This window comes from Bacillus sp. N447-1 (assembly GCF_022701035.1).
Taxonomy (GTDB): Bacteria; Bacillota; Bacilli; order Bacillales; family Bacillaceae_G; genus Bacillus_A; species Bacillus_A cereus.
The window spans coordinates 1,153,428-1,268,770 of record NZ_CP065509.1; the positions used below are offsets into that span (position 1 = coordinate 1,153,428).

A 115,343-nucleotide genomic window follows, 5' to 3' on the forward strand; every position below is an offset into this window, starting at 1 on the left:
AATATAGCATCCCTAGTTCTCCCCAAACCATATTACAATTTTTATGATCTGAATCAATTTGGAATAAAAGAGTCATTTGCTGCGGGTCTACTCCCATATATTCTCCTGTCTCATATAACACTTCTTCTTGTACAGAGAATGGCTCACCAAACATTTGATGGTTATCGTAGTTATCTGGAATTAGCTCTTCAAGTAATTGCAAGAAACGATCTGAATCAGCCTCATCTTCAATGAAAAGTTCTGGTAATTTGTATGTCAGTTCAAAAGTAATTGCACACTGGTTATATTTCGCTTGTATTTCATTTTCTCTTCGTAATTGCTCTACAGGAACATCATAATAAAGTACACGCCCAGCTTCTGTTAGATTCACATTTTCTTCAAAATAATTTTCAATGCAAAAGAAATACAGCATCCCCGTCTTAGGAAGATTGTGATCCATACCAACGTTTTGTAAATCACTTAAGTTAAATTGCGCGATAAATTGTAGTGGATTTCCTTTATGCTTTGGATATTCAAATAAAGCTGGTAGATCAGGAACTCCTCCCATTTTCGAACTACCTATCGCAACAGTTCCCTGCTGCTTTGGCACAACTTTTATACAAGGAAATACAGTATTAATAAGTTCTTCTTTCAAGTGTGTTAGTTCATATTTATCAATTAATACTTCAATTTTTTTATTCATAAATTCTCCTTACATTTACATACTTATTTATATCATAGTACAAAGATTATACTTCATTCTTTACAAAATCAACAAGCCTCCCAAAAACGGGCTTATCCTTCGTACGCGAACAAGTTTAAAAAAGCATACTATACATTGTTCCTACAAACATGATAATTCTTTAGTTCTTCCAGTACATTTTCCCCTCGTTCATTTTTAAATATAAGGAGGAATTCCACATGGGTTACGGATATAGTTGCTGTGGTTACGGATACGGTGGCGGCGGTTGTGGTTACGGAGGTTTCGCTTTATTAATCGTTTTATTTATCCTTCTAATCATCATCGGAGCTAGCTGTTGGGGCGGCTTTGTAGGCTGCTAGTAAACTAAAAAACTATTGTAAAAAAGCACGTACAATACGTGCTTTTTTGCCATTTCTAAATCTTTCATTCGAAAGGAAGTATGTTTAATGAAGATTGATGGTGTTTTTGAAGGAGGCGGTGTGCGCGGTATTGCGCATGTCGGGGCAATTTGTGCGTTAGCCGAAAAAGGTTATGAATGGGAACGTGTAGCTGGTACATCGGCTGGTTCGATTATTGCAGCGCTCCTAGCGGCAGGATATTCTTGTTCAGAGTTAAAAACGATTATAACTGATATTGATTATAATAAATTTACGAAAAGAACTTTTATTGATAGAATTCCTTTTATCGGCAAGGGACTCAGTGCATGGACTACTCTAGGTATATATTCTAATGTATTTATAGAAGAATGGATTGAAGAGTTACTTCGAAAAAAAGGTGTTCATTTATTTACTGATTTACCGGATCTAAACAAACTCAAAATCATCGCCTCTGATATTAGTAATGGTAAAATGGTTGTCTTTCCTGACGACTTACCAAACTACGGATTTTTAAATTATCGCTTCTCTATCGCTAAAGCGGTAAGAATGAGTAGTACAATCCCCTTCTTCTTTGAACCGGTAAAATGGAGAACTCCAAAATGGAAGCAGCCTTGTTATATGGTTGATGGAGGAATTCTAAGTAATTATCCAATTTGGATCTTCGATTCACCTACCGCTCCTCGCTGGCCGACTTTCGGATTTCATTTTGTAAAAGATGAGATTCAAGCTGATCCTGCTCACTATAACGAGCCTATTTCCATGTTCAAAGGACTATTTAAAACAATGATGCAAGCTCATGATTTACGTCATTTAGATAAGGAATCAAAAGCAAGAACGATTACAATTCCAACAGGAACGATTACAAGTACTAATTTTGAACTGACAAAGGAAGAAAAAGAATGGCTTTACAATTCTGGTTATAACTCTGCTAATAAATTTTTACAAGCTTGGAACTTTAGGCAATATATCGATGAATATAGAAAAGGAAATCAAGACCGAAAGACAAATCGATTTTTTCGTCAACTTGACTCATAATATTATTACTTTGCGTATAAATACGAGAACGTTTAACAACTTAATAATAAATAAGCCTAGTAATTTCTTATATTACTAGACTTATTTATTATTATATAATCTCGTACATTGTTTAAGGATACGTTAACCCTTCGGCTTCCTCTGCAGTAATAACTATGTAACGATTTCCCGTTCTTAATCCTAACAGTTCTGCTTTTTCAATCGCTTCTTGCTTCGTCTCTGCATAAGCAGCTAAATATTTTTCTCCATTGATCATTTGGCAAATTACATATTGTTTCATTACTTTCTCCTCTTACTTTTTCATTAGTTGTGCAAGTTTTTTTATACCTATTTCAATTTCTTCTAACGTTGCGTATGAATACGATAGGCGCAAAAATTGATTTGCACTTCTATCATATAAAGTACCTGGGTTTAATAAAACCTTTTCTTGCAGAGCTTTATCAAATAAACTGCGATATGAAATGGGTACTTTTATATGTACCCATATATAAAATCCCCCTGTTGGTTCATGCCAAGTTGCTATTTCACGAAGATATTTATCTAACATTAGTAACATAAAATCTCTTCGTTTTTTCAATTCACTTCTTACAAAGCGCAAATGCTCATCATATAGACCATTTGTAAACCACTCTGCTGCAATTTTCTGAGATATAGTGCTTGAACCATAATCTGTTTGCATTTTTATGTCTGACAATCTTTGAATTACTGGCTCAGGTCCAACAATCCATCCAATTCTTAACCCTGGACTAATTACTTTGGACATGCTTCCAATATGTAGTACGATTCCATTTTTATCATAGGCTTTTAAAGGTTTCGAACAAGGTGAATCAAACCATAAGTCTTGATACACTGCGTCCTCTATAATAGGTAATCCAATTTCATTACATATTTCCATCACTTCTATTCGTTTCTTCGCATTCATACTAAAGTTCGTTGGATTATGAAAAGACGGGATTGTATATAAAATAGATGCATTAAATTGCTTCTTATATTTTGTAATATATGATGTATTTAAACCGTTCTCATCCATTGGTATTCCAATGAAACGCATTCCTGCGGATTGAAAAACATTAAGCGAGTATAAATAGGATGGTTTCTCTAATAAGATGGATGCCCCTTTTGGAAGAAGCCCCATAGAGATAAGTTGCAGCGCTTGAATTGCTCCTGAAACAATTAATATAGAGTCAGGAGATACACATATACCATGCCCCTTTAAGTATTCGGAAATCTTTTCCCTTAAATAAAAATTTCCTTTCGGCTCTTCATACCCAAGCTTCACATTTGACTTTAAAAGCTTATTCATAATTTCTTTCATCTTTTTCTCAGGTAAGAGACTCGGCGCGAGCTCACCTGTTCCTAATCGAATTACATGTGGATAAAATTCAGCTTGATTAATCTCCTGAATAGCTGGGAGATTCGGATAATGAAGTCCTGTTTCTACATAAGACTGCCAATTAGGCGGGGGTGCGTAAGTTGAAGCATTCTCATTATTATTTACAACAATTGTTCCTTTCCTGCCATTCCCTTCAATGTATCCCTTTGCAACTAGTTCATCGAAAGCCATTACAATTGTGCTTCGATTCACACCAAATGTATGGGCCAAATCTCTTTGTGAAGGTAATTTCGTTCCAACGGTCCATTCTCCATTAACGATCCTTTCTTTTATATACGTTTCTATTTGTTTATACAGAGGAGTCGCTAGAGACATATTCGGTTTCCAAACGAATCTTTCCATTATATCACCTTATATTCTTTTTGGTTGGTAACCTCCCCAACCATATGGATGGATACAAATTTTCATTTCTTCTATACAATATACACTATCATAATGAATTAAAATAGGAGGTAATATGATGAGTGAAGCAATTATTCATGGTATCATTCTTGCATTTGGACTTATCATTCCATTAGGTGTACAAAATGTTTTTGTCTTTAACCAAGGTGCGAGCCAACCAAACATTTGGAGGGCAGCCCCCGTAATATTAACTGCCTCTATATGTGATACGTTACTCATATTGATTGCAGTGCAAGGTGTCTCCCTTGTACTCCTTACTTTTTCTTGGCTAACTAACTCGTTATATATAGTTGGATTTTTCTTTCTCCTATACATGGGCTTTGTTATTTGGAGAAGTAACCCTTCCAACGATGTAAAACAAGAAAAAAGTATGCCCTTAAAAAAGCAAATCCTTTTCGCAGCATCCGTTTCGTTATTAAATCCACATGCTATTTTAGACACAATCGGTGTAATTGGAACAAATTCTATTCAATACATAGGAAGTGAAAAATGGGCTTTCACACTTGCAACTATTATCGTTTCTTGGATTTGGTTTATAAGCTTAGCGTTAGCGGGGAAATTTCTAAAAAGACTAGACTCAACCGGAAAGACAATTTTATTATTAAATAAATTTTCTGGTCTCATCATATGGGGTGTCGCGCTTTATATGTTAAAACAAGTTATTTATTCTTAATGAACGAAAGAGAATTGCATGTTACTCAAAACATCATGCAATTCTCTTACAAATTATGAAGTAGGCTCTGGTTTCTGTTTTACCGTCTTTGCATCCTTTGCTGGTTTAATCCAAATGATTGCTATGACAGCACCAATGGCAGCGAAAATACTTGTCAAATAAAACACTTCATGGTCCGCCCCTTTCATGAAAAAAGAATATAAAGGTGGTCCAGCTGCTACACCGATAAATCGCATTGAACTATAAAATGACGTAACCGTTCCCCTTTGCTCCTTTTCAATTCCTTGTGTAATGAGGGCATCTAAACATGGGAGTGCCATACCAATCCCTATCCCCATAATAACGAGACAAAGAAGTAGTAAATAAATCCCTTTTATAAATAAAGGAATGATGACTGATGCAGCTGCCATTAAAAAACCAATATAAATACACTTCTTCATAACATTTTGATTATCTCCAATTTTTTTACCGGCCATATAGGAACTAAGTGACAGTACAAGTAACGGGATAGCAAGCACACACCCTTTCCATATACCATGAATGTCATACTTTGATTCCAGTATAGTCGACAAATAAAAGAGAATTCCGAATAAAATAAGCATAATAATTGCACCTAATGCAAAAATGGCAATTAACCATCTTCCTTTTTCTCGAAACGTAGACAGAATAGATTTTATAAACTCTTTAAGTGGTGGTACTTCTCCTTCTTGTTTCTTTGCCTTTACTAGAACAAGTAACAAAACAATTGATACGACACATAAAACTGGAATCGCCCAAAATGGTAAGAACCATACAATGGCAGCAAGAGCAGATCCTAAAATAGGGCTCAGCACTTTTCCAAATGTATTGGATGTCTCAATGATTCCCAACCCTGTACTAACTTGTTTTTCATCTTTGTATAAATCACCAACACACGGTATAACAACCGGCATTGCACCAGCAGCACCAATACCTTGAATCGCTCTACCGATTAGTATCCAAATGTAGGGATTATCAATTTTCCATGATACCCAACCAGTTATCGCTCCTCCTATAGCCGCAATCAGCAAACTCGGAACCATTACCATCTTTCGTCCCCATCTATCTGATAAATAACCAGCAATCGGTATAAGTAAAATGGCTACGATAGAGTAAATTGTAATAATCATGGATACTTGAAACGATGAAATATGTAATTTCTTTTCAATTGTCGGCAAGATTGGAATGAGCATTGAATTCCCTAATGTCATGACAAGTGGAACTGATGCAAGCGCAATTAAACAACAGTTTTCTTTTTTTAACATGTTGATTTCGGAACCTTTCATCATATATTTCTTACCATATAATAGCCCTGTTGGAACATAATTTTCATTCCACCAGGGCTATTACATCTTTAATACTTCCCATTCACAACAAAAGAAATTGGGTAAAATATAGTATTACTTCTATTCTTTGAATTCTGTTCACTATATATCCATACCAATTAATTGAAAAAAAAAGAAAGGAAGAATCCTTCCTTTCTCCTATAACCTTATACATTTAGCGAGTATATCCGCCACCAAGCTGTTGTTCTGCCATCGCTACTAGGCGTTTTGTGATTTCACCGCCTACAGAACCGTTTGCACGTGAAGAAGTATCAGCTCCAAGTTGTACACCGAACTCTTGTGCAATTTCATACTTCATTTGATCTAAAGCTGCTTGTGCTCCATGTGATGCTAATTGATTAGAATTACGATTTCTAGCCATTACCAATCACCTCCTTATTTATATATAAATTGTGTTAAATTCAAATTAAAATACATGGAAATTTTTGGTTATTTTTTACCATAAAAAAAGAGCCTCTAAACGAGACTCTCACATCATTTCACATTACGAAGTTACTACTTCTAATTTTCTATTTATTAATACTTTCATTTCTTCTTTTAATATCTCTTTTGAATTATGTCCAAACCATTCTAAGGAAGCAAAAAGATCCGTATTTCTCACTTCCTGAATAATCTCATCATAATTTACAATACCTTCAAATAACGGAACCATACCTATACGACTTCCTGCTGCAGCATATACATTATTAGGTTCAAACACATGCAAATAATCCGCTGAAGATATATTCTTAAAATGGTAATGTAGTGTCCACGGCTTTAATCGATGGAAACTGTCTATTGGATCTGCGCCAGACTCCCATATATGAAGAAAATCAAGATTTATTTTTAAATTCGGATGGTTTACTTCTTCTAATAACTCTATAGTAGAAGGCAATGTGTCCGTTAGTGTATTGGGATGTGTTTCTAACAGCACATACATATTGTTCTGAGCAAACACATCACAAATCTTACGTATTCGCTTCACATACTCTTTTCTCTCTTGTTCCGAGAAGTCCTTGCTCCCTTTTTGCCCAGCAAACGTGCGAATTTTATTCGTATTAAACCAATTAGCTAGTACTACAAGTTGTTCACTTTTCTCTATCGTTTTTTCAAAATCTGCTGATAATGATATATCTAAGTAATCACTTATCATCGTAATTTCTAAGTTTTTATCCTTTAGAAAATTCAATTCTCGTTCTGTCGTTTCACGTTCTTGCATGTACAAATTTTGTGCATGCGTCCCCCATAATTCAATTCCTTCAAAACCGTTTTCATATGCAAATTGAACAATATCAGTAAATGAAATTAATTGATGACGAAATGAAATGGTACATAGCGAATATTTCATAGTATTAAACTCCCCTATCTTAAATTCAGTTAGCTTATTAAAGAGTTGCGACAGATTGATTTGTTTTCATACCTTTCCATGATAGAAACTGTCTCTCTAATTCCTTCTTAATTTGCAGTTCAATTGCATTCATTTCATCCAGTTTTTCAATAATCGATACTAGCATACCTTTATTATTCGTCATTGCCATTTTAATTGCACGATACTGTACATTTGTAAATCCTTGTACAATATCCTCTACCCGATCACACCAATAATCAAATTCTTGCTCCGAATATTGCAACGTTTCACGGAAGTATGCAAAGGCATGCTCATAACTATATTTACGAATTGCAAGTACTGGTATTTGTTTTACTGCTGCTACAAGTCCAGAAAGCGCATATCCTTCTTCCTCATTTGCCATTTTTACAATTAAATTTTTCAGTTCCATAGTCAGTTCATTGTCGTTCTTTTTGAATGTTTCTGTGAAATAACTAGCTACTGTTTCTTGCGTTGGCTCCCCAATTCCTTCTATATCAATGAAATAACCTCCACCAAATGGGTTATCTTGAATAGAGTGAAGTACTTTTTCTCTTTCCATATTTCCTTCCCAACGAAAATCAGGATCTAGCATGAACCACTCTTCTTCTTTCTCTGTTTTTGATATCATTAAATAATGTGGAAACGGTTTTTGATGAAATTTATTTTCCCTCTCTGGTAATAGAGACATATCAACCATTACAATGACATAACGATTTTCCGGCTTGTTTTCTACTAATTCTAAAAACGTTTCTACATTGCTATCTTTATCTTTTGCATGATCATACCATTCGTTTACTTTAATACCGTACAATTTTTCAAACCAAAGTAAATAATGATCATGGTTAATGTTTTCAGAGTGATATGAAATAATTCCGCCTTGTGTTATATCAAAATCTCCATCCCATAGTCCAAAATAAAATGGACGAAAATCAATGTCGCTACGCCTTTTTATAATTTCACAAAAACAACTCACTAAACAGTGCACTTTAATTGAAGTCATACTCTCATCCACTTTCCTAAAGGTTAGTTATTCACATTTACTTCCTGTAACGGCTCTAACTCTTCCATAAAATCAAGCAAAGATCCTACAGTAAGAAATGCCTTTGGGTCTACCTCATCCTCTGGAACGCATAGCTTTACATCCATTTCTATGTATACAATAAGCTGTAACATCATTACCGAATCTATATATAAATCTTGATTTAAGCGCATCGTTTCTTCTAAATGCGTTACATTTTTCAGTTCCATTTTTTCTATCATAATTTTTAACACGGCATTCTTTAACGCTTCCCGTCTCATGTTGTAACCTCTCCCATCTCTAGTAACTTTCTACTTACTTTTCCAGTTTTATTTTTAGGAATTTCATTTACACTTTCAATTTCATGCGGAACTTTATAAGAAGGTAAGTGCTGAATACACCATTCTCTTATTTTCACTGGATCAACATGAGAGATCACTTTCGCTTTAACTATTTCGCCCATCACAGGATGTTTCCCCCGATATACAATTGCCTCTTGCACACCTTCCAATCGAAGCATCGTTTCTTCTACCTCTATAGGAAAGACTTTTAATCCTGAGACATTAATTACATCGTCCATACGCCCCATAAAATGAATGCCACGCTCAGATTTATACCCTAAATCCTTCGTGAAAATTTCCTTATCATTCATTTTCACGACGATTTCTTCCGGTGCATTTTCATCTGAACCTATGCTTATACTTGCATGAGGTAGAGGGTTTCCTAAATCTAAATGGCTTTTCATATCATGACATATACTAATACAACCTGCTTCAGAACAACCGTATTGCTGCATCATATATGTTGTCATTTTTTTTAGTTTATAAAATAGTGCTTCTGGCAAAGGCGATCCTGATGTCATAATTTTATGAAACTGGAACATTCCTAATGGAAAACTCCCCATAATGTGTAACATAAGTGGTACTGCATATATAATATGTTTTTCTGTATTGCGAACTATATTTAATGCGAATTTAGGATTTTTGTTCGTAATGATTACAGGCTTGCTCCCCCTCGTAATTGCTGATAACGTACCACATATTAGTCCGTATGAATGTGAAACAGGAGCCATAACGATTGGCACTTCATCTACTTCACAGTTTAAAGCTTCATTATAGGCAGTAATTTCTGTATCAACTTCCGTCCATGCTCTACGAATCAGTTTCGGTTCTCCCGTAGTTCCCGAACTATATTGCAATAAAGAAGGCTCTTCTAGTAAAAAGTTCCCTACTTCTAATTTTGTAAAATCGCCATATTCTCCATATAAAATCCCTACACAATTCGCACGCTTTGCCATTTCAATAGCCGTTTCTTTTGGCGTATCTTCATGTATAAGTAATACTGATGATTTCTTTTCTTTTAAGAAAAACACAAGCGTAATAATATCGAATGGATCTTTCAGACAAAGTGCAAATCTATTTCCTTCTGCTTTTTGAAATTGTTCCATTTCCTCATAAACTTGTAATCTCAATTCAAAATCACTTTTGCTATACTCTTGTTTATTAACGATTAGCATAATTTCCCCCTGTAACAGCTGATTTTTGTTTCATAAGTTGTCTTACTCTATACAATGGATTTGGAACTTCATGAACAAGCGATTCCACATCCATATATAATCGACGTTTCGTTAATTGTTCAGCATAGAATGTAGGTGCATATAATTGAATATTTTCAAATCTACCTTTCAAATGTGGATATATTCTTAAATGATTTTCAATTTCTTCAACAACCATCATCCAAAAATGTTCTTCTTTCAATCCATACTCATCCGCAAGTACGAATGCTAATTCTCCTAAATTAAACAGAAATAGTGCATCTAACACCATCTCTTGCAAACATTCAATGCGATCCATTTCAAAGAAATCATTCATTTTTCCATTCGCATATGTTTTATGCATTTTAGTAAAGTCGGGACATTTGTCAACTTCTTTCAAATATGGACGATAAAACTCAAGCCCTTCATGAAAATCCTTTAACGCAATACGAACAGGCACCCCTTCTTTATGGACTAGAATCATATTTTGTCCATGTGATTCCAGTGCGATGCCATGCTCTACAATAAGATGTATAACTGGTATTATCGCTTTTTGAATAAGTAATTGTAGCCAATCCTTCATTCCATATTTATTCAACCACGCATCAATAATTGGTGTACCATCTTTCTCTTTAGCGTATAAACCATTAAAAGGAATTGCATCCTCTTGTGCATCTAAATACTTGTGAACGCTTTCGCGCCAAATACATCCTAATGAACCATATATAGCTTTCTTATTCGTGTCATACGTTACACTTGAAAACTCACTTAACAAGATTAAACGTGCTTCATCCATTAAATAGGCGTCATTACTTACAACATCATTTAACCAATTTGATATTACTGGTGCACTTACAACAGAGTATGGTTTCAGCGTACGAAGTGTTGAAGTGTTGAGTAAATTCATCGATAATTTAACGTACGGTTTCTTTGGACTCGTAATATTTCTTAACGTTCTCATTGACTGTTGCGCGCAATAATCGTCCTCTGATGTTCCTAAATAAATAATAAATTTACCCTGTATATGATCCGCATAATTTGAAATGATGAAATTCTCCCACTGCCATGGGTGAACAGGTATAAACACGTACTGTTTTGGATTACATCCCTTATTACGAATTCGTTCCATAAACTCTTCTAATTTACGATCGCCAATCTCCTCTTTTAAAATGTTGTTATACATCACTTCATTCTCATAACCTACAGTCGCATAATTCTTATGTGCTGCAATCCATATGAGTTTTATTGGCTGCATAAATTCATAACCATATTGAAAATTGTCACGATATTGAAATCCAACACGTGCTTTATAACTAGGATGATATGGATGGCCATCTATTAATTGGCTTTCAAACTCATCGTAAGATTTTTGAGTATATTCTCTCTTATTATTTCTTTCATATTGTGCAATCGTGTCTTTAAATATTGTTTGTTCTAATTCGTGCATAAAAGAATCTAATTTAGCTTGTTCTACACTAGTAACCCGAAAAACTTCTTCTAGAAATTGCGAGACAGACTGTATTTCTTGCTGTTCATCTTGGACTCTTACTATTAATGAGTCTAAAGAAATACGTCCAAATGTCATCCGTTCCCTGCCATAGCATTTGTACGTGACACTTTTGTCTTCTTCATCCAGTCCTTGTATTAGAAAAAGAATTTGTTCTTCTTTTTCTATGCGAACCGGTGTAATAATCCCCTCATAAATTAACGATTCTACTAATTGACGTAGCACTCTTCTTCGTACTGAAATGTAATCTTCTGATTCGAGCGCCTTCAATACTTTCGTATGATACATGTCCACTCTCATAAAACCCTCCACCTTATGACAAAATACCATTATTTGTATTACGTGAAATTTTAACGCTATTTATGAACGAACAGCCACTTCTCTAACGAGCGGATTATGTACTTGCACATAAATTGCTTGCTCTAATGGATTACTTAACTCATCGACATCGAAAAATCTCGTTAGTAAATTTGCTTTACACGCTAACTTATCTTCGTCCAATAATTCTCTTAAAAATGTTGAAGGTTCCCGGTTATACGGAAGGAATGATTCAAGTACAGACCTTAATTCCGAGAGAAGAATTTCCTCCTTAATTAATCCTGCTGTGCCAAAACCATTAATGAGGCCAAACATATGATTGAAAATTAAGTAGTAACGAAATCTCTCATCCACAATATAGTCGTCATATAAATTTCCAGTACGTTCTCCAATACCAGCTAATTCATTATTAAGCTTTTCTTTCATTGAATTACAGAAATAAAATCCTTGATTATCACGGAAATAATATTTGACCGGATAACCATCTTTTAGCTGAACAACGCTATTTTGCTGATGAGCTTCTAATGCAACACCATACTGTAAATACATCCATACCATTGGCTTTAAAGAAATATTCATATATCGTCTAAACCACTCTAAGCTTACTTCTTCACAGCTTTTACTTTCTAAATCTGCTAGGCGATGAATAATATTCGATAACCGCGTACGCTCTCCAGGTATAGCGTCTTGAACTAGCCCAGCAATTAATGTTACGTCGTTTGCATGTTCACTATAAAAAGGGTTCTCACGAATAATTACTTCAAATCCAGATTCTTGTGTTCCATAATTTAATGTAATAAAGGCTGGATCACAAATAAAATCAAATCCTGGAAATCTTTCTCGTACTTCACCAATAGCCGTATTTAACATTTCCTTCCCTTCAAGACCACTCTCAAGTTCTTTCAGTTTATTAATACGCATTGAATTCGTTACTTTCACCGGAAATGAAAACTTAAGCATATACTTCGAATCGGGATGATACAGTGTCCTTAGTGATGATGTTGCCATATAATACTTACCTACAGGTCCAATATACTCAAGCAATTCTTGAACTATCCAATCTTGTACGTAAGCTTGATGCAAGAGCCATTCTGCCTGAAGCGGATGAATTGGAATTAATGCATATTGATCTTCCTTACAGTACTTCGCTATAAATTCCTTACTAACCGTCTCATCATTGCTTAATTCTTCTTTTATAATCATTGTTGTAGAATCTGATAATAATGATTTTTCATTTACTATACTTTTATGTGCCCGAAAATAATGAAGCTGACATTCTCCTTTTAATTCTGGAGAATACATTGCACTTTTCCAATCCAATATCCCCTGTCTACTCTTTGGTGTAGGATGAGTTAAATGCCCAAATAATAAAGACTGCTCCGCTTCTATAAAAGTTGTATGGAAACCGTATAATGCGGATGTATCTTCTATTCTCTCTTTTGTAAATTCCTCAATATTTTGACAACTACGAATGACTCGAAGCATAAGTTCCGCAGGATTCGTTCCTTCTCCGTAGTTAATAGACATCTCTTTTATTAAAAATGTAATAACTGTAACGTAATCTGCTGTAATAACAGAATTACTATCTCCAATTTGATAATAAAATTGTTCTCCAAACAAATGGCGATCTGTTGATGATTTATATATAACTTCTCCATACAAAGTAACGTTCTGTGCCGATAGCCGACAACATAAATATGTGGGGACTGTATCTCTATTCAACGTATTACTGAAGATACTCTTCATTCTTTCATCCTCTGTAATCCATTCTCCACTCCCTGCTTCTCTTAAATAACAGTTTAAAAAGCTTTGTAATGTTGCATGTTCTGCGATTTGTTTCGCATGCTGCATGTTGGTCCTCCTCTTTATATTAAAGCTATCGAAATTTTATATAATAAACGATAATTGAATATCGTTATCAATTCTGATTCTAATTGATAATGATATTCAATTCAAGAGTATATTTCAGAATTTTTTTATCTGCTTTAATTTTTATTGTTTTCCCTCTTTTCTTTAATCTAGTTAAAAATACACAAAAAATACTCAGTTTCAAACTACATACTTACTATTTTTCATTAGTAATCTATCCAAAATGTTTAAACAAAAGAGGTATACCTTAATTGGTATACCTCTTTCAAACATAAAATTTACATAATAATATTATTTATATCTCTCCAGCAATATGCTGTCTCTTCTACCTGTAATCGCTCTAAAAATTTTGTATCAATTTTTTCCGGGTTAAATTTTTCATAAAACTTTTTAGAAGGATTATTCGTAACAACCCAAACTAAAAGTGATTGCATATCATTATTTATACAATCCGATAATAAAGCTTGAAATAACTTTTGTCCTATTTTCATTCCTTGATACTCTTGTAAAAGGTAGATTGCATATAATTCTCCATCACAATTATAAGTACCAGTTCTTTCTACTCCCCCATCGATGAATCCAACTATTTCTCCATTTAAATTCTCTGCTACAAATCTAAATTGATGATTACCCTCTTTTTGAAAAATATCTTCCCATTGTTTTTCTCGTTTCTCATATGCTATATTATCTAGAATTTCGTCAGCAAATATCCCTTTATACGTTGCTTTCCAACTATCGACATGCACCTTTGCTATACCTTGTATATCATCCTTTATTGCTCTTCTAATATGTATTCCCATCATTTCTCCCCCTTTATTACTCATCATTATATCAATTTCATTCCTTAAAAATCCAAATAAAAAAGAGTGAATTCATGGTCATCTCCCTGTCAAGTAGACAGTAATAAAAAGAGTATTATGCCACGGCCTTTTCCCGATATTCTATCGGGGAAAGGCCGTGAAGTTTTTCTTGGAACCTTTCTGTATTATAGAATTGAATATATTCTTGAATTGCTTGATAAGCCATTTCATATGTTTTTGGGCGCACTAAATACAACTTCTCTGTTTTTAAATGTGAGAAGAATGATTCGATACACGCATTATCAAAACAGTTTCCACGTCTAGAATGACTACCGACAAATCCTAATCTTTCTAACTGCTTTGCGTAAGATTTTGATGTATATTGAAACCCTTGATCTGAATGTAAAGGGGCTTAATGGATAAGGATTTCCCTAATTGTTGTAATGTAGTTAAAACCAAATCTAAATCATTTCTTCGAGATAGCTTCCAAGCGACAATTTCATTGTTATATAGGTCTAACATGGCTGACAAATAAGCAAACTGGTCTCCAATTCGTACATAAGTAATATCCGTTACATATTTTTGATTTTGTTTGTCCGCTTGAAACTCTCGGTTCAAATGATTTTTAAATATCACCGATGTTTTCCTTCCGTAAAATGGACGTTTTTCCGGATGATAGATTGGATGCCTAATTCTCTCATGAGACGGCGAACACGTTTATGATTCATTACCATTCCTTCTCGAGCTAAAGCACGAGTCATGCGTTTATACCCATAGTAAGGGTGCTGACGATGAATAGATAAAATATGTTCTTTATGCCACATATCCCTTTTTGACGTAAACGCTCTACGTTATGATATTTCCGCCATTTATAGTAGCCAGCCTTAGAAACTTCCGCGAATTGAAACAGCCATCGAAGTGGATAGGCTTGGCGTAATGAATCGATAAGAGAAAATCGTTCTTTCTTTAGGACCATTCCTTCCCGTGTAGATTTGGATTGCGCTTTTTTAAATACTCAACCTGCGCCTTCAAATAAGCATTTTCTTCTTCTAGACTATTAAAATTCTTTCGATTCCAGACACCACGTTGATCCTCAAAGGACTCCCCCTGTTGCGCACGTTTTACCCACTCAATAATCTGAGCATCACTCTTCACACCGAGTTGTTCACGAATTTCTCGCAATGATTTTCTCTCTTCTAATCGAAGACGAACTGCTTCTTGCTTTAGTTCTTCTGTATATTTTTGAAATGATTGTCCTTTTCTTGCCATAAAAAAATCCCCTCCAGATAAAACAGTATTGAGTCCATCATATCAGATGGACTCTTTTTTTACTGTCTACCTATAGGGGATAATACCATCACTTCACTCTTTTTTATCACAATTATCTACTTTCCACTTCAACTGAAACTACTCGATCAATCTCTTTCAGGGAACTATATAACTCTGTTGTATATAAATCTTCTGGAGCTAAAATAACCATCTCTAGTTGCTGAAATGCTCCACTATCTATATCTTTAATTTTCACGCGTTTCACATGCATGCCTAAATTTTTAATTTGCTTAAATATACCATCTAACTCATGATGCTCTTTAACAGTAATTTTTATAGATAAATCCTTTTGTCTTAATGAATACGGTCCTGCAATTTTCACAAGTTGCGGAAGTACATTAATCGCTAAAATAATTAAAACCATCGCAACTGTCGCTTGTAAATAAAATCCCGCACCAATTGCGATCCCTAAAGCTGAAGCAGCCCACACCATAGAAGCTGTTGTTAATCCAGAAATAACGTCATTACTTCTTCGTAAAATGACACCCGCGCCAAGAAAACCAATTCCACTAACAATTTGAGCGGCCAGTCGCATCGGATCCATATTTGTATGTCCTGGAACAGAATATACATGTACAGATTCAATTGAAACCATCGTAATTAAACAACTTGCTACAGAAATAACCATACTTGTTTTCACACCAAGTGGTTTATTCTTTAGCTGCCTATCTATCCCGATGAATAATCCTAAAAAGAGTGCTAAACCTAATTTGAGTAAAAATTCATATGACATATTCCTATTCTCCTTACTTTACAATGTTTCCCTTAGAATAACTCACTATAACTCTTTTATGATATCAATTCCAGTCTTTTCTATTCATTTAACGTAAAAACCGAAAAAACATTTATAACGATGTTTCTCCGGCTTTTTATTACACTTTAGATTCTTCTTTATTTCTGATCTTTAATCTTAATTTCTGCACCTTTGTAGAATGCTAATTTACTGTCATTATACTCTTTTGTAAATTTGTTAAACTGCTCTTTCGACTTTTGTGCTTCCACATTTAATTCATTAACAGTTTTAACTTTTTCACCGATTTCTTTTAATTTCGTTTCTTTTACTTTTAATTTTTCATACAGTTCTTTTTCAGTCGCTAACACTTTCGTGTAATTTTCATTCATCTTTTGGAATGCATCATAACGATTCTTATACGACTCTTCTACTGCTTTTGCTTGTTTTTGTAACTTCTTATCTTCAATCTTCTCTATATTACTTTGAACAGACTTCGTTTCCTTCTGTGCTTTTTCTAGCATTTCTTTCTCACTTTTCAATACTTTTTCACGATCTTCTACATTTGCAGTAGCTTGCTCAATTTTCTTCACAACTGCTTCATTATGTTCTTTACCTTCTTGCAAAATTTGAGCATATAATTCTTGCCCTTGTTTCTCTAATTGCTCTAATTTTTTTGCTTCATCCACTAAAGATTTTTCTTGTGTTGCTGCTGTTTCAAAAGCTGTATATAGATTTTCTTCTGGCTTTTCACCGAAACAACCTGTTAAAAGTCCTACTGATAATGCTCCAACTACTGCTACTTTTCCATACTTCAACGTTCATTCCTCCATTACATACGGTTATCATGCCAGAAGTTCACTGGGAAGTGACTCTCTTCATGATAAGCTTCAAACTCATAACCTTTTTCTTTTAGTCCCTTTAAAATTGCTGGCACAGCAGCAACTGATTGCGGGTGAATATCATGCATTAAAATTACTTCTTGTGGTTTTGTTGCGTTTGTTAATACGTTTTGAGCAATTTGTGCTGCAGCTGCATCAACTGGCATTTTATTGTATCTCCAATCTAATGAATCAATTGTCCAATCCCATACTTTAAATCCGCCTTCTACCACTTTATTTCGAAGACCTTCATTCAATCCAGGCATCGAACCATATGGAGGACGTGTTAATTTAGGTGATTTCCCAATAATATTAGCGATTAAACCTTGATCTTCTTTCATCTCATTTACATACTCGCCATTTTTATATAACTTTGCGAAATTATGTGTCATACTATGCATGCCTACATAATGACCCTCAGCATTTTCACGTTTCACTAAATCAGGAAATTCTTTTACATTCGCTCCAATTAAAAAGAACGTCGCCTTCGCATCATGTTGTTTTAGCGTATTTAATAATTCAGCCGTATATTTCCCTGGCCCATCGTCAAATGTAAGATAAGCAACTTTTCTTTCTTTTCCATTAAAACGACTTGGTGCCGTTTTATTCATTTCAACTTTCGGCTGTTCACTTGCAAGCTGCACTACATTTTCTTGTTTCGCAACAGCTTTTGCTGGTGAAGTAATTGATTGAAACATGTAATACCCAATAGCTACTGCGGCAATCGCTATTAAAACGACTACTATTTGTTTAATTTTTAAAGCTTTTTCCATTCTATCGAATTCCTCTCCCTATTAATCTTATATATAAATCGCCCAATATAATTATACATCTATTTATTTTTATTTCACCATATAAATAGATTTTATTTGTATTATAATGGGAGTTTTATCAAAATTGTTGTTCCTATTCCTTCTTTACTTGTAACACTAAGCGCACCGCCATGAAGCTCCACCATTTTTTTAACGATAGCTAAACCAATACCTGCACCTGCAGCATGATTATTAATTTGGTAAAATGATTGCTCAATATATGGTAAATGTTCTTTAGCAATTCCAATCCCTTCGTCTCTTACCTTAATCACTGCTTGTCCTTCTATTTTAGTCGCTTCAATGTGTATTGTGCTTTTTTTATGTGAATACTTAATTGCATTTTGAACAATATTCAAGAAAACTTGCTTTAGCCTATTTCGATCTCCCATCAATTCAATTCGGTCTATAGTAGTAATAAATTGAATTTCCTTCTCTTCCGATTTAGGAGTTAATTGCCAAATCGTCTCCTCTAGTATATCGTACAATTGAACCTTTTGTTTATATAAATTAAAATGATTTGATTGTAATCTTGAAAAATCTAGCAATTCTTCTACTAAATGAATCAATCTATCTGTCTCACCTGAAATAATGCCCATACCTTGCTTTATTTCTTCTTCTGTTAAATGATCTACTGTTTTTAACGTCTCACTCCAACCTTTAATTCCTGTTAAAGGCGTTCGTATTTCGTGCGAAATAGAAGCAATGAATTCATTTTTCATCTGCTCAGCCTTATCTATTTTATAGGCCATATAATTTAAACTATGTGCCAAGTCACCTAATTCTCCAGGATAATCTTCTTTAATTTTTTGCTTTAATGTGCCTTCTGCAATTTGTGAAGAGGCTTGAATAATGGATTCAATTGGCTCAACAAATGAATTTGCCAAACGTCTACTAATTAAGAAGACGACTCCCGAAATAACAATACCTACAGAAATAGTAAACGTAATAATTTCAATAATCTTTTTATTTACATTTGTTAAAACAGTCGTATATTTTAAAACACCAATAGTTTGTCCTTGATGTATAAGTGGGCTTAGCACCTCTAGTTGTTTTTTATTACCTTTCGTAGTAACTTGATTATACATTTCACCTTCTAATAATGATTGTGGAATATTCACTTTACCTTCTACCTTTTCACCACTTGAAGATTGTATAACCGAGCCGTGACGATCGATTAACTGTAATTCTGTTCCTTCTAATTGAAAGCTACTAATTATGTCACCACTATATTCTTGTAATCGAATAAAGTATAGTGAATTGTATTCTGAAAAAAAACGTGTACTCGTTTTCGCATGAGACTCTATATATTGCACAATACCATTATAATAGTATCGATAAATTGAGACTGAAAATACAACTTCAAATAATACAAGCATAAGTGTAATGACCGTCATAAAATATAAAGTCACTTTCCGTTTCATCTCATACTTTCCTTCCACACATATCCTTTTCCCCACACCGTAAGAATAAATTCAGGTTCTGATGGATTACATTCTATCTTTTGACGTAACCGTCTCATATTTACATCTACTACTTTCGTCTCACCTACGTAATTGGTTCCCCAAATCATATTTAAAATTTCATCACGCGAAACTGGCTTTGAAGCCTGATTCATTAAATACTGTAATATCATATACTCTGTAGGTGTTAAATCGACTAATTGTCCATCTTTATACAATCTTTCTTCTATAATATTTAACGAAAATGGACCTGACGTAACAATATTCGTTTTTTCTTCATGTACTTCTATTCTTCTTAATAAAGACTGTATACGTGCAGTTAATACTACTGGACTAAACGGTTTTGCAATATAATCATCTGCACCCATTCCTAGTCCTTGCACCTTATCTTCATCTTGTACACGTGCGGTTAACATAATAATACCCATTTTTTTATTTTCTTTCCTGATAGCCTTACAAACCTCTAAACCATCAATCCCCGGTAACATTACATCCAGCAGTGCTATATCAACAGTTTGTTCACTCAAAATTTGTAACGCTTCTTCTCCAGTAGTAGCTTCTATTACATAAAATCCAGCACGTTTTAAATTTAAAACAATAAAGCTACGGATCGTTAATTCATCTTCTAAAACTAAAATTTTTGACATAATTCCCACCCCCTACTCTTGTTGATAATCCGCTAGCGGTTTTATATATGCTTTCACTTTTTCAAATTCCGATTGCTTCGGTACTGCATATACGTGAGAAGCCGTTTTAATTGCTGCGCTGTAGCCTTTTATATTGAACCATTCTTTCCGCTTAAAAATATGAACTTCAAGCCATATTTTATTTGTTCTTGTATCCAAAAACTTTTGAGAATTTGATTCTTTTTGCTGATCTGGTATTGTAATTTTCCCTATTAACTCTTTAGGGATTTTCACATAATACCCTTTTTCTATATCTATATATCGTTCTTCAATTGGTTTAATTCCAGATTCACTCCACTGTATGTAACGTTCGAAAAGCGGACTATCACCATGTGATTTATCTTCCCAACCTTTTGGGCGTACAGTACGAACAAATTCAATAATGCCGTCTTCATTAACATCTTTACTTTCTACAACATATTCATTAAATAAATCTTCTTTCCCATCCATAGGTAATACTTCATAATGATCCTGATCAAATTTTGCTACATAAGTTATACCTGAATGAGCCCCTGTTCCCGCATCGATTACAACTGCCTTTAATGATTTAGAAATACGACCCATTTGTATTCTTTGAATACTATTTATAAATGGATCGTATGACACTTCAGATAAAGTCTTAAATTGTTCCATGAACTCAACTGTCAGCTTCTCATCTTTTTCAAATGTAACAAGGCTTATATCTTTCAGTCCATTTTCATTTAGATCCTCTATGAATAACTTCGTATAACTTCGATTATATATTTCCTTCATCTCTTCATTTTCTTCCGAAAAAACATACATAACATGTTCTAACGATTCACGATTTACAGAGATTCCGATTAACAACTCTCTCTTCCCGTTCCCTGTAAAATCACCGACTTCAACGATATCTACATCTCCACCATCAAATTTATGTGTGGACTTTATTCTCCAGCCATTTCCGATTTCTTCATATACGGCTAAATATACGCTATGATCTTCATTCGGCAATTTATAAAATAAGATGGCTTCTTTCTTATTATCTTGTTTAAAATTCATTGACCAAATCATCTGTTTATCTTTGTTAGACATTGGAGTAAGTAAGCGATAATTAACAGGTAAATCTTTATCAATTTGTTCCTTTAATTCATTAATCCATTTTTCATTTGTAGGAGCTTCCATTAGACTTGTTGGAGCTTCAGACATTTTACATCCAGTCAATATAAAGATAATTCCCATCATACTTAACCATTTCTGCATATGATATCTTTCCTTACCACAAATTTTGAATATGTCCTTTTACTTTTTACCTATCCATTATACTCATACATATGAGTATAATTTTTCTAAACTAAAAATCGTTACAGAAAAGTTACAAATACATTCCAAAAAAAAAAGATTGGCAAAAGCCAATCTTTTTTTATTATTCATTTCGGACTGATTTTGGCGTTACACCTAAATGATCATTTAATTTTTTTGAAATATCTTTTACATTTTTTTCATTTGGAATGTAATAATAAATACCACCGATACGTTTATCTGTGCCTTCTATTTGCAATTTTTCCATTTCCAAATTAGATCCTGCCATATTTTTTGTAATGGCAAGCATATCGTCAAATGTTAAGTTCGTTTTCATATTTTTATCAACCGCATCTAGTAAAGAGCCCATCTTGCTAATTGATTGAACAGACATCGCTTTTTTAGCAATTGCTTCTATTACAAGTTGCTGTCTCTGTCCACGCATTGCGTCACTATCAATTTTACGCGTTCTTGCAAGTGCAAGTGCTTGTTCTCCATTTAAATGTTGGTAACCTTTTTCTAAATGGATCATACCAGCTTGGTCTTTACTATCTTGTTCAGTGAAAGTAACTGGTACATCAATATCAATACCACCAATTGAATCGACAATTTGTACGAATGATTCAAAGTTAAACTTCACATAATAATCAACAGGGACATTTAAGAATCTTTCCACCGTATCGCGTGTGCTTTCTACGCCACCAAATACGTGAGCATGAGTAATTTTATCTAATTTTTTTCTAGTTGGAATATAAACACGTGAATCACGTGGAATACTTACTAGCTTAACAGACTTATCATCTTTATTAATTGTTGCTAATAAAAGTGCATCTGTTCGAACTGCTTCGCCATATTGGCTTTTTCTCATTTCACTTCCATCTACACCCATGATTAATATTGAAATATTATCCTTTAAAGGTTCAACTTCTTTATCACGCTTTGATGACTTTTCAATTTTCGCATACGCATCATTTACAACAGCTTTTGCTTTATTATATATAAACGAACCATATCCTACTCCTCCAAAAATAAGTAGGAAAAATGGAATTAATATGAACCATTTTATTGACTTTCTTTTAGAACGCTTTTTATTACTTCTCGTATTTTGTTCTAATTCAGAGCTCATACCCATTCGCCTCTCTTTCTCTTTACCAAGTATAATGTAAGTCTATTTATCTTCATATTGAATTTCCTTTCATTAACCTTACAATTTTGTAAGGTTACTACTAAAACCCAATATGTATTCCATTTCACATTATACTCTCGTACTTATTTTTGGCAAGTCACTATTTACCAATTTCAAAAATTTAGCACTTCGCAACATGCGAATTTATAAATTCATTAACTCTTTCATTTTAAATTAGGATATCTTTTTCCAGATAAACGATATGAATAAAGAGTCCAGCTAATGATAAAACCTCTATGAATACAGTATATTTCACGTTATTATTTCTCAAACGGCGTATACATGCTTTTCTTCCCCTGATTATCAATAAAAGCCGACTTTGCTTTTATTTTCGTTTTTTCTACTTCCATGTCTTCATTTGAGAAGTTCACAATGATTTTAATATTTTTTCCATAAGAAACAGATTGTACTAGCTTATCTTCTGACAAATACGCAAAATTCGTCATCTCTTCTTTTACTGCTTTTTCATGAACTTCATTCCAAACTTTTAGATGCTCTGTAATTTCTTTTTTATGTTTATTCCACTCTACTTCATCTAAATGGTACAACGGAGGAACATTATACAATAATTCAGACAGCATTCGATTTCCAACTTCATCTTTTACCTTTAAACTTCCCCATTCCCAATGGTGCGTTGTAATAACGGAATCATTGTATACTAATTTATATAATGGTACCGAATATACTGGGTTTAAATACACTTGTTTATATTCTTCTTTCAATGGTACTTGTTTTGCATATTTTTCGGGAACATTTTGATTTGGTGACCAATATCCACCGACATAATACGGACTTGTTTTATTTTTCCGCATATCTTCATCGTCCCATTTAATAACAGGTGTTTCAATTCCGTGTGCAAATGCAATCGTACTACTAGCAAAATCATTTCCACCTTCAGAACCAACGACCATACCCTTTTCTTGCGCAATGTAGTCCATTCGTTTTAAACGTGCTTTTAAATCTTGCTCTTGTGTCGTTATATGTTTCGCTGAATAGTCATCGTAAATTTCACCTGTCGCATCACAATCAATAAACCATGAATTATATTTAGGACCATTTTGTAATATATCATTCATGCGTTCCTTTACACTAGGCAGCGATAAAGTCGGGTTTAACTTGCGACCTCTGCCTAAAAAGCCTTGCACCTTTTCTCCGTTTTTCTTCGTTACAGTAGCCTCTTCATATAATGATGGGTCATTAAAGGATGCTGTGTTCCAATTTTTATCACTTTTTTCGTGAATGGAATGATATGAATCATACGGACCAACTAAATACCCCATTTCCTTCGCTTTTGTCACGAAATTAGGTTGCATAAATCCTTGTTCCCAGTTCGGCAGACCAATCCACGCTTTTTCTATTCCTACCTCTTTCATTTCCTTTAGTATGTCCGTTCCATCTGCATTACCCCATTTACTTACCTCTTCAACCGCATCACCAAGTAGCGACTTTAATAAATGCTTATTTAAGCTATACAATTCTGTGTTCGTTAAGTGACCTACACCTTTCTTTAATAGCACACTAGCTTCCTGATCAACGTTTTGAAAAATATCCTCTTTATAAAATTCCTTCATGGATAATACTTCGTTTATATAACGTAAAATAACATTTTTTTGATACTTATCAATGAAATCTTGTTTACTTACTTGATCTAATACATTCAGTTCCCCAGGCTCTGAACTATTCTTTTGAATAAGTTCTTTTATATGACTAAACAGCGGGCTATTTATTTGCTCCCTTAGTTTTGGCCAATTTATATTATTTTCTGATAGACCATTTTGATTCCAAAAATAAAAATGCGCCGCTCCATATAACTTTTCGATTTCTTTATTTTTTCTAGCCTTTTCTTGTAATGTTTTAAATTCACCTTTTCGAACAATATCATCCTTATACAGTTTAGCAATGCTTACCGCATCATTATTTGTCACATATAATTGAAATCCATATGTTTTATTTTTATTTATGCTCGGAAATTCATGTGTAAAATCAAATCCTATTTTCGGATCCGAATGAAACTTCAATTCATTATTAAACATATTGTTTGCAATATATACAATTGAATATTTCGAACCATTTAATGCGAAAAACTTCATAGAAAATGATTCAGCAAATGAATATGCATCATCCTTTAAAAACTTCTTCCAATTCTCATCATTGCTCGGAATTTGCTTACCCTCCCATAACGGAAGTGTATAATTTTCAGCTTCTACTTTCGGCCATGTAAAGCTTTCTGCACCAGTCGATTCCACTTCAATGTTTAAGTGGTCTTTTTTCTTTTCTAATTTTATTTTTACTTTTTGATCTGGATATTCCCACGATGTACGATCCTTTTCTTTTTTTACATTCGATACCTTCATTTTCGGTAGGGGTCGTGATGCCTGTTCCTTTACCCCCTCATGTTCTACAGTTAATGTGAATGTTTCTGGATTTACATCATAAGTAAAATCTTTATACGTCGATTTCTTTATTTTAGACTCTTGTACAGCATTACTACCTTTTACGTCACAACCGACTAAAGTCGAAAATGGCATAGTTGTTAGAAGACATATCGCTATCATTTTTTTCATCCTCTGCACCTCCACCAATGAATATACAGGTGGTTTGTTACAGGAATGTGGCAAAAAATAATAGAGCTAGCATTTTGCTAGCTCTATTTGGATTATTAAAAGTTGATATGAACAACTATAACTTGCTTAGAAGATATGTAATACAGTAACTGCATTTTTTCTCAACAATTATGAAACTAAACAAATCAAAATTTTAACAAGCATTCTTTAACTGAAAAAATAAGTGTATACAATGTATCCTAAAAGTAGTACTAAAATGATTATCCCTGTGCCTTTCCAATTCATACCGCCTGCTATATCAACTGGACTACCTGTTTCCGCTCTATTGAGTCCGTCATGTAAAGAACCCGTAGGATTACTTTTTAATTCACTTTGTCTCATACGCTCTCTTTTTTCTTCTGGTGACTCTTTATTCATTTAATCACCTCCAAAATGAATGCACTCTTTACTTACATTATTCAAAATCAACATTTGTTTTATATTTTTTTCCGAAAAAACCCAATTTAAAATAGGTTTGCAACGTAAAGAAAGCTAGCCATGCCAGCTTTCTTTACGATCCAATATGCTCTTCCTTATTTACAATAATACCTTTATGGTCGATTTCAAGCTCACATACTTTCATATCTGTAAATACTCTCGCTAATTGCTCAGCGATTTCTTGACGTTTCTCATATGGCGTTAATATAAAAATAGATGGTCCCGCACCGCTAAGTGCTGTACCGTACGCACCAAATTCTTTTGCGCATTTACGAATAGATGGTAATAACGGTACGAGTTCTAAACGATATGGCTCGTGAAAATGGTCTCTCTCCATCATTTCACCTACAACTTCCCACCGCTTTTGACATAATGCAGCTACTAATACGTTACTTATCGCACTAGCTTTAACTGCCTCATGAAACGGAAACATCTTTGGTAATACAGATCGACTTTCATCTGTATTTAATTCTTCATTCGGAATAAGAGAAATTACCCCTAACTCCTTGCTCTCAATTCTTACGACGGAAATATCCTTTCCATCAAGTGCTCCGATTACAGTTCCACCTAATATAGAAGCAGCAACATTATCAGGATGTCCTTCAAAATTTGTAGCAATTTGAACTTTTTGATCAGCAGTTAAGTTCAAATTGCCTAGTTGATTCGCAAGTTCTATCCCAGCTACAATCGCTGATGCACTACTTCCTAGCCCTCTTGTTAATGGGATATTACTAGTAACTTCTATTATATGGGGTGATATAGAAGGACAGACTTTACATGCCGTGCTAACGATTAAATTTTTATCGTCTGTCGGAATTGATTCTTCAAAGGAATGGATTACTTGCCATTTATCAGCTTTTTCTTTAACCACCACATCTAAATACAATGACAAAGCTATTCCAACTGAATCAAATCCAGGACCAACATTTGCCGTACTAGCAGGGACACGAACACTTAATGGTATCACGACATAATCACCCCTTTAATATGATCTTTAATCTGTTCTATATCATTTGACAAACTTGCGATGTCTAGTTGATTTGAAGAAATAGCGATATCAGGATCCTTCAAACCATTTCCAGTTAATACTGCAACAACTGTTTCTCCCTTTTTGATTTTTCCAGATTTAACATGTTTAATTACGCCAGCTAATGAAGCATTTGATCCTGGTTCAGCGAAAACTCCTTCAGTTTTTGCTAATAACCTATACGCATGTAAAATTTCTTCATCTGATACCATATCTATTTCACCACAAGACTGCTCGGCAGCCTCTACTGCATACGACCAACTTGCTGGGTTACCGATGCGAATCGCTGTTGCAATTGTTTCAGGTTCTTCAATTACATGCCCTTTTACAATTGCAGCTGCTCCTTCTGCTTCAAAACCATGAATTCTTGGCTTCTTATAACCTTTTTCTTTCTCATATTCACAGAAACCTTTCCAATATGCTGTAATATTCCCTGCGTTCCCAACAGGGATAGCTAGAACATCTGGTGCATTTTGCAATTGGTCACAAATTTCAAATGCTGCCGTTTTTTGTCCTTCAATTCGATAAGGATTCACTGAATTTACTAATGTAATCGGCTCTTCTGCAGCAATATTTCTTACAGCCTTAAGTGCATCATCGAAATTCCCTTCTATTGAAATAATTTCAGCTCCATAAGCGACCGCTTGCGCTAATTTTCCATGCGCAATCTTTCCTTCAGGGATTACGATTATACATTTCATCCCAAGACGTGCCGCATATGCTGCAGCTGATGCTGATGTATTACCTGTTGATGCACAAATGATTGCTTCTGAACCTTCTTCTTTCGCCTTAGCAACTGCCATCACCATACCACGATCTTTAAAAGAACCTGTCGGATTCGCTCCTTCGTACTTACCATATAGCTGAATCCCTAATTGCTTTGATATATTTAATAACGGAATAAGAGGTGTATTTCCTTCCATTAAACTGACATCAGGTGTGTTTTCATTCACCGGTAAATAAGAAGCATATTGTTTCAATAGTCCTTTATACATATTGTTTTTCCTCCTCAATAATGTAGTAACTGTTTATTTCACTTGCGACAGCTTCTATCGCTCCTAAAACTCGTTCGAATTGATACTTGGAAGTTCGATGTGTCACAACAACAACTTCTGCCAGTTCACGGTTTAAAGGTAATTGAATAACTTCTTTTAAACTTACAGAGTAATTAACGAAACATTCTGTTATTTTTTGTAACATCCCAGGCTCATCTCGTAATGAAATACGCAAGAAATATTTCGAAACTACTTCTTCATCACCTTGTAATTCATAAGGAACTGGTTCTTTTAACGCACTTTTATTTTTCGGCACTTGATTCATATTTTTAACGATGGAAATAATATCACTTACTACAGCAGAACCAGTTGGCAACTTTCCAGCTCCAGGTCCGTAAAACATTACTTCTCCTACTGCTTGACCGTGAACATATACTGCATTAAATTCATTATTCACATTTGATAATGGATGCTGGCTCGGTAAAAGCGTCGGTTCTACACTTAAATGAATGGCTGATCCTTGTTTTTCTGCTTTCCCAATTAACTTCATAGTAAATCCTAACTTTTCAGCCATTTGTAAATCTTCTTTTTCGACCTTTCGAATCCCTCTTACTTGCACATCATCTAATGAAACATTCATCGAAAAACCTAAGTTTGCAAGAATTGCTACCTTTCTCGCCGCATCTAGTCCATCTACATCTGCTGTCGGATCCGATTCTGCAAAACCTAATTTTTGCGCTTCCTGTAAAGCCTCTTCATAAGACCATCCATTTTGACTCATTTTTGTTAACATATAATTTGTTGTACCATTTACAATTCCCATTATTTTTTCAATTTGATCTGATGCTAGCCCGTCAGTTAGTCCTCTTAACACTGGAATACCGCCTGCTACGCTCGCTTCATAACATAAATCACAATCATTATCGTTCGCCAGTTGAAGAAGCTCTGCACCGTATACAGCCATTAAATCTTTATTTGCTGTCACGACATGTTTCTTATTTCGTAAAGCCTTAACAATATGCTGCTTCGCTTCTTCAATTCCGCCCATTACCTCTACTACAATATCAATATTCGAATCATTTAGAACTTCATCTGCATGACTTGTTACTGCAATCCCGTCAATACAAACATCGCGTTCTTTTTCCAAATCACGTACAACGACTGTTTTCACTTTCACTTCGTATCCTGTATCAAGAGCGATTTTTTTATAATGTTCTTTCAAAATATGAACAACACCACTTCCGACCGTACCTAAACCTAATACTCCAACATTTATAACGTTATTCATCTTCTAATCTCCTCCTAAAAGTTTAATTGTTACACCTATAAATCACCTTATTCTGCTTTTTTGTCATGCAGGTGGTGGTTATTTCCGTACTTATAAATCGTTTCATGTTACCGCACCTCCCTTCCAAGTAATAAAAAAAACACACCCATCCCTAGGAAAGGGACGAATGTGTTTTCGTGGTTCCACCCTTGTTCCAATCTAGACGTATTTCTCCCTAGATTGCTCAAGTTCAGATAACGGCTGATACCGTCAATAATTACTAGATTACTCGTTCACTATTGAAGTTCAAAGGTGGTAAAATCATTTCTCGTGTTAGGAAGCTCACACCCTTGGCTTCCCTCTCTGTAAACCGTAAAAATGATTTCTTGTCCTTATCGTTACTTTTTCGTTCATGTTTATTTGTTAACTCATTATACTCGCATAAAAAACAAAATCAATACTATTTTTTAATTATTTTAAATTTTCAATCTCTAAATCCGTAAAAAAACACACTCATCCCTAGGAAAGGGACGAATGTGTTTTCGTGGTTCCACCCTTGTTCCAATCTAGACGTATTTCTCCCTAGATTGCTCAAGTTCAGATAACGGCTGATACCGTCAATAATTACTAGATTACTCGTTCACTATTGAAGTTCAAAGGTGGTAAAACCATTTCTCGTGTTAGGAAGCTCACACCCTTGACTTCCCTCTCTGTAAACCGTAAAAATGATTTCGTGTCCTTATCATTACTTTTTCGTTCATGTCTATTTGTTAACTTATTATAGTTATCAACTTTTTAAAAAGCAAGCCTATTTTTACTAACTATTTTCAAAATAATTTTTTATTATATTTCACAATAGCATTATGCAACTGTCACTCAATTTACCTATTTTGTCATTTCTCCAGTTTATAAATCAACGGTTCATATATAAAGTGAAACTTTAATCAGTGGGGATTTTGTTTATCCCCACTGATTATTAGCCTTCACCAATCGGGCTTTTACGGGCAGTTGATCCCCACCTGACTTCTTTGTTTTCGCTGAATTTTGAGGTAGGGGTCTTACCGCCCGTTAATGCGGGATAAATCCCCCATTCTAAAACCCGTACACATCCGCTCTACAAAGCTATATCAATAAAATTTTCAATACAATCTTTTTGTATAACTTTCTTCTAAAGAACGTGCAACATCTTCTTCTGAAGTATTCACTTTCGCATGCTCCAGCAACATTTTTGCTGCTGAAGGTAACTCTTTTTTATTTAACCAAGATTCTGATTCCCACATCTTAGAACGAATAAACGCTTTTGCACAATGAATGTAACACTCTTCTATTTCAACAACAATTCCAAGTAACGGATTGCGTCCATTCGCCTGCATTTCTTTCAAAATTTCTTCGTCGTTTGTAATATACGCTCGGCCATTTATTCTGAGTGTCTCCCCAAGACCTGGAATAAAAAAGATTAGTCCTACACGTGGATTTGAAATAATATTCAAAATGGAGTCTATACGACGATTTCCTGGTCTTTCTGGAATGATAATTTTATTATTATTGAGTACGTATACAAATCCAGGTGCGTCTCCTCTCGGCGAGGCGTCACACTCCCCCAACTTATTTGCAGTAGATAATACTAGAAAAGGAGATTTAGAAAGGAAATCTACACAATGGTGGTCTAATGATGAAATAACTTTTTTCAATGCTCGCTCACTTGGCTGCCCCAATATTTTTCGTAACTCTTCCTCTGTTGAAATAATCGATTTTATTTCCATACGCTCTATCTTCACTTATAATCGCCCCTTTTTCTTTATTTTCCCAAAATTCAATACGAATATTGTATAATAAAATTTGCAGAAAGGGGAATTAAAATGACAGAGTGGTTAACAATATTTGATTCTGAAAGAAATACACTTGGGAAGAAATTACGCGATGAAGTGCATCGTGACGGTGATTGGCACGAAACATTTCACTGTTGGTTTGTAGAAAAAGATGCTAAAGATATATTCTTATATTTCCAGTTACGCTCTAAAAATAAAAAAGAAGCTCCATGTATATGGGATATTACTTCAGCTGGACATATTATGCATGATGAAGATGTACAAATTGGTGGTCTTCGTGAAATTGAGGAAGAATTAGGGCTTTCCTTTCAAACTAATGATTTAACATACAAGGGAATCTTTAAAATAGATTATGAAATTTCAAATCTTACTGATCGCGAGTTTTGTCATATGTATTTTCACAACGTCATCAATCCACTTCCATTCGCACCAGGTGAAGAAGTAGACGATGTGATGAAAGTACATGCAACTTCTTTTCTACAACTATTAAAAGGAGAGATTTCATCTTTAACGACTATTTCAGTCTTAAACAATACACCGATTACGATAACATTTGAAGATATTTATCCGTATGATCTTGCATACTATGAATTTGTTATAGAGCAAGGAAAAGAATTATTAAAAAATAATAGTTTATAAATAAAATAGGACTCCTAGCATAATATTGCGTAGAGTCCTATTTTTTATTATTGTTCAAGGATTTTTAATCTACTCTCTACTTGTATAAATAAACGAATGATTAATAACAGCATAACCACTATAATCGCTATTATTGTATGTGGATATCTAAACAGTATACTAATAACACTTCCAATTAACATCATGATAAATCCGTTTTGCTTCATCACTTCTGCACTATACCTGTTACCCGCATCCCATAATTCCTTATTTTTCATAGATCGTTTCGTACGATAACCATATGCCGCATTAATATCGGTCGGTGGATTTTTTTGAAGAATAATTGCCGCAAGTATAAAAATAATACCAATCAATATGCTTATTCCTATGTTTACTAGTGCATCAATCAATTATATCCCCCCCTAACTTACACTTTCATTATACGACACAACCCTTATTTTTCCAATTTATAACACATTCACTTTCTTTCTTTTGATGTCTGGAACATACTTGGAAGTGTTACAAAACGTGCCCCTTTCGTTTTTAACTGCGGAATGATTTTGTCTAGTGCATCAACAGATCCTTGTAAATGCCCACCTGGTGTTGAATGTTGGAGGATGACACTTCCAGGAAATGAATTCCCTAACACATTATTTGTAATCGTATCAGCACTCACACCTTTCCAATCAACTGTATCAACACTCCACTGTACAATCATAAAATTTTGCTCTGTGGCCCATTTTAATTGATTTTCAAGTATTTCACCGTATGGCGGACGTATAAACTTCGGTGCATAACCAGCTAAACGATTTAATATTTCTTCCGTTTTTATAATTTGATTACGGTACTCATCCTCATTTACTTTCGCTAAGTTCGGATGACTATACGTATGATTACCAATTACATGCCCTTCATTTGCAATACGCTTTACTATGTTCGGAAATTTTTCTGCGTTTTCACCAAGTAAGAAAAAAGTAGCTTTTACATTATGTTGTTTTAACTTATCTAAAATTTTTGGCGTGAATTCTAAATCTGGTCCATCATCAAATGTAAGAGCGACTTCCGCTTTATTATACGGTCCTGAAAATGCGTACGCATATTTTTCAACCCATGAAAATGGTGTCCACGATCCACGATCATCTGCTTTCATTTGTACTTCATAATTTTGAGGGATATATGCGTATGGCAATGAGTTTATATAGTCTCCATAATAAAATGAGTTATATGGCATATAAGCATACGAAACATCTCGTTCTAGTCCCCATTGATATGGAGCAAACATTTCTGGCGAATAAAAATAATACATGATAAAAAACCTCCCTAAATTTTCATATGTGATTCATCTGCACTTTGTTAGAGAAATTGTTATTCATAAACAAAAATAAGACTGTCCTTAATTAGGAAAGCCTTACTACTTTATATTATTAATAAATTGATGTACTATCTTTTGGCAAAGCTTTCACATGTTTTAAATAGTTCGTCACTTTATCATCCTCATCTTGCGGATATTGATATTCATATGTGTTAGCGATTTCGTTCGCCACTTCCCTAAATAAATCACCCATAACAAAGAATGACTCCCATATATTTTCATATTCTGCATTAGAAAATGTCCTTTTAAATTGCTCCCACATATCTTCTTCAATATATTGCTCGAAATGCTTTCCAAACTTCCCTGTATTAACTGTAAAGTCTGTTTTCATACCAATATGCCATTCTAGCATTACGATGAACATATCTCGCACTGGTCCTTCAAGCATTCCTTTTGCATAAGAAAGTTCCTCTCGCCATAACCCTTTTGCGATATTCGTACTACACCACCAAAATTCATTACAACAATCTAAAAACTCTTTTTCTGTAGGCTTTTTTATTAAGTAATCCTTATCGCTTGCTGGCGGGAATTCTTCCAGACAATTATCTTTATCAAGAAGCAGTTTACTTAAACTATCTTGTCCAACGAACTTTTTTATTAACTCAACTGGAACTAGCGTTAAATCAATCCGATTCCCATCCATGAACTGCATTAAATATGGAAACTTCCCGTCTTCATCCGGTGGAACTAACAACATTTCTTCTGGCATTTGTACAATCATTATTTCTCCAAATCTATGAATCCAATTATGATTAGACGTAAAAGATTGTATATCATTTACAACATACATAATATCATAGTCTTGAAAACAATCTCTTTTCACATTTGGATTTACACGCGATCCATTCATGATGACAGCTCGAATTCTTTCATCCTCTATTGCTGTATTTATAATTAAATCTAACATTTCTTTTTCAGTTCTCATCTACTTATAGCCTCCAATTTTTTAATATACAATATAGTGTTATGTATATTGGAGGTCCACGAGCTAGTCTCGTTATACACGCTACACGTTATAATTTTTGAAACTTCTTTTTCATTCCTTTTCCCTCCTTACATCACTCTTTTACAACTGCCATTCCTTTCAATTTACCAATGCTTTCTACCATTCACTTTTAATTATACCGAAAATTCTGTCTTGAATAAAAAAAATAAAGAAGGGACATCTACCCCTTATAGAATAGATATCCCTTCTTTTAAAGTTAAATTTAATTCCTATGGATTAGTAGACCAAAGCCCAGCAGATTTAATAAATGTACGTTTATTTAATTTCAGCTGCGCTACGATAAATTCTGCAATATCTTCTGCTTGCATTACTTTATCAGGGTTTCCATCAGTTAATCCTAAATCTACAGCCATATCAGTTGCTACTGTACTTGGAGTTAAAGCTGTTACACGAATGTTATGTTTGCGAACTTCCATCGCTAACGATTCTGTTAAGCCAAGGACACCAAATTTAGAAGCACTATATGCACTTGTTACAGGTGCGCCTTTTTGTCCTGCTGTAGATGAAATGTTAATGATATCACCAGATTGTTGTTCAATCATGCTCGGTAAAGCTGCACGAGTTGCATAGTATACACCCATTAAGTTTACTTGAATGATTTTTTCCCAATCAGCAACGTCTAGTTCTAAAAACTTACCGAATTTAGAAATACCAGCGTTATTAATTAAAATATCGATAGATCCTAAACCATTTTTTAACGTTTCAATCGCAGTTGTTACTTCTTCGTATGAAGAAACATCAGCAGTTGCAATAACAGCTTTTACACCTTCTGCTTCTACTTCTTTCGCTACAGCTTTTAAGTTTTCTTCTGAACGAGCTAATAAGCCTACATTTACGCCTTCTTTCGCTAATGCGATTGCTACAGCGCGACCAATCCCTCTACCTGCTCCTGTAATTAAAGCATTTTTACCTTGTAATAATTCTGCCAAGTATAACACTCCTTAATCATCTCAGTTATGTATTATATTAAAATTGTATCTATGTTTATGTAAAAAGGCAATGATGCACTTTCATGTGCGTAGGTTACTTGTAGGTAACTATAGAAAGGTTTTATTTATAAGTTTCATTTTTTTACCATTATTCATGTAAAATAAAAACAAATCCAGCATAGGAGAGTGTATGAGTATGAAAAGAAAAAATGGTTCTTGTTACTAACTGCAGTCGGACTATGTATCATATTGTTTGCACTGTACTTTATATTTGGTAACCCACTAAATTATAAAGTAATAGAAAAGATACTAGCCATTATCTCCATATTAAAAAGGTTATAAGCAAGAAGAAATACAAAACATAACCGGAAAATATACTCCCTTTATAATATTGGCTATTATGCAACAGTAGTATATAAAGACGAACCATATTTCACCTACTCTTATACATACGATGATAATAAAAAAATAATACAAGACAACGGTATTTTAGGAAGACATACTGAGTCATTTGAACATCTTAATTTAAACTGGTCGTTGTTTGACCAGTTAGTAGATGGTATTCATACAAACTTGCAAGGAATAGGTTTAAGAGAAAAGAAAGATTATTCTATACGATACGTTCAATTCATTGATATAGATGACGATAAAAACGGTGTGGAAGCATACGTTGACTTTAAGAAAGATAAAGAATCCGATTACTCATATCGTATGAATAGCGAAGGAAAAGCTTATCAATATAATTGCAGTAACGGTAAATGCATTTTTAAAGAGAAATAGTGTTAGAAGGTTCTCCTTCTAACACTATTTCTCTTCATGATTTGGCATACGCACAATAAATTCAGTACCTTTTCCTTCCTCACTCTCAACTTTTATTTCCACATGATGAAGGTCGAGTACTTTCTTTACAATAGCTAAACCTAAGCCACTTCCTCCATAGGCACGATTTCGTGAAGAATCCGCTTTATAAAAACGCTCAAAAATATGTTGTTTCTGTTCTTCTGATATACCAATTCCTGAATCACGGATACGCACTTCCACTACTGTCTCATGTTCCTTTAACTGAATAGTAATCGTACCACCGCTTGGAGTAAATTTAATACTATTATGAATTAAATTAATCCACACTTGACTCATACTTTCTTGGTCAGCAATAACATATACTTTTTCTAAATCTAGTTCTAACTCAATTTCTTTTTCAGCCCAGAGTGGTTCACTATTTAACACAATTTGCTTTAATTGTTGATCTAATCGATAGCTCACTCTTTCTGGTGTATACTCTTCTGATTCTAAAAGAGTTAGCTTTAGTAAATTTTGACTTAGTTTAGATAATCTCGTTGTTTCAGTTTCAATAATGGTCAGATAATGCTTTCTTTTTTCCTCAGAAAGATTATCGTCTTGTAGTGCTCTAGCAAATCCTTTTATAGAAGTTAACGGTGACTGTATTTCATGAGAAACATTCGATACAAACTCTTGTCTCATTTTCTCCATCGTATTCAGTTCATCTGTCATATCATTTATACTTTTTACGAGCACGCCAATTTCACCATCATACTTTTCTTCATTTCTTATTTTTACGGAGAAGTCTCCTTTTGCAATTTTTTGTATCGGTTCAATAATAGTCCAAATCATCGCCTCTCGTTTTGGTCTCATTAATATTCCAATCAATGTCCAAATAAGAATAATAAAGACAAAACCGACCATATCACTAATTAGAAAGGCAACAAACGGCGATACGTTTACGTCAAAAGCATTCAATAAACTAGTTGCTACATAAAATGCGATAGACCAAATGACAGTAAGAAAAGAAAAGAGCGCTAATACCGCTCCAAATACTTTCAGCATCTTCAACTTACTCATTCGTTTTCTTTTTCTCATTTACTTACCTCTAAGCGATACCCTAATCCTCTTATTGTTTTAATACTAAATTTCGACTGCTCTTCTTGAAACTTCTCACGTAATCGATTAATATGAACGTCTAGTGTACGTTCATTCCCTTCAAAATCATATCCCCATATTTCTTCAATTAATTGCTCTCTCGAACAAGTTCTTCCCGATTTAGACCCTAAAGTAAAGAGCAGCTCAAATTCTTTTAACGGTAACGTAACCGTTTGTTCTCCACATGTAACTTCGAATGTTTTACGATTTAATAATACATTTCCAACTTGAATCGATTGCGAAACTGTAATTTGGTAACGTTTCAATAATGCTTTTACTCTCACTACTAGTTCTATAGGATCAAATGGTTTTACAAGATAATCATCTGTCCCAAGGTGAAATCCTTTTACTTTTTGTGATGTTTCTCCTTTGGCAGTTAGCATCAGAACCGGGATATCATAGTATTTTCTTAATTCAAAACATACATCAAATCCATCCATATTTGGCATCATGATATCAAGAATAACCATATCGACTTTTACGTCATCCATTTTCTGAAGTGCATCTACTCCATCAATTGCCTCATATGTTTGAAAACCTTCTCGTTCTAAAAATACAGAAACGAGTTCTCTAATGTGTGGATCGTCGTCTACTATTAAAATTTTAGGTATCAAAGGAACCATTTCCTTTCTACTTAGCATCTAATATATTTTTTAAAAATGAATCATCAGTGGAGTAAAATCCCACTGATGATTCATTTTATAATGCACCCTCTTTAATTTTCAATTGCTGCGTTGCAAACTCACGATACATGTCATGTGTACGTAATAATTCATCATGCGTACCACTACCTGTAAGATTCCCTTTTTCAATAAAGATAATTTTATCTGCATCTACAACAGTAGAAAGTCTATGTGCAATCACTAATGTTGTTCTGCCTTTCATTAAGTTATTTAATGCTTTTTGAACGACAGACTCAGATTTACTATCTAAGCTTGAAGTTGCCTCATCGAGCATAAGAATTTGCGGATTTCGAAGTAACGCTCGGGCAATAGCAATTCGCTGTCTTTGTCCTCCAGAAAGCTTCACACCGCGTTCTCCAACTTCTGTTGCATAACCGTTTGGTAAGTCATGAATAAACGCATCAACATATGCCATTGCAGCTACTTTTTCAATTTCTTCATCCGTTACTTCGCCCTCAACGCCGTAACAAATATTATCACGAATCGTTCCATCAATTAACGGACTATCTTGTGATACGTAACCGATTTGACGTCGCCATGACTCTAATGAATAACTCGTAATTGATTCTTTTCCTAATTTAATGGCACCACTAGTTGGCTCATAAAAACGTTCCAGTAATGAGAATAACGTTGTTTTCCCACTACCACTTGGTCCTACAATTGCTGTCACTTTTCCAGATTCAATTGTGAAATCAATATTTTTCAAAACTTGCTCTTCTTCGTTATACTCAAAATGTACATTTTCAAGAACAATCGGTTGCTTAGCATTTGTCACTTTCACACCAGTTTCATGATCTTCTACTTCATATTCTAAAATCGTACTAATTCTTTCCGTTGCACCAATTGCCTTTTGGAATTGTGTAAAGAACATAGATAATTGACTCATCGGCATTACAATTTGAACTAAATACAAAATAAACGCTACAAGTTCACCGGTTGTTAATGCACCGCTAGAAACTCGCATCCCGCCATATCCTACGATAATAACAAGTAGTGCCATTAAAACAAACGACATAACTGGCGAAATTAATGCTTGCACTTTCCCTTCTTTCAAACCAAATTGTAATAACTTTTGTATACCTGTGTTACCCGTTTCATATTCTCTTTTTTCTGTATTTGAAGATTTCACTAAACGAATTTCTGATAACACTTGCGTTAACACACTTGTAAAAGATGCCGTTTCATCTTGAAGCGCTTTTGAAATCTTATACATTTTTCGTCCAAGTGGAACTAAAATTAATACAGACAACGGAATAACCGTTAAAAGTAACGCAGTCATTTTCCAATCTAAAACAAATAATACAATTAACGATCCAACAATTGAAATACCACCTGTTAATAAGTTTGACAAATGCTCAGAAATTAACGTTTTCACTACACCTGTATCATTCGTCATACGGCTAATTGTATCACCTGTTCTATTTTGATCGTAATAAGATACCGGCAAGATAAGTACCTTTTTCCACAAACGTTCTCTTAGTCCCGCTACAATCTTCTGCCCAATATAATTTAGTAAATATATAGACAACCCTGCCGCAATAGTTTGCATTACAAAGAAAGCAACTAATCCAACAATTTGTCCTGCACTAATTGAAGAAAGCGAAAAATTATCTACTAATCCTTTTGTAAGCATAGGAATAAATAAACTCGCTCCCGTAGAAAGCAAACTCATTAATAACGCAAAAACTAAAATTCCTTTCGGAGGATTTGTATCTTGAATAAGGCGTAAAAACTGCCTCCAACTCCCTTTTTTCTTCATTTCATTTCTAACTTCCATTCCTGTTCATCTCCTCGTGTTAAACAAAACTGTTCTTTCTAAAATTAGAATACGATACAAATGTAAACTGAATGTAAACACACTTTTTCTATTTTTACAAAATATACATAAAAACTCATCTTTACAACAGATATAAACATCTGATATTATTACCTGGTACTTAATATTATTCTATGTAAATTATAGATAAATAATTTACAACACGATATAAATCTCCAGTTAGTGAAAGGAGTATCCTTTTTGCAAAAAAATATACATTCTGAAAAGGAAACAATTATTTTTATTCATGGATTAGTTGGCAATCGTCGCGCCTTCAAAAAAGAGCAAAAACGATTTTCTGCCTCCTACAACATTATAACTTATGACTTATTAGGTCACGGTGATGATAAAGGAGAAGCAATCGACTTTTCATTACAGCGCCTCGTAGATCAATTATTAAACTTATATGAACAAGAAGGTATTAAAAAAGCACATATTTGTGCGCTAAGTTACGGCTGTTACATCTCTACAATTTTTGCACAAATGCATCCAGAAAAAGTATTAAGTATTTGTCATATTGGAGGACATTACAATAACCCTTCTCGTTTATATAATGTATTTCAAAATTTTTGGGAGAAGCGAGGAGATGAATACTCTAAATGGCTTTCTCAATACGCAAATACTATTTTTCCAAGCGGTATACTAAAAGCAAATCCGTTCGCAGTCATTTCAAGAAATATTTACTACCGTTTCGGATTACAATTACATTCATCCATAATTGCCCAGTCATTACGACATCGGTTAGAATTCGATTTAAAATCTAAATTAAAATCACTTCCTCACCCTATACTATGGGTAATGGGAGAGCATGATCATCTCTATAAATCTTGCCTATTTGATTTAAAATCTATTTTACCCAACGTTTTATATAAGGAAATACCTTTAGCAGGACATGCAGCGAACTTATTTCGTCCTAACTATTTCCATGACTTATATGATCGATTTTTAAATGGAAAGTTAAAATAAAAACTATTACACTTCCAATTTATTTAACTATAAAAAGGCTTCCCAAGTTTCCTTGGAAAGCCTTTTCTCTATACGAAAAGTATATAAAACTACTTTTTCTTAGTATGCTTTTGTGTAACCTAAAAGGTGCTTGCTCCAGTAAGAGTTGCTTACTGAACTAATACGTACGCCAGTTTCAGTTGTTTCAGCACTAATGAACTGTCCGTTTCCTAAGTAAACACCCATGTGAGAAGGTCCTGGTTTATAAGTGTTTTGGAAGTATACTAAATCACCTGGTTGTGGATTGCTAGTTTTTGTTTTAGAGCTCCAGTATCCAGCAACTGTTTGACGTTTGCCTTCATGACCAGTTTTATTTAATACGTAGTGAATGAATCCACTGCAGTCAAAACCAGCAGGTGTTGTACCAGAAGGTCTGTATGGTGAACCATTTAATGATCTAGCGAATCCAGCGATTGAAGATGTATTTCCACCTGTTGTTGGTTGTTGAACGTTATTTGTAACGTTGTTTACTCCACCTTTTACAAACTTAACGAAGTCTGCACTTACGTAACCTGTGCGGCCGTTATGGTTAATTTTGTACCAACCATTTTCAGCGCCAGTAACGTTTAATACTTTACCATTTGTTACTCCACCGATTACAGCGTTGTATGTAGCTGGGCCTGTACGTACTTTTAAAGCACCAGTGTTAACAACATAAGAACCACCAGTTTGAACCGTTGTAGTATTGTTGTTTGTAGTTGGTTGTTTTGTTTCGTTAGATACAGCAGAACCACCTTTTGTTACGAAGTCTTTGCTTACGTATCCAGTTCCACCATTGAAGTTGATTTTAAACCAATCTTGTACTTCACCTACAACTTGTACTGTTTTACCTTTGTTTACAGAACCTAATACTGTATGAGATGTACTTGGGCCTGTACGTACGTTAAGTGAAGAAACGTTTACTGTGTAAGTACCTGTTCCTTGTTGAACAGTCGTTTCTGTTTTGCCACCAGTCGTTACGAAGTCACCACTTACATAACCTGTTTGACCATTTACGTTTACTTTGAACCAACCATTTTCTTGTCCAACTACTTGTAGCACTTGGCCTGATTTCACTTTAGAAATAACGTTATGTCCTGTACCAGCACCTGAACGAACATTTAATACATCAGCAGTTACTGTGTATTTTAATTCAGAAGTTGTTTCTACAGTTTTTGTTTCAGTTACAGTCGTTTGAGTTTGAGTTTGTCCATTAATTTCTTTTAGCGCTTCATTTGAAACTTGTGCATGAGCAGAATCCATTCCTGGAACTGCAACGCCAGCTACAGAAGCTGCTGCTAAACCTGCAATTACTTTTTTCATAAGTTGTCTTTACTTCCTTTCCCTACTATCCTCTTAAAAAAAAACTTAAAACTTTAATACTTTACAATATTATCAAAGTAAAATATTCATCCAGTTCCATTTTTTAGCAAGAGTTTTATTTTTCACACGTAGTTCATTTTAAATGAACAAAGTGAAATCCGTGTGAACTTCATGTGAACTTTATCATTAAACATAGTGTTTTTGCAATGGTTTTTCAAATTTCTTATATATCACATAAAAATTCGACATTCTATTTAATATTTTAATATAAAATATCCCTTTTCTATCTATTATAAAAATTCTATTAACCTAATACAAACTCAAGTATGTATTTCCTTATAAAGCTCCTTACATAAAGTATACTTTCATCATGACAAAATCACTCTATTTATCAATAGTATAATATTTTTAGAAAACTAAATTTCTATACTATCTACAATTTTGAAATAATTTGACGAATTGTAAGATTTATTTCACAAAAGCCATTTCTCCTTTAAAGAAAACACACACTATACCAACTGTTCTCTTTTTCCGATAATGGAATTTATAGGATGTTTATAGTATTATATACATATCTTAATAAAAAAGAATTTTAGCGAACTGATTAAAGTTTCATTTTATAAAATGAAACTTTAATCGGTAAGGGTTTTATACATCCTCCGCTAATTTTTAACCCTCACCACTCGGGCTGCCCGTTAATGCGGATTTTTATTGGAATAAAAAGAGGAGGCATATTTGTGAGAAATATAATAGATGATCCAATACAAAAAAATATAGAGCTATACTATGCTTTTATTCAATTCGTTTCAATGATAACATTACAAAAAGTATCAGCTATTGAAACACGTAAAAATGAATTAAAAAATCAGATGAAAAATGCCGGACAAAAAAACCCTTATTACGTATAAAAAAAGGTGAACAGGTTATATTCCTGTTCACCTTTTTAAATTATTTATAAATTTTCACACGGTCCTCTAGCGGTTGGAATTCTTTTTCACCAGCATGTACTACCGGTTTACCAAATGGCATTTGCGCAATAAGTTTCCAATTCTCTGGAACATCCCACTCTTTTCTCACTTCTTCATCAATCAGCGGATTGTAATGCTGTAACGTAGCACCAAACCCTTCAATTTCTAAAGCTGTCCAAATTGCAAATTGTAACATTCCTGATGATTGCTGAGACCAAGTTGGGAAATTATCTTTATATAATGCAAAGTTAGCTTGAAGGCTTTCCACTACTTCACTGTCTTCAAAATATAAAACCGTTCCATAACCACTTTTAAATGCATTCATTTTTTCTTCAGTAGGTGCAAAGCTATTTTCAGGTACAATTTTTCGTAACGTTTCTTTCGTAATATCCCATAATTTATCATGTTGTTCTCCTAATAAAACAACAACGCGAGCACTTTGAGAATTAAAAGCTGAAGGTGTATGTTTTACAGCATGATAAATCACTTCTTGAATTTTCTCATCAGAAACTACTTGCTCTTTACTAATTGCATAAATAGATCTTCTGTCTTCAATTGCTGAGTAAAAATCTTTTGCCATCATAATTCCCTCCAATTTTCAATTGAGGCTATTTCATATGTATATATCATATTACGCCCCCTCAAACTTATTATTAATAAGCTTATAACTTTATAATATCACAGCAACAAATAAACTCAAATGATAACACTTGTATTTAGAGCCTTTTTCCTTTTTAAAATGAAAATAAAAAGACTGTTTGTTGTTATCTAAAATTAGTAACAACAAACAGTCTTACTTATGTAGCGATCTAGATTCGTATTTTACTTACTTAATTAACTAATCCAAATGCATACGACATTAACTTATTTGTCTCTGTAAAACGTTTTGTTTTACTTGATGTCCCCATGACCACTGTAATAATTCGATTATCGCCTTGCTTTGCAGTCCCAGTAAAACAGTATCCTGCACTATCTGTAAATCCAGTCTTTAGTCCGTCCATTCCTTCTATATATAAACTTTTATTATTTTTATTTAACATGTCGTTTGTGCTTATAACATTAATATTATTAAATGCTAGCTGACTTTGACGTAAGTGAGTCACTTCTAATATTTCCGGATAATCTTTTATAAGATGATATGCCAATTGTGCTACATCACCAGCCGTCATTTTTGTTTCACTTCCATCTGGCTCTTGTAATCCAGAAGCATTTGCAAATTTAGCATGTTCCGACATTTTTAACTGTTTCGCTTTTGCATCCATAAGCTGAACGAAATCTTTCTCCGATTTTGCCATATGTTCTGCTAAAGCCACAGCTGAATTATTAGCTGACTCAATCATTAATGCATGATATAAATCTTTAACAGTTAATGTGTCATTAACTTGTACTGGGATTCTCGCTCCCTCTGTTTGTGCCGCCTTCGCACTTATTTTCACTGGATCTTCCCAGCGAACTTTCCCGTTATGTATACTCTCTAGTAGAAGATACGCTGTCATCATCTTAGACATACTAGCCGGTGCAAAAGCTTCATTTTCATTATATTGATAAATAATATCTCCATCACTCGCATCGATAATCATAGCTGCTTTTGCGTTAATTTCTGGTGGGATGTACTTTGGCGGGACTACTTTTTCAGTAAATCCTGCTTTAGGTAGTTCTGCCACTTGCAAAGGTTGTCCCTCTACATTCGCTACGCTCTTTTGATTTCCTTGGAATAAGAACCAACATATCCCTAAAATAATGACTAATAGGACTGTCATCCTTCCCCATTTTAACCGATTCATTTCAAAACTCCTTTAGCAAACCTTTTATACACTCACATTTAACCTTATCAACAATTCCTTTATACAGTCAAGGTAAAAGGTATATTTATTCATAGTACAGCAATGATTATTTTAATTTATTTATGTTAAACTTACAATATTGAAACGTAAGAATATTTAATAATAAAATCTCGTAAATAAAGCGAAACTTTAATCAGCCCCACCAATCAGGCTACCCGTCAAATAGCGAGATAAACTATTTAATAGAAGGGATTCATACAAATGCTACTTCCAAAATCATTAAAATACGGAGACACAGTTGGGATTTACTCCCCTTCTTCACCAGTAACCTACACTTCTCCAAAAAGATTTGAACGAGCAAAATCTTACTTACAACAGAAAGGGTTTCATATATTAGAAGGTTCATTAACAGGTCGATATGATTTTTATCGTTCTGGTAGTATACAAGAGCGTGCTGAGGAGCTAAATGTCTTAATAAGAAATCCTAATATTTCTTGTATTATGTCAACAATTGGTGGGATGAATTCAAATTCAATATTACCTTATATTGATTATGATGCTTTTCTAAAGAACCCTAAAATAATGATTGGGTATTCAGATGCAACTGCTTTATTACTAGCAATTTACACCAAAACAGGAATCCCTACATTTTATGGACCAGCTCTCGTCCCTTCCTTTGGCGAATTTGAACCTTTTGTTGATTGCACATACAAATATTTCGCTGAAACTTTACTACATGATCATTCTCTTCCTTATCATATAAAACAACCATTATTTTGGTCAGATGAATTTATTAATTGGGAAGAAAAGACAAAGGAGAAAGAACTCCGACCAAACGATTGGATTTCAGTAATTGATGGAAAAGCTACTGGGCGTATTATTGGCGGGAATTTAAACACGATACAAGGAATTTGGGGTAGCCCCTATATGCCACATATTCAAGAAGGCGACATTCTCTTCATTGAGGACAGTTCAAAAGATGCAGCTACTATTGAAAGAAGCTTTTCATTACTTAAAATTAACGATGTATTCGATAAAATTTCAGGTATCATTCTTGGAAAACATGAGCAATTTGATGATTGTGGTACAAATCGAAAACCTTTTGAAATACTACTAGAAGTACTTCAAAATCAAAGAATTCCTTTTCTAGCTGACTTCGATTGTTGTCATACACATCCAATGATTACCATGCCTATCGGTGTTCAAGTAGAGTTGGATGCAACAAATAAAACGATACACATTGTAGAACCTTGGAAAAAATGAATGCATAGCTTCTATTGTTTTACAATAAAAGCCATGATACTATATAATTTGGAATGTGAAAGATTAAACAAAATATGTTCCAATATCTAACACTAGAAAAATTAGGTATAAATATATATTTATATGCAAAAGAGAGTGAATAAATGAAACCAACTATTAAAAATTACGTATTTTTACATGTAGCTTTTTTGATATATTCTATCATTATGGTTTACATGAAATGGGCAGCTAAATTCCCCATTGCTTCCATCTCATTTTTTGTTGCTTATTTCGGATTAGTTATACTTTTATTCGGATATGCAATTTTATGGCAACAAGTAATTAAACATTTCGAAATTTCAAAAGCATATTCACATCGCGGGATTATTATACTGTGGTCAATGCTTTGGTCAGTATTTCTATTTGGAGATACGATTCAGTGGAATCATTTACTTGGTGCAGCTATTATTATCGTCGGAATTGTGGTGGTGACAAAAGATGAATAGTTATATGTTATTATTTATTTTCGGGATAATTTTAGCTAATTACTCACAAATATTATTAAAAAAAGCTACTTTGCAACAATACGATTCTAGAATAAAAGAATATGTGAATCCTTATGTTATTATCGGCTACTCTTTATTTGTAATTAACGCCGGATTAAATGTTATCGCCATGAAGGGCATGGCATTAAAACAAGCATCAGCATTAGAATCCTTAAGTTATATCATCATATTAATTTTCGGTTGGTATTTCCTGGGAGAAAAAATAACGAAACGTAAACTCATCGGCAACATGATTATTATCGTTGGTGTAATCGTTTATTGTATCCAATAGTAAAAAGCTCCGTTTATCACAAACGGAGCTTTTTACTATTGACCTAAATTTTGCACTTTATCTTTCAAATCTCGAACTTGATCTACCGTCTGCATAAGCTCGGAGTTTTTAAATTGCTCTACATCCACTTTTCCTTCTTCTATCTTTGTCATCGCCGTATCAATTAACGCATTTAACTTTTCGTTATATCCGACGATTTGTTGATGAATATCCTTTGCTACATCAGGTGGCGTTAATTCATTGAATGCGGGTATATCTTGTTTAATTTCACTAAGCTTCGTTTCTAATTCTTTTCGAGCCTCGCTATCATTAACGGCCTTTTCTGCTAATGCTGGTGCATCATTTGCAAATGCACTTATTTCATTTACATAGTCTGTCGCCTTTTGAGCATAATCTATGGAGTTCTTTCCTTCTTCCACTATTGAACATCCCATTAAACCAATTGAAACTATAAATACTAATAAAATTGATTTTATTTTCATTTTAGACCCCCTTCGTCTTTATCATTGTCTGTAATTTTCTCTATACATAACTTCTAGCTAAATTGTTTATAACCTTTTTCAAATAGCTATTTATCCTCTTACATGCCCTATTATCGTTACAACATCTATTTCTATATGTACGCTTATAATATCTTCAATTATATCCATATATCCTTGTCCTATAGCTGTTCCATAGTGTAATGTAAGCCCCTTCTTTTCATACACTGACTTTGGCACTGAAAAAATAAATCTCCTCAAGTTTCTTTCATCAGCTGGTTCCATAATTAAAACAATCCCATCCTCATCAAACATATACGCTCGCCCTCCAACTTTACATTCACTATGGCTCAGTATTGCCTTGGTCAGCAAAATTTAAAACATAATAAGTTAAGATACACTCTGCTCTATCATAAAGTGAAACTTTAATTAGCCCTCACCAGTCGAATCTTTATCGGCAAATAGCGGGATAAAAATAAAAAGCATTCATTCTTTTTTGTTAAGAATGAATGCTTTTTAAAAAATCAATTTCTAGCTCTAGCATCTTTTTTTGACGAGGTTTTACTTTCCTTACGGGAATTCCAGCGTAAATATACCAATCATCTAAACTCTCTTTTACCATACTCATCGCGCCGACTGCCGTACCTTCTCCTACAATTACATTTGGAAAAATAATAGAATTGGCACCAATAATCACATGTTTTTTTAAAATAACTTTTTCTGCTTTCACATTCCTATATTGATTCGGGACGGTTGGCCCCATTAATGTATTTCCACTGAAATCATCAAGTACTGCATATACGATTGTTTTAGCTGAGATGTTTGCAAAATCATGCATTTCAATCCCAACTTCCCCTCCATATAACGCTGTATACGCTGATATGTGCGAATAACTTCCAATTGTGATTTTACCACTTAAAATGCAAAAATCATCAATTCTTACATGATTGCCAACTGATATAGCACTCGGATTATATATACTTGCTTTTTTACTAACCAATACATTTTTCCCAACAGATAAAAATCCAATTTGCTTTAGTTCTTCTTGACTATAAAAACTATTCATCTACCGACACCACCCTCTGCTCTAAACAGATTACAATTTGCTCTACTAGTTCTTTCGTCATTCCTTCCCATAAAGGTAAACTTACGATTCGTTTTGCTATTTTATTCGTCTTTGTTAAATCTGTAGACTTATAGTTTTTAAAAAGAACTTGTTGGTGGCAAGATGGTGAAAAGTATAATCTAGCTTCTATTTTCTGTTTTTTCAGTTCTTCTATTACTTGTATGTTGCGAACTTCTTCTGGACAAATGATAGGCATAAATTGGTGAATAACTGCTTCTGTCTTTTGGACTTTCCACCCTTTTTTCATTAACCCAGTATTTTGTAACAACTGTTTATACCATTCAGAAATACGGCTGCGTTCTTTTAATTTTTGATCCCACTTTTTTATAGTCGCAATCCCAATAGCGGCTGCGTATTCAGACAGTTTACAATTAAACCCCATCATCGTGCATTCACGATTTTTATCAAATCCGAAATTCCCCATTCTTTTAATATGTTGTATATCTTCTTCGTTTTTACTATATATGAGCCCTCCTTCACCAATTCCGAAAGGCTTTGTTGCATGAAAGCTATATACGATCATTCCACTAAAATCTTGACCGTAATGCATCCCTCCATTCATTAAACCAAATCCCGGCGCCGCATCTACGACAACCGGAATCCCCTTCTTCTCTAATTCTTCATATTTTTCTAAGTTCATCCATGATCCAAAAGTGGCGTACGGGATAACAATCGCAACCTCTTCTTTTAATTCTTCTATCTTATCCAAAAGTACGGTTTTATCCATATACCAATCATCTATTGAAATATCAATAAAGTACGGTTCCAATCCACACCAAATAGCGGCTAAGGCAGTCGCAGGGAATGTAAAACTAGGCATGAGAGCATACTTTCCCTTTCTTCTTTTCTTTAGTTGAATAGCCGCCATTAACCCTAACGTTGCGTTTGCTACTGTTGTAACAGCTCCCCTGTTTTGAAAAAATGACGACATAATTGTTTCCTCAAAACGTTGATTTATAGGTCCATAATTCGTATATATGTGAGATGTATCAATTTCCTTCAATTCGTCCAAATACTCACTTACAGGTACAGTTGAAGCACGTAAAAAAGGAATATTCTCCATATCTATCTATTCCTTCCTATCATTTTCGTACAATATAGAGCATATCTGTTTCAGATAATCCAAATTTCCTAGCACCTTTCATTCCTTGTTTTTCCGCTATGTTATATAATTCTACCTTAAATCCTGCATTCATTAATCGTTGAATAAATCCCGATTGATTGTAAATTCTCACATGATCTTCTTGACCAAAAGCTAATTTCCTCAATTGTGGTGTTACAATTAATTCATTCTCTATAATAAAATCTACATTCATTACGATCGGTACTTGAATAATTCCCCATCCATTTGGCTTTAACACTCTATATAACTCTCGCATTGCTTTGTCATCATCAGGAACGTGTTCTAACACATGGCTACATAATATTACATCAAAAGTATTACTATCATATGTAATCCTTGTAACATCAATTTCCTTCATTAATGGATCCTTTGGTTCTAAGTCACCACATACATACGTAATATTTTTATACTCGTTAAACCAATCTCTTAACTTCGCTTCAGGTGCAATATGAAGCATTGTATAGTTTCTATTTAACAAGTCCGTTTCCGTTTCAATGTACGCACGATACAATCTTTCACGATCCATCGAATTGCAAACTGGACATATCCCTGTATCTTTATTCCACATCTCAAATTTATATTTCGGAAAATCATAATGCGCTGGCCAAGGTGAAAATTTTTCAAATTGTTGATTGCAATATTGACAATAACAAGATTCTTTCTCAAACATATGAGCAACTAACTTGTTTAACCCTTTTTTTATCTTTTCATTATAAATTTGATCTAGTTCGCCATTTCTTACTGCATCCTTAACTATAAATCCCGCATTTTCTAAACAATAAGATAAACTCTCTTTATACTCACTTTCGGAGCTTAAAAATCCACTATTATATGCATCTATAATTAATTCAATCCACTCTTCAATTGTCATTAAAATAAAATGCATTTGTTTTTGATTTTGTCCACTATGTTGTCTAAAATAACTAAGAGGTTCTTGCATATAAACTACTTTTCCTTTCCTCATCATATCTAGCCAAGTTGCAATGTCATTAATAGCAGAATAAGCCTTTCCTTTAAAATATCCAAACTTCCCGTCAAACAAATCCCGATTAAACAAAACAGTTGTCGGCTCACCAACTACATTTTTTAAGTTTTTTAACATATAATTTCCTAATTCTTTTCCTTCAAAAAGTGTAGTTTCTTTCGCGATTTTCATATTTAATGTTGAAGGTGGTAATATCTCTCCATTCTCATCAATCAGTTCACGATATGACGTCACAAATGAAATATTTTCTAACGTCAAAAAGTATTTCATCATTCTCTCGATCTTTTCATGATGAAATAAATCATCATCTAATAAAAAGTTTATATAGTCCCCATTCGCAAGTTCTACACACTTATTAAAGTTTTCGGCAACTAACGGCGTTTCATTTTTAACATATGTAATACACTCATATTCACGTAAGTACGGTTGAATCATAGCATTGACTTCATTATTTGTACTATCGTCAGAAATAATAATTTCAATATTTTCATATGTTTGATTCAAAGCGCTGTTGAGTGCTAATTCCAAGTAATAAGGTCTATTGTATGCAGGAATAAGTATACTTACTTTCGGTAATGAAGAATTATTATTTATATGTTGTTTTTCTTTTCTATGTTTATTTTCTTCGCTCTAATTTTTTGGTAATAGTCTAATGTATATAATATCGATGATGGAACTATCCTTCTTGCATAATCTAGAAAATTAGTTATCGCTTTGTCTAACTCTTTTTCGGTGGATAAGAAACCATATTGTTCTCCTGCTATAATACTGTGTGAAAAATCTTCTAACCCATCCATCATTTTATTAGATTCATTTAACTGTTGATCTGGATGTAATCGAAAGTAACTCAGTGTCTCTGCTATATATACTGCTTTTCCTTTACTTAATAAAGATAACCATGAAGCTATATCTACGTTACATAAATACCGCCTCTTATCAAAAATCCCATATGGTTCTTGTAAATCATTTTTACGAAATAAAACTGTTGTCGGTTCTCCAATATAATTTTTTTGATCCACAATTACCTTATTTCCTAATTCTGTTCCCTCTATAATGGTATCCTCTTCAAATAAACGGACAGTCGAATAAATATGTCGCAGTTCTTTCCCTTTATCATCAATGACTTGACGATGAGATGTTACAAGCTTAATTTCATTATCTAAATCATTGAAAAAATACTTCATCATTTTTTCAATTTTATTCACATGAAATACATCATCATCCATTAAAAAATTTATATATTCACCGTTCGCTTCATTAAATAACATTAGCGCATTTTCAAATTGTCCGAGAGTTGATCTATTTTTTATATAAATAATATTTGAATGATCACATAAGTATTTTTGTAACACTTTTTCTGTTTCATCATTCGTGCTGTCATCTCCAACTATAATTTCTATATTAGGGTACGTTTGTTCTAACACACTACATAACGCCTTTTCAAAGTAAAGAGGACGATTGTACGTAGGAATTAATACACTTACCAACGGAAGTTGCTCTACCATTTCTTCAGTTCTTTCAATACGAGTTCTCATTTTAACTCTCTCACCTCTTCGCATATTATTTATATACGCGACACAAAAATCACATTACTTTAACTGTATGGAGCCTATATACTTTTATGCAAACAGGAAACAAAATATCATACTTTTCGTTCCTGAATAAACATATTTAATAATGCGGACATTTTATTTGCACCTTTTTATTCATATGATCACTATCATAAAAATCATCGTCACAAAATAATGGCGAATCAAATAGATCTATAATTTGAAAAGAATATTGAGTTTGAAAATCATTTATAACTTTATAAAAATCTTCTTTTAATTTCTTACTACTACAATTGAAATAATGTGAAGTAACAGGGAACACAACAATTAATGGCTTTATATCGTTTTTTAACAGTAATTCTAAATATTTCTTAAAAATCATTTTATTTTCATCTAAAGTATGAGGATACGCCAATTTAGCATGTGAAGCTGCTCTTATTTTCCCGTGTTCTTCAAAAGGAATATGAAGAGAAGTAGTATTCCATTCAGCATTTATCCAAGGCAGCGTCAATGATTCATCTTTTAGTTCGTCTAATAAAATATATTCAAAATGCACATTAAAAATAGAAAGAAGTGGTTTCGGAGTATTTAGATGTGAGAATCCATCAGTGGGTAGAGGAGAATGAACTACAGTATGATGACCATCTTGAAACAATGGATAATATACTTTGTGAATTCTATATGATTCAGATGATAACGACATATCAAAGTAAAACGAGAAATAAGCTATTCCTATTAAACAATATTGAAATGAATGATTGTTTGATAAAAGTTGTGACGCTATTAAATAATCATAGTATAGATCTTGCGATGGAAGTGTTAATTTTATTGACTTTTTTGAGAGAAGCTCCGTACTTATGCCACAATGTGGATAAGACAAACCGGTAGCAAACAATTCATACGTCGGATCACTCTTTGCTTTTTTCATAGAAATGTATAAAGACATAAGATCCGGATTTATTTGATAGATAGAAATTAATTTATCCTTCCATTCATACATGTATTTTGTTAAATTAATAATTTTTGAACTTTGCACGCCCCTATTTATCAAGTCATTTGTAAGTTTTTCTGCGTCCCCTCTCCAAATGACTATATATTGAAAAGAACTTTCTATACGAACAACATCTGAAACGTCTACAACATGAACTATTGTTTTACATTTATTTTTGTCTAACGTATTTCGAATCCTCTCCCCTGATAACTCATCAATTAAAACAATGATTTTATATTGCTCCTTCATGTACATCCCCTCCACTATATGTATAATATGAAATTCATTTTTAATTCGTAACAATCATATACACCTGCAATCTAACAAAAAAATAGCTCCACCATTAGGCGTAGCTATTTTTACAATTATTGCTTATTCAAATCATATTCCTTTATCTAACTCATAAAGTTTACGATACTTTTCATTTTCTTTCAGAAGTTGTTTATGACTACCTTGCATGACAATTTGGCCACGATCAAGGAATATAACTTCGTCTACATGTTCTATTCCTACAAGATGGTGCGTAATCCAAATAACCGTCTTTTCTTCCGTTGCAGAAAACATTGTTTCGATTAAAGACAATTCTGTTTTTGGATCTAAACCGATAGTCGGTTCATCAAGTACAATAATTGGTGTTTCTTGCATAAGAGTTCTAGCAAAAGCAACCCTTTGTCTTTCCCCACCAGAAAACCGCTTTCCCATTTCATGCATTTTTGTTTGTAATCCGTCTGGAAGAGAAGTAACATGTGAAGCTAATTGTGCTTTCTCTAAAGCTTTCCATATCTCTTCATCCGTCGCCTCCGGTTTGCCAATTCGTACATTATTTCCAATTGTCGTATCAAACAAATGCGGCTTTTGATTTAATACAGAAATATATTTAGCTAAAAGATTCGTATGAGCTCGTTCACCATTCAATACAACTTGTCCATTTACTGGGCTTAACGCCCCTGTTAACAATTTTAGTAAAGTAGATTTCCCTGTCCCACTTCTCCCTAAAATAGCAATTTTCTTCCCTGCTTTTATTTGTAATGATACATCTTTTAATACAATCTCATTACTATCTGGATAACTATACGATACGTGATTCAGTTCAATATCTACATGTTTTGGTTCAATATAATCTTTCTCTCCATGCAAATCCGTTTCATCATGTAAAACACTATCACTTTCTACGCCATTAAGACGATGGGTAGATTCTACGTACGACGGTATTCGATCGATGGCATCTGCAATAGGAATAAGCGCGTTTGTTACAGATAAAGTCATTAATACGAAAGCTGCGATAACTGTAGGAGCAATTTGTTCACTTGCCGCTTCATTCCCAGTCCATATGATCATCGAAATAACTACAATACCTACTACTAATTGAATGATACTGTCCCGAATATGATACCAGCGTTTCACTCTCTTTTCGATTTTTAACAACTGATCATTTTGTTTTACATACTCATTAATAAATTCATCTTTACGACCACTTGCTTGCCAATCAGATAATCCAAAAACAGCATCTGTCAGTTGTTGATACAAACGGTTTCTTCCTTGCTTTAAAGTAACATGATGTTTCTTCATCAAAAGTAATGATACAAACGGAAGAAGAAAAACGATAATAGCTAACATACAACCTACAATAAGTGCAAAAACAAAATCAAATGCACCGATAACAAGTACGAAGATACTATAAACAACTAGCGCTAATATGCTAGGAAATATTGTACGTAAATATAGGTTTTGCAAATGCTCTATATCTTCGGATAACACTCCTAACATATCACCCGTTTGAAATCGAGAACGGAAAAATAACGCCTGTGGTTCCACTATTCTATATAGCCTCGTTCTCATTTTTTCTAATATACGTAGTACGACATCATGTCCGACTAGACGCTCTATATAATGAAATACAGCTTGCCCTATACTAAACGCTCTTGTTGCAACAATAGGAACATATACAGCCATTACATTTTCTGGTCTAAGGGCAGATTTTGAGATCAAATAACCTGAAATAAAAAGTAACATCGCTCCTGAACTAACTCCAAGAAGACCAAGGAAAATAGTTAAAGTCATTCTACCTTTATTTTGTTTTATATAAGGTTTAACCCAGTTACTCATTTCTCTCCCCTCTCTTCCCTATGAAAATGTAATGTCTCATTCTCTAAAAGTTCTTCATACGTCCCACTTTCTTTCATTTCCCCTTTATTTAGAATAAGAATATGGTCCATTTGTTTCATCCAATGTAGACGGTGAGTTGCTAAAAATACTAACTTTCCATTAAATAGACGTAACATCGCTTGCTTTATTTCAAATTCGGTTTCAATATCAAGATGTGCCGTAGGCTCATCTAATAAAATGATTGGTTTTTTACTTAAAAGCGCACGCGCCATAGCAACACGCTGTTCTTGTCCGCCACTTAGCATACGTCCACCTTCTCCAATTCTTTCGTGTATCCCATTTGGAAGTGATGTAACGAGTGAACGAAGGCCGACTTCATTAATAACTCTTTCAACTTCTTCATCTGTTGCATTTGTTTCATAAAAACGAATATTATCCTTTAATGAAAGCGGAAAAATATAAGGTTGCTGCGGAATATAAGCAATATTTTTTTGCCAATCTTCACGAGTAGATCCATCAACTTCTACACCATTTACTAAAATCTTTCCACTCGAAGGAGATAAAAAACCTGCTAATACGTCGATTAACGTCGATTTCCCTGCACCACTTTCACCAATAACACCAATAGCACCGTTACCTTCCCAAGTAAAATTAATTCCTTCTAATATAGCCTTTTCAGATTCAGTATTATTAACTTTGATATCTTGTAATTTCAAGCTACTAGAGGCATTCCATACTATATCTTCATTTAAATCTTTCTTTTGTATTCCTTTTTGTTGTTGCAAAATCTCTTCTATTTGCTCCATCGCAATTTGTCCATCTAATGTCGCATGATAATTTGCTCCCACTTGTTTAATCGGCAGAAAATATTCCGGAGCTAAAATCAAAATTGTAAGGGCTGGTAATAGTATAATCGTTCCATCTATTAAACGTATCCCTAATCCAACTGCCACAAACGCAATTGATAAACTCGTAAAGAAATCTAATGCAAAAGAAGAAAGAAAAGCAACTCGCAAAGTACGCATCGTTGCTTTTCTATATCTTTTACTTACTTTTTCAATCTTTCCTTCGTGCTGTTCACTTTTCCCTAAATACTTTAATGTTTCTAAACCTTTTAACGTATCTACAAAATGATTCGAAAGTACACGATATATCTCATACTGACTATCTGCCATTTTTTGCGCTGCTAATCCGAGAAGAATCATAAATATGATCACGATAGGAATCGTTACAACTAAAATGATTCCAGACTCAATATCTAGCGTAAAAACATATAGTACAATTAGACCTGGAACGATACTACTTCTAATCATTTTAGGAATCGTTAATTCAATATATGTTTTAAATTTCTCAATCCCCTCAATTGATAAGGTAACCAGATGACCAGTTCCAACAGTTTGAACATACCTTGGACCTAATGTGAAATATGCCTCTATCAATTGTTTTCTTAGTAACGACCCTGTTTTTTCAGCAAAACGTTCCACTAATATTTGTGATGTTCGAACTACTATGTTACGCGCTGCAAACGCGATACCAAAATAAACAACTTCACTTAATATTGTTTGTACTGTCTCTCCATGAAATAAAAACGTAATAGCTCGTGCTAAAAAGATTGTTTGCGCAATAATACTAAAAGCTTCTAAAATACTAATAATCGTTAACGCTACATATAAAATACGGCTACCGGGATAAGACGGAAGTCCTCTTTTTCTTTTCATTAGTACTCCAAATCGTTGTCTGACTTAACAGGTTGTCTAAATACATAATAACTCCATATTTGACTTCCGATAACGAAAGGCAAAATAGCAATCGCAAAGTAAGTCATAAGTTTTAATGCATAAGCTCCTGATGCTGCGTTGTAAATTGTCAAATCATTCATTGCTCCTAAAGAGCTAATCATAACACGTGGGAACATACCGATAAATACACTCGCACTTAGTAAAATGATCGTTAAACTCGTCATAAAGAAAGCCCAACCATCTCTTCTTCTTTTATTTAATAAAGTGGACACTAATAGTGCTACAAAAGCTCCGATTGGTACCATAATCCATTCTGTTCCATGAGCAGTGAAAATGTCGGTTTTCCATAACCCCACACCAGCAAAAACAAGAAGTGTAAGTAATGAAAATGGTGCAATTTTTATTGCAGCAATTCGTGCACGTTCTCTCAATTTACCAGTTGTACGTATCGTAAGAAATTGTAATCCGTGAACAATACATAGTAGGAGAAACATTACTCCTCCAAGTAACGCAAATGGATGAAGTAATTGCAAGAATCCACCTACAACATTTTTACTCTCATCAATAGGTACACCTATCATAAAGTTTGCAATCGCAACTCCCCAAAGGATAGGAGGTAACATACTTCCAATAAACATCCCCCAATCCCATGCACTCTTCCATTTATGATTATCTATTTTCGCACGAAATTTAAAGGAAACACCTCTTAAAATTAAAGCAAGAAGCATAAATACAAATGGAATATAAAAACCACTAAATAAAGTTGCATACCAGTGCGGAAATGCCGCAAACATGGCTCCACCAGCACAAACAAGCCATACTTCATTCGCGTGCCAGAACGGTCCTATTGTATTTAAGTAAACTCGTTTTTCAAAATCATTCTTTCCTAAAAACCTCGAAACCATTCCTACACCAAAATCGAAACCTTCCAGTACGAAGAATCCAACAAACAAGATTGCAATAACTAAAAACCACAACTCATTAAGAGATAACATACTCTTCCTCCTTATCAAATGGATCATGGCTTTGATAATCCTTTTTCGTTTTCTTATTCGTGTGGCCCTTAATGGTACGAACGAATAAGTACACACAAATTCCACCCATAATTAAATACATTGATGTGAATGAAATAAGTGAGAATAATACTTCACCGAATGTTACATTTGGTGATACAGCATCTTCTGTTTTCATTACACCAAATACTACCCAAGGTTGACGACCCATTTCAGTCATAATCCACCCTACTGTATTACCGATGAATGGAAGAGAAATTGCATACACCATTAATTTTAAATACCACGTTTTTTCAGCTAAACGATCTTTTCTTGATAAGAACCATCCGTAAGCTCCTAGAAGAAGCATGAATGTTCCACTCATTACCATCGCTCTAAAACTCCAAAACATTGTATGCACTGGAGGAATATAATCTCCAGGTCCATATTTTTCCTCATATTGTTTTTGAATTTGATTCATCCCTTCAACTTGACCGCTAAACTTATCATACGATAATAGACTTAGCATATAAGGGATTTGAATTTCAAACGAATTTTCTTTCTTCTCCGTATCAATTTTCGAAAATACTGTAAATGGTGCTGGATCCTCACTTGTATTCCATAGCGCTTCAGCTGCCGCCATCTTCATTGGATGTGTCTTAATTAATTGTTGCGCTTGTGCATGACCAAAGAATAATACAAGCGCCGTTGTAATTGTTCCAACAATGATAGAAATTCGGAAAGATTTTTTAAATACTACAGTTTCTTGTCCTTTTGTAATTTTCCATGCACTTACACCAGCAATAAAGAATGCACCTGTTGCAATTGCCGCTGTAATTGTATGCGGGAATTGTACCCATAGTTGTGGGTTTTGAATAATGGCTAAGAAATCATTCATTTGCGCACGACCATCAGCTGCCATTTCATACCCGACAGGTGACTGCATAAATGCACTTGCAGTTAAAATCCAGAATGCTGATAACATCGTTCCAATTGAAAGGAGCCAAATACACATTAAGTGAATTCGCTTCGGTAATTTGTCCTCACCGAATACCCATAAACCTAGGAATGTAGACTCAATGAAAAATGCCAGTAATCCTTCAATTGCAAGCGAGGGACCAAATACATCACCTACAAAACGTGAATACGTTGACCAGTTCATACCAAACTGAAATTCTTGTAAAATACCTGTTACTACACCTACTGCAAAGTTAATAAGGAATAATTGCGTCCAAAACTTTGCCATCTTCTTATATACCTCTTGCCCCTTTACCACATACAACGTCTGCATGATTGCAATAATAAAAGCTAAACCAATTGACAGCGGAACAAAAAAGTAATGGAAAATCGTTGTTGATGCGAACTGTATTCGTGCCAATTCGAGCGTTTCCATACTAAAATCACTTCCTTCATAGTTTTTATAATAAAAGTTAATTGAGCAATCTTATCAAACTCAATTATTAAGAAATACGAAAAGACAAAAACATTTTGTATGTATTGTCGAAAAATATGAAGTTTCAGTTTTTCAAACTATTGTAATGCTATTTTTTACCTTTTCACTATTTCTGTAGTGTTTTATTCGTTAATCGAATTGTATAATATACCTGCATAGTAAATTCAGGTTATTTTTGACGTATTATTGACATCATTTTGTCTGAAATATGTCTTTTGTCATTTTTTGAATCAGATTTTTCTCATTAGTAAAATGTGTTTTTCAATATACTTCTTACTTTTATATCTATAAAACAATCGTTTTTTCTTCATACGCTTGACTTTTACTCGGAAAAATGTCCTCGAAAGCACCCACGATAAATGCTTATTTTTTGTCAAGAGAAAAATGTATTTTCAAAATTCAAACTCGAAATAATGTTATTCAAAAATAGAAAACAACTTCCCTCTTCCTCGACTAAAAGTTCATTTTTTTGTCATTTTTCCAGAACAAATAAAAAAACTGAGAGTCGATTAAACTCTCAGTTTTTTTATTTATTTTGCTGTATGTTTTCTAACGGCTGGTAAAATTTCAGTAGCAATTAATTCAATATTTTTCTCAATTTTATCAAATGGTACACCGCCAAAATCAATTTGTGCCATAAAGCGTTGTTGGCCAAACAATTCATATTGGTAAAGCATTTTCTCAATGATTTGTTGTGGGCTACCAACCATTAAAGCATCACGGTAATCTATTGCATTTGTAAATTGCTGTTTCGGATACCCATCACCGCGCAGTGTAAGCATACCAGCATTAATGTGAGGGTAATATTCACTAAGTGCATCTTGTGAATTTTTTGCCGTATAAAATAAACTCGTTGTCGCAACTGGTAAACTAGCTGGATCAAATCCGCTTTGCTGAGCAGCCTCGCGGTAAGCATCTACTGACACTTTAAAGTTAATTGCTGGACCACCAAGTGTTGTTATCATCATTGGCACACCTGCACGTCCTGCTTTAATTGCACTAGCTGGTGGACCTCCAACTGCACGCCAAATTGGTAAGTTATTATTTTTCGCTCTTGGAATAACCGATGCATGTGCGAGCGGTGCTCTGAACTGTCCATTCCATGTTACATGTTCCTCGTTATTAATTTTTAATAAAAGATCCATCTTCTCTTCAAATAATTCTTCATAATCATTCACGTCATAACCAAGTAAACTATATCCTCCAATACGAGATCCACGACCAGCCACAATTTCTGCACGTCCATTAGAAATCAAGTCAATGGTAGCGAAATCCTCATATACTCGAACTGGATCAGATGTACTTAATATCGTTGCGGAACTTGCAATTTTTATATTTTTCGTAGCTTGCGCGACCGCACCTAAAATAACTGTATGAGCTTGCGTTGTAAAATGTGTTTGGTGACTTTCGCCGACAGCAAACACATCAAGCCCTGCCTCATCTGCTAACTTAGCTGTTTCAATTAGTTCGTGAATTCTTTTCTCTGGCGTAATTTTGTCCCCATTATGTGGATTTAAAACATGATCACCAATTGAATATAATCCAAACTCAATTCCTTTTCTTGTATCTATACGGTATTTTTCCATAGTTACTCTCCCCTTTAATAAAGTAGTATTAGTTTTTTTCTAAAAACGTTGGTAAGTCAAGTTTATCTCCGTATTACCTACACCATCACTTGATTAGTCAATTGATAGTGTAAAAAAAAATTACTCTTGCGGTAATTCTTTTTTTTCGCTATGCTTATGAACTTTCGTCATCAGCTCGTATAATATTTTCTGCTCTTCTTCATTTAATACATCATCAAAAAACGAAGATTGAAATGCAAGTTGTTCTGGCAATGCTCTCTCTAAAGCTGCTTCTCCTTGCTCTGTAAGACTAATTGTTTTCGTTTTCCAATCTTGTTTTCGTACAATATATCCTTCTTTTTCAAGACGAGTTAACATTCGAGAAATGCCACCTTGTGTAACAGTTACCTTTTCAGCTAACTCCATTTGTGTTAGTGGTTGATACGTACGTATTTGCAAAAGCACATCAAATTGAGCTGTCGTTAAATCAAAACGTTTTAAAAACTCATTTGACAATTGATTACTTTGGTTCGTAAATCGTATTAAACGTAACCATATTAATGATCCTATCGTATTATCACGCATGTTTGATCACTTCCTATCGTGAATCTTACTATCACTTTACCACTCAAGTGATAGTAATGCAAGAGAAAATCACATTTTTTATATAACTCAACTTACTTTTACTTAACTAAAGGCATCACTCGTGTAGTATTAGTTCTACTTGCCATTCTCTACATCTTCATAAAAAAAGGATTAAGCTCCAACGCCAATCCTTATCATGCATTTATTTTTTGTTTTCAAAACCGTATGTTTGAAATTCACACCATCTAATCTATTATTTTCTTTTATCGTAGCGTAAATTCATTTGAGCATACCGTCTTCATGTAAAACCTGTATAAGTTTGCATAAAAAACCCTTGTTTACACCAATTGGGCTTTTACAGGATATATCATTTAAGTTCTACCTTTACTTCCTCTTTAGACATAACATCAGGTCTATAAATTAATTCAAGATTAGAATCACCTTTTTTCGCTTCAAACGTTATGGCTCCTGTTATCTTACCGTTTGGATCTACATCTTTAATTTTAAAAACGTTTTTATTACTAGTTGAAAATGTATGGTCCACGATACTTCCATCTCCTCTTTCAAGGTAAAAATCTAATGGATTAATTCTAACTTTTTGATTACCAATATTCTCTACTGTAACATGAACAATAACAAACTCATTACCTTTTTCCAGCTTATCATATTCTGCCACTTGTGCTATTTGTACTTTATGGACTGTTAATTTTTGATTTCTAATTTGAGTAGTTTTTTCAACATTATATTCTCTTGTATCTTCATTCTTCGTATTTTCTTTTTTGGCACTACTTTGCTCTTCCTTCTTATTATTTGATACAGTTTTAGCTACTTCTTTCTTCTCATCACATGCCGATAAACTGAAAGCTAACGTCCCTGCTAAAGTGACTGTTGCGATTTTTTTAAACATAAATTCCCTTCCCCCAATGTAAAAATGATAAAAATCCTCAAAAACTATATATTATACTAACAGATAAATGAACAGCATATTGTCGTTATGTGTCGAATGTAATAAGGCTATGTATAAGTATGAAGTCTTACTTTGCTTCATCTCTCAACTGTTCGACATATGATAAAATTTTAACAATAAGACATCCACCTTACTTACGAACTCTTTATTCCCATAACTATGTGTATCATAAATTTTTAAATAAGAAAAAATTAAAATAAAATGATAAAATTAAACAAATCACTAATGTAAAGGTGGGCAGAACATGCATATTTCTAAACAATTTATAAAACCATTCCCTGAATATGAAGACATATTTTATGATGATTTAGAACAACATAAAAAGCACTTTTTACCCATTTGTTCTATAAACTTACAATGTATTGAACCAGAATTGGACGAATGGGTACATATTGTGTCAGCAAAAGAAATCCATGATGGTTGCGTGGGTGATTTCACCAAACCATTTCACACAAATTTTACGAAAGCAGATACATTAGGATTCGATGTCATTAATGGAAAATATAAATTTGAAGCGGATTGGAATTATTTCGAAATCGAACAAAATAATTCTGACATAATAGAACAAGCCTATGAGAGTAATAAAAGAGATTATCAAATCCGTAAAGAGTATTTTCAACGTAATCAAAAAATTTATCCTTATTCTAGCTTAGGAAAAGAAATAACATCTGTAGAAGTATTAGAACAAGAGTTTGTTGAAAAACAAACAAATGGCTGGGGATTAAATTATCCTGTGGTAAATGGTATCCTAGATGATGTTCGTTTTATGACAGAAGAAGGTGAAGAATTATTAGAAGACTGCGATAACGAAGACGAAATTTTTGACTTTACGAATCTTCTATATGTACCAAAAGATGAATATGGACATCCCTTTACATATGTTGGATTTGTTACAGGATATTATTTTCAAGCTTATGGTGCCGATCGTATTTACTTATTCTTTAATAAAGAATTAAGAAAAGCAGTAATTTGTTTTGAATATACATAAGATAATTAAGAAAAGTCCATTTTGAACATTATTACTTGAATCAAAATGGATTTTTATAAATAATTTATTTCTATTTCAATTCCGCATCTACTGTGAAATGTGTAAAACCTCATATAATGTAATATCCTCTATCTCTTCAATTTCAGGCTTTACTTCATAAAATTCAAACTGACTATATCCCCACTTATCTGGGTTATACACTATTACATTCCTTTACAATTTTCTGTATTCTGGACATTCTTATTAAAAAGTTAAATTGAGTTTCAATCAATGAATTCTTTTGAGAAATACTCCCACGTATTCAACAACATACTTACATTTCTTAAAATCATCACTTAGATTAACAACTAATGGAACACCTATATGTATTTGTTGCCAACCAAACGATTGTAAAATATTATCGTAATACCCTTCAAAGATAAATTTATTCATCCCTTCATGCCCATTCCAAATATATAAAGGTGCATAGCAGTTATAAAAATTCCCGTCTTTCTCCGTTTCCGTAATTAAATAAGCTTTAAAATTTAGTGCTTGGAAACCATCAGTTTTATAACCATTATCCTTTACCCTTTTCTTAATAATTTCCATGTCATAATCCTTTGGCAAAATGACCTTATATTGCATTCCAATCATGTTTATCACTCGCTTTCAATCTTATATACATTATGATAAATCGATAAGTAGCTAACGTAAAATAGGTATAAATTATGTTTGGTATCATTTATAATGATAGTGCATAAGGGGCTGAGATACATGGAAATAAATGACCTTATTATATTCAAAACTGTAGCCAGTGAGGGCTCTATTAGTAAAGCTGCTAAAGAGTTAGGTTATGTTCAACCGAACGTAACTGAAAGAATCAAAAAATTAGAACAAGAATTAGAAACACCCTTACTACATAGAGATAACAAAGGCGTTTCCTTATTACCTTCTGGTGACATTTTATTAGATTACACGAATCAAATATTAACTCTATTAGAAGAAGCGAAAGATAAAATTAAAACAAGTGGGTCTTCTTATATAATCGCGACGTCACAATCGATTTTGACTAATTATTTAAGTAAGCGTATTAAAGAAAATTTCATGAATTATCAAATATATGTAGAAAATAGTAGTCATTTGCCAAAATTACTGCAGCAACAAAAAGTTGATATGGTCATCACTTATGAGGATGATTCTGGTGCAGGTTTTAAAAAAGTATTTACTACTTCAATTTCTATAGGCTTACTAAAAGATCAAGAAAAATGTATCATTGACTATTCAAAGGAACTCTTCTTCGTTAGCAATGACAAAAAGTGCCCTTTTAGAAATAAGACGATACAATTTCTAAAAGAAAATAATTTATCTCAGCGTCAACTTCAACAATTAGATTCTTATTCGCTTATGGAAGAGTTTATTCAGGACGGAAAAGGGATAGCCTTTTTGCCGATTAAAAATGATAAATTGGTACCAATTGAAGATGTTCCAGTTGAAAAATTAGCTGTTCATTTTTTTACAAATCAAAACTCTTTCAAACAAATCCCTGATGAACTATTCGGTTAATAAAAAATCCCTCCTTTATGAATCTAAAAGAGGGATTTTCATATTCTATACAATTGATTTTTCACACATTTTGCTCCACTTCTGCACTTTTCTCCTTCTTATTCCGCTTCATATTCTTCAGTCCCTTAACCGTGCCAACTAATCCTTTCGGGAAAACTAGCAATACGATAATGTACAATAAACCAAGAATAATCGTCCATCGTTCAAAGATCGGATACTCTGTAGCTAGTTCTGATAAATAATATTTTAGAGATTCAATAATTCCAGCTCCTGCAATTGCTCCAATTAACGTTCCAACCCCACCAATCATCGTCATCAATAATGCATTTAATGTCATTTCAATTGAAAATACAGTCGTATTAACAAAACGCAATGTGATAACAAATAAACCACCGCTAATCGCAGCTACTACTCCTGCAACAATGCTAGCAATAATTTTATAATGAAGCACTTTATATCCTAGTGCTTCAACACGTTGCTCATTTTGGGAAATTGCCTTTAATACTTTTCCAATAGAAGATTTGGTGAAAAGACGTAACAGAACAAAAATGATAAGTAAACATATAAGTGTTACATAATAAAACGTAAAACGATCACGGAATACGTCTGGTACACCAAATGTAAAACCATCTCCTCCGTGAGTAAGCCCACGCCATTTTTCAGCAAGTACAAAAAATAGCTGTGAAATAGCAAGTGTTAACATTGCATAAAAATGACTTTTCAATCGTAAAGAAAGCAAACCAATTATATAACTAACGATTGCTGAAACGATAATTGCAGCTACTATTCCAATTAAAAAGTTCGTTATTGATACGCCTTGTCGATCAAATAAAAGCGCTACCCCATATGCTCCTATCCCAAAGAACATACAATGACCGAACGATACAATTCCTGTATACCCAAGCAATACATCAAAACTCATTGCAAAAATAGCAAAGATGAAGATTTGAGTGAACAAAATTAACAGGCTCCGTGAATCATTTACGAACGGAAATACACTTAAACAAATGAGCATACATACTCCGAAGTATACTTTAATTCGGTCCGATGTGTTGTTCACCATTTCACCCCTTTTCACCAACAAGTCCAGTTGGCTTCACTATTAAGAAAAATAGTAACATTAACATATTAATTGCAAGTGATAAATCTGGTATAAAATACGCTGTAAAAGCACCAGCTAATCCGACAATTAAAGAAGCAATAGCTGAACCTTGAACGCTTCCTAATCCACCGATAATTACTACTATAAAAGCTAAAATTGCATACTGCATGCCCATCTCGGCGAAAATAACGCCCGAATACGGCGCTAATAAGAATCCTCCCAAAGCTGCCATCCCTGCCCCTAATAAAAAGACGAAAGAAAATATCGCTTTTACATTAATACCAAGCGCTTGAACCATTTCTTTATCCATTACACCTGCACGGATCATAAGACCTATCTTCGTCTTTTTGAGTAATAGTAGTAGTGCAATGTAAATAATTATCCCAACCAAAATAACAAATAGACGATATTTAATTAATATAATACCTCCGAATGTAAAACTTCCTTGTAACCATAACGGTAATTTTGCACTAATAGGGTTTGGCCCCCAAAATATTTTAATACACTCACTAAGAACGAGCATTCCTCCAAGCGTAACGAGCAGCTGTCGAACATGATTTCCATATACCGGCCTAATAAGAAACCTTTCTAAAATAAATCCTAGGAACATTCCCATGGCTACTGCTCCAACTAAAGCTAATATATAACTTCCTGTCATATTAAATAACCAAACACCTGTAAATGCTCCCCATGCAAACAAACCACCGTGTGCAAAGTTTAAAACGCTCATTAAACCAAAAATAAGTGAAAGACCTGATGCTAACAAAAAAATGAGCATCCCTGTTGAAATCCCATTTACAAATAAATTGATTAACACATCCATCCTTTTCACCTCGGATTCATGTTAAGAGATTCCTAAATATTTATGACACATTTCCTTATCCTTTTTTAATTCATTCATAAAACCGTTATGAACAATTCGTCCGTTATCCATAATGTAAAAATAATCGCCAATTTGACTGGCCATCATAAAATTTTGCTCAACAAGTAAAACTGTTGTTTTCTCTTTCATCTTCAAAATAGCTACCATTAATTTCTCCACCATTATCGGGGATAGCCCTTTGCTCGGTTCATCAATAAGTAATAATCCATCACTATTAATAAACGCTCTTGAAATAGCCAACATTTGCTTTTGCCCTCCGCTCAAGAGCCCACTTTTCTTATTCCAAAACTGCTTTAAATCCGGAAATAGTTCCAGCATCCACTCTATTTTCCCTTCTACTTCCTCACCTTTTCCCCTAGCAAGAGCGAAAGTTTCTTCTACTGTCAAATCATGAAAAATACCTTGATTTTCTGGTACATACCCTATTCCTTTTCTTGAAATTAAATGTGTAGGTAATCCACTCACTTTTGCACTATCATAATAAATTTCACCATCTGCAATGCGGTGAAACCCCATCACTGAACGTAATGTCGTTGTTTTCCCTGCCCCATTTCTACCAAACAGTACAGTAATCGTCCCTTTCTCAACAGCAAGAGATACTCCTTGCAAAATATGAAACTGATCTAAATACGTTTCTATATTATTCACTTGTAATAGTGCCACTATATAATCCCCCTAAATAAGCACTTTGTACACGCTCATCTTTCATAATTTCTTCTGGCAATCCTTCAGCCAATAACTCTCCATGAAATAAAACGATAAGATGATCTGACAAACCTAGTATCATATCCATTTTGTGTTCGATAAGTACAATTGTGCTCTCTGGATGTTTCTTAATATTTTCAATCACTTGTAATATAGCAGGGACTTCCTCAACCGAAATACCTGCCGTCGGCTCATCAAGTAATAACACATCCGTTTTTAAAGCTAATAACATCGCAAGTTCTAGCTTCCTTTTCTCTCCATGTGCCAAATCTTTCGCTAATACGTTCTCTTTTTCATGAAGTAATACTGTTTTTAAGAAACGTCTCGCCTCTCCAACTTGTTGCTTTAATTTTGCTGAACTCGGGAAAAAACTATAGTAATCTTGTACGAATGATTGAACACTTAAACGGACATTTTCAAGTACCGTTAATTCTGGGAATATGTTTGTAAGCTGAAAAGAGCGACCGATTCCTAAGCGTGTTCGATCTGAAATCGATAGTTTTGTAATATCTTGCCCTTTAAAATACACTTCACCTGTTGTGGGTGAAATCTGTCCACTTAGTAAATTAAATAACGTTGTCTTCCCCGCACCATTTGGCCCAATAATAGAAATGAGCTTTCCTTTTTGGACAGTTAAATTTACATCTTTAATAACTTGATGTTCACCAAAAGATACACTAAGATTTTTCGTCTCTAGCAAATGTGTCACGAAATCCCTCCCTTTAAAGCCGTGAGTATGAAAGAAATATGTATAAAGAGAGTCCCCCCTCTTTATACAAAAACAACAGAAAATTCAGTCTATTTATTTTGAACTGGTGGTTCTGTTTCTTTCATCGTTAATTCTCGCTCTAACACTGGCACCGGATAATCAACACCGTCTTGCTTTTTCAATGTGATAGAATACAGTGTCTGCATCGCTTGGTGGTCCTTCTCTCTAAACTTCATCTTTCCTTTCGGTGTATCAAATTCCATTCCTTCCATTTTCTTAATCAAGGTATCTACATCTGTATCACCTTTTGTTTTCTTTAAGGCTTCTACAATAGAAATTGCTGCTGACATTCCTCCTGCTGTAAACAAATCTGGCACTGCACCATTAAAACGTTTTTTATGCTCTTCAACTAGCCAATCATTCACTTTATTTTTTGGAAGTGTGTGATAATATACAGAAAAACCTTGCATACCTACTAATGCATCCATTGTTTTTAATGCTGGTATATCTGGCGCACCTGTAGAAATTTTAATACCTTGCGCTTCCACATTCATATCTTTCAACTGTTTCCAAGGTGAATTTGCCCCTGCCCAAACGATAAATAAATAATCTGGTTTTGAACTAATGATATTTTGAATATTCGCTGTAAAATCTGTTGAATTTGTATCCGCGTATTGCTCATTCACAATGTTCGCACCTAATTTTTTCGCACCCGCTTTAAATGCAGCAATCCCTTCACGACCAAAAGCGTTATCTGGGGCAAATGTTGCAATCTTTACATCTTTTTTCGCAATTGCTGCTGCTCCTGCAATCGCATCTTGTGAGGAACTTCTTCCAGTTCTAAAAATATATTTATTCCAGTTCTTCCCGGTAATACTATCCGCAACTGCCGGTTCTACAACCATAATCTTTTCATATTCTTCAGCCAGTGGTAAAACCGCTAACGTATCACTTGAACTAGACGATCCAACTAAAAAATCAACTTTCTCTTCTTCTAATAACTTCGTAGCTTTTTTAACTGCTACATCCGCTTTCGTTTCTGTATCTTCTACAACAAACTTAATCTTTTTCCCATCTACTTTCCCAGTTCCACCAGTTGCATAATCTAACCCTAATTCAAATCCGTTCACTGTTTGTTTTCCATACGATTCTAGCGGTCCTGTTAAAGAAGCAAGGACTCCTACCTTAATCGTTTTTTCATCCTCTGTACTTGTTTTCTTTCCTGAACAAGCTGCCGTTATTAATAACGAACCTAAAACACAACCAGTAAACATTGTTTTTAGCCACTTACGTTTTTTCATCGACATTGTGATCCTCCCCATACTTTACTTTCTGATAGAATCAAACACGCCAAAATCCCCTGTCCGTAATCATGACTAACTAATTCGATAGATAATGGAAAACTCTTGTAGTACCCTCTACATTCGGCACAAATATATAATCACCTTCCTATGTAATGGAAACGGACATACAATCAATATATATTCTGCAATCCAATTGAAAATACTGTTTCATTTCAGTAATGACCATACAAAAAGACTAACTTATTTTTAAGTTAGTCTTTTCCCCTTAATTAGAGTTAAGTTCTACTTTCTCTAACCCTTCAGCCAATTGTTTCTTATCTAGTCCTTCTCCTATTACTACTAAGTTTGTCGGGAAACCGAAGTCTTGTTCTAATAAAGTTGGTACTCCGAACGAATATTGGAATAGGTGAGGGTATTTATCTCCATGGAATTTCACAAAACCTTTCACTCGATAAATACTATCTGGTAAATTCGAAAGCCATTCATATAATTTGTCTTGATCAATCGGTTTCGTAAATTGATATGTCATTGTTTGTATATGTAAATGCTGTTTGACATGTAGTGTCTCGTGTTCCTCATCATTTGGAAATTCTGCTTCTTCTATATCTTTTAAAGATATATTACAATACTTTGTCTCATACATTTTCGCATGATCATTTATTGCCTTTACTTCTTCAAATACTGTATTCTTATCTTCATCTGTTAGTAAATCTGCTTTATTAACAAGAATGTGACTACCAAATTTCAGTTGCTCATGCAATAGCTGTTGTACATTTGCACTTAATATACTTCGATTTAACCACCTTACTGCATCTAAAACGACTACAATTGATTTCACTTCCAGAAAAGGAGCTAAAATTGGCGAGACACACGCGTCTAACACTTCAATTGGATGCGCAACACCTGTCGTTTCTATATAAATTACATCTGGTCTTTCTTGTTGGTATAACGAATGTAATTGTATTTCAAGCTCTTCTTTTAACGTACAACAAATACATCCTTTAAGAAGTTCTCTTAAAACATTCTCTTTTCCAATAATATCTGTATCTACTGAGTATTCACCAATTTCATTCATTAATACTGCAACTTTTCTATTCTTCTTTTCTCTGCTAACAATAAATTTTGTAATAATGTTGATTTTCCACTACCTAAAAAACCACCTAATATATGAATCTCCACTTTATTCATTCAACCGACCATCCATTTCTTTACTTCAAATGTATTCAAAGCGTAATAATTACGATTTATATTTATCATTTTATTAAAAGAATGACCATTTGTAAATATAAGAGATTCACTGTTCATTTACTTCATATGCAACTCTAACTCCAGACTCAATTGCCCCTTGCATCCATCCATGTGTTAATGTCGTATGCTCTCCTGCAAAATGTACTTTTCCAGATGGTGGTGTAATATACGGAAATAACTCGAGCTCTTGGCCTGGTTCGAAAGCTGTAAATGCACCGCAAGAATACGGATTTTTACTCCAGCTAAAAGATGTTCCAGTGACAAACTCACTATAGACGATGTCACCGTATATTTCCGCTAAATTTTTTAATGCGTACCGAATACGATCTCTTTGCGGGAGACTATCCCATGTTAACGCCTCATCTGCCCACGTATAACTTGCTATAACGATAGCTGGTCCTGGAGTATGAATGCCATAACTCGGATAGTATGTAAACCGTATCGGTAAATCAGTAATAGATTTACCGCCACACTGTCCCGCTTTCTCCCAAAATCTACTTTTAAACTCTATTGCAATTTTAGTTGCAGCAATATAATTTAATTCACGAATTGCTCTTTTTTTAAAATAAGAGAATAAATAGTATGGCTGAACTTCTACAAATCTTAACGCTGAAAATGGAATTGTAATAATAGCAAAATCACTTGTTATTGTAAATTGCTCTAACGTTTGTTCATGATTTCCTTGTAACATTACTTTATTATCTTCTTGTATAATTTTATCAACCTTATACGGCATTAAAATATGTTCCCTTAATTGTGGTAAGAATGCATTCGATAACTTATCCATTCCACCAGTTATTTCATAATATTTCGTTGTTGAAGTAAAGAAAATCATTTCACGTAATACTTCAATTAAGGACATTCCCATATAAGCTTCCATATCAAGAAGTACCCCAATCATATCTATCGCACCATCTGAATAATACTCCATTAAAAATGAACCAAGCGAATACGTTTTATACTTTTTTTCAACGATAAGCCAGTTTTTATCAGGATCCTTCTTAATGTAATTTAGTATTGGTTCTAATACTTCAATCATTAGCTCTTCTGCCGTTTTTCCTCTTTCTTTATCCAAAACCGGATATTCAAGTACACTTGGATCATTTTCAAACACATTCAATCTCGTTTGAATGTTATTCGTATAAATGATATCTGCAAAAGTTTTATTTATAAAAAGGTTTAAAGGTAGTTTAAATTTATGAATATACGCTAAGGTTAACTTATGGGTGTCAGGGATTCTCATCGGTCCCGCATTAAAATATAAACCCACACTAAATGGTTCCCGAATCGTATACACTCTGCCACCTATTCTGTTATTTGCTTCTATAATCGTTACTTCGTGCCCAGCCTCTTTTAATAAAGAACCTGCAACTAATCCAGAAATCCCTGCACCTGCAATCGTAATCCGTTTTGGGTTATTCTTTTTAACAAGCCCTGCATGAATAATATGAAGCATTTCTTCCATTGCTAATGGATTCCCCATGCCATTTCCCCTTTTACAAAGGATTTTACTGAATTATATTCGGTTCACTGAATTCCTATGTTTTGTTCGCGGATTTGCACGGATACATTTTCAAATACTTGAATATCTTTTATAAAATGTAATAAACTAGATATGACTCTATAGAAGTAAGACGTATTATCTTACATAATAAAATCAATGAAATTGCGAGGAATTTTGAAATGAAAAAAGGTATTAACCGTGTTGTATTAGTAGGAACAGGAGCAGTTGGATGTAGTTATGCTTACTGCATGATTAACCAGGCTGTAGCTGAAGAATTTGTTTTAGTCGATGTAAATGAGGCAAAAGCTGAAGGGGAAGCAATGGACTTAAGTCATGCTGTTCCATTCGCACCAGCTCCAACTAGAGTATGGAAAGGCAGCTACGAAGATTGTAAAGATGCTGACCTTGTAGTTATTACAGCTGGATTACCACAAAAACCAGGCGAAACACGTTTAGATTTAGTTGAGAAAAACGCTAAAATCTTCAAACAAATCGTTCGCAGTATTATGGATAGCGGATTTGATGGCATCTTCTTAATCGCAACAAACCCTGTAGATATTTTAACTTACGTAACTTGGAAAGAATCTGGTTTACCGAAAGAACGTGTAATCGGTTCTGGTACAACGCTTGATTCCGCTCGTTTCCGCTATATGTTAGGTGAGTACTTCGATATTGGTCCACACAACATTCACGCTTATATTATCGGAGAACACGGCGATACTGAACTTCCAGTTTGGAGCCATGTTTCCGTTGGTATCCAAAAACTACAAACACTGCTTGAAAAAGACAACACGTATAATCAAGAAGATTTAGACAAAATTTTCATAAACGTCCGTGATGCAGCTTACCATATTATTGAGCGTAAAGGCGCAACTTATTATGGTATCGGTATGTCACTTCTACGTGTTACAAAAGCAATTTTAAACGACGAAAATAGTGTATTAACTGTATCAGCTTACTTAGAAGGTCAATACGGTCAAAAAGATGTTTATATCGGGGTACCTGCTGTTTTAAATCGCGGCGGTGTTCGTGAAATTTTAGAGGTTGAATTAAGTGAAGATGAAGAATTAAAATTCGACCACTCTGTTCAAGTATTGAAAGAAACAATGGCTCCGGTTCTTTAATTAAGATAAAAAGCAATCCAATTTATTTTGGATTGCTTTTTATTTTCATTATCTCCTATGACTTTTTAGTGATTTTCTATCATTTCTTATTTTTTAGTCGCATCCTCATTATTTATATCAAGTACATCTAATAAAAAGATAAAGATTGGTATCCCGATAATAAGCCCCCATATTCCAAGGAAATGCTCTGAGAAGATAAGAATCATAAATGTGTAGAATATTGGTAAATTTGTTTTTGCAGACATAAACTTCGGATTTAAAAAATAACTTTCAAGAGCATGGATTACTGTTATGAATACGAGTATGTATACTACGTACATAACTCCGCCTACGTTGTAAGCAATGATACAAAGTGGAAACAAAGAAATAATCACACCTGCAACAGGAATCAACCCTAGTAAGAAAATCATAACAGCTAATACAAGTAGCTGTGGAAATCCTAAAACGATTAATGCAATGACAGTAAGAATACAATTTACAACGGCAATTAAAAACTGAGCCTCAATTACTTTGCCGAACGATCTTGCAAATCTTTCACCAAAATATGCAATTTCTTCATAAAAGATTTTTAACTTACTATCTTTAAACTTTGATGTAAATGTAATAATACGCTCTTTTTCTAATAAGAAAAATAAGCTTAAAATTAGAGATAATAATATTTGCAAACTTACCTTCCCTATATTTGCTATTGATTGATATATGACGTCTACACCTTGTTCTATATATTTTGATACTTCCATCCCATTAATTGTCGAAAGTGCATATTTAACGATTTCATTATCAGGTGGATTTTGAAAAACAGTTTAAATTGATAAATTAATTGTGAAATTTGTATCGTCAGCACAGGTAAATATTTATATAATGTTGTGCCTATAAAGGAAACTAGTATTATATATAAACATGCAATAACAATTTTCCGGTTTACTTTCAATTTTCTTGAAATAAAACGTTGAAATCGATCCATTAAAAACGTCAGTATAAACGTAATTAATATTAAATTAATCATACTTTTAATGCGTATAATACAAGCGCTACTATTATTAAAACGAGAAACCGTTGAAACCCTCTACTTCGAAAAAAACTCTTTACTTCATTCATTAAGAATTAACCTCCCCCTTCAATGGATGGAAATTGAATATATTACATTTTATGAACTCCTATAGACAATCTTTCTTACTAATTGAGAAGAATCCTTCTTTTCTTTTCATATTGTTAGATTCGTTTAACTGGAATCCACCAACATAATTTCGGTGGCAGTTATTTTTCATATAATCTTTTATAAACTAGGTGATTTTCTATTTTTGGACTGCTGTTCATACGCATATCCAATATTGAAAAGCTCTTTTTCACCAAACTGTTTCCCTACAAACACTACACCGATTGGTTCTCCATTTTTATCATATCCAGCAGGAACCGCTAATTCCGGATAACCAGCTACAGCTGATAGAAGGACTTCATCGTTATTAATCATAACTAGAGCATCCAAACCTTTTTCTACTAAATACCTATCTAGCTCTTTTCTTGCATTTTCTTGACTCGTTTGCACTACGTTTTCAAACTCTTCTTTCGTTATAGCAGATTTTTCAGACCCTTCAATTAATGTTTGTCCGTATTTTATTCGTCTTTTACTATCCTTTTTATTAAACGCTATAATCTCTTCTAACGATTTTACCGGTACATTCTTTTGCTGTGAAAGATAGTCGTTTACATTATGCTTGAACTCATATTCTAATGTTTGCAAATTATCTACACCCTCAGCACTTAACTGGATATTATCAGTTAATATCGCACCTGCATCTTGAAGGTCTTTTCTAATTTTTTCTACTACTACTTTTCTATTTTCATCTTGTTGGTCTACAGAAAAAAGAAGCCCTATCTTTTTCCCTTTTAATCCATCTATTGATAAATCCTTTGTATAATCAATTCTTTCTTTATCTTTCATTTTTTCTGTCATAACATCTTTTTCGTCATAACCTATCATTGCATTAAATAACGTTGCTACATCTTTTACTGTTCTTGCCATAGGTCCTGCTGTATCAAGAGTTTCAGCTAATGGAATAATTCCTGTTCTACTTACCATACCTAAAGATGGACGTAACCCAACTACTGATTGCTGCGCCGCTGGTGCAACAATCGATCCCGTCGTTTCTGTTCCAATTGCAAGCGGCGCAAAATCTGCTGCAACTACTGTAGCAGATCCTGAACTTGATCCTGAAGTATCGAATGTAATCGGACCGTACGGGTTTAAATTTTGTCCTTTCTTCCCGCTATACCCGCTTGGCATTGTAAAAGATAAATAGTTCGCCCACTCAGACATATTCGCTTTTCCTAAAACAAATGCTCCTTCTCCTTTCAACTGCTTCACAATTGTTGCGTCTTGATCTGCAATCCAATCTTTTAATACATAAGTTCCTGCACTAGTCGGCATCACTTTTTCCGTCTGTACATTATCTTTTACAACGACAGGAATACCATATAAATTCGAATTTTTGTTTCTACCCCGCTCTTGATCTAACTTTCTTGCTTCTTCCATCGCATTAGGATTTATCTCTGTAACAGAATTTAATGTTATTCCATTTTGATCATGTTCTTGTATTCTAAAGAGATAAATACTCGTTAATTCTTCATATGACAACTTTCCATCATCAATCATTTTTTGAAGCTCATCTACAGTCGCATTTACGACTTCTCTTTCTTTTATCTTTACATTTTCTATATTGATTCCTTTAAGCTGATTATGTATCGGTTGTAGCACTCTTTCTTTATCATATACAATACGCTCAGGTTCCTTTGGAAAATAATTTTTATACACGTAATATCCGCCGGCACACGCTAATAAGACAATGCCTCCAGTGATAGACAGCGTTACCTTTACCCATTTCTTCATGTTGCTTCCTCCACTCTATAAGATGCTTAGCTATACAAAAAAGAGAGTTACCTTTTACTTAACTCTCTCCAATCAAAATGCTAAATGAAAAAATGAAAGATTTCAATCTAATTACTTCTTTTTTTGCATTTGCTTTGCTAACATTTCTTTCACTTGATTATACGTTAATCCTGAATTTTTATTTAAACGCTTTACTTCCTCAACATCAGTACCTACCACTGTATATTTTTTCTCATCATTCATTTTTCTAATTCCCTTCTCACCGTATTATTTCTTATATTTCTTCCCTAAATGCGCATAAATTAACACCACTACAAAAAAGGAAGCTGTTTTTAAGCACAGCTTCCTTCTCGTTACATATTGTATTTCTTAATAAAATTTCACTACATCTTCAGTAGGCAAGAACGTTCTTTCTGCTGGTTGTTCGTTTGGTTCACCAAATGGCATTTGACCTACTAAGCTCCACTCTGCCGGAATGTTCCAAGTTTCTTTCACTTCAGCATCTACGATTGGGTTGTAATGTTGTAATGACGCCCCAATTCCTTCAGCAGATAATAGCATCCACACAGTATGTTGTAACATCGCATTTCCTTGATGAGACCAGAATGGGAACTGATCTTTGTATAATGGGGCATTTTCTTGCATTTTTTCTACAGTTGCTTGATCTTCAAAGAATAGAACTGTTCCTACACCTGCATGGAAGCCTTTTAGTCTTTCTACAGTCGCTTCAAAGTTTTCTGCTGGTACGCGTGCTCTTAGTGTTTCTTTAACGATATCCCAAAACTTTTCATGCTCTCCATCCATTAATACAACCATACGACCACTTTGCATATTGAAAGATGTTGGTGCGTGTAAAGCTGTTTTTAACACTTCTTCAATTCTTTCTTTCGTAATTGCATCGTTTTTTGTTACTTTACGAATTGAACGGCGGTTCACGATTGCTTCTTTTAAGTTTGTTGTAGTTGCTGACATTTTAATTCCTCCAAATGTTTGTTTTATAATTTATTTTGTTATTTCATAACAAGCGAATTAGCAATATCCATCGGTATTACATTGCATACCTTCAAATGAATTTGTTTTATCCTTTTCAATTTCTTTATCAATGACCCTTTCTAGTGTTTCTTTACTAGCAAGCCCTTGAATGACTTCATCTCCAATCATGACAGTTGGAACAGCCATAATATTCGCTTCATCATATGCGTGTTGAATTGCTTCTTGATGCTTTTCTTTATATTTACGAGTTACTAAAGCATCTTTAAATTCCGCCTCAGGAAGTCCTACTTCTACCGCTAATTTTGTTAACACATCAATATCTTCAATGTTTTGCTCCTCTTGGAAAAATGCTGTGAATACGCGGTGATGATACTCATTACCTAGTCCACGTTCTTTCGCAAATTGACATCCTTCGAAAGCTAAATGTGTATATGGATGTGGTGAAACACGTGGCAAGCGCATATCAATTCCTAACTTCTTCGCTGTCGGAAGAATGAAAGCATCCCATGAACCTAATTTTTCTGGTTCATTCCATGGATCTATTTTTGAATATGGACTTGGACGTAATTCAAATGGCATCCATTCAATCTCTACATCTTTCTCTTTCGCTACCTCATCTAATGGACCTTTTGCTAAAAAACAAAACGGACATATAAAATCTGAGTATACTTTCATTTTTACAGTCATAACTTTTACACCTTACCTTATCGTTGTAATCAAATAAGTTACATTAATGATAAAAAAATATAAATATTATTTAAGCATTCATTTTTTCTTGCAAAGTTTCAAACAACTGCCCCATCGTAATATTTCTCAAAACTTCTTCCATCGCGGATTGTGCTTGAATTAAAATAATTTCTAACACCGCTTGAATATTCGCCCCAATTGGACAATCTGGATTCGGTTGCTCGTGAATATGAAATAGCTTGTCTTCTTCGACTACGTTCACTGCATGATACACATCTAACAATGTGATTTCATGTAAATCCTTTAGTAATCCCGCGCCACCCGGTCCACGATTTACGTAAACAAAGCCAGCTTGTTTCAAGTACGACATGATTTTACGAATGACTACTGGATTTGTATTGACACTCTCAGCCATATAGTCTGAAGTACAAAGTGAAGATGGATTGTTTTTTAAAATAGATAAAATATGAACAGCTATGGAAAAGCGGCTACTAATTTTCATCGTAATCACCACCTTGATGTAATCATTATAGTTACAACTAAAAAATAAGTCAATCCTTTTCATAGATTTTTTATAAGCAAATTAAAAAGTGCCCCATTATGATATATGAGACACCCCTTTTTATTCTGCAAATAGCGCTTGAAATTCTTCAATAAATAGCTGTACAGCGATTGAAGAATCCTTTAATGAAGGAACAGCTAAAGCAATTTCTCTCCATACTTGCGGTTCCAATTCTCTCGTTTGCACATTCTGTGGTAAATTCGTTAAAGATAATTCAGCTAATATTGCAATGCCTAATCCTTCTTGAATCATATTTAAAGCTGTAGTAACGGTAGAAATTACATACTCAGCCCGAAGTGGTACGTTGGCTTGTTTAAACATATCAATGATGGGTGGTTCGTATCCGCCCTTACATAATATGATCGGTTCATTCTCCAAATCACGAATTGTAATAGAGTCCTTCTTACAAAGAGGATGATCCTCTCTTAAGATAGCAACCATTTTTCCCTTCGTTAACGGGACAATCTCCATCTCTTTATTAGGTAAAATAACAATTCCTATATCAACAACCCTCGATATTAACCAATCTTCAACTTCTTTAATTGTTCCTTCACAAAGAACGACCTCTAAGCTCGGATACTTCTCCTTAAAATGGTTTATCATTTTCGGTAAGAAATGTGCAGAAGCACTCGGAAAACTCCCAATTCGAATCGTCCCCACTTCGTGTCCTTTCTCCATCGCAACTTCTTGTTCAATCTTCTCTACACCGTTCAAAATCTCTCTAATATGTACAAGAATTCTGTTTCCTACATCCGTAACGAGTAATCCTTGTCGTTTATCACGTATAAGAATCGTAACTCCTAACTCTGACTCAATACTTGAAATGGCATGACTTACAGCTGGCTGCGTCATATTTAACACCCTGGCAGCCTTCGTAAAACTACCTAACTCAATAGTTTTTATTAATACTTGCAGTTGTGTAATAGTCATAACTAATCACTTATACTCCTTATAAAAAAGATTCATTTTATTTATTACATTCGATATCATATCATAGTGAAATGAATAACAACAAGGAGGTCTTACCGTGACACAGCTTTCTCGAACTAAGACGGCCATAATCCTTACCTTTCTCGTTTTCATGTGGGGAATCAATTGGCCTTTATCTAAGTTTGCCCTGCATTATACACCACCCGTTTTATTTGCAGGCGTTCGAACTTTAATTGGAGGATTCATTTTACTCCTTTTCGCTCTACCCAAATATAAAGAATTACATTTAAAACAAACGTGGCATTTATACGTTATTTCTTCTTTACTTAACATCATTATATTTTACGGGTTACAAACTGTTGGTCTTCAATATATGCCTGCTGGGTTATTTTCCGCCATTGTATTTCTACAACCAGTTTTACTCGGTATTTTCTCGTGGATATGGCTTGAAGAATCAATGTACGGCTTGAAAATTTTCGGGCTTGTTCTCGGATTTATTGGTGTAGGTGTTATTAGCTCAAGCAGTTTAACAGGACATATTTCTGTTATTGGAATCCTTCTCGCGTTAGGATGCGCTATTGGCTGGGCACTTGGCACAGTATTCATTAAGAAGACTGGTCACCGTGTGAATGCCATTTGGATGGTAACAATTCAGCTTCTTATCGGTGGTCTTTGTTTAATCGGATTTGGCTCAGAATTTGAAAGTTGGTCTAGTATTGCTTGGAGTATGCCATTTGTTAGTGTATTACTCTTTATTTCATTCTTTGTTATTGCAATGGGGTGGCTTGCATACTTCACACTCGTTGGAGCTGGTGAAGCGAGTAAAGTAGGGGCTTATACATTCCTTATTCCCCTTATCGCTATTATTGTAAGTTCAATCTTCTTACATGAAGCCATTACAATGAGCTTATTTATTGGCCTATTATTTATTGTTGTGAGCATTTGTTTTGTAAATATAAAGCCGAAAACACTTGCTGTAAGGCAGCAGGTTGAAGTGAAATAAATATGAGAAAGAGCCTACTATTTGTAGGCTCTTTTTTATATCTTATTTTTTACGACGCACTACAAAAACACACGCACCTACCGAAGATACAATTGCCAAAATAGATAAAACAATCGCTATAAATTGCATATTACTGGTACCTTCATTCTTTTCTACATTAGATACTTCACCATGTTCTCCTGTTAATGACGTACCTTTTGCAATTGTAGTAAGTGAATGCGGTTTTTCAGCTTTCTCATCGCCTGTCCATTCAACAATTTCTCCGTCTTTATATTGTTGATATGCATCCCAAGCTATTTTTTGTTCTTTATCCGGATTTTTAGCGACGAAAGTAAATCGCTGGAACTGACCGGGTAAAATCCCTTCTCCTATTGCTTCCCATACTACAGTTTTCACTTTTCCGGCATTATCTTTCTGCTCTTCCATTTTCCACCCTGGCACTGGTTCATACTGTTGGAATTCCACACCAGACGGTATTTTCAGTGTAACTTTTGTTGTTGCTATATTCTTTTCAACTGGTACTTTTATCGTGTAAGTCTCCCAAGAACCGATGTCAGAAGTTGCTGGCTTCACAGTAACGTGCGCACTAACAGGTAACGAAAACATTCCCATTGTAATTGCTGTTGCGATCATTGTTGTTCCTAATTTTTTTATACGTTCCATTTTCAATTAGCTCCTTTTTATCTATACCTACTCTTTATCCCGCTATTCGCCGGGTAGCCCAATTGATGAGGGCTGCTTAAAGTTTCACTTTATCTGCCACCTACAATAAATTTATAATCCGTATCGAAGCTATCAAGCGATTTCGTTAATCCATGTACTTGTATATTCCAGTTTCCTGTCATGTTAATATACATACCTTCTGCTTCATATTCTCCCGGTGAAACTGCCGAAACTTTAAATGATCCTTTTCCCATATTCATATCTAACGATTGAGTCGTTAATATAATTTGTTCCATATCAGTAACGGGTTGTCCGTTCTCATCCTTTAAAGTAATATGGAATATATTTTGTCCTACTCTATTAGGACTTACATTTAGCGTCATTTCATATCCATTATCTAATTGTTTACTCTCTGTAAAAGGTCCAGTAGGAGGCATCGGTGGTGTTTGTACGTTTGTCATAAAAGCTACGATGACGAAAATGATAATTCCAATGATAAACTCTACTTTCACCGTAGCACCTAATCCTTGCTCCGCTCTCATTTTCCCTTTCACATAATGAATAATTCCCAATATCCCCATGAAAACGAATAAAAGTATCTTTGCTAGTAAAGCTAATCCATACTTCGTATCAAATAACGAGTGGATTGTTGGAATAAAAAATGTACTGTTAAAAAGACCTGTTATTAAAATCACAATGACAGCGCATGTTGCCCACGGTGAAAAACGCTTAATCATATCCCAATACATATTCCATTTGTTATCCTCTTTACGTAACAGAAGAATAATAGATGATAAACCACCAATCCATAATGAAGCTGCGAATAAATGTAAAAAATCCATAACAACAGCAATATCTTTAAACTTTAAACCATATGCGTGACTATTAAATGCTTTCATAACAAGTATTCCAATAAACAGCACTATTGGAATACTCCATACTTTAAAAGACGATAGCTTCTCACGCCTCATCGCAAAATACGTAACGATTATAAGCGAACTAATGAGAACCATTTGAGTAATCCAAACATAACTAAAAACAGAAAGCTGTAACGTTTCTTTTAATAGTAAAGGATTGAATGCTTCTAGCCATGAAACATCAGCATTTATTTTCGCTTGCAGTGGTAGATTGAATAACAAGCTAGTAAATATCCCTAATAAGGAAATCCATATTATGTTCTTACTCCTTGATCGAACCGAGGTTGCATTCCCTTTATACATAATAAGATTAAAGAATAGCACTCCTATAAATAGTGAGAAACTTGTATATAAAATTCCACGTTCCATGATCATATCAATTTGCGGAACATACCCCATCTCTTCCACTTGTACATCGTCTGTTTCCGCTTCCGCTAATCCAATACGGAATGGAATAACCCCTTGAATTGGATGTCCATCAGCTGAAATAGCTTTCCACTGAATAGAGTAGAGACCATTTTTGAGGTTTTCTTTTAATCCGGCTTCTAATAGTTTTTTATTTTTTTTATCAATATGAGCATCTTTTAAATCGACCCTTTTACCTGATGTATCTCTCACGTACAATGTATTAAAACGTGAAACTTGTATGTCCTCATCGAATTCGATTTTTACAACAGATGGTGCTTTCTTCAATGTTTCATTTTCAGTAGGGTTTGATTTCACAACGTACGCATGAGCAGATGCACTTTGCGGGATCAATATGATAAGCACACACACAAGTAATAACAATGTCCCTAACCTTTTCATTACTTTCACACTCATTTCACTTCTTTCTTCCTCATTGCTCTATTTTCATTACTTTAACTTCCAAAGTTTGATTCTGGGCAAAATATTAACCTGATTAAATATAAACTTCTAGAAAGTATAACTCTTTATTTCTCTTCCACCTCTAAACTTCCAATATAATAGTAACTATTATGATAGATACAACTTACATTTTTAAAGCCGATTGTTATTATATCATAAAATATATTTATGTAAGTTATCAAAGAAGAAAAGTTATCGTGAATCATTTGTGAAGAAAATGTGAAATACATAAATAAAAAGGTATTACGTTATTACGTAACACCTTTAAAAAAATATCCCTCTTCTATTTCTCTTCCGGATAATCACAATACTCGATAATCGTTCCTTCAGTATCCGCTGGGTTAAGATAAATTAACCTTCTACCGTGCTTATTAATGCGTAGTGTATGCTCTAATGTCCGAATACCTTGTTCTTTTAACTCTTCTAGAGCCACATCTAAATCATCGACACGATACGCAACGTGATGAACACCTTTACCTTTTTGTTTAATAAAACGGGCAATTGGAGATGTCGTATTATTCGTCGGTGCAAGTAATTCAATTCTATCTCCATCCACTTCAAGAATGGCTACTTCGCTTTCCACACCAGGAACTTCACTTACGTAACGATCTATTAAAGTTCCTAGTAACACATTTTCATAAAAACGTATCGTACTATCTATATCACGAACTGCGATTCCGATATGATCAATTGTTTTTTTCATTTTATTTCCCCTACTACTTTATTTTTTCTCATTATTAATAGTAACAAAAAAAGCTATAGAAACAAGTTCTATAACTTTTTTTATTTAACCTATTTTCTTATCCGCTCTAGTTGCTGGTTGAACTTGGTTTTTCACTTTTAAAATGCTAAGTCCATATCCGATAAATCCACCGATAATCGCTGGGAAGATCCAGCCTAATCCTACTTCCTGCATCGGAAGGAATTTAGTGAACACTTGGCTTACTACTTCAATGTTAACTCCAGCTGCACTTAATCCATCGAATAAGCTGATGATAAATGTTACGATTAAGCTCACTTGATAAACTTCAGCTCTTCCTTTGAATAATGAATGGAAGAATGTTAAGAAAATCAATACGATTGCTAGTGGATAAATTGCTGTTAATACTGGAACAGAAACTGCGATTAACTGTGTTAATCCTACATTTGCAACAATTGCACTAAATACACATAGCGTGATTGCAATTGCTTTGTAAGGAACATTTGGGAATAACTTATGGAAGAATGAAGAACATGCTGATACAAGTCCCACACTAGTTGTTAAACAAGCTACTGTAATCATTAATCCTAATAATACTCCGCCATATGATCCGAAATAGTAGTTAGAAACTTTCGCTAATACTTCTCCGCCGTTCTCTAAATGTCCAAGCTTTGCAACACTTGAAGCACCCATATAAGAAAGTGCTGTATAGATAATTGCTAAAATAGATGCTGCAATAATTGTCGCTTTTGCACAAACGACCATAATTTGTGTTTTCGTTTTCGCACCTTTTTCTTTAATAGCATTGATAATGATAATCCCGAATACGAATGATGCAAGCGTATCCATCGTTAAGTATCCTTCTTGGAATCCTTTAAAGAATGCATGTGATGTATAAGCTTCCACTGGTGCTTGCATATCTCCAATCGGATGTATAAAAGCAACGATTACTAAAATACCGATGAAAGTCAACTTAATTGGTGTTAAGATTTTTCCAACAATATCGACAATTTTCGCGGGATTTAGCGAAAAAAAACAAGTGATACTAAAGAATATAATTGTGAAAAGAATTAAAGGTGTAGAACCTACTCCTTCTGGCATAAACGGTTTAAGACCAATTTCATAAGAAACATTTCCTGTTCTCGGTATTGCAAATAACGGACCAATCGCTAAGTATAAAACTGTTGTAAACACAATCCCAAACACTGGGTGAGCACGACTAGCTAACGACTGCAAATCATCTTTACCTGAAAAACCAAATGCTAGCACACCTAGTAATGGTAATCCAACACCAGTTACTAAAAATCCAGCGTTAGCAATCCATACATTCTCTCCTGCTGATTGACCAAGCATCGCTGGGAAAATTAAATTTCCCGCTCCAAAAAATAGTGCAAATAACATTAATCCAATAACTACTATGAACGAAAACGGTACTTTATTCGCCATAATATAACCCCCATTCAAGTTTCCTTATCTCATTTTCCAATTTTAACTAATTGAATTTTCTGAATATTTAATTTAAGTATCAACTATTCTTGAACTCATTATAGTTTGCTATATAATATTTTGCAATACTATTTTCGAACTTTTCTTTTATTTTATAAATATACATTTTTTAACATGAAAAATAGACTAAAAAACCAACATGGTCATCCATGTTGGTTTTTCCATTTACTATCATGAATTAAAATTTTGCTGCTACTTTTTTAACGTTTTCTAGACCTTCTTCAACAATTTGTTGTGAACGATCTGGATATTGATTGTGTCCTTCAATTACAACTGTCTCTGGATTTGTAATTCCCCAGAATCCAAGTACCGTTGTTACGTAATTAACTGCCATTTCCATAGGAGCCATTTGCTCTGAAGAGTAATCTGAACCACGAGCACCTAACACAACTACTTTTTTACCACCAACTAAACCTTCTGGGCCATTCGCTGTATATTTAAACGTTTTTCCAGCTTGAGATAAGTATGAAATATATGTGATTAATGGCGCTGGTACTGTAAAGTTCCATAATGGGAATGCAAATACAACCTTATCAGCTTCTAAAAACTGATTTAAATATTGATCTACTGTAGCAACTGCCTTCTCTTCTTCAGCAGTTAACTCCATGCCTTGGCTACGTTTATATCCACCTGAAATCGCGATATTTCCGTAATAAGGAAGATCTAATGCAAATAAATCTAATTCCGTAATTTCTGTATTTGGATTTGCTTCTTTATAAGTACTTACAAATGTTTCATACATTTTTGAACTAACTGCTTGCTCCGCTGGACGATCGTTTGCTTTTACAAATAATACTTTTGACATTTTTTTATTCCCCTCTACATTCGTATTTTCTTCTTTTTTACCAAATAATGAGCTAAATAGTCCCATTTTCTTCACCTAATCTTTCTTTTCATATTCATTATTCATCATCATAAAATTCTTATTCTAAGAAAAAGTTCCAATAGATACCTTAAGTTACGCTATCACAACTTTTTGTTATTTAATTACCTTATGTAAGTGATTGTAATATAGTCACTTACTTTAGTCAAGTAACTTTTGATAAAAATAAAATCTCAAATTAAAAATATTAACTAAAATACAATTGAACACCAAATACATCTTTATTACTTGTATAATAAACTTTGAGAGGAAAATTCATATATAGAAAGGATTTATTCATGAGCACTATAGAAAAGATTCAAACTTTTATTATTCTTTTTGCTGTTACATGCGGCATCGTACTCGGACAATTTAATATGATACATACGTATTCAGACAAATTTATTGTCCCCTTCTTATTTTTCATGCTATATGGATTATTCCTCAGCATTCCATTAAAAGAAATAAAAAACGGATTTCGCAATTTAAAATTTGCTGGAACAAGTCTTACTATTAACTTCTTATGGACACCTTTACTCGCTTGGGGGTTAGGAGCACTATTTCTTTCCGATCATCCAGCACTTTGGGTTGGATTTATAATGTTAATGGTTACTCCATGTACAGATTGGTACTTAATCTTTACTGAAATAGCGAAAGGTAATGTAGCACTTTCTACTGCAATTTTACCTGTAAATTTAATTTTGCAAGTACTGCTCCTTCCCATTTATTTATTTTTATTTGCTGGTGTCATGAAAACTGTAGCGATTTCTGTTTTAGTAGAAAGTATTGTTATCGTAATCGTCTTACCATTTATACTTGCACACGCTACAAAGTTCATTATGAATAAAATGAAAAAAGCTGAAACTCTCGAGAATAAACTCATTCCGTTTTTCAGCTCTGCTCAAATTGTATTTTTAAGTTTAGCAATAGTAGCGATGTTTGCATCACAAGGTAAATATTTACTGCAAAATATGAATGTCGTTTTATTATTACTCGTTCCTGTTCTATTGTTCTTCATCATTAATTTCTTACTAGGACAATTTATCGGGCGCATCATGCATTTATCTTACAAAGATACAGTAAGTCTAAGCTTAACAACGTTAGCAAGAAACTCACCTGTTGCACTCGCTATCGCTGTAACAGCTTTTCCAGACGAGCCTCTTATCGCACTTGCACTCGTTATTGGACCGTTGATTGAGTTACCGGTACTAGCTTTTGTTTCACAAGTTTTGTTGCTTATTAAGAAAAAACGGCAATACGCATAATAAAAACCGTCCCATTTTGGGACGGTTTTTATTATGGAAAGATTACATACAACACTTGCTTCTTATTTATCAATACAAATGAAATTACCGAAACTACAAACGTAATAATACCAATTGTAATAAAGTGAAACTTTAATCATTGGGGGTTTTGTTCATCCCCCAATGATTATTAGCCCTCACCACTCCCGCATTAACAGATCCTTTCTAATTAAAAATGATAGGAAACGTAAATATAACGAAAGCTGCCCAAAGTCCGTATATTGGCAAATACTTCGTAACGGCATCTTGGATAGCTTTTAGTCCTGATTTATTTTGCAAGAAACGCATATAGGCAAACATAATCCAAATGAGATTTGCCCAAATCAGTATGTTTACTCCTAAAACAGCAAGTCTATTAGGTGTAATCCCGTAAGAAGAAAGTCTGAATACTATGGCTGACAATGCGACAGTGTCAATAATAAGCGCCAGAACAATTAAGGAAAAATTTATATAATCTGAAATGTTCTTTTTCTCGTCCGAGTCACTCTCAACGATAGAAAATATAGTAACAGCCAATACGCCAAGCAGTATTCCGTTGAAGGCCATTAGGAAATTGCGATCCAAGAATGGATTTTTCCCGATCCAAATTACCGTTATAAGATAGATAAGCAAGGTAATCAGGACGAGAGGACTAAAAATTTTAGATATGTATGGTGTAATATTTTTAGCAAGCTTAAGATTCATTGATACTAAGTATGCAGTCACAATAGCGAGAGCCGCTGCTCCAAATAAAACAACATTACTAAAATAGAATTCTCCTATATCTAAGTCAACAAAGCTAAATAAACGCATGGTGAATACCGCAAGTATCATTCCGCTCACTGCCATGCTCCCGTAGAGAAGACAATATTCTAAATTAAATTTAATATAGGCTAATCTTGTACTGCCTTTTGAATATTCATTTCCTGTAAATGCAAGCCCTACTAAGACCCATAAAAATATAGGAAGATGTAAATACGCAAGTATGGTACTGTCTTTATAATTTACTGGCAGCGTATTAAGATAATACCCGGAAATTAGGAACAACGCTGCAAGGGAATAAATAATACTTTTTTTCGGAGTATTATTGTAAACAAAATAAGCAGCAATAAAGGGAATTACACCAAAAGCCAAGTTAATTGGAGCAATTGCTTCCTGCTCAACAAAGTGGAAAATGATCCTGGTGCTTATGCCGGCCAGAATAGCTAAAAGGCCCATGAATAAGAAACCTTTTTGAAACAAAGATGTTTTTTCTTTATTTACTTTCTCCTTGAAATGCAACCTTTCATACCAAGCACCTAGAACTTGAGAATCAGGGTTTTGGTCCCATGCTTGTGAGAATGCTTTTTTAAAAGCTTTCGGATCTTTTCTATACATCTTCTCCAACTCATGGGGGTTATCCATATTTTTAACAATCAAATTGTTAATGTTCATAGTTATACCTCCTCTAATTTTAAAAATAAGGTTGTTACCTTTTAACAAAAGCACCTCACTCATTTATTATGATTTTGATTTTAATACAAGTTTTATCGTTTTACAATAAAAATTATTATTTAAAGGATTTTTTTATCGTTAAATTTTATATAAAGAAAAACAAAAGAGCATGACAGTTTTATGTCATGCTCTTTTAACAAATTAATTCTCAAATACAAAATTAATCTTATTATCTTTCCACTCTAATTTCGCATCAAACGTTTTCTCGCCCTTTTTAAAGCCTTTAATTAAATCAGTCTTTTCACCTTTTAAGAGCTTTGTCATATTCTTTTGCGAAATTGTTTTACTTAATATCTTCTTTGAAATGGTGAAATCACATTGCGTTGTATTATAGTTAGAACAACCGTAAAACGTTGACTTATCAATTACATCGCCATCACATTTTTTACAGCTACCAACCTTTTTACCCGTTGTAAATTTCGATCCTTTTCGTTCAATCGATTCAACATGTAGTCCAGTGAAATCCCACTTCTCAGACATTTCCACTGCATCTTCAATAATTTTAGCTGATAGCTTTTTCGTCTGTTCCATAAATGTAGCTGGTGAAGCTGTACCTTCACCAATTTCCGCAAGACGTTGTTCCCATTTCGCAGTCATTTCTGGTGAAGCTAGTATTTTATCACCAATTGCGGTAATTAATACTTTTCCTTTATCAGTCGCATACACTTGGTTTTTCTTTACATCTATATACTTACGGTCTTTCAGCATCGTAATAATACCTGCGCGAGTCGCTTCCGTACCATATAAAAAAAATTATGAGCTTAAATATATTGTACATTAATAATTATTACAGTTATAGCTATAATAAGATTTTTAAAATCTTTTATGCACGCAATTAAATGATTATTTTCAATATACAAAATATTATTTATAATTTACATAGAGAATGATTCGTCATCTACTACTTTTTATAAGGGTGTTCCTCATACAAGAATTAATGGATAAAAATAATAACATTCTTCCTTTTAATGAAGAGATAACAACAAGAATAAAGTTTATTATGTATCCTGTATGGATTAGTATTGGGAGGAATGTACAAGGAAAACCTATACAAAAGAAACATGCCACATTAGCTATAAAAACATTTATGACTAAGCATGCTATTATTCATCCTCTAACGGATTTCATATTTTCCAAATGGAAACATAGAAACTACAATACTATGAAAATACATACACAAAATTTAGCAGTATTTTTGAACTTTCTTCTAAGAAAGCAGAAGAATTACAAATTATATTCTCTAGAACATTTAAATTACGAGCATGCAATTTGTTTCTTAAACAATTTGACTTTGGAAGGGAAATCTAGAGCAACTGTTCTAAGTTATCGGTGTACTATAAAAGAGTTTTTCATCTACCTTTCAAAAAATAATTTAAACAATACTCTATCAACAAGTAATGAACATTTGATTAGTTCTAAAAATTCTATTGCAGATTACATTAGCACGCAATTTGAAAGCATCATTGTCCCTTCACCAGAAAAAAGTAACATTGAACATGATATACCGCATATTTATATTTTAAGATTTTTAGAAATTGTATTTGAAATAGCAAATCCTATTGCATTAGGGGTCTACATGCAAATATTTGGTGGTTTACGTGTTGGAGAAGTGGTGAATATTAGAACGTCCGAAATTAAACTCATAGGTCCTTACGGTCAAGATGGTTTGCTTTTAAATGTTAAAAATAGTATTAATCGCATTGATATTAAAGATGGATCAGGTTCAAGTTATGTCAAAAAGCCAAGAGATCAATTAATTCTCGGGTTTAGGGATTGGCTAAGACAATTATATAAATTACACTACCAGCAATATGTAAAAGACTCCGATATTAATGCTATTTTCCTTAATAAAAAAGGTTTACCAATGACTGGCGCTAGTTATCGTTATTATTTTACTAAGGCAAAGAAAGCCTTTATTAATTATTTAAAACATTCCCAGGACCCAAATGACAAAATAGCGTCCATCGCCCTAAGTAATACCGATTGGTCTACACATATAGGTAGAGGAATTTTTACCAACATGCTTGCAGAAGTTGCAAAAAACCCTCAAGATGTCGCTCTTTTACGCGGAGATGATAATCTATCAAGTTCACTTGAGTATATGTCAAATACAAAACGAATGAAAACCAATTTAGAGCATTACCTTAATCAACTTTATATTAATACCGAAATAAAACTATAAATTACAATAAACATTTAAGGAGAACTAATATGAAGTTTTTCACAATAAAAGAAGCAGCCGAACAATTATCCTTATCTCGTGGAATCGTATATAAACTTATTAATAACGGAGAATTGTATGCGAAATGGATTTCAAAAAAAGAGATGCGAATTGCAGAGGAAGATATTGCGAAATTTAAAGAAAATGATATTGCAAGAACACACTACCCTATATCTTTAGCTAGCCAAAAGTTAAATATACCCTTGGAAAAAACACGTAGACTGCTCAAACTTGGTGCATTTCCAAATTCAATTAAACAAGGTAGACAATATTATATTTCAAAAAAAGATATAATTTCATTTATAAACTTACTTCAGAAGAAAGAATCTTCCTATACAGTAGAAGACATAAGTAAAATACTTAATATCACTGTCCCAGCTGTACTTGACCTTATAAAAAGGAGAATTTTTACAAATACTTTTAAATTCCCTTGCGACAAAAGGTATTATATTCCAAAAGAAGATGTTGAAGGTCACCCCTTTTACTATAATAATGATTCGTATCTTTCAAAATAGAATTATTATAAAAAGACGGGCTTATATACCTTTAACAGATATTATTGATTATGAATCAATGCTCGAGTTACCTGAAGGATTTATGACTGTTCAAGACGTTTGTAAGAAACTTAATAAAGATGATAGTAGTATTTTACCACTTATTCATAATGGTGAATTTCCTAATGCATATTTTAATGTATTTCAAAAAAAATATTTAATACCGGAAACAGAGCTATCAGATTACTTAAACAGACAAGCAACATTCAAAGATTACATTTCAATTGAAAACTGTGCTCAAAAGCTCTCTTGTACAGAAAAAGAAGTTTTACAAATGATTAAAAATGGTACTTTAAAATTTACTAAAAAAAACTTAAGAGGAGAGATACTTATATCAGAAAAAGAACTACACGATTTTTTAAGCTTTCAAAAAGCTAGTGAAAATTTTCTAACTCTAGAACAAGCTGCTAAAGAACTTGAAATGCCAAGAAAAACACTTCACAAATTAGTTCAAAACGAGAAGTTGGAGTTCTCCTCTTTTTCTGACACTAATTCATACGAATCAAATTCAAATACTAATTTTTTTATCCCCAAAGGTACTATAGACTCTATTAAAACAAATAAGAAAAAGAGCTTTTCTATGATTGCTATTGAATTATATAATAAAAAAATTGCAACATTACATTACAGAGAAGACTTCAAAAACACTGTAAATTTATATAATGATTTTGTATTATTAAAAATTTCTCAAACTAGAGGCCAAGAAGACTCTTTTACAGATAAAGCACGCTCCTTATTTAACACTCTAAATAGCATTATTCTTAATTTAAGAACAGAAATCACCTTATTAACTGATGAAGAGCTCGAAGAGGTTTTAAACACCGAGAGCATCCCGCTTACTCATAAACAAAACTTTATACATTTTTTGAACTATTGTTATAGTAAAGTGCAATGTATATTTAAAAACACCTATAAAATTGAATATAATGAAAAACTTAAAAGAGATAAAGAAATATATGATAAACAAACATTTCTTGCTTTTTATACATACGCGAATAACATTGACCTACATATTGCAATGGCAAAACAGAATAAGCAATATGCTCAAACTTGGCTTTTTGTTATTATGCATATGATTAACGGATGGAGAAAATCCACAATAGTTACCGAACTTCCAAACTTACCTTTAGAAGAAATAGAAGGCTTAAACATTTATAATTTAGAACAGCTTAAAGATAATGGTCTTTCAATTAATCAAGCTCAAAGTATTGTAAATTTTTATTATGTAGTATGTAAGAAAATTCACATTTCTAAAACGGGTTCTTTAGGGCAATTTCTATGTAATGAAGACATGATTATACCAGCTGCAACATCATTGCTAATTTGCGAATTACATCGTAGGAACTATAAAAAACAAAATCGTTTACTTGGCTCACTAAGCAAATATAGTAATTCACACTCACGTTTTCATACCTTTTTTGATAAAAATAAAAAATTACCTAAATTTAACAGTTTGATTATGAATCGCTCTTTACTCACTCACTTTTTCTATACTGTAACTAACTATGGTAAACACTCAGAAATATCGCATGAACTAACTAAAAACTTAAGAAACCATAGAAATATGAATTCAATTACTGCCTATGTTCAATCTACAAATCACGATGGGAATTTGGACACCGTCTCGCTTAACTTATTTAATCGCGGAACCTTTGGATGGCTCTATAATTTCATCATTGATTTAGCAATGGATAAAGATACAGAGTTTGATTTATTAGAAAATCGTACATCTATTATACAAGTTTTGAAAAATGATTATTCTCCTTCTCAATTAGAAGATATATCATTTCTACTCCTTAAATATCAAAATGAAAGAGCACCAATTATTGATAAATTAATGCAACTTCCAAAAGATCAAGTGATAGAGATTATTATTAAAATCTTAAAGGAGAAAATCCTTCTAAAACTAAGCATGTACAATGCATTATCTATCCGCAGTGCGCTTTTCCAAACTTAGATTCTTGCTTAAACTGTCCTAATGCAATATTCAATATTTATTTATTGATTAGTATCGTGGAAGAATTAAAAATATTCATACCTCTATAAAAGTTCTAACTTCGATACAATTCGATATCGAGACACCATGAGGTTTATTTTAATTTTAGATATAATTAACCAAGCTATTTCAGAATTTGGAAAATCTTATATAGAGACCTTTATTAACTTTGAAGTCCTTGAAAATATCATTACCGAGACAAATAAATATTTTCTCTTTAACTATCCAAATTATCACCTCTCTACTAAAGGAGGTAGTCATTAATGTTAAACAAAACTAAATTCCTAGATAAAGATGGTTCTATTAATTTAATTTCCATAAAGCCAACGCATTTTCAAGGCACAAAGGAAGAGATAGAATCATTTTTACAAAATTTTAACAAATGGAAAACCGCTAATATAATTGAAAATGAATCCTTTTATGATACAAAATGGTTCATAAGAGACAAAGACTATAATCGTCGTGGAATTTTATTTGATATAGAACTGTACAGCACTTTAAATATTACTTTAAAGTGCTACACCATTTACTTAATTGAACAACATTTCTCTGTCAATCATATACAAAATGTCATTCATTGTATAAAAGAATCGATTCAAATATCAAAAGCATTTAACTTAAACTACCTTACTGATTTGGAAGAATATATAAGTAAACACAACTACAGAAAAAGAGACGATTTAGCCAGATGTACGATAAACTTTTTTCTTTCATTGAAATTACCAATTCAAATAAATTTATTGATATTTGCTCACCTTTCATTAATAATATTCAAAAAATCGAGATTTACCTAATTATCGCCATATACTATATTTTGATGAAAAAATCGAACAATTTTTGAATGAGGGGACTAAATTTGAACTAAAAAAATATTTCCCAATTGTGCTTTGGTGGAAAATAACCACTGTTATACCTATACGCCCTACAGAATTCTTAAAACTTAAAAGGAGCTGTGTAAATCCAACAAAAAACAGTGTAAATAAATATGAAATTACACTTCCTAGAAGTAAAGAAAAAGGTACTTTACTAAGGGATCTTGATATAACCGACACACTTCAAATTAATAAAGAAATTTATGATTTAGTTCAGACCTTTAAATCCTTCTTATCTAAGGAGGATAATAGTCAGTATTTATTTACCTATAAATACTATGAAATGTATAAAGAACACCTTGGGAGTGAACGTACAAGGCATACTGAGTTTCTTCCTTTAAGACAATTTGATTCTCTAATTGATCAGTTCTACCGCGAGATATTAAAAAAGAAGTACAATTATGATCAAATAGAACAAATTTCTCCTGGAGATACTCGACACTTAGCATTTTGCAACATGATGTTACAAGGATTTAATATGCTAACCATAGCTATTATTGGTGGACATAAGCGTTTAGAGACACAAAAAGGCTACTGGAGTCATCTTACATATTTCACCGAATCATGGGTATATAATTTAACTGAGAAACATAGGAGATTAATGCACGTAAATACTTCCTTACCAGACTCATCGTTCTCTCAATATACTAGAGACACTATTAATAAATATAAACTATATAAAGATACATATGATACAAAGAACTTTTTACCAGTTGATTTTGGATATTGCACTGATATCGAATATCCTTTCAATTGTACTGGGGATTGTCGCCACTGTAGTCATTATTTGTTTTCACCTGAGACAGATAAAATCGACGAAGGACTGACCTGGCTCAATGACTATTCAAAACTATTAAAAAGAAAAATTAACGAGCAAGTTAGCATGTTAACATTTCTTTCTAAAAATATGAATTACAATCTAGAAGAATTAAATTACTCTTTAATTGATCAAGAAAATTTATCTTCAAGTGCCAATGAATTAAATCGTTTATTAAATCAAAAAGCTATTGTGGGTGCCAAATTACCTAAAACAATTGAATAATTGTATTGCATAAATAAACCACTTAATAAAAGGAGGATACATTACATTGAATAAAAAAGAAAAAGGAAGACCCCCAAAATATACCGATGAAGAATTAACTAAAATTTTACTAGAATATGTATCAAAAACACCTGGGAGAATAAATTTTTCAGCCCTAGAAGGTGTAACGGGAATAAAAAGACATGTATGGTCTCGAAGGAAGCGTAAAGATATCGAACGATTAAATACACCTTTATTAAGTACAAAAAATGATGCTCCTCCTCTTCCACTACCTAATATCGAATTTATTATTGAACGTTATGGTAATGATACAAAAGCTTTGTCAGGTGCTTTAAAACACGTCAATGAAGTGATTCACTCGCTTTACGATGACCTATTACAATCACAGAAAAAAATTGAACAATACAAAGAAAACATTGAACAACAACAAAACAAAATAAAAGAGCTGACGATTACTTTAAGAGAATATGAAGACATTGTAGCTGGAAGTGTATATAAAAATAATAGAGAAGAAAATCAACTTCAAAGTAATCTACTTACTATCAATAATAATAACAATAAAGAAAACGCAGTAAGTTTAGATTTTAAAAAGATGTTTCGAATATCTTTTAAAATAAGATGTCAATTGGTGACATTCTTAAAACAGAAAAAATGGCTCATTCACTTTTTAAAATTATAATTTATTTATCTTTCTTTCATCCAATATCATTCTTCATCTGGAATATTCACTTAAAAATAAATAACAAAAATAAATTTATAAAAATCTTTTTGGCTCCTTTCGCTAATAATAGATTGAACACTTCCTCCCTAAGTTGATAAGATAGGAGGCTAGCTAGTACATTTTCTTTTCATCATTTGTACTCCTTATACTAATATTTATACAACGTATTAGTATTAATAAATGTAGATACTTACATAAATTAAATAACCCTAATAACCTCCTACCAAATTAACAGATAGGAGGTTACTGCATTTCTAGAAACAAAATTAAACACCTTTATTAACACGACACAGATCTTTTCGATATTGTCTTACATCTACGATAATAAATTACATAGAATCTGTTGTCAAAATGGAAAAGAGTTCGATACTGACAAAACATATAAAAACAGGATTCTTTGAATTAGTTGCACCCTTTTTTACCTTTTTGTTAACAATTTCACAAAAATAATTATATACCTTCTCTTATTTTGCAATATATAAATTCCTTCTGATTTATACAACACAGCTATTCTTTGAATCAGGATTTAATGTTGGCTTGGAATAAAGTTTGATCAGAAATGTTTTGCAAATCCTTATTTAGTGAGCACCAAAAAAAGCCATTTTGAAAAAAGATGATATGCTCCCCATTAGGTAGACAGATAAAAAATAAAAATCTGTTTATCTAAGGGGAGTATTTTTTATGGCTCGAATGAAATATTCTAAAGCTGAAAAATTGGCTATTTTAACTCTTTATAAAGATGGTCATCATTCAATAGCTGACATAACTTCTACCTTTGTGCTTTTTTCCTTTGCACTTACTGTCTCTTCCTTTTCCTTTATTTGCAGAGAGAAAGTAGAGTCCGTTTTGGTCACCATTCTAACTGGAACTATTAATGAACATTCCTTTAAAAATGCATTTAAATTGCTGTACGGAATAATCACTCCATGTTTTTCCACATACGTTGCCACTTTGTAAATTGCACTGTCCTTACCATAACTTTTCATATACGGGATAGAACCAATAATAAGTAGCTCAGACTTCGTACGTGAAATGGCGACATTGATACGTGCGATGTCCGAAAAGAAATTTGTTCTATGCTTGGAACGAGTCATGCAATATAACACAATTTCCGCTTCTTCTCCTTGAAAGGCATCTACCGTATTGACAGCTATATTCCCATTATACGGATCTAATCCGTTCTCTAATAGCTTTTGCTGTAACAATCGTTTTTGTCCTTTATAAGGGGTAATAATCGCTATTTTCGTCATTGGCCAAATTTTTTCGTTTATCCTATGCAAAATGTCCGCTACTATTTCGGCTTCTCGTTCATTTACAGGAGATTTGCCCGCAATGACAGTTTCTTTATAGGCAGAATCGTTGCTCATTTCTATCAGATTTAAATGATTACCAAAAAAGGATAGTTCTTTTTGATAAGTACTTCCACCGTTTCGTAGCTGTCCATCGTAAAAAATTTCACTAATCATCGTCCCTATCACCGCGGGCATTCGATACTGGGTAGCTAGCAAGCCTTTGTTACTGTCCGGACAGTTCATATACAATTTCTCAAATAAACTTTTCTCAAAAAGCTCCTCTTTTACATATTCTTCATCTTCAATTTCGACTTTTTCCGAGTCAAATAAAGCGCTGTCTAGAGTAGGCGGTAGCTGGCGATGATCCCCTATTAAGATTAACTTCTTCGCTCGATTAATTGGAATTAGCAGCTCGGCTGGCAGTGCCTTCCCTGCCTCGTCAATTATAACTAAATCAAATTCTAAACGGTCTAGCCCAATCGATTTTTGTGCTAGCCCTACACAAGTTGCTCCTATAATCTTATTGCTTATTAAAATTAATTCCCCTAAATGAGGATTATACTCCCCATCCGCACTAACCTCGTCGTACCAACGGTTAAATAGTGGATCAGACCCATAGAGATGTTTTTTTTGCTCTAGCTCTTCCATATATTCCGCATATTTTTTCTCAAAGCTCACCGGATGAATGTGGGGGTCAATCTTGTCTGCCTTACCACAACGAATCATTGTTTCCGGTCCATAAATGTCTATTAAGTCTTTCATAACATTATCGACGGCAACATTTGCTTGGGATACGACAAGAACTCTGTCATTGGGATGCTTCGCTAAATATTGCAGGATGATTTCAATAATAACCGTAGTCTTCCCTGTTCCAGGAGGACCTTGAATCATATAAAATTCCTTCTCCTGCAAACTATTCCTTACAAGCTGATTCTGATTTGGATTCTCTTCAATATACCGATTATAAAAACTCGCCAAGTTAAATTCATTTTTAGACGATTCCACATTCAGCGAGTTTAACACATACGTTTTAATGTTCGAATTGCTAACTAATCCTTGTCGAAACGCATTAAGAGCATTCTTCTGCTGTATTTCTGGATATGGCATATTTTTTTCATATAAAAGAAGATCTATCTCTCCCTCTAGCCCGCAATCACCATAAATCGTAATGACTTCTCCTGTTTCATGAAAGCGCACGGTAAATGTTCCATCATTCGTTTCAATAAAATAATGACGAGGGCCTCTTCTTTCCTTTTCTAAAAACGCCCTTACCTCATTGATATTTTTTATGTTCCCGTAATAAATGGCTTGCTTTGTGATTTTATCTATCTCTTTAAAAGAAATGTTCTTAACCTGACATAATTGAGAGGGCCCCTTAAATTTATAGGTAATTAACCTATCGGTAATTTCCGCCCATTTATTAAAATACAGCATTCCTTCATGGCTTTCTTTAATGCTCTTTTGGTTTTTAAATTCATGAATCAGTAAGATGCAAAGCTGGTTTAACTCCTCAAATTGCGCCTCATCTGTAATCGGAAGTTCTTCTTCCAACGTTAAAAATAAATCAGTGTTGATCGCTACAAAAACATCATCTGGCTTGCACAAATATTCATTGGATAAAACATCTTCTAGCTTCAAATAGTTGTACGTTTTATACTGTTGCATGCTAGCTCGTAGCACTAAATTTGTTCCAAGCTGTAGCTTGATTTCTTTTAAATTTGAAAGGTCATTTTCATCAAACGGAGCAATTTTCCACTCATCCGTCTCGTTCCAATAATCATTCTTTTCCATCCATTCATTCAGCAAATTAATTAAATTCACTGGAATGGCGAGAGGAATACGTTGGAACTGTAATACGGATAAAGATTCCTGAAAGCGCTCTGTAACGATAATATCCCAGGTATCTTTTAGAAAATAATCCCAGACCGAAGGAAACACTCGTAATTTAGTACCTCGCGGCGGAAGTCGTAATGGATTTTCTAAGTTTTTTCTCGGCAACTTTAAATTTATGCCTTTAAAATCTAAAAAAATATCACTATGCTTTTTCGATTGATCATGTCGGGTAACCTTTGCCTCAAGCCCAATACTCGGCTGGAACAAAGCTAAATCTTTAAAAGCACCCTTTGCAATGGAGAGAACGTAAGAGTAATGCTCGAAATCATAATAATCCACAAAAAATGGGATTTCAGCATGCTCGTCGTACTCCTTCACCATGTCATAATCAGCACATGAATAATTCAATGTAAACTGGTCGTTAACATCGAAAATACCATTTTGTGTGACTTCCCCTTTTTTCATAAAAAGAACTTGTCCACGATAAGGGAACTGCTTTGGCAACAAGAACTCAAATGGCTCCGGTAAATCCCTTCCAGAACGTACACAATATGCTAAATGCTTTTCATATTTCTTTAAGTATTCTAAGTAGCTATTGATCTTCTGTAGTGATTCTTGAAGAGTAAATTCTAATTGCGTTAACGATTGCTTTCTCAGTAACGAGTAATGATGTCGCTTTTTAATTTCACGGATCCGACTGATAGCGGAACTAATTTCCTCCTTCACCAATTCTCTTCGATTTCGATGCTCGGATAATTGAGCCAAGATTGCTTTATGATATATTTCGCGAAATCTATGATTTTCATTTGTAAGTTCCGCAATTTCCTTGTCTAATTTCTCCTGCTCTTGCTTCGATAAAGAGTCAAACTCTTTTTGTTTACGGTCTAATAACGCTTGCAGCTGCTCCTGCTTTCTCGCAACGTAATCCTCGTAATCTCTTCGTATCCTACCTTGTTCCTGTTTCTCTTCCTCTGTTAATGTATCAAAAATAAAGGCGCCAATGGTTGCACCTATCCCTACTACTGCCAAACCTGCTGCAATTAACGGAATCACACTCTCACCTTCTCTCTACCAATAAGCTATTTTTTAACGGTCCAATTTCTGAATAGCCTCCATTAGCATTTTGCTTTCAAAAGAGTAATCTTCTCCTTTTTCCATCTTCAATCGAAAAGCGTCTTGCCACAATTCAATCGTTGACGTTTTACTTTTCCGCTTTTCACTTTCCTCCTCCAGATTTTTCATTTCAAGATTACCTTTATGATCTAGTTCTTTCAATTTCATTTCTCTTTCTGTAATGACATTCTCTCGTTCTAAGTTTGTTTCTCTTTCATGCTTGGAATCTTCATTTCTTAGAGCCTGAATTTGTTTGTCATTTTCACTTAAAATTTGAGCTGTTGTACTCTGTAACTCCGCAATTTTGTGCTTAGTTTCTATTTCTAGTCCTTTCGTTTTCTCTCGTTCTTGAAGCGTTTGTTGCCTCATGTTATATGCACCAGAAATACTTTCGACAACAGCAGGGGCCACTTCTACTACCTTTGATACAATATCCCCCGTACTCATACCTGCACCAACCGCCTTTGAATTAATATCAATAATTTCCATATCATCCACCTTAATAACTGACGAATGTTTATCTAGATTACCTTTTTTATGATTACTCATCATGTCTCACCTCTATATAAATTGTGTTCTTAACTCCGTATATTTTTGTAGACAGATTCGATGCTGCTCCTCCAATTCTAAAAACTGTTTATGATTCCCCGTATCCGATAGCTGCATTAACTTGTCATATAGGGCAAGAGTTTCTTTAATTGGGGCAATGGCTAGCTGTTGTAACTCCAATTGCTTTAGCCATTTCTCACTGTCTTGAACGTCCTTCTTTAGCCTAATCATCATCTCATTTCGTATTTTCTCAGCATTTAATTGGAGTGTCCGTCTCTTTTCATTCAATTCCTTCAACAGCTCTTCCACCATCAAATTAAATTCTGATTCAATTTGTTTTTCCTTTTCCTTTTCTTCCTCATCTACTAACTCTTTTTTTACGTTTACTTGTTTTTTAATTTCACTTGTCTGTTTTTTCGCTTCATTATATTTTAAACAGGCACAGCCCGCTTCAATTAAAGAAACAGCTGTATCAATAGCTAACAACGCTAAGTTCGTCTTGCTAATCGTTCTCTTTGTCGCAACTTTAAACAAGGCTGACGCCTGTCGTGAAAAGTTAAACGCTGATCGAGCCATGTTCTCACCCCATACTGAAAATATTTGCTGGATTTTCATTTACTTTTAAATAAAATTCCTCTTCTACCTCAAAGCCGAGCTCCCAATCCGTATTATCTACGTCTAAGCTTGTCAAATTCTCTAATACGATGGCAAAATCTCTTATTAAAATATCTTCTATTTTGTAATTAGGGAGTATCTCTACTTCGTTTCGAATATTCTTTTCCCTTCTATAACTAGGATCTAGAGCAGTGGTTAGTATACCTGAAACACAATCAAAATAAATTTCCATCGAAAGCTGATGTTGGATTCTCTGTTCCTCCTGGAATAGCTCTAGGAGATGGACTGCTTTATCACTAATCAACCCACCTTCAAACTGCTCCAATTTATCAAGTGTGCTTAACACATATCGATAAGGGTCTAATAACAAATTAGTAATACGCAATTTCCCTTTTTGCATTGGATACATAAACGGTAGCAACGAGTGGGTCTCCTCCATAATTGGCCTTTCTTCCCTTGGTACAAGTTGTTCTCCATCTACCTCATTTACCATACCACCATGAAGGATAAAAGGAACATGCTTAGTCTTAAAATGAATGAACACTTTTTTCTCTCTGTCCTTTTCAAATAACAGCTTCAGTGACACATCCAAAAGCGACTTTTCTTCTAGGGATAAAGGTGATAAATCAAAGTTCTCCAACAAAAATTCCTTTGAATTGGAAGGGTTTAAATTCCCATACAAATCCGGGATGATTCTTTGACTCAAAACAATCTCATTTGCACTAATCTCCTGTTTCTTAATGATATTTGCATTATTTGCAATAATCTCTCCTGAGACACAATTAATGAGAACTTGTTCCTTAAGATCATTAAAAGTTTCGACAGCCACAACCTTCCGATAAAATGAATTTCCCAATTCAGTTAGATTTAATGGTTGATCCAATTCCTCTACCAACCCAATTTTGGATAAGTAGCTTGCTTCATCATCAACAATGTTTAAAGGCATCCCGGTAATTTCAGCGATTTCTTGTTTAGAATAACCTTTTTCGATTCCGATCGCCCATATTAATATCTTTGAAAAAAAACCAATCTCTAATACTTCCTCCGAATGAATCGACATTTCTGCTTTCATGACAGGGCAAAATACAGACCTTGGATTTTTTAGCTTTACAGAGTAATTATATTGCACATGGTACCTCCCAAAATCAGTTATAGAATAGTATTCTTTAACTATATTCAAAAATCCTATCATTATAATAAATTATACATTAAAAGCAAGCTATTTTGTCTTTATAAGCCGACTTTAATTAACCAATAAATATCTAAATACATGAAATAGTACTGTTTTATTATAACTTAATTGTATTTCTTTTCTTTAGATAAACAAATACTCAATCACCATAAGATGCTACCATGTTTTTTTCTCTCGAGATCATCCCAATTTAACTGGGAATCACTTGGTATATAAGTTATAACTATATTGCGTATTCATTAACTTCTCTTTCTTCTAATATAAAAAACTGTATCGTACTATCCCTTTGGATATCTGATACAGTTTTTCGTTTAATCCACTCCTAATGCTTTAAAAACAGCATCCTCAGCTGATTGATAGAACATAATATTAAATTTAGCGAATAGTTCTGCTGGTACAGTTGGAATATCAATGGCTGCAGTCATTGGTAAAAGTATTTTCTTTGCACCACTATCAAAGCATACTTGCAGTACGTTTGCTAGCTCTTCTACCTTGTTTATTGTACCACTAATACTTATAGATCCTAATACAACCAATTGGCCCTGTACAGGTCGCCCCATTGCTCCGGAACACAATCCAATGAATGCTGCTAACGATAGTTCACTAGTTAAACCAACACCCTGCATATCTTGAATGTGCATTAAGTGATCTTTATTATTAACACTTATGGAACCACTAATGTTTTTGGCATTTGCTTTGAAGAAGCGGAAAGCTGTGTCTATGCTTTCTTTTGACTCACGTTCCCTACCTAGGCCTGTACGTTCAAACTTTCCACTACCACTTACAACTTCCGTTTCAAGTTTGTATACACCAATCATCCCTGATTTACTGCGCCCAATAGTATAAACATGACCAGGCTTACCCATACCTTCTGGAATTAAGTTACCCCCACCCTGTTCAGAAACGGAAACAAACTCTTCATTTAACGTTTCATTATCAATATAGGAGAAATGAACATCATAGAATTCCATGCCGCCGATTTTTTTTAACTGCTCTTTTACACGACGACGTCCTTCTAACGCATAGCGTAACACTTCTTCTACTTCCTCACGCGTATATTCTCCATGAGGGTACAATAGTTTCATAAAACCTGATACCGTTTTACGAACAGCAATTACGTCACGTTGATTTAGATTGTTCCCTAGTTTGAAATAGGTATCAATAACGTCTGTAAAGGAATGTTTCCGCATCTCTCTTAAATATTCTGCTAAGTAGTCTGTAATGAACCCATAATCATTTGTAAAGAACTCAGGGCGCATTTTTGGTACTTCCCATCCTGGTAAGTAATAATGCATACGATCGAAAAAGGCTGCATCATTTGCCATCGCATCCGGAAATGGATCAAATAAATGAGATGTTTTGAGTAATACGTCTACACTTTGATTAATATTTCCGACAAATACCATGGATGCACTTGCATTCTTTTCTTCACGACCACGCGCAAAAGAGCCGGATGCCATGAAATCCTTCATGATTTGAATACCATCTTTGTCTTTGAATGTGATACCAGCCACTTCGTCAAAAGCAACTGTGTCCCACATTCCAACAAGCCCAATTTGTTTACTTGCCATGTTATAGAAAAGGTTTGCTACGGTCGTTTGCCCACCGGATACTAAAATAGAGTTAGGTGAAATTTCTTTGTACACATGTGATTTACCTGTTCCACGTGGACCTAGTTCACATAAATTATAGTTGTTTTCCGCTAATGGAACTAAACGTAGCAGCATATGCCATTTCACTTTATCATCTAATTGGGTTGGTTCCATTCCTGTTGAACGAATTAATATATCAATCCATTCATCTTTCGTAAATTGTTTTCTTTGCTCCAATAAATCTACAAAGTCCATATTCGGCATTTGAATAGGATCTAAGCCTTCTATGGTAAATGGACTTACACCACGTACTTCTTCATCAAAATAGTACCCCATTTTTAAAATACACCAAATACCACCGGCAAGAAGTTTCTCATATTTACCAATATAATGAACACCTATTGGTACCCCTTTTAAACCTAGATTTGAAAATTCAGCTTCATAGACATCTCTTTTTTCATTTAGCCTAACACTTATTTTATCGATAATTGTATACTGGCCCATTTCACGAATTTTAGATTTAATCTTCTCCGCTTCATCAGGACGGACAAAATTATCGGAAAGAATCTTCTTAACTATCCCTACGCCGTCTTGAATACTATTTTCATCATCTGTGGCACAATACATCCCCAATAAGTATTCAAGTACATAAACAGGGACATTTGCCCCTGCTTTTATTTTCTTCGTTAAATCTTTACGAACAACTTTCCCACCAAAATAAGCATTTAACTTTTTATTCAAATCTTCCATCGCAACTTCTCCTCACCGCTAAAAGCCAAAATCGTTTGTAAACGTAATATCAATCGTAAATGGTATACGTTCAACGATATTTTCTACACTTTCTTCTTCATCCTCCATTACCAAGTAGTATCGCTTTGTCTTATCGTAACTTATACTCTTTAAGACGAATTTCTCTTTAAACATACGGTCTTCCGCGTCCTCTGAACGTTTATCTCCAATGATAATATTCTCGTTAGATACACGATCTCCTACTTCATCTGTAATGTATACTTTCAAACGAAGTGGGATTTTCTTATCTCCTACAGCCTCTGTTTGGAAGAAATCTAAGTATGTAATACTGTTTGTGATTTTACGTGTAATGCTCGTTAATTGCACGCCAACTTTTTTAATTTCATTTTTGCTATTTTTACTACGATCATTTTTAAATTTAATAAGTGGAACAACCACTTCTTGTAACATTGATCCACCATGAACATAATTCGCACCACTTCCTTGTTTCGGGAAGCGCTCTGCCCCTCGTGGAACGGTAACATAATAGCCGCAATCCGCACCTAAGACATAATCCATGGAGAAGGATAGTGTTCCCTGGGTATGTTCTGGCTGTTTTGATACTAAGAAACGACGTTTGTTTATGATTGGTTCTTGAGAATCATTTAACACTTTATCATGGTTTTCTAAGACGCTACGTTGGTATAAGAATCCGTGATCGGCTGTAATGTAAATTTGTGAGGCACTTACTTGGTTAACTAAATTATTTACCAATGCCAATAACTCTTTAAGCGCACTGTCCACTGCATCGAATACTTTACGTTCTGTAGCGCTCTGATCCCCATGAGCATCGATAGTATTATGGTAAATATAAATAACTTTTTTCCCTGTAAACATGTCACGATATTTTTGACGATTCCAATCTGCAATTTCTTCGTACGTTACTGCAATGGAATCACTCACATATTTATTTAAAACTGTGTTTCGATTTTCTGTACTAGAAGCTCTTAATCCATCAATGTGCACATCTTTACCTACTAACGCTAGCTCACGATGTGGTAATAGTGAGGCCATACCTAAATCCGTATAGGATGGTAACACACTTTGCATAGCGCTAATTTCTGTTGACCCTTTTCGATCCACATTTAACAAGTCACATAAGTCTTTAGCAGCTTCGTAACGTAATGCATCAGAAATAATAACAAAGACACGTTCATTCTTGTTAACGTGGTTACGAATGTAATTAGTATAGAATTGATGCTGTTGCTCAATACCATGTAATTCCCACTGATTAACACCATTGTTTTCTAACGCTTTAGACCATTGAAGAGCTAATTCATTTACATACCAATTTGTATACACATTCTCAATGACATCACGAACACTATATAAGGCTTGTACTTCTTTCGCTTTATCCAATGCAGCATAAAACTTACGGTAGCACTTATCAATGAAATGGTACTCATTATAATAGGTTTTAAACATATCTTCTGCTTCACTATAAGCGATAGTTTGTTCTAGGTCTTTTACCTTCTGTAAAAGCTGTATTGCCCAATATAAAGCTCCCAGTTCATATCGATACTCATTGTACCAATAAGACTTACGACGCTGATTTATCATCCCTTTGTAGCTCTCATAATCTTGAAGGTCCTCTGCTAGATAAGAAGCTAACGTATCAATTAAGACTACATCAAAGATTCTAAACGTATCGCAGGCTGCATAATCTTTCAGTTCCCATTCACTCATGTATTTGTTAACATCAATTTTCTTAGCTACTTCATCGGAAAGAGCTGTATAGGCTTCACGCTTATTCATAAAATGGTCCATAAACACAACGCTATTAGTTAAATTGCTTGCTACAAAAGGCTTCCATGTTGCTGGAATATTCCCTTTTAAACTTTCAGCAACATCTGTAATACAGAAGAAGGTGAATAACCCTTGTAGTGACTTATCAGAATGAACGTATCCGAATACCTTCTCAACTAACGTCCAAAAGGCTTCTACATCACCAAACTTCACAATGTTATCCCAATACTTATTACTTTCATTACGCTCTTCTTCAAATAAAACTTTTAACACTTCTTCTAGACTTACATATGTCCGTTTACATAGTGCTGAAAGGATTGCAATTGTAACTGTCTGCTCATTAAATTCTTCTAATTTGTAACTAGCAAATAGATTGTATCGTTCTTTATTATTAAAGAACTTAGTATACTTCTTAAACAACTCCCGTAAACCATCATTATCAACGCCTAAATCACGCATAATAACAGTCACTTTGTCTGTCGCAAACTCAAAACTATACTTGTATACATCTAATAACCAATCTTCACGTGACGCTGGCTTTGCCATATTTCCATAAATTAAAAAATGTGAAGCTTTATCATTTTTCTCTAGTTCATATTTCGTGGCAAATAAATTATTGGGTGTTACTTCCCAAATTCGTATACCATCTAATTCCAAGTTATGGATGTCACCCTTAAATTCTCCAGCCTCATCATACCAAAATACAATATGACGATGCTTTCCATCATTCAAAGGACGTTCATACATATCCATTAATGTACGTTGTATTTCTTTTAAATTCATAATTATTTACTCCTTTAAAAAATGAGTTAGTCAACAAAGGACTAACTCATTTTTAAATTATACTACAACTTAATGTTAGCCAATAAATTCGCCTTCAATGGCTTCTTCCCTTCACCTTGAGGCACTTCTATGTTTTGGAATTTCATGTAATTGACTTTTACACCATCATCTAAATCAATGCCAATACGTTGGTTTGCAACGTGAGCAATAACTTGATCATACTCAATACATTCTAATAATTGCTTTTGTAATTTCTCTTTCTTCTTCTTCGCTTCGGTTTTCTCACGAGAACTTCCATCACCGTCAATAATCATATCTTGACGATTCATCTCCGCTTCATACTTACGCTGTAACGTATGTAAGTAATCAGTACGAACTTGTGCTATGGTGCTCACATCATAACGATGCATATAGATTAGTGCCTTAAATCCATCCTGCTTTCCGCTATCAAATAGCCAATAAATAGGGCGTTTTTGTCCTAATAAGTTTTGATACATTTGACAATGATCTTTAAAGAACTCTTTTAAGAAATAACGACGAATTGTTTGACGAGACGTTTCATTCCCTTTTCTAACAAGCGCTTCTGCAATATACTCTAAATTTTCTTCCAGTGTAGCTTCACCAAAAAGAACACTTAAAAACTTAATAAATCGACTAACTATATCATCTTCAAAATATTCATCATCCGTTATAGGTATAACGTTATCTAAATCTACGTTAAAAATATTATAATCATTAGAGACAAAATCTCCTCCCGCAAACACTATTCCTTCTTTATCTAACGAGAAGCGTCCCAGCATACAACCAACAGAATATGAAATAAACGATTTTACATCCTTTTGAATATTTGCCAACCTAAGTGTTATATCTTCCTTATCTACAATTGGTTTCAATTCATCCGTTAATCCGTAAATGTCAATAAACAACTTGTTAATTGTACTCTCATTCTCTTGTACTTCATTAAATCTTTCATATGCATAATTACTCCATCTTTGGCCAATAGATTGCAATCTTCTATCTTCTGATAAGAATTTAACAAAGGGGTGTGTTTTAAAATCCCATGACAACTCATAATCATCCCATTCTTCTTTAGAAAGTATGATATTTCTTTCACCCAAATTTTTTATTTCTTCAACAACTTTTTTATCGTCAGGTATCTTAATTGGTAAATTTGATACATTTCCTACCTGAAAATTTAATGTAGGATTTAATACTTGCAAGAAATTATAAGTTAAATTAGTAGTTAAAAATGCTAATAAGTATACAATTAAATCACTTGATGCAAAAGCAGATGGCCCAGCGTCCCCCATTATAAAGCCCTTACCATGATATCTAATTCCAAATTTAGAAGATGAAATTCTAGACCACGTTAAACCCTCTTCAAAATATTTATGCGGATTTTTCATTTGGCCTTTTTCAAAAGCTCTTATTTCTTGTCCATCATTATAGAAATTAACAACATAATCATTGTTACCATACCATTTTCTGTACGCTCCTCCTTTGTTATAAGGAAACCACTTGAGCATGCTATTTTGAGCTTCTAATCTACTTTCCATACCAAAACCAATCTTAGTGATATTAACTTCATACCAAAGTTTTAAGAAATATTCATCATTGTGTGAAGCTACACCGATTACAGGTGTATCAATATCCACTAATTTTTTATTTTCAGCAAATATTTCCTGAACCTTTGAGGTCGCCCAATATGCAATTGGAACACCTTCTATTTTAGAAAAATCATCCTGTTTCCCCTTATAAACTCCAAATCCGCTAAAAAACCACCGTTTTTTTTGTTCCAAAGAATCTACGTTTCCCTGTTTTTCAAATAATCTTCTATACACACCATTAAAACTATCAATATTCTTATTTTTCAATACAAAAGCAACTGTGCCAAAATCCGATCCGAAGACCCCTCTTCCGAAATGTAGCATATTTATTATTGTTGATTCTGCTAGTAACTTTTCTCTGAATTTCTTATAAGTAGATAAAAACATCCAAGATGGAATATTTAGCATAGATATAAAACCTTCTTCACTACAATACCCCATACATTTTTCCATAAACATCGTACTAAAATCATTTTTCGTATTAGGATAATTCTTTTTTGCAAAATTCGACAGAACAGGCGTCATTCCTTTACTACCCATATAAGGAGGGTTTGTGAAAACCGCCTCAAACTTACTACTCATTATCTTCCCTTGTTTTATCAATGCAGGAACTCTATCTAAAATTAAATCTCTATACTCTAATAAAAACATATCCCCAACGTTTTCATCTTTCACTATCTCTGTTACTCGTTTTTCAATCGACTCAAAATCAATCGCTCCTATATTAAGAATAGCCCCATAATCTTTTGCATCTTGGAACACATCAATTAAATATTCCACATCAGCACGTCGACCAGCTTTTTCCATCTCTAATCCGTTTTCATTAATTAAGTACTCAATTGCACCTTTAGGAATTCTGTTACTCTCTTGAATAGCAACCAAATTATGCTCTAGTTTATGTCTAAAAATACGACGGTTATAACTGCGCGCTTTCATCATAACCGCAAAATAAGCTAGCTGTGCTGCTCGGTCATCAATATCTAAGCCGTATATATTTTTTTCAATAATATGTTTAGGAATATCACGTTCGGAATAACCTGCTTCTTTGTATATTTGATATAGCATATCAAAAGCGTATACAAGTATATGTCCAGATCCCATACATGGATCAAGAACTTTAATCTCTTCTGGACTTAATTCCTTGTTTTTTATTTTCTCTAGTTGTTCTTGCACCTCTGGTTCTTGTTCAGCTTCTTCTAAATAATACTTCCACTGTTGTTTTAATTCTTCATTTGGATGTGATTCTAACCATAATCGACCCAATGAGTTTTCCACCATATATTTTACAATCCATTTTGGTGTAAACAGCTGTGTTGCTGCTGGAATGTTTTCTTTTGTAATCTTTTTATTTTTCTTTAAGTCAGCAAATACTTCATCTTTTTTCTCAGAAATATAATACTGATACAACCATCCGATAATCTCTACTTGCTCTTTCCAATCATCCTCAGGAACCATTGTTACTAAGTCACGTAATACAGAACCTTCTTGTAATAACTTATCTGGAAGTAGTAGTTCTGTATAATCCTCAATTTGTTCAAACATATCTGGCAAAATCTCGTTCAACTTGTTGCATTGTTTTACTAATATGTATTTGAATAGCTCTTCCGTATTGTTCGCATCTTGTAATTCATATACAAGGTTAATGTCTAACTCTAAATCTTCAGCGTATGTTGTCACTTGAGAAACGACATCTGGTTCTACTTTCCCTTCTTGTGCAGAAGACAATACTCGAACTCCAATTGGTAAGTATTCATTAACTTCCATGAAACGAATAGCAATCAGTCTGTTGAACCACGTATATGCCACTTCTTCAACAACTTGCTCGTATCCCTTTTCACGGATTTTTACAACTAATTTGTTATAGTGTTTCTTTTGATACTCCTTGAATGTACGCTCCCCAATACGAAACCCACCTTGGTACATTTCCGGCTCAACAATTTCTTTTTCTGTAATCCCTAACCCATATGCTTTTTGTTTTACGTTTTCTATTAACTTTGTCCGCGCTGTGGTAGCAAATTTTTTAATTGCAGTTTTATCCATCGTTATACCATCCTTTAAGTTATTAAGAATGAGAGGACTGTGCCTCCCGTCTTCTTAAATTAATTTAATAATCGTGTCTTCATTCCACTCATTTTCAAGTTTTTGACGAATAAGCTCCACTACATCTTCAATATCTTCTTTTGTTTTAATTTCTTTTGTTTCCGGAAGAAGATTCTGCATCGATACATTTTTGGTTTTCTTTACTTTGACCGTTGGTGTACTACCTGTTTTTGATGGAGTATCCACTATTGGTGGAACAACAACTGATGGTTTCATTCTTTCTATTTCAGTTGAAATTTCGTTGAAAAACACTGTTTTAATACGGTCGCTCTCCACTTTCATTGAAATAACATCCGCAAATTCATTAGCACAATCTAAGCGAGTTAGTAAACCTGTAAACGCTTCTTGAACACGTCCCCATAACTTATCTTTAAATTCATATTTATTTAACTCTTCTTTTACTTTTTCAAAATCCGATTTAATAACGGAACGAACCGGTTCAGATTCTTTCTCCAGTAATTCAACATACTTGTCATTAAATTTCGTTACTAAGTTAGGTAATTTATGAATATCTGAGTAGGGCTCAGCTTTTTTCAAGATACTTTTGATATCATTAATAACTTTAATTGCTTCTTGGTCTGTTACATACGTTTGACTTTTATCAAATAAATCAATTTTACTTGCCGCGTCGTCATACACCTTACGTTGATCTTTAAAGAAATCTTTAATAACCCCAACATCTTCCCCGTAATCAAGGAAGTCTTCTTCCATTTCTTTTACCTTGTTGTAGAAAGTTGTTGCATCTTTAACAGATATAATTACCTTAAACAATTCTATTCCATCTTCAAGTACTTTTTGTCCTGGATAATAACGACGTGAATAATTTGTCAATAGTAGTTCAATTGCACTCTTTTCATCACGAGATAACTCTTTAAATTTATTCATAATTCCATCTTCATCATTAGGTAATGATGAAATACCAAAGACATCTTTTGCAACGTTTTTTACTTTTGTAATTAACACTGGTGGTGTCATAATACGTTTGTTTACACGTACACGATCAACGAAATCCCGTTTTGTTAAATAATTCAGCATATTTTTATCTGTTAAGGCTATTGTCTCACTTGAAAGCTCTACACGAATGTCTTGTGCCTTTAATAGCTTAATAATAATGCCTACAATATCAATTTCATTCCACCCAAAGGGCTCTTTACTGAACTGAGTCGTAATCATTTTTACTGTTAGTTGTTGCTTACGTTCAAAAGCACGTGTAATAAAAGCATTTACATCTTGATGAGCTAATATATTAGGCTCATCTTTAGAGACGTCTAACGACATTTGAACACTACTGTTATCCAGTAACAGTTGTAAATCACGAGTATTATCAATGAACTCTTTAATGTGATTTAGATTACTGTAAAGAGAATCAATTAAAATCTTAAATCCGTCATTTATTTTCTCTCCTGGATTTCTATCCTTCCACGGAAGCAATGTACCATTCACATAAATATTAGATGAACGAATTGCTTCCGTCACTTGTGTTTTCAAGCGACCTTTACGCTCAGATACTTCACGACTTTTTCGCGTCTTAATGTCTTCAATTGTTTGAGAAGAAACAGAACCACCTTTTTGTTTTAAGTAGGCATGTATTTTCATAATTTCTTCCATCTCTTCTAAATATGATGTGTCATCTGGAAGATGGACAATTACATTTTTTTCACGAGTAGACATAGCGCGTAGCTCGGATGTGTTTAAATCCGTACCATTATCATAGTATGGAGTTAAAATTTTCAATCCAATTTCGTTATTTTGTGTACCACGAGTACGATCATCAATAATAGAATTAAACGGGAAATTGTAGCGTTTTGAATAACGATATTTTTTGTCTGCATAAATTTCTTCAAAGATTACTTCGCCAATTTTTTGAATTAGTTCCCCAGAATCGATACTCATGTTTTTAATTTCACGGTTTACATCTTGTTCGTCATTTGTTAAGAAGATGTAATCATCACCATTCTTCTGTACCAACGTTTCTTTTACAAGTCGAGTCAATGACTTTTCAAGTTCTTTCTTTAGTTCAATTTTATCTTGATCAACATGACGTACCATTAAGGTCGCAATATTTTCTAAGTTAGAAGGTAGTTCTTTTACATATTTAATTAGGAATAACAATTTTAATACTTGTATGTCTTCTGTGTTCAAACGCTCGTTGTTTTCAGCATGGATAATCACTGCACGAATACTGCTGTCTAAGAATGACTCTACCGTATCAAAGAAAGATGCTGCCGGAATTAATGCTCCCGCTTCTGTATTAGCGTATTTCACTGCTGTTTCTTGGAATGCAGCAAGTAATGAACGTTCTCCCTCAGATAAACTCTTCCCAGAAGCACCATGAGTACGAATACCATTAAAGACATGTTGTAATAAATTGAATTGGTATGGTAAAAATGGATAAATATCAACAAAATCTTCTTCATCTTTGTACATTTTCATTTCAGCAGTGTTTGTTGAGAATGTAATTAAGTTCTTTAAAATAGAGCTTTTCTGCTTGTAGAGTAACGTTAATGTTTCTTTTGCCACATCATTCTTCTCTAGAATACGTTTTTTAATAACTTCATCTACATTGGCACTGGACAGGCTTAAACGTGTATTAAAACGTCCAGTTACGCGTGAGAAGTCATTTCCTTTTACTTTTGTAACAGAATCAATGTCTTGTTGACTTGTTACAATTACCCATACTTTTCCTCCGCATTGAACACCCAACTGCTCAACAACTGTTTGTAAATTAAGCATTAATTGTGAGTTATCGCCGATATATTGGCCGATTTCATCCACAAGGAAAATAACATGATGATTTCTACCTTTACTTTCTACATATTCACGAACTTTTTGAGCAAAGCGTTCTACGCTCAATGAATAATTTTCTTCTGCTTTGTTGTACCAATTACGAGCGGATTCCTCGCTCATTTTTGTTGTAGCAGCTAATGCCCCAACAACAGAGTCTTCTTCATAATAAATATCGTAACGTGCTTCTTCCCAAGTTACACCAGACAACTCTTTGAATTTGGCTTTAAAGTTGGTATAGGTATCATCCTTCACCATTTGGCGCTCTAATTCTGCTACCCATGGAATCGAGCCACAAAATCCTTGCATCTCATTAAATACTTTATTAAATACCTTTACAATGGCATCTTTTTGGTTCTTTGAATCAGACTCACTCTTTGCATCAACATTGAATAAGACTACATCCGTTGTAACATCACTCGCTTGTTTCATATTAGCAAGAACCATTGGATCATTTATTTTTTCACGGAAGAAGTCTATTGCTTTCTTCATTTCATTATCAATCATAACCGCTTTGTTATCTAACAAATATGAAAGGATTTTTAAAAAATGCGATTTACCTGATCCGAAGAACCCTGAAATCCATACGCCCATATTATCCGTATGACCAGTAATACCTTTTTGATATGATACGTAGAAGTCTCGTATGTGACGTAATAACTCATTTGTTACGACATATTCATCTAGTTCTTGTGCAACGTTCTCTTCATTTGCTTGTCCAACTTTAATTACCCCTTTAATATCTCGATTTATATCTTTAACAAACATTTCTCTTAGTAACATAAGATTCATCTCTCCCCCAAAAATTTCACTATCTATCAATTAGTTGAAAAGCACGATAGTAGTTGTCGTCCTTAATTTCGTTAAATAATTTTAATTCTTGACCATCATATTTTCCAGGGAAAAACATAATGACAGGAACTGTATCTACTGCGCTATGTAAATTGTTTAATATGGTGTGGGAACGAATAATAGGGAACGCTTTCCCTATGCCAGTTAGGAAAACAATATCATTTGGCTCAATTTTTTCAGAAATATACTTCACAACCAAATCGCTTGATAAAGTTAAACGTAATGCTTTCTTTGTTGCATTCAGTACAAATTCACTACCGCGTTTTTCTTCCATCTCAAAATTCTTTTGTAAGTAGCCTTTTTCAGCTAATATCTCTAATACAATTTCATATAAATCAAATTCACGAATGTACACAGATGAATTGCTCGTGTTAATACGTTCTTTTAAGTACTTAATCTGTAATCGAATAAGCATTTCATCTTGTGGATCATAATCAAAGATATAATAGCCTATTTCATTTCCTAACCCTTTACTCTCACGGAAATTAGAGCTTGTTATCTTTTCACGAATCATATCTAAGCGCTGTTGAATACTTCTCATACCGTCTCACCTACCAATAAAGTGACAAATGCACCGTCGCCAATTTCTTTTAAATGTTGTTTTACATCATAACTCAAGAAAGGGACATTGATGGCACGTTCT

The 115,343-nt window shown here is 33.8% G+C and carries 94 protein-coding genes, 8 pseudogenes and 2 other annotated features (2 of these 104 cut by a window edge); of the genes and pseudogenes, 21 read left to right on the forward strand and 81 right to left on the reverse strand.

Features of this window, described 5'->3' with window-relative positions:
• On the reverse strand, positions 1-682 hold the 5' portion of the coding sequence (locus IQ781_RS05760) for a YwqG family protein (RefSeq protein WP_001034843.1). Its footprint begins 71 nt before the window's first position; only the first 682 of its 753 coding nucleotides appear in the window; the start codon lies at positions 680-682; its stop codon lies beyond the left edge, outside the window.
• 218 nt (positions 683-900) lie between these two features.
• Between IQ781_RS05760 and IQ781_RS05765 the strand changes: the two genes are divergently transcribed.
• Both IQ781_RS05765 and IQ781_RS05770 read left to right on the forward strand, forming a co-directional pair.
• A complete protein-coding gene (locus tag IQ781_RS05765; RefSeq protein WP_000540419.1) occupies positions 901-1,041 on the forward strand; it encodes a YjcZ family sporulation protein in 141 nt (46 codons plus the stop codon).
• An 87-nt stretch (positions 1,042-1,128) separates the two neighbouring features.
• The gene (locus IQ781_RS05770) at positions 1,129-2,094 is read left to right on the forward strand and encodes a patatin-like phospholipase family protein (RefSeq protein WP_000686807.1); all 966 of its coding nucleotides are present in this window, start codon (positions 1,129-1,131) and stop codon (positions 2,092-2,094) included.
• Between the two features lie 112 nt (positions 2,095-2,206).
• Here the strand turns inward: IQ781_RS05770 and IQ781_RS05775 are convergent, their stop codons facing one another.
• Both IQ781_RS05775 and IQ781_RS05780 read right to left on the reverse strand, forming a co-directional pair.
• Positions 2,207-2,374 (reverse strand): DUF3933 family protein, encoded by a 168-nt coding sequence (locus tag IQ781_RS05775; RefSeq protein WP_000816389.1) that lies wholly within the window; start codon positions 2,372-2,374, stop codon positions 2,207-2,209.
• Positions 2,375-2,386: 12 nt separating this feature from the next.
• Positions 2,387-3,829 carry an aminotransferase-like domain-containing protein gene (locus IQ781_RS05780; protein WP_000439412.1) on the reverse strand — a complete coding sequence of 481 codons (1,443 nt, stop codon included), beginning with the start codon at positions 3,827-3,829 and terminating at the stop codon, positions 2,387-2,389.
• Between the two features lie 118 nt (positions 3,830-3,947).
• Here IQ781_RS05780 and IQ781_RS05785 point away from each other — a divergent pair, with 118 nt between their 5' ends.
• Positions 3,948-4,562: a LysE/ArgO family amino acid transporter gene (locus tag IQ781_RS05785; protein ID WP_001287291.1), complete on the forward strand. Its 615-nt coding sequence runs from the start codon at positions 3,948-3,950 to the stop codon at positions 4,560-4,562.
• A gap of 53 nt (positions 4,563-4,615) precedes the next feature.
• On the opposite strand, the gene bcbE is transcribed toward IQ781_RS05785, so the two are convergent.
• From bcbE to IQ781_RS05900, 23 genes and pseudogenes are all read right to left on the reverse strand, one after another.
• Positions 4,616-5,845 (reverse strand): bacillibactin exporter BcbE, encoded by a 1,230-nt coding sequence (bcbE, locus tag IQ781_RS05790; protein ID WP_025921900.1) that lies wholly within the window; start codon positions 5,843-5,845, stop codon positions 4,616-4,618.
• 235 nt (positions 5,846-6,080) lie between these two features.
• On the reverse strand, positions 6,081-6,287 hold the full coding sequence (locus tag IQ781_RS05795; protein WP_000113545.1) for an alpha/beta-type small acid-soluble spore protein: 207 nt from the start codon (positions 6,285-6,287) through the stop codon (positions 6,081-6,083).
• Positions 6,288-6,410: 123 nt separating this feature from the next.
• On the reverse strand, positions 6,411-7,253 hold the full coding sequence (locus tag IQ781_RS05800) for a sugar phosphate isomerase/epimerase family protein (protein ID WP_000877687.1): 843 nt from the start codon (positions 7,251-7,253) through the stop codon (positions 6,411-6,413).
• 37 nt (positions 7,254-7,290) lie between these two features.
• On the reverse strand, positions 7,291-8,274 hold the full coding sequence (locus IQ781_RS05805; RefSeq protein ID WP_000200729.1) for a DUF6005 family protein: 984 nt from the start codon (positions 8,272-8,274) through the stop codon (positions 7,291-7,293).
• A 23-nt stretch (positions 8,275-8,297) separates the two neighbouring features.
• Entirely contained in the window at positions 8,298-8,573 is a 276-nt protein-coding gene (gene asbD / locus IQ781_RS05810; RefSeq protein ID WP_001250560.1) for a petrobactin biosynthesis protein AsbD, read from the reverse strand.
• The gene (locus tag IQ781_RS05815) at positions 8,570-9,808 is read right to left on the reverse strand and encodes an AMP-binding protein (protein ID WP_139847198.1); all 1,239 of its coding nucleotides are present in this window, start codon (positions 9,806-9,808) and stop codon (positions 8,570-8,572) included. The genes asbD and IQ781_RS05815 overlap by 4 nt, the downstream gene beginning before the upstream one ends.
• On the reverse strand, positions 9,795-11,633 hold the full coding sequence (locus IQ781_RS05820) for an IucA/IucC family protein (RefSeq protein ID WP_139847199.1): 1,839 nt from the start codon (positions 11,631-11,633) through the stop codon (positions 9,795-9,797). The genes IQ781_RS05815 and IQ781_RS05820 overlap by 14 nt, the downstream gene beginning before the upstream one ends.
• A 60-nt stretch (positions 11,634-11,693) precedes the next feature.
• Entirely contained in the window at positions 11,694-13,502 is a 1,809-nt protein-coding gene (locus tag IQ781_RS05825; protein ID WP_139847200.1) for an IucA/IucC family protein, read from the reverse strand.
• 296 nt (positions 13,503-13,798) lie between these two features.
• On the reverse strand, positions 13,799-14,320 hold the full coding sequence (locus IQ781_RS05830) for a GNAT family N-acetyltransferase (protein WP_000511208.1): 522 nt from the start codon (positions 14,318-14,320) through the stop codon (positions 13,799-13,801).
• Between the two features lie 115 nt (positions 14,321-14,435).
• Positions 14,436-15,589: pseudogene (locus tag IQ781_RS05835) on the reverse strand (IS3 family transposase).
• A 112-nt stretch (positions 15,590-15,701) separates the two neighbouring features.
• Entirely contained in the window at positions 15,702-16,382 is a 681-nt protein-coding gene (locus IQ781_RS05840; RefSeq protein ID WP_000119510.1) for an MgtC/SapB family protein, read from the reverse strand.
• Positions 16,383-16,540: 158 nt separating this feature from the next.
• Positions 16,541-17,197 (reverse strand): YkyA family protein, encoded by a 657-nt coding sequence (locus tag IQ781_RS05845; protein WP_000873573.1) that lies wholly within the window; start codon positions 17,195-17,197, stop codon positions 16,541-16,543.
• Between the two features lie 14 nt (positions 17,198-17,211).
• Positions 17,212-18,033 (reverse strand): peptidoglycan-N-acetylglucosamine deacetylase, encoded by an 822-nt coding sequence (locus IQ781_RS05850; protein ID WP_000409484.1) that lies wholly within the window; start codon positions 18,031-18,033, stop codon positions 17,212-17,214.
• Positions 18,034-18,134: 101 nt separating this feature from the next.
• Positions 18,135-19,493, reverse strand: a complete 1,359-nt coding sequence (locus IQ781_RS05855; protein WP_000824534.1) for a sensor histidine kinase — start codon at positions 19,491-19,493, stop codon at positions 18,135-18,137.
• Positions 19,490-20,179 (reverse strand): response regulator transcription factor, encoded by a 690-nt coding sequence (locus IQ781_RS05860; protein ID WP_000036073.1) that lies wholly within the window; start codon positions 20,177-20,179, stop codon positions 19,490-19,492. Before IQ781_RS05860 ends, IQ781_RS05855 begins: the two co-directional genes overlap by 4 nt.
• Positions 20,180-20,191: 12 nt before the next feature.
• Positions 20,192-21,439, reverse strand: coding sequence for a hypothetical protein (locus IQ781_RS05865; protein ID WP_001174862.1), 1,248 nt, complete (start codon positions 21,437-21,439; stop codon positions 20,192-20,194).
• A gap of 163 nt (positions 21,440-21,602) precedes the next feature.
• The gene (locus IQ781_RS05870; RefSeq protein WP_002182662.1) at positions 21,603-22,604 is read right to left on the reverse strand and encodes an LCP family protein; all 1,002 of its coding nucleotides are present in this window, start codon (positions 22,602-22,604) and stop codon (positions 21,603-21,605) included.
• 320 nt (positions 22,605-22,924) lie between these two features.
• Entirely contained in the window at positions 22,925-25,228 is a 2,304-nt protein-coding gene (locus IQ781_RS05875) for a glycoside hydrolase (RefSeq protein ID WP_000738105.1), read from the reverse strand.
• 207 nt (positions 25,229-25,435) lie between these two features.
• On the reverse strand, positions 25,436-25,645 hold the full coding sequence (locus IQ781_RS05880; protein WP_001031479.1) for a DUF6366 family protein: 210 nt from the start codon (positions 25,643-25,645) through the stop codon (positions 25,436-25,438).
• 133 nt (positions 25,646-25,778) lie between these two features.
• A complete protein-coding gene (thrB, locus tag IQ781_RS05885) occupies positions 25,779-26,672 on the reverse strand; it encodes a homoserine kinase (RefSeq protein WP_000612682.1) in 894 nt (297 codons plus the stop codon).
• On the reverse strand, positions 26,669-27,727 hold the full coding sequence (thrC, locus tag IQ781_RS05890; protein WP_000276434.1) for a threonine synthase: 1,059 nt from the start codon (positions 27,725-27,727) through the stop codon (positions 26,669-26,671). Before thrC ends, thrB begins: the two co-directional genes overlap by 4 nt.
• A complete protein-coding gene (locus IQ781_RS05895; protein ID WP_016124457.1) occupies positions 27,720-29,015 on the reverse strand; it encodes a homoserine dehydrogenase in 1,296 nt (431 codons plus the stop codon). Before IQ781_RS05895 ends, thrC begins: the two co-directional genes overlap by 8 nt.
• A 155-nt stretch (positions 29,016-29,170) precedes the next feature.
• Positions 29,171-29,402 (reverse strand) — a binding site (T-box leader).
• A gap of 115 nt (positions 29,403-29,517) precedes the next feature.
• Positions 29,518-29,749 (reverse strand) — a binding site (T-box leader).
• 384 nt (positions 29,750-30,133) lie between these two features.
• A complete protein-coding gene (locus IQ781_RS05900; protein ID WP_065223528.1) occupies positions 30,134-30,772 on the reverse strand; it encodes a pyridoxamine 5'-phosphate oxidase family protein in 639 nt (212 codons plus the stop codon).
• Positions 30,773-30,853: 81 nt separating this feature from the next.
• Here IQ781_RS05900 and IQ781_RS05905 point away from each other — a divergent pair, with 81 nt between their 5' ends.
• Complete coding sequence (locus IQ781_RS05905; RefSeq protein ID WP_000141376.1) at positions 30,854-31,462, forward strand: NUDIX hydrolase; 609 nt, start codon at positions 30,854-30,856, stop codon at positions 31,460-31,462.
• Between the two features lie 47 nt (positions 31,463-31,509).
• Here IQ781_RS05905 and IQ781_RS05910 read toward each other — a convergent pair whose 3' ends face one another.
• The 4 genes from IQ781_RS05910 to IQ781_RS05925 form a co-directional block, all read right to left on the reverse strand.
• Positions 31,510-31,848 carry an SdpI family protein gene (locus tag IQ781_RS05910; RefSeq protein WP_025118474.1) on the reverse strand — a complete coding sequence of 113 codons (339 nt, stop codon included), beginning with the start codon at positions 31,846-31,848 and terminating at the stop codon, positions 31,510-31,512.
• Between the two features lie 71 nt (positions 31,849-31,919).
• Complete coding sequence (locus tag IQ781_RS05915; RefSeq protein ID WP_000291199.1) at positions 31,920-32,747, reverse strand: peptidoglycan-N-acetylglucosamine deacetylase; 828 nt, start codon at positions 32,745-32,747, stop codon at positions 31,920-31,922.
• A 118-nt stretch (positions 32,748-32,865) separates the two neighbouring features.
• Complete coding sequence (locus tag IQ781_RS05920; protein WP_001258500.1) at positions 32,866-33,738, reverse strand: aminoglycoside 6-adenylyltransferase; 873 nt, start codon at positions 33,736-33,738, stop codon at positions 32,866-32,868.
• Between the two features lie 290 nt (positions 33,739-34,028).
• Positions 34,029-34,748, reverse strand: coding sequence for a 3-ketoacyl-ACP reductase (locus IQ781_RS05925; protein ID WP_000818985.1), 720 nt, complete (start codon positions 34,746-34,748; stop codon positions 34,029-34,031).
• Positions 34,749-34,964: 216 nt separating this feature from the next.
• On the opposite strand from IQ781_RS05925, the pseudogene IQ781_RS05930 reads away from it, so the two are divergent.
• Positions 34,965-35,528: pseudogene (locus IQ781_RS05930) on the forward strand (DUF3139 domain-containing protein).
• 24 nt (positions 35,529-35,552) lie between these two features.
• On the opposite strand, the gene hitS reads toward IQ781_RS05930, so the two are convergent.
• The 3 genes from hitS to IQ781_RS05945 all read right to left on the reverse strand — a co-directional run bounded on the left by hitS (position 35,553) and on the right by IQ781_RS05945 (position 39,146).
• Positions 35,553-36,626: an envelope stress sensor histidine kinase HitS gene (gene hitS / locus IQ781_RS05935; RefSeq protein ID WP_139256975.1), complete on the reverse strand. Its 1,074-nt coding sequence runs from the start codon at positions 36,624-36,626 to the stop codon at positions 35,553-35,555.
• The gene (gene hitR, locus IQ781_RS05940) at positions 36,623-37,300 is read right to left on the reverse strand and encodes an envelope stress response regulator transcription factor HitR (protein ID WP_025710347.1); all 678 of its coding nucleotides are present in this window, start codon (positions 37,298-37,300) and stop codon (positions 36,623-36,625) included. Before hitR ends, hitS begins: the two co-directional genes overlap by 4 nt.
• Before the next feature lie 85 nt (positions 37,301-37,385).
• Positions 37,386-39,146: an ABC transporter ATP-binding protein gene (locus IQ781_RS05945; protein ID WP_065382156.1), complete on the reverse strand. Its 1,761-nt coding sequence runs from the start codon at positions 39,144-39,146 to the stop codon at positions 37,386-37,388.
• Positions 39,147-39,386: 240 nt separating this feature from the next.
• Between IQ781_RS05945 and IQ781_RS05950 the strand changes: the two genes are divergently transcribed.
• The gene (locus tag IQ781_RS05950; protein WP_100650816.1) at positions 39,387-40,151 is read left to right on the forward strand and encodes an alpha/beta fold hydrolase; all 765 of its coding nucleotides are present in this window, start codon (positions 39,387-39,389) and stop codon (positions 40,149-40,151) included.
• Positions 40,152-40,250: 99 nt separating this feature from the next.
• Here IQ781_RS05950 and entFM read toward each other — a convergent pair whose 3' ends face one another.
• Positions 40,251-41,492: an enterotoxin EntFM gene (entFM, locus tag IQ781_RS05955; RefSeq protein ID WP_242808250.1), complete on the reverse strand. Its 1,242-nt coding sequence runs from the start codon at positions 41,490-41,492 to the stop codon at positions 40,251-40,253.
• Between the two features lie 737 nt (positions 41,493-42,229).
• On the opposite strand from entFM, the gene IQ781_RS05960 reads away from it, so the two are divergent.
• Positions 42,230-42,400, forward strand: a complete 171-nt coding sequence (locus tag IQ781_RS05960; protein ID WP_001244279.1) for a hypothetical protein — start codon at positions 42,230-42,232, stop codon at positions 42,398-42,400.
• 40 nt (positions 42,401-42,440) lie between these two features.
• On the opposite strand, the gene IQ781_RS05965 is transcribed toward IQ781_RS05960, so the two are convergent.
• Together IQ781_RS05965 and IQ781_RS05970 are read right to left on the reverse strand one after the other, a co-directional pair.
• Positions 42,441-43,043: a nitroreductase family protein gene (locus tag IQ781_RS05965; RefSeq protein WP_171287435.1), complete on the reverse strand. Its 603-nt coding sequence runs from the start codon at positions 43,041-43,043 to the stop codon at positions 42,441-42,443.
• A 247-nt stretch (positions 43,044-43,290) separates the two neighbouring features.
• Positions 43,291-44,244: a D-alanyl-D-alanine carboxypeptidase family protein gene (locus IQ781_RS05970; protein WP_017656797.1), complete on the reverse strand. Its 954-nt coding sequence runs from the start codon at positions 44,242-44,244 to the stop codon at positions 43,291-43,293.
• Between the two features lie 261 nt (positions 44,245-44,505).
• Between IQ781_RS05970 and IQ781_RS05975 the strand changes: the two genes are divergently transcribed.
• The 3 genes from IQ781_RS05975 to IQ781_RS05985 all read left to right on the forward strand — a co-directional run bounded on the left by IQ781_RS05975 (position 44,506) and on the right by IQ781_RS05985 (position 46,323).
• Complete coding sequence (locus IQ781_RS05975) at positions 44,506-45,507, forward strand: S66 family peptidase (RefSeq protein ID WP_100650812.1); 1,002 nt, start codon at positions 44,506-44,508, stop codon at positions 45,505-45,507.
• 143 nt (positions 45,508-45,650) lie between these two features.
• The gene (locus IQ781_RS05980; protein WP_000805125.1) at positions 45,651-45,992 is read left to right on the forward strand and encodes an EamA family transporter; all 342 of its coding nucleotides are present in this window, start codon (positions 45,651-45,653) and stop codon (positions 45,990-45,992) included.
• Positions 45,985-46,323: an EamA family transporter gene (locus IQ781_RS05985; protein ID WP_001089868.1), complete on the forward strand. Its 339-nt coding sequence runs from the start codon at positions 45,985-45,987 to the stop codon at positions 46,321-46,323. Before IQ781_RS05980 ends, IQ781_RS05985 begins: the two co-directional genes overlap by 8 nt.
• A 35-nt stretch (positions 46,324-46,358) precedes the next feature.
• Here the strand turns inward: IQ781_RS05985 and IQ781_RS05990 are convergent, their stop codons facing one another.
• From IQ781_RS05990 to IQ781_RS06050, 13 genes and pseudogenes are all read right to left on the reverse strand, one after another.
• Positions 46,359-46,805 (reverse strand): DUF6376 family protein, encoded by a 447-nt coding sequence (locus IQ781_RS05990; protein WP_000695199.1) that lies wholly within the window; start codon positions 46,803-46,805, stop codon positions 46,359-46,361.
• Between the two features lie 90 nt (positions 46,806-46,895).
• Positions 46,896-47,117 carry a hypothetical protein gene (locus IQ781_RS05995; RefSeq protein WP_000459099.1) on the reverse strand — a complete coding sequence of 74 codons (222 nt, stop codon included), beginning with the start codon at positions 47,115-47,117 and terminating at the stop codon, positions 46,896-46,898.
• Between the two features lie 184 nt (positions 47,118-47,301).
• Positions 47,302-47,868: an acyltransferase gene (locus IQ781_RS06000; RefSeq protein ID WP_001084193.1), complete on the reverse strand. Its 567-nt coding sequence runs from the start codon at positions 47,866-47,868 to the stop codon at positions 47,302-47,304.
• Positions 47,861-48,991 (reverse strand): DegT/DnrJ/EryC1/StrS aminotransferase family protein, encoded by a 1,131-nt coding sequence (locus tag IQ781_RS06005; RefSeq protein ID WP_242808251.1) that lies wholly within the window; start codon positions 48,989-48,991, stop codon positions 47,861-47,863. Before IQ781_RS06005 ends, IQ781_RS06000 begins: the two co-directional genes overlap by 8 nt.
• Before the next feature lie 19 nt (positions 48,992-49,010).
• Positions 49,011-51,571 (reverse strand): annotated as a pseudogene (locus tag IQ781_RS06010) (glycosyltransferase).
• A 107-nt stretch (positions 51,572-51,678) separates the two neighbouring features.
• Positions 51,679-52,826, reverse strand: a pseudogene (locus tag IQ781_RS06015) (hypothetical protein).
• A 132-nt stretch (positions 52,827-52,958) separates the two neighbouring features.
• Entirely contained in the window at positions 52,959-54,683 is a 1,725-nt protein-coding gene (gene cydC, locus IQ781_RS06020; protein WP_000073643.1) for a thiol reductant ABC exporter subunit CydC, read from the reverse strand.
• Entirely contained in the window at positions 54,680-56,401 is a 1,722-nt protein-coding gene (gene cydD, locus IQ781_RS06025) for a thiol reductant ABC exporter subunit CydD (protein WP_000824035.1), read from the reverse strand. Before cydD ends, cydC begins: the two co-directional genes overlap by 4 nt.
• A complete protein-coding gene (gene cydB / locus IQ781_RS06030) occupies positions 56,401-57,417 on the reverse strand; it encodes a cytochrome d ubiquinol oxidase subunit II (protein ID WP_139846985.1) in 1,017 nt (338 codons plus the stop codon). Before cydB ends, cydD begins: the two co-directional genes overlap by 1 nt.
• Positions 57,404-58,807 (reverse strand): cytochrome ubiquinol oxidase subunit I, encoded by a 1,404-nt coding sequence (gene cydA / locus IQ781_RS06035; protein WP_000448870.1) that lies wholly within the window; start codon positions 58,805-58,807, stop codon positions 57,404-57,406. The genes cydB and cydA overlap by 14 nt, the downstream gene beginning before the upstream one ends.
• 590 nt (positions 58,808-59,397) lie before the next feature.
• A complete protein-coding gene (locus IQ781_RS06040) occupies positions 59,398-60,453 on the reverse strand; it encodes an LLM class flavin-dependent oxidoreductase (protein WP_000417543.1) in 1,056 nt (351 codons plus the stop codon).
• A 120-nt stretch (positions 60,454-60,573) separates the two neighbouring features.
• Complete coding sequence (locus IQ781_RS06045; RefSeq protein WP_001205510.1) at positions 60,574-61,017, reverse strand: MarR family winged helix-turn-helix transcriptional regulator; 444 nt, start codon at positions 61,015-61,017, stop codon at positions 60,574-60,576.
• A 367-nt stretch (positions 61,018-61,384) separates the two neighbouring features.
• Positions 61,385-61,924 carry a DUF4352 domain-containing protein gene (locus IQ781_RS06050; protein WP_000473156.1) on the reverse strand — a complete coding sequence of 180 codons (540 nt, stop codon included), beginning with the start codon at positions 61,922-61,924 and terminating at the stop codon, positions 61,385-61,387.
• 304 nt (positions 61,925-62,228) lie between these two features.
• Here IQ781_RS06050 and IQ781_RS06055 point away from each other — a divergent pair, with 304 nt between their 5' ends.
• The gene (locus IQ781_RS06055; protein WP_000548215.1) at positions 62,229-62,972 is read left to right on the forward strand and encodes a hypothetical protein; all 744 of its coding nucleotides are present in this window, start codon (positions 62,229-62,231) and stop codon (positions 62,970-62,972) included.
• Between the two features lie 87 nt (positions 62,973-63,059).
• Here the strand turns inward: IQ781_RS06055 and IQ781_RS06060 are convergent.
• A pseudogene (locus IQ781_RS06060) lies at positions 63,060-63,605 on the reverse strand (DUF4865 family protein).
• A gap of 120 nt (positions 63,606-63,725) precedes the next feature.
• Here IQ781_RS06060 and IQ781_RS06065 point away from each other — a divergent pair.
• Positions 63,726-64,514: a LysR family transcriptional regulator gene (locus tag IQ781_RS06065; RefSeq protein ID WP_000405005.1), complete on the forward strand. Its 789-nt coding sequence runs from the start codon at positions 63,726-63,728 to the stop codon at positions 64,512-64,514.
• Between the two features lie 61 nt (positions 64,515-64,575).
• Here IQ781_RS06065 and IQ781_RS06070 read toward each other — a convergent pair whose 3' ends face one another.
• The 7 genes and pseudogenes from IQ781_RS06070 to IQ781_RS06100 form a co-directional block, all read right to left on the reverse strand.
• Positions 64,576-65,529: a branched-chain amino acid ABC transporter permease gene (locus IQ781_RS06070; RefSeq protein WP_002040965.1), complete on the reverse strand. Its 954-nt coding sequence runs from the start codon at positions 65,527-65,529 to the stop codon at positions 64,576-64,578.
• Between the two features lie 49 nt (positions 65,530-65,578).
• A complete protein-coding gene (locus IQ781_RS06075; protein WP_074047774.1) occupies positions 65,579-66,439 on the reverse strand; it encodes a branched-chain amino acid ABC transporter permease in 861 nt (286 codons plus the stop codon).
• A gap of 21 nt (positions 66,440-66,460) precedes the next feature.
• Complete coding sequence (locus IQ781_RS06080) at positions 66,461-67,162, reverse strand: ABC transporter ATP-binding protein (protein WP_001196696.1); 702 nt, start codon at positions 67,160-67,162, stop codon at positions 66,461-66,463.
• Positions 67,140-67,913 carry an ABC transporter ATP-binding protein gene (locus tag IQ781_RS06085; protein ID WP_000149338.1) on the reverse strand — a complete coding sequence of 258 codons (774 nt, stop codon included), beginning with the start codon at positions 67,911-67,913 and terminating at the stop codon, positions 67,140-67,142. The genes IQ781_RS06080 and IQ781_RS06085 overlap by 23 nt, the downstream gene beginning before the upstream one ends.
• 89 nt (positions 67,914-68,002) lie before the next feature.
• Positions 68,003-69,220, reverse strand: coding sequence for a substrate-binding domain-containing protein (locus IQ781_RS06090; protein ID WP_000061996.1), 1,218 nt, complete (start codon positions 69,218-69,220; stop codon positions 68,003-68,005).
• A gap of 262 nt (positions 69,221-69,482) precedes the next feature.
• Positions 69,483-70,405, reverse strand: a pseudogene (locus IQ781_RS06095) (CobW family GTP-binding protein).
• Positions 70,406-70,511: 106 nt separating this feature from the next.
• Positions 70,512-71,948 (reverse strand): flavin monoamine oxidase family protein, encoded by a 1,437-nt coding sequence (locus tag IQ781_RS06100; protein WP_000528002.1) that lies wholly within the window; start codon positions 71,946-71,948, stop codon positions 70,512-70,514.
• 200 nt (positions 71,949-72,148) lie between these two features.
• On the opposite strand from IQ781_RS06100, the gene IQ781_RS06105 reads away from it, so the two are divergent.
• Positions 72,149-73,093 carry an L-lactate dehydrogenase gene (locus IQ781_RS06105; protein WP_000715321.1) on the forward strand — a complete coding sequence of 315 codons (945 nt, stop codon included), beginning with the start codon at positions 72,149-72,151 and terminating at the stop codon, positions 73,091-73,093.
• Positions 73,094-73,179: 86 nt separating this feature from the next.
• Here the strand turns inward: IQ781_RS06105 and IQ781_RS06110 are convergent.
• The 7 genes and pseudogenes from IQ781_RS06110 to IQ781_RS06135 all read right to left on the reverse strand — a co-directional run bounded on the left by IQ781_RS06110 (position 73,180) and on the right by IQ781_RS06135 (position 79,152).
• Positions 73,180-74,191 (reverse strand): annotated as a pseudogene (locus IQ781_RS06110) (AI-2E family transporter).
• 178 nt (positions 74,192-74,369) lie between these two features.
• Complete coding sequence (locus IQ781_RS06115) at positions 74,370-75,980, reverse strand: amidase family protein (RefSeq protein ID WP_063219858.1); 1,611 nt, start codon at positions 75,978-75,980, stop codon at positions 74,370-74,372.
• Between the two features lie 111 nt (positions 75,981-76,091).
• Positions 76,092-76,223, reverse strand: a complete 132-nt coding sequence (locus IQ781_RS28150) for a hypothetical protein (protein ID WP_000997344.1) — start codon at positions 76,221-76,223, stop codon at positions 76,092-76,094.
• A 126-nt stretch (positions 76,224-76,349) separates the two neighbouring features.
• Positions 76,350-76,952: a nitroreductase family protein gene (locus tag IQ781_RS06120; RefSeq protein WP_001277021.1), complete on the reverse strand. Its 603-nt coding sequence runs from the start codon at positions 76,950-76,952 to the stop codon at positions 76,350-76,352.
• Positions 76,953-77,009: 57 nt separating this feature from the next.
• Positions 77,010-77,660 (reverse strand): DsbA family oxidoreductase, encoded by a 651-nt coding sequence (locus tag IQ781_RS06125; protein ID WP_000216673.1) that lies wholly within the window; start codon positions 77,658-77,660, stop codon positions 77,010-77,012.
• Between the two features lie 70 nt (positions 77,661-77,730).
• The gene (locus IQ781_RS06130; protein WP_000704073.1) at positions 77,731-78,162 is read right to left on the reverse strand and encodes an Rrf2 family transcriptional regulator; all 432 of its coding nucleotides are present in this window, start codon (positions 78,160-78,162) and stop codon (positions 77,731-77,733) included.
• 120 nt (positions 78,163-78,282) lie between these two features.
• Complete coding sequence (locus IQ781_RS06135) at positions 78,283-79,152, reverse strand: LysR family transcriptional regulator (RefSeq protein WP_000156743.1); 870 nt, start codon at positions 79,150-79,152, stop codon at positions 78,283-78,285.
• Positions 79,153-79,249: 97 nt separating this feature from the next.
• On the opposite strand from IQ781_RS06135, the gene IQ781_RS06140 reads away from it, so the two are divergent.
• Complete coding sequence (locus IQ781_RS06140; RefSeq protein WP_063219857.1) at positions 79,250-80,155, forward strand: DMT family transporter; 906 nt, start codon at positions 79,250-79,252, stop codon at positions 80,153-80,155.
• A gap of 42 nt (positions 80,156-80,197) precedes the next feature.
• On the opposite strand, the gene IQ781_RS06145 is transcribed toward IQ781_RS06140, so the two are convergent.
• The 5 genes from IQ781_RS06145 to IQ781_RS06165 all read right to left on the reverse strand — a co-directional run bounded on the left by IQ781_RS06145 (position 80,198) and on the right by IQ781_RS06165 (position 85,679).
• On the reverse strand, positions 80,198-80,818 hold the full coding sequence (locus tag IQ781_RS06145; protein ID WP_048538801.1) for a YcnI family copper-binding membrane protein: 621 nt from the start codon (positions 80,816-80,818) through the stop codon (positions 80,198-80,200).
• A gap of 89 nt (positions 80,819-80,907) precedes the next feature.
• Complete coding sequence (locus IQ781_RS06150) at positions 80,908-82,557, reverse strand: copper resistance CopC/CopD family protein (RefSeq protein ID WP_000114308.1); 1,650 nt, start codon at positions 82,555-82,557, stop codon at positions 80,908-80,910.
• 328 nt (positions 82,558-82,885) lie between these two features.
• Entirely contained in the window at positions 82,886-83,305 is a 420-nt protein-coding gene (locus IQ781_RS06155; RefSeq protein WP_063219856.1) for a VOC family protein, read from the reverse strand.
• 84 nt (positions 83,306-83,389) lie between these two features.
• A complete protein-coding gene (brnQ, locus tag IQ781_RS06160; RefSeq protein ID WP_001284786.1) occupies positions 83,390-84,748 on the reverse strand; it encodes a branched-chain amino acid transport system II carrier protein in 1,359 nt (452 codons plus the stop codon).
• Between the two features lie 238 nt (positions 84,749-84,986).
• Entirely contained in the window at positions 84,987-85,679 is a 693-nt protein-coding gene (locus IQ781_RS06165; protein ID WP_000522528.1) for an FMN-dependent NADH-azoreductase, read from the reverse strand.
• Between the two features lie 290 nt (positions 85,680-85,969).
• On the opposite strand from IQ781_RS06165, the gene IQ781_RS06170 reads away from it, so the two are divergent.
• Positions 85,970-86,935, forward strand: a complete 966-nt coding sequence (locus IQ781_RS06170) for an arsenic resistance protein (protein ID WP_000103809.1) — start codon at positions 85,970-85,972, stop codon at positions 86,933-86,935.
• A gap of 204 nt (positions 86,936-87,139) precedes the next feature.
• On the opposite strand, the gene IQ781_RS06175 is transcribed toward IQ781_RS06170, so the two are convergent.
• Together IQ781_RS06175 and topB are read right to left on the reverse strand one after the other, a co-directional pair.
• Positions 87,140-88,387 carry a DUF4153 domain-containing protein gene (locus tag IQ781_RS06175; RefSeq protein WP_001024720.1) on the reverse strand — a complete coding sequence of 416 codons (1,248 nt, stop codon included), beginning with the start codon at positions 88,385-88,387 and terminating at the stop codon, positions 87,140-87,142.
• 201 nt (positions 88,388-88,588) lie between these two features.
• Positions 88,589-89,188: pseudogene (gene topB, locus IQ781_RS06180) on the reverse strand (DNA topoisomerase III); the annotation flags it as partial.
• 196 nt (positions 89,189-89,384) lie between these two features.
• Here topB and IQ781_RS06185 point away from each other — a divergent pair.
• The 6 genes from IQ781_RS06185 (at position 89,385) to IQ781_RS06210 (ending at position 95,811) form a co-directional block, all read left to right on the forward strand.
• Positions 89,385-90,629 (forward strand): site-specific integrase, encoded by a 1,245-nt coding sequence (locus tag IQ781_RS06185; protein ID WP_242808252.1) that lies wholly within the window; start codon positions 89,385-89,387, stop codon positions 90,627-90,629.
• A gap of 29 nt (positions 90,630-90,658) precedes the next feature.
• Complete coding sequence (locus tag IQ781_RS06190; protein ID WP_242808253.1) at positions 90,659-91,183, forward strand: helix-turn-helix domain-containing protein; 525 nt, start codon at positions 90,659-90,661, stop codon at positions 91,181-91,183.
• A gap of 82 nt (positions 91,184-91,265) precedes the next feature.
• A complete protein-coding gene (locus tag IQ781_RS06195; protein WP_242808254.1) occupies positions 91,266-93,179 on the forward strand; it encodes a helix-turn-helix domain-containing protein in 1,914 nt (637 codons plus the stop codon).
• 302 nt (positions 93,180-93,481) lie between these two features.
• Complete coding sequence (locus tag IQ781_RS06200; protein WP_242808255.1) at positions 93,482-94,012, forward strand: hypothetical protein; 531 nt, start codon at positions 93,482-93,484, stop codon at positions 94,010-94,012.
• A gap of 43 nt (positions 94,013-94,055) precedes the next feature.
• Positions 94,056-95,132, forward strand: a complete 1,077-nt coding sequence (locus IQ781_RS06205; protein WP_242808256.1) for a site-specific integrase — start codon at positions 94,056-94,058, stop codon at positions 95,130-95,132.
• 46 nt (positions 95,133-95,178) lie between these two features.
• On the forward strand, positions 95,179-95,811 hold the full coding sequence (locus tag IQ781_RS06210; RefSeq protein WP_242808257.1) for a hypothetical protein: 633 nt from the start codon (positions 95,179-95,181) through the stop codon (positions 95,809-95,811).
• 788 nt (positions 95,812-96,599) lie between these two features.
• On the opposite strand, the gene IQ781_RS06215 is transcribed toward IQ781_RS06210, so the two are convergent.
• From IQ781_RS06215 to IQ781_RS06260, 10 genes are all read right to left on the reverse strand, one after another.
• The gene (locus IQ781_RS06215) at positions 96,600-100,031 is read right to left on the reverse strand and encodes an AAA domain-containing protein (protein ID WP_242808258.1); all 3,432 of its coding nucleotides are present in this window, start codon (positions 100,029-100,031) and stop codon (positions 96,600-96,602) included.
• A gap of 33 nt (positions 100,032-100,064) precedes the next feature.
• Positions 100,065-100,640: a hypothetical protein gene (locus tag IQ781_RS06220; RefSeq protein ID WP_242808259.1), complete on the reverse strand. Its 576-nt coding sequence runs from the start codon at positions 100,638-100,640 to the stop codon at positions 100,065-100,067.
• Between the two features lie 12 nt (positions 100,641-100,652).
• Positions 100,653-101,216 (reverse strand): hypothetical protein, encoded by a 564-nt coding sequence (locus tag IQ781_RS06225; RefSeq protein ID WP_242808260.1) that lies wholly within the window; start codon positions 101,214-101,216, stop codon positions 100,653-100,655.
• 4 nt (positions 101,217-101,220) lie between these two features.
• Positions 101,221-102,384 carry a hypothetical protein gene (locus IQ781_RS06230; protein WP_242808261.1) on the reverse strand — a complete coding sequence of 388 codons (1,164 nt, stop codon included), beginning with the start codon at positions 102,382-102,384 and terminating at the stop codon, positions 101,221-101,223.
• A 374-nt stretch (positions 102,385-102,758) separates the two neighbouring features.
• On the reverse strand, positions 102,759-104,789 hold the full coding sequence (brxL, locus tag IQ781_RS06235) for a protease Lon-related BREX system protein BrxL (RefSeq protein WP_242808262.1): 2,031 nt from the start codon (positions 104,787-104,789) through the stop codon (positions 102,759-102,761).
• 18 nt (positions 104,790-104,807) lie between these two features.
• Positions 104,808-107,357, reverse strand: a complete 2,550-nt coding sequence (gene pglZ / locus IQ781_RS06240) for a BREX-1 system phosphatase PglZ type A (protein WP_242808263.1) — start codon at positions 107,355-107,357, stop codon at positions 104,808-104,810.
• Between the two features lie 62 nt (positions 107,358-107,419).
• The gene (gene pglX / locus IQ781_RS06245) at positions 107,420-111,004 is read right to left on the reverse strand and encodes a BREX-1 system adenine-specific DNA-methyltransferase PglX (RefSeq protein ID WP_242808264.1); all 3,585 of its coding nucleotides are present in this window, start codon (positions 111,002-111,004) and stop codon (positions 107,420-107,422) included.
• Positions 111,005-111,058: 54 nt separating this feature from the next.
• A complete protein-coding gene (brxC, locus tag IQ781_RS06250) occupies positions 111,059-114,640 on the reverse strand; it encodes a BREX system P-loop protein BrxC (protein ID WP_242808265.1) in 3,582 nt (1,193 codons plus the stop codon).
• Positions 114,641-114,659: 19 nt separating this feature from the next.
• Positions 114,660-115,241 (reverse strand): DUF1788 domain-containing protein, encoded by a 582-nt coding sequence (locus IQ781_RS06255; RefSeq protein ID WP_034638123.1) that lies wholly within the window; start codon positions 115,239-115,241, stop codon positions 114,660-114,662.
• Positions 115,238-115,343: the end of a DUF1819 family protein gene (locus IQ781_RS06260; RefSeq protein WP_242808266.1), read on the reverse strand. 512 nt of this gene lie beyond the right edge of the window; 106 of the gene's 618 nt are visible here — the last part of the coding sequence; its start codon lies off the right edge, out of view; the stop codon is at positions 115,238-115,240. Before IQ781_RS06260 ends, IQ781_RS06255 begins: the two co-directional genes overlap by 4 nt.

Coding starts and splice junctions, on each gene's coding strand:
- IQ781_RS05765 (WP_000540419.1), top strand. CDS start 901: ATGGGTTACGGATATAGTTGCTGTGGTTACGGATACGGTGGCGGCGGT.
- IQ781_RS05770 (WP_000686807.1), top strand. CDS start 1,129: ATGAAGATTGATGGTGTTTTTGAAGGAGGCGGTGTGCGCGGTATTGCG.
- IQ781_RS05775 (WP_000816389.1), bottom strand. CDS start 2,374: ATGAAACAATATGTAATTTGCCAAATGATCAATGGAGAAAAATATTTA.
- IQ781_RS05780 (WP_000439412.1), bottom strand. CDS start 3,829: ATGGAAAGATTCGTTTGGAAACCGAATATGTCTCTAGCGACTCCTCTG.
- IQ781_RS05785 (WP_001287291.1), top strand. CDS start 3,948: ATGAGTGAAGCAATTATTCATGGTATCATTCTTGCATTTGGACTTATC.
- bcbE (WP_025921900.1), bottom strand. CDS start 5,845: ATGTTAAAAAAAGAAAACTGTTGTTTAATTGCGCTTGCATCAGTTCCA.
- IQ781_RS05795 (WP_000113545.1), bottom strand. CDS start 6,287: ATGGCTAGAAATCGTAATTCTAATCAATTAGCATCACATGGAGCACAA.
- IQ781_RS05800 (WP_000877687.1), bottom strand. CDS start 7,253: ATGAAATATTCGCTATGTACCATTTCATTTCGTCATCAATTAATTTCA.
- IQ781_RS05805 (WP_000200729.1), bottom strand. CDS start 8,274: ATGACTTCAATTAAAGTGCACTGTTTAGTGAGTTGTTTTTGTGAAATT.
- asbD (WP_001250560.1), bottom strand. CDS start 8,573: ATGAGACGGGAAGCGTTAAAGAATGCCGTGTTAAAAATTATGATAGAA.
- IQ781_RS05815 (WP_139847198.1), bottom strand. CDS start 9,808: ATGCTAATCGTTAATAAACAAGAGTATAGCAAAAGTGATTTTGAATTG.
- IQ781_RS05820 (WP_139847199.1), bottom strand. CDS start 11,633: ATGAGAGTGGACATGTATCATACGAAAGTATTGAAGGCGCTCGAATCA.
- IQ781_RS05825 (WP_139847200.1), bottom strand. CDS start 13,502: ATGCAGCATGCGAAACAAATCGCAGAACATGCAACATTACAAAGCTTT.
- IQ781_RS05830 (WP_000511208.1), bottom strand. CDS start 14,320: ATGGGAATACATATTAGAAGAGCAATAAAGGATGATATACAAGGTATA.
- IQ781_RS05840 (WP_000119510.1), bottom strand. CDS start 16,382: ATGTCATATGAATTTTTACTCAAATTAGGTTTAGCACTCTTTTTAGGA.
- IQ781_RS05850 (WP_000409484.1), bottom strand. CDS start 18,033: ATGGAAAAAGCTTTAAAAATTAAACAAATAGTAGTCGTTTTAATAGCG.
- IQ781_RS05855 (WP_000824534.1), bottom strand. CDS start 19,493: ATGAAACGGAAAGTGACTTTATATTTTATGACGGTCATTACACTTATG.
- IQ781_RS05860 (WP_000036073.1), bottom strand. CDS start 20,179: ATGTCAAAAATTTTAGTTTTAGAAGATGAATTAACGATCCGTAGCTTT.
- IQ781_RS05865 (WP_001174862.1), bottom strand. CDS start 21,439: ATGCAGAAATGGTTAAGTATGATGGGAATTATCTTTATATTGACTGGA.
- IQ781_RS05870 (WP_002182662.1), bottom strand. CDS start 22,604: ATGAGCTCTGAATTAGAACAAAATACGAGAAGTAATAAAAAGCGTTCT.
- IQ781_RS05875 (WP_000738105.1), bottom strand. CDS start 25,228: ATGAAAAAAATGATAGCGATATGTCTTCTAACAACTATGCCATTTTCG.
- IQ781_RS05880 (WP_001031479.1), bottom strand. CDS start 25,645: ATGAATAAAGAGTCACCAGAAGAAAAAAGAGAGCGTATGAGACAAAGT.
- thrC (WP_000276434.1), bottom strand. CDS start 27,727: ATGTATAAAGGACTATTGAAACAATATGCTTCTTATTTACCGGTGAAT.
- IQ781_RS05895 (WP_016124457.1), bottom strand. CDS start 29,015: ATGAATAACGTTATAAATGTTGGAGTATTAGGTTTAGGTACGGTCGGA.
- IQ781_RS05905 (WP_000141376.1), top strand. CDS start 30,854: ATGACAGAGTGGTTAACAATATTTGATTCTGAAAGAAATACACTTGGG.
- IQ781_RS05915 (WP_000291199.1), bottom strand. CDS start 32,747: ATGTATTATTTTTATTCGCCAGAAATGTTTGCTCCATATCAATGGGGA.
- IQ781_RS05920 (WP_001258500.1), bottom strand. CDS start 33,738: ATGAGAACTGAAAAAGAAATGTTAGATTTAATTATAAATACAGCAATA.
- hitS (WP_139256975.1), bottom strand. CDS start 36,626: ATGAGAAAAAGAAAACGAATGAGTAAGTTGAAGATGCTGAAAGTATTT.
- IQ781_RS05945 (WP_065382156.1), bottom strand. CDS start 39,146: ATGGAAGTTAGAAATGAAATGAAGAAAAAAGGGAGTTGGAGGCAGTTT.
- entFM (WP_242808250.1), bottom strand. CDS start 41,492: ATGAAAAAAGTAATTGCAGGTTTAGCAGCAGCTTCTGTAGCTGGCGTT.
- IQ781_RS05965 (WP_171287435.1), bottom strand. CDS start 43,043: ATGATGGCAAAAGATTTTTACTCAGCAATTGAAGACAGAAGATCTATT.
- IQ781_RS05970 (WP_017656797.1), bottom strand. CDS start 44,244: ATGAATCGGTTAAAATGGGGAAGGATGACAGTCCTATTAGTCATTATT.
- IQ781_RS05975 (WP_100650812.1), top strand. CDS start 44,506: ATGCTACTTCCAAAATCATTAAAATACGGAGACACAGTTGGGATTTAC.
- IQ781_RS05980 (WP_000805125.1), top strand. CDS start 45,651: ATGAAACCAACTATTAAAAATTACGTATTTTTACATGTAGCTTTTTTG.
- IQ781_RS05985 (WP_001089868.1), top strand. CDS start 45,985: ATGAATAGTTATATGTTATTATTTATTTTCGGGATAATTTTAGCTAAT.
- IQ781_RS05990 (WP_000695199.1), bottom strand. CDS start 46,805: ATGAAAATAAAATCAATTTTATTAGTATTTATAGTTTCAATTGGTTTA.
- IQ781_RS05995 (WP_000459099.1), bottom strand. CDS start 47,117: ATGTTTGATGAGGATGGGATTGTTTTAATTATGGAACCAGCTGATGAA.
- IQ781_RS06000 (WP_001084193.1), bottom strand. CDS start 47,868: ATGAATAGTTTTTATAGTCAAGAAGAACTAAAGCAAATTGGATTTTTA.
- IQ781_RS06005 (WP_242808251.1), bottom strand. CDS start 48,991: ATGGAGAATATTCCTTTTTTACGTGCTTCAACTGTACCTGTAAGTGAG.
- cydC (WP_000073643.1), bottom strand. CDS start 54,683: ATGAGTAACTGGGTTAAACCTTATATAAAACAAAATAAAGGTAGAATG.
- cydD (WP_000824035.1), bottom strand. CDS start 56,401: ATGAAAAGAAAAAGAGGACTTCCGTCTTATCCCGGTAGCCGTATTTTA.
- cydB (WP_139846985.1), bottom strand. CDS start 57,417: ATGTTATCTCTTAATGAGTTGTGGTTTTTAGTTATTGCAATCTTGTTT.
- cydA (WP_000448870.1), bottom strand. CDS start 58,807: ATGGAAACGCTCGAATTGGCACGAATACAGTTCGCATCAACAACGATT.
- IQ781_RS06040 (WP_000417543.1), bottom strand. CDS start 60,453: ATGGAAAAATACCGTATAGATACAAGAAAAGGAATTGAGTTTGGATTA.
- IQ781_RS06045 (WP_001205510.1), bottom strand. CDS start 61,017: ATGCGTGATAATACGATAGGATCATTAATATGGTTACGTTTAATACGA.
- IQ781_RS06050 (WP_000473156.1), bottom strand. CDS start 61,924: ATGTTTAAAAAAATCGCAACAGTCACTTTAGCAGGGACGTTAGCTTTC.
- IQ781_RS06055 (WP_000548215.1), top strand. CDS start 62,229: ATGCATATTTCTAAACAATTTATAAAACCATTCCCTGAATATGAAGAC.
- IQ781_RS06065 (WP_000405005.1), top strand. CDS start 63,726: ATGGAAATAAATGACCTTATTATATTCAAAACTGTAGCCAGTGAGGGC.
- IQ781_RS06070 (WP_002040965.1), bottom strand. CDS start 65,529: ATGCTCATTTGTTTAAGTGTATTTCCGTTCGTAAATGATTCACGGAGC.
- IQ781_RS06075 (WP_074047774.1), bottom strand. CDS start 66,439: ATGGATGTGTTAATCAATTTATTTGTAAATGGGATTTCAACAGGGATG.
- IQ781_RS06090 (WP_000061996.1), bottom strand. CDS start 69,220: ATGTCGATGAAAAAACGTAAGTGGCTAAAAACAATGTTTACTGGTTGT.
- IQ781_RS06100 (WP_000528002.1), bottom strand. CDS start 71,948: ATGGGGAATCCATTAGCAATGGAAGAAATGCTTCATATTATTCATGCA.
- IQ781_RS06105 (WP_000715321.1), top strand. CDS start 72,149: ATGAAAAAAGGTATTAACCGTGTTGTATTAGTAGGAACAGGAGCAGTT.
- IQ781_RS06115 (WP_063219858.1), bottom strand. CDS start 75,980: ATGAAGAAATGGGTAAAGGTAACGCTGTCTATCACTGGAGGCATTGTC.
- IQ781_RS28150 (WP_000997344.1), bottom strand. CDS start 76,223: ATGAATGATGAGAAAAAATATACAGTGGTAGGTACTGATGTTGAGGAA.
- IQ781_RS06120 (WP_001277021.1), bottom strand. CDS start 76,952: ATGTCAGCAACTACAACAAACTTAAAAGAAGCAATCGTGAACCGCCGT.
- IQ781_RS06125 (WP_000216673.1), bottom strand. CDS start 77,660: ATGACTGTAAAAATGAAAGTATACTCAGATTTTATATGTCCGTTTTGT.
- IQ781_RS06130 (WP_000704073.1), bottom strand. CDS start 78,162: ATGAAAATTAGTAGCCGCTTTTCCATAGCTGTTCATATTTTATCTATT.
- IQ781_RS06135 (WP_000156743.1), bottom strand. CDS start 79,152: ATGACTATTACACAACTGCAAGTATTAATAAAAACTATTGAGTTAGGT.
- IQ781_RS06145 (WP_048538801.1), bottom strand. CDS start 80,818: ATGGAACGTATAAAAAAATTAGGAACAACAATGATCGCAACAGCAATT.
- IQ781_RS06150 (WP_000114308.1), bottom strand. CDS start 82,557: ATGAGTGTGAAAGTAATGAAAAGGTTAGGGACATTGTTATTACTTGTG.
- IQ781_RS06155 (WP_063219856.1), bottom strand. CDS start 83,305: ATGAAAAAAACAATTGATCATATCGGAATCGCAGTTCGTGATATAGAT.
- brnQ (WP_001284786.1), bottom strand. CDS start 84,748: ATGGCGAATAAAGTACCGTTTTCGTTCATAGTAGTTATTGGATTAATG.
- IQ781_RS06165 (WP_000522528.1), bottom strand. CDS start 85,679: ATGGGACTATTTAGCTCATTATTTGGTAAAAAAGAAGAAAATACGAAT.
- IQ781_RS06170 (WP_000103809.1), top strand. CDS start 85,970: ATGAGCACTATAGAAAAGATTCAAACTTTTATTATTCTTTTTGCTGTT.
- IQ781_RS06175 (WP_001024720.1), bottom strand. CDS start 88,387: ATGAACATTAACAATTTGATTGTTAAAAATATGGATAACCCCCATGAG.
- IQ781_RS06185 (WP_242808252.1), top strand. CDS start 89,385: ATGGATAAAAATAATAACATTCTTCCTTTTAATGAAGAGATAACAACA.
- IQ781_RS06190 (WP_242808253.1), top strand. CDS start 90,659: ATGAAGTTTTTCACAATAAAAGAAGCAGCCGAACAATTATCCTTATCT.
- IQ781_RS06195 (WP_242808254.1), top strand. CDS start 91,266: ATGACTGTTCAAGACGTTTGTAAGAAACTTAATAAAGATGATAGTAGT.
- IQ781_RS06200 (WP_242808255.1), top strand. CDS start 93,482: ATGTTAAACAAAACTAAATTCCTAGATAAAGATGGTTCTATTAATTTA.
- IQ781_RS06220 (WP_242808259.1), bottom strand. CDS start 100,640: ATGAGTAATCATAAAAAAGGTAATCTAGATAAACATTCGTCAGTTATT.
- IQ781_RS06225 (WP_242808260.1), bottom strand. CDS start 101,216: ATGGCTCGATCAGCGTTTAACTTTTCACGACAGGCGTCAGCCTTGTTT.
- brxL (WP_242808262.1), bottom strand. CDS start 104,789: ATGGAAGATTTGAATAAAAAGTTAAATGCTTATTTTGGTGGGAAAGTT.
- pglZ (WP_242808263.1), bottom strand. CDS start 107,357: ATGAATTTAAAAGAAATACAACGTACATTAATGGATATGTATGAACGT.
- pglX (WP_242808264.1), bottom strand. CDS start 111,004: ATGGATAAAACTGCAATTAAAAAATTTGCTACCACAGCGCGGACAAAG.
- brxC (WP_242808265.1), bottom strand. CDS start 114,640: ATGAATCTTATGTTACTAAGAGAAATGTTTGTTAAAGATATAAATCGA.
- IQ781_RS06255 (WP_034638123.1), bottom strand. CDS start 115,241: ATGAGAAGTATTCAACAGCGCTTAGATATGATTCGTGAAAAGATAACA.